This window comes from Myxococcus qinghaiensis (genome assembly GCF_024198215.1).
Classification (GTDB): Bacteria; Myxococcota; Myxococcia; order Myxococcales; family Myxococcaceae; genus Myxococcus; species Myxococcus qinghaiensis.
Genome location: NZ_JAKCFA010000002.1, coordinates 228,969 through 344,311, shown reverse-complemented (window position 1 = coordinate 344,311; position 115,343 = coordinate 228,969). Strand labels below are relative to the sequence as shown.

Below are 115,343 nucleotides of genomic sequence, written 5' to 3'. Positions count from 1 at the left end.
GAAGCCGGCCCCCACCACGAAGGCGCCCGCGAAGAGCGACGCGCCGGACGTGGCCCGCATGCCTTTCACTCCGGACTCCATCCGCCAGGTCGTCACGTACAATCAGGGGCGGATCCAGGAGTGCTACGAGGACCACATGGCGGAGAAGAACAAGAAGGCGGAGGGCAAGCTGCTCACGTCCTTCACCATCGACGCCAATGGCCTGGTGAAGAGCGCGAAGGTGCGCAAGGGCAGCACGCTGAAGGACCCGAACCTTCATGACTGCGTGGTGGCCGTGTTGTCGTCCATGACGTTCCCCAAGCCTCCGGACGGCGCCGACCACCCCATCGAGTATCCGTTCAACCTCAAGGCCATCGAGTAGGACGACCGACGTGAACCTCGAGCTGACCGAGACGCAGACGCTGATTCGCGAGACGGCCCGCAAGTTCGCGCGGGAGCGCGTGGCGCCGCTTGCCCGCGAGCTGGACCGCCAGGAGCGCTTTCCCACCGAAATCTTCAAGGAGCTGGGGGAGCTGGGGCTGCTGGGCGTGAACATCCCGGCGAAGTACGGCGGCTCGGAAGCGGGCGCCGTGTCCTACGCGCTGGCGATGATGGAGATGGCCGCCGCGGATGCGTCCACGTCCGTGGCCATGGCCGTGACGAACATGTGCGCGGAGCTGATCAACGCGTTCGGCACCGAGGCGCAGCGCGAGAAGTATGTGACGCGGCTGACGTCGGGTGAGGCCGTGGCGGGCTCGTTCGCGCTCTCCGAGCCGCACGCGGGCTCCGACCCCGGCGCGCTGATCACGTCCGCGGTCCGCCGTGGCGACTCGTGGGTCATCAACGGCAGCAAGCAGTGGATTACGTCCGGTGCGCACGCGGGCGTGATGGTGGTGTGGGCGCGCACGTCCCCGGCCGGCAACAAGGGCCTGTCCTGCTTCATCGTGGAGGGTGGGACGAAGGGCCTCATCATCGGTCGCCACGAGGACAAGATGGGGCTGCGCTCCTCGAACACCGTCGCGCTGACGTTCGAGGACTGCGTGATTCCGGCGGAGAACCTGCTGGGCTCGGAAGGGCAGGGGTTCCGGCTGGCGATGGTCGCGCTGGATGGCGGGCGCATCGGCATTGCCTCGCAGGCGTGCGGCGTGGCGCGCGCGGCGCTGGAGGCCACCGTGTCCTACGTGAAGGACCGCAAGGCGTTCGGCCAGGCGATTGGCGAGTTCCAGGGTCCGCGCTTCATGATCGCCGACATGAAGACGCAGATCGACGCGGCGGAGTTGCTGACGCTGCGCGCGGCGTACATGAAGGACCAGAAGCAGCCGTTCACCCGCGAGGCGTCGATGGCGAAGCTGTTCGCCAGCGAGACGAGCAATCGCGTCTGTGACAAGGCCGTGCAGCTCCACGGCGGCTACGGCTACATCGACGAGTTCCCGGTGGAGCGGTACTTCCGCGACGCGCGCGTGCAGACCATCTACGAGGGCACCAGCGAGGTGCAGCGGATGGTGATTGCCCGCGAGAGCTTCAAGCTGTTGGGCTGAGGCGAGGTTTCGTTCTTCCGCTTCGCGGCCAGGGAGGCGTGGACCCATGGGGCTGAAGCGGAAGGGACGTTACTCGTACGGCGACTCGCGCGCGGACCTCAGGACCTTCCTGGCGGGCTACAGCGAGAAGAACAAGTACCCCATCGAGCGGATGGAAGACCTGCGGTGCCCCTGTGGCGCCGAGGTGCTGGAGTTGCTGCTCGATGATGACGAGGGCGCGGCCGTGCAGACGTGCCCGACCTGCCAGCACCAGGTTCCTGTAGGGGACAGCGCCGAGTACCTCGACGACGCGGAGCTGGGGGAATGCGAGTGCCCCTGTGGGGGGACTCGCTTCGAGCTCACCGTGGGGTCCGCGTTCTACGAAGGCAGCAAGGACGTCCGCTGGTTCTATGTGGGATGCCGCTGTCCTTCGTGTGGGCTCGTGGGCTGCTACGGAGATTGGAAGACGCCCTGAACGGGCTGCGAATCGACTAGACGACCGGTCTACTGGCCGTTAGCAAAGGGCCATGAGCGTGAGCGCCGTACCCCAGCAGGATGCCCGTCGGCACATCATCGACGCGGCCCATCCGCTGTTCGCGAGCAAGGGCTTCACCGCGGTGGGCCTGACGGAGGTGCTGGCGGCGGCCAAAGTCCCCAAGGGTTCGTTCTATTACTACTTCGACTCGAAGGAGGCCTTCGGCGAGGCGGTGCTGGAGACGTACTTCGCGGACTACCTGGCGCGGATGGAGGTGTTGCTGGCGGTGCCGGGCACGTCCGCGCAGCGGCTGTTGGGGTACTTCCAGGACTGGCTCGCATCGCAGCTCGACGAAGAGGCCCGGGGCCGATGTCTCGTGGTGAAGCTCGGCGCGGAGGTCTGTGATTTGTCCGGGAGCATGCGCGCGGCGCTGGAGCGCGGGACACAGGGCATCATCGACCGATTGTCGCGCTGTCTCGATGCAGGGCGGGAGGATGGTTCGCTGACGGCCCCTCCGGACACGCGCGCGGTCGCAATCACTCTCTACCAGTCCTGGCTGGGCGCGGGGCTCTTGGCCAAGATCACCCGTGACCGCACGCCGCTGGACACGGCCATGGTGGGGACTCGGCTGTTGTTGGGCCTCGCATAGCTCATCCGAGCTGAAGACGCGTCTTCGCTTCGTCACCTCCTGTTCTCGTCGACCGATCTGCTCGCGGTGGTCCGCCGCGTGTCACTCGTGCGCGCTCGCTCGTGGCTTGTCGGGGCAGGGCGCGCTGAACGGTTTCCTCGCCACACCCCTGGAGTCAGCATCCATGCCTCAAAGCGATACCCGCAATCGTCGAGTCGTCCTCGCCGCACGTCCTCACGGCATGCCGACACCGCAAGACTTCCGTCTCGAAGAATCCGATGTACCGACTCCCGGCGAAGGACAGGTGCTGCTGCGCACGCTGTACCTGTCGCTGGACCCGTACATGCGGCCGATGATGAACGAGGTCCCTCCGGCGTATGCCGCGGCTTCGGTGCAGGTCGGCCAGCCCATGGTGGGAGGCACGGTCAACCGCGTCGTCTCCTCCAGGCATCCGCGCTTCCAGGTGGGGGACCTGGTGCTCGGGAGCTCCGGCTGGCAGGACTACTCGTTGTCGGACGGGAAGGAGTTGGTCCCGCTCGGTGAGATGAAGCAGCCGTCGCTGGCGCTGGGTGTGCTCGGCATGCCCGCGTTCACCGCCCACGTGGGTCTGCTGGACATTGGCGAGCCCAAGCCAGGGGAGACGGTGGTCGTCGCCGCTGCGACGGGGGCGGTCGGTGCGGTGGTGGGGCAGATCGCGAAGCTGAAGGGCGCGCGGGTGGTGGGCATCGCCGGGGGCGCGGACAAGTGCCGTTACGCCGTCGAGGAGCTGGGCTTCGACGTGTGCCTCGACCGCCGTGAGCCGAAGCTGGCCGAGCGCCTCGCCGCCGCGTGCCCGCGTGGCATCGACGTGTACTTCGAGAACGTGGGTGGCGAGGTGTTCGAGGCGGTGGTGCCGTTGCTCAATCACCGGGCGCGCGTGCCGTTGTGCGGAACCATCTCGAGCTACAACGGCGACACGCCGCCGCCGGGGCCGAATCGGCTGCCGCAGGTGCTGGCGGTGTTGCAGCAGAAGCGCATCCGCATGCAGGGCCTCATCATCCTCGACCACTATGGCGACCGCTATGACGCCTTCCGTCGTGACATGGACGCGTGGGTCGCGGACGGCCGCGTGAAGCTGCGCGAGGACCGGGTCGATGGACTGGAGAACGCGCCCGCGGCGCTCATCCGCATGCTGGAGGGAGGCAACTTCGGCAAGCTCGTGGTGAGAGTCGCCGACGTCTGACGCGCCGTTGGGAGCGGCGTCCGAGCCCCGCTCCCCATCGCCGAGCTAGCCGATCCTCCGTCCACGCGAACGGAGGAACGACAGGCCCAGCCAGAGCGCCAGCAGCGTGACGGATGCGCTCCCCGCGTCGGTGGCACCGCAGCCCCAACCGGTGACGGTCAGGTCGCGAGGCCCGCTCGTGTCGGGCCCTTCCGGGCCGGCGTCCTCGCCAGTGTTGGTACCGGCGTCGGCTCCTGCATCGTCGCCACTGCCCGTGCCTGCATCGTCACCCGCATCGACAGGAGGCGGCGGCGTGCCGCTGTCCTCACCCGCGTCCGCGCCGGCATCGTCCGCTTGAGGCGTGCCCGCATCGTCAGCAGGCAGGGTGCCCCCATCGTCCTCCGTGGGACCACCGTCCTGGGGAGTCACCGGGCCACCGTCGGTGGGAACCGGGCCCGAGTCCGGGACTCCTGCGTCGGGGATACCTGCGTCCGGAACGCCCGAGTCCGGTGCGCCCGCGTCGGGGACACCTGCATCCGGAACGCCCGAGTCCGGTGCGCCCGCGTCGGGGACACCTGCATCCGGTGCACCCGCATCACGGACACCCGAGTCCGGCGCACCGGCGTCCGGAACCCCCGCATCCGGGGCGCCCGCGTCTGGAACACCGGAATCCGGCCGACCACCATCCGGTGCTCCTCCGTCGGGAGTGCCTCCGTCGCTGGCGACGTCGACGAATACCCCGTAGTCCGTGGGCTGGCTTGGCTGGTACTGCCCATCGAGCCCTTCATAGACGGCGGTAATGACGTGCTCTCCAGGAGAGAGCATGAGCCAGAACGAACTCTTCCCCTCGAAATCGACCTCGATGGATGTCCACAGGGAGCCGTCCACGTAGAACGACACCAACCCTGAGGTGACCATCTCGCCAGACGAGGTCGTCACGCGCGCGGTGAACGCGAGCTCCTGATTGTCGTACACGGGGCCGATGGGTCCATCGACCACAATCTCCGTGGCCTCGGCGCCCACGCCCCGGACGAGGAAGACCGCGTCATTGAACGTCCGGTTTCCACCCGAGTTCATGTCCTCCCAACCCATGACCCAGGTGTCGGGAGCTTCCATGGGCGCCAGCATCAGCACATGGGGCGTTCGCTGCTGATGGCTCCTCGCTACGAGCGGGTCGGTCTCGGTGATCTGGACATTCCCATACTCAGATGTCCGGAGCCGGGTGTAAGCGAGGGACTCAAGCCATCCTGACCGAGGCGAGGGGGATGCCAGGACATCACTCGAGAGCTGGTTCAGGTCCAGGTTGAGCAGCGTCTTCGAGAAGTAGACGTTGATGTCACCGTGCCCCCACAGCTCGCACTGGAGTCGCCCCTCGGAGGTCGTATCAGGCAGGAAGCAGGTATCCGTGCCGTTGTAGATCTGCTCCACGTACGAGACGAGGAAGAACACGATCTCCCGTCCACCCATCACGGTCCCCATGCTGACGCGGCGATCCCCCTCCGTGATGGGGGCCGTCACATCCCGCCCAGGTATGACGCGCCCCTCGGGGTCGAAGGCGCTCGTCTTGTAGTCGGGGATTCCGTCGTTGGTGTTCGACCGGTCCCAGATGGGTCCCACGGAAGGGGCTTGCCCCGGGCCCGCGGACGCCTGTCTGGGCATGAAGCACTCCGAAATCGACGAGTTCGGACAGGTGTTGGCGTCATCATCCGTGCTCAGCAGGACGAGGTGGCCCAGGCCCATGTGGCCGTTCTGCGCATCGTCGGGCTCGAGCAGGTTGGGAATGTGCGGGAAGACGCCCCGGTCACTGAAATAGGTGTCCACCAGTCCGGGGATGGCGCTCGCTCGCAAGTAGTCGACCCCGTCGAACAAGCCACTGGAGTCGCGCATCCTCTGCCCCACCACCGAGCCCCCGGGGCGCGCCGGGAAGCCCGTCATGTCTTCCCATCGCCTGGGGCCAATATTCGCCGCGTAGCTGGCGGTCGAACCGCAGGAGCCCGTCAGCAACTCCGGCTCCCGCAGGCGGAGCACCTCTCCTGACGCCCGCTGGTGGAAGAAGATCCGCTCGGGGATGCAGCGCGTGCCGTCGCCGATGTAGCCACGGTCCGGGTTCAGGTTGAACAGGTCCTCGTGGAAGTCGGGGATGCCATTCCCCTCCGCATCGATGAGGACGTCGTCGTTCGGGTCGGCCGGGTCTCCCAGGTCGATGTACCCTCGTCCGACCAACTCGTCGTAGTAGAGCCATCCCAGCGTGTGGGATGCGCCGTCCCCCGCCTGGTCATCGACGAGCATGACCTCCAGCGTCCGGTCCCTGGGCACGATGAGCTGATTCGAGTCCACGCCCTGCGCGGACGCGGTCAGCGCACAGAGGACCACGGCGAAGAAGGAGGGTCTCCACGAATGCATGGGGTGCCCCGGGCGCCAGAGACGGCACGAAGAAAGCAAGCCGCCACTCTATGCCACCCATGGGCGTGCCGTACACCCGGTGACCCTTGTCACCCTAATGCCCATACACCCGCTGGAGCGCGGACCTCAGCGAATCATCGATGCCCGTCCCCGAGGGCAATTGCTGGTCCGCCCGGAACCGCTGGAGCGCCGCCTGCGTCGGCCCATCCAGCTCGCCGTTCACCTCCTCCACGGGATAGCCCAGGTTCTGCAGTCGTCCCTGCACTCCGGTCACCGTGTCCAGCGGATGCAGGTGCCGCAGCGAGATGGGGATGAGGCGCGAGGCGAAGCCCTCTCCAATCCGCAGCATCCCCGTCGTCGCCGTGGGTGACACCGCGTGCACGATGCTCCCGTCAGGACCGCTGCGCCCTTGCAGGACGACCCCGTCCACCTCCAGCGCATACGGTGTGTCCTTCAGCACCTCGCTCCCCACGCGCAGGACCAGGTGCAGCTTGGAGGGGATGCCCTTGCGCACGAACGTGTGCTTGCGCCCCGTGAGGACCTGCTTCGTCCGCTGGCGCAGCGCCGGGACATAGACGTGGTCTCCCGGCACCAGCGTGTGAGGGCTCTTGCGCAGCTCGCGCAGCGCCTGGTTCCGGGGGTGTTCCCACAGCGTCCGCCAGATATGCCCGTGCTCGGACGCGATGCTCTCCACCGAGTCGCCCGCCTCGGCGACCCGGACGATGTCTTCCGCCATGTCCATCCACCCCGCTCGGGAGTCAGAAACCCAGCTTCTGTTTGAAGGGGCCCTTCACGATGACGGACTCCGCACCCTTGAACTTGCGCCAGGGTTGCTTGGCATCGATGAGCTGCTTCAGCGTCGTGCGCTCTATCTCCTCGTCATCCTCGTCGTAGAAGTACACCTTGAGCTCGTAGTCCTCCTCGGGAATCCCCACGTACCAGCCCGCGGACGGCTCCATCTCCTCGTCGGCCTTGAGGTAGGCGAGCCCGCGCTCGTCCCCATTCAGCTGGTTCGGCTCGACGTGGTACATGAGGGCGTCCGACATCTCCCAGCTCTCGTCCGGTGTGTCCGCGTAGACGGGCTGCTGTCGCATCAGCGCCGTGTACTGTTGAATCCATGCGTCCACGGTGAAGCCCACGTTCATCGGGTTCACCTGCTGTTGGGAGACCTTGGCCTTCTTGACGCGGACCACCTCGCGCTGCCACGTGGCCATCGCGTCCATGGCGAGCGAGCTGAACTCGGCGGAAGGCTTGATTGAATCCTCCAGCGCCACCTTCGCGGCCGCGCTCTCGGCCTGCTCGACGAGGAAGGCCCAGAACACGCCGCGCAGGTGGCGCAGGTGTGACACGCGCTGGAGCACCAGCTCCGGGCGGTTGAGCCCCAGTATCTGGAGGGTGCGCACACCCCGCAGCGCCGCCGGCGGCGCCTGGTTCATCACCTGGAACATCTCGTGCCCGTTGCCCGTCACCATGAACTGCTTGCTCGTCGGATGGACCTTCACCTCGTACCGTCCCTGCAAGGACGGAAGCTCCTTGGGCAGGCTCCAGGCGAACTCCTCCGCGTCCTTCCGGTTCTTGTGCTTCTGCAGGTACCAGCACAGCAAGTCGTAGGGGTAGGCCTCGCCCGTCCACACGTTGAAGCGAACCGCCAGCCGAGGGTCCTCGACGCCAGGGTCGATGAGCACGGGGCGCTCCTCGGACACCTTGCGGACCGCGGTGGAGCGCACCTCCACGAGCTGGTCATTCAGCAGGACGGGGAACTTGTTCTTCTTGTGGAGCTGATTGCAGACCTGACAGGAGAAGTAGAGGTTCTCCCACGCGTAGGCCTCCCAGAAGTACCCATCCAGGTTGAAGCCATAGCCCTGCTCGTAGCCGGCCTTGGGGCGGAAGTGCTCCACGTCCCCATGCGCCAGGTACTTCACCTTGGACTCGCAGAAGGCGCACTTGCCATGGTGCGAGTTGAGCAGCGCCTCCTTGATGCCGTGGCCGGAGTAGTAGTCGCTGCTGAAGATCTCCGACTTGAAGCCGATGATGGGCCGGGTGTCCTTCTTCCATCCGACCGAAAGCTTCTCGTCGATCAAGTCCCCCAGGATGCGCACCGACAACGCGTAGTAGGCGAGCGCGCCACGCACGGGCTCGGGCGACGTCGCCAGGGCGCGCAGGTCCGCGTCACCCAATTCCCGGGGAGGGTGCTTGCCCTTCTTGAGGTAGCCGGCGTGGAAGTCGAAGGCGAAGGCCCACAAGGGGCCCTCGGCGGGAATGGCGTCCGGCGTGCCGCACATCCATGCGAGGGACGTGTACTTTCGCAAGGACTCCGATTTCCGGCAGTGCTCCCGGAAGTCGGACACCTGCGCCTGATGGGCCGCGACGACGCCTACCTTGAACTCCATGGTCGTCGAGCGAGTTCAGCGCGGGAGGGAACGTCCACTTCGCGAGCTCGTCCTGGGTGAACCAGGGAATCTCCAGCGCGGTGATGGCGGGCGCACTCAGCCAGGGACGCCCGGTGGTCAGAACCGCCTGCTGGTAGAAGGGGCGGATGATGCCGAGCAGCGGGGTGCGCTTCTCCTGCGCCAGGCCTGACAGCTTCGTGTCCCAGACCTTCCGGGCCTCCAGGGAGAGGTGGGCTGACGGGGACGGCCCCAGTGCAGCGCCCATGCCCGGCGGGGTGGGGGACCTCACCCCAGAGGACAGCACCCCTGGCCAGGTGGGCGCTCCGCGTTCTCTCCGGACGCACCGGGAGTGTGCGGCGTACGCGGAGAACGCGGGCAATCCCACGCTTCAGTGACGGGAATCCCAGACAGGAAGGAAAGGAAGAGGCCCGCGGCCGCCGACATGTGGGAACAGTCCACCCCCCCGGGCGCACCTCCCCCATGACTCACGCCGGGCACTGGACTCGTGGACCTCGACCTACGAGCGGAACGCAGCCACACGATGTGGGTCGCATTTCAGTGGATTTTTCGAGTAGGGTGTCGCGCTCGCTGGCCGAACAGGCGAGGCGGACGCTCGCGAGGTCCTCTGAAGCGGGAGGGCTGCGAAGGTGGGCGAGCGTTCTTAGAACGATGGGTGCGGATGGCTGTCCCGGGTCTTGACAGTTCCGGGTGATCGCATCCACCGATCAGCACATGGGGCACGTGCTCGCTTGACTACCGGAATAACCGGTGTCTAGGGTGCGCGGCTTCATTCAGCACCATTCAAAAGTCCCCAGAGGTGGGGACGGCCGCGGACTCTCGTTGCGCCCCGCATGGGCCCGCGTTCCTCAAATCAGGGGGCAGCTGTGCCGTATCAAAGGACTTCCATTTCCATGCAGCAGAACGTGAACCAGCAGGTCGAGACTGACGCCGGGGAAGAAAACTTCGCGGCGATGTTCGAAGAGTCGCTCAAGCAGCGCGGTGGCGACGGCATCCTGAAGGAAGGGGAGATCGTCAAGGGCACCGTGGTGCAGGTGACGAAGGACTTCGCGATCGTCGACATCGGCTACAAGTCCGAGGGTCAGGTCCCGATCTCCGAGTTCACCAATCCTCGCGGAGAGGTCTCCGTCAAGGCGGGCGACCCCGTTGAGGTCCTCCTGGAGAGCCGCGAGAACGACACCGGCATGGTCGTCCTCTCCAAGGAGAAGGCCGACAAGATGCGCATCTGGGACGAGATCAGCGCCGCCTGTGAGCGCGATGAGATCGTCAAGGGCACCATCGTGGGCCGCGTGAAGGGAGGCCTCTCCGTCGACATCGGCGTGAAGGCGTTCCTGCCCGGCAGCCAGGTGGATATCCGGCCCGTGCGCAACCTTGACCAGTACATCTCGAAGGAATTCGAGTTCAAGGTCATCAAGTTCAACAAGAAGCGCGGCAACATCGTCCTGTCGCGCCGGGTCCTCCTCGAGAAGCAGCGCGAGGAGATGAAGAAGGAGACCCTCAAGAACCTGAAGGAGGGTGCGGTCCTCAAGGGTGTCGTCAAGAACCTCACGGACTACGGCGCCTTCATCGACCTGGGCGGCATCGACGGCCTGCTCCACATCACGGACATGTCCTGGGGCCGCATCGGTCACCCCAGCGAGATGTTCAATGTGGGCGACGAGGTCCGCGTCGTTGTCCTCAAGTTCGACCCGACGCAGGAGCGCGTCAGCCTGGGCCTGAAGCAGATCCAGGAGGACCCGTGGCACCGCGCCGACGAGAAGTACCCGGTCGGCACCCGCGTCAAGGGCAAGGTCGTGTCGATCACCGACTACGGCGCGTTCATCGAGATCGAGCAGGGCGTCGAGGGTCTGGTGCACGTGTCCGAGATGTCCTGGACCAAGCGCCTCAAGCACCCGTCCAAGATCCTGGAGGTCGGCCAGGAGGTGGAGGCCGTCGTCCTGGATATCGATCCCAAGGCCAAGCGCATCGCGCTGGGCATGAAGCAGATCGAGCAGAACCCCTGGACGCTGCTCGAGGACAAGTACCCGATTGGCTCCGTCATCAAGGGTCAGATCCGCAACGTCACCGACTTCGGCGTGTTCGTCGGTGTCGAGGAGGGCGTGGACGGCCTGGTGCACGTGTCCGACATCTCGTGGACCCAGCGCATCAAGCACCCGGGTGAGATGTTCAAGAAGGGCGACGAGGTCGAGGCGGTGGTCCTCAACATCGACGTCGAGAACGAGCGGTTCAGCCTGGGCATCAAGCAGCTCCAGCCGGACCCCTGGGAGACGCTGTCCGAGCGCCTGCCTGTCGGCAGCCGCGTGAAGGGCAAGGTCACCAAGGTCACCGACTTCGGCGCGTTCGTGGAGATCGAGCCGGGCATCGAGGGCCTCGTCCACGTCTCCGAGCTGAAGGAGGAGCGTGTCGAGAACCCGCGTGACGTGGTGCAGGAGGCGCAGGATGTCGAGGTGAAGATCATCGACATCAACACGCCGGACCGGAAGGTCGCGCTGTCGATCAAGGCGCTCATCGGCGAGGGCGAGGACTACCGCGAGTACCTCCGCAAGCAGGCGGAAGGCTCCAAGGCGCGCCTCGGCGACGTGATGGGCAAGCTGACGAAGAAGTAGTCTTCGCACAGCATCGCCTCACGGCGTGACGGCCGGGTTCCCGAGAGGGGGCCCGGCCGTTGCCGTTCCAGGCGCCTACTCCAGGTAGCTGGGGAACACAGGCAGCGTGCGGAAGTCCTCGGGCGCGTGCTGGACGATGAAGCGGCCCTTGGAGTCCTTCACCAGCGTCTCCACATGGTTGATGGATGAGAGGGTTTGCTCGCAGCTGGTGTTGAAGCCAGGCACGCCGTGGTGCTCCCAGTTCTCTCGCGTGTGGCAGAGGTCTCCCGACAGGACGAGCGTTCCCGTCCGAGGCAGGTTCACCTGCAGCGACTGGTGGCCCGGCGTGTGGCCCGGCGTGGAGAGGATCCGCACGCTGCCGTCTCCGAAGACGTCGCGGTCCCCGTCGAGCGGCTCCACCTTCGCCTCGCGCCACGTGGAGAACTTCGCGGGGTCCACGCCCAGCGGCGCGGGCGTCGCGGTGGCCCACGTCAGCTCCTTGCGCTGGAGCAGCCACGTGGAGCCGGTGAAGGCATTGGCGTTGCCGGCGTGGTCCGCGTGCAGATGGGAGAAGCCCACGTAGCGCACGTCCGAGGGCTTCAGGCCCAGTTGGGCGAGCTGCGCGAGCAGCGTCTTCTGGACGAAGTAGCGCGGGCCAATCGGATCCGCCAAGCCGTCCGGGCTCTGGGCGATGACGTCATCCAGCCCCGTGTCCCAGAGCAGCGTGCCCTGGGGGTGGCGGATGAGGAAGCAGGGGACGGGCATCTCTCCGCGCTGGCCATTGGGATGACTCCCGTCCGCGAAGAACCCCATGTCGTGGATGTCGATGCGTCCGCAATCCAAGGCGTAGAGGCGCAGCTCCGGGGGCGAGGCGTGGGAGGCGGCTGTCTGGTGCGCGCAGCCACCGGCGAAGGACAGCAGGGAGAGGAGGAGGGAAGGGGAGACGCGCATGACTAGAAGGACCTCATGAGGGCATCGACGATGCGGGTGAGACGGGTGGTGTCCTCCGCCGTCTTTCCGAGCACGCGGAGTCCAGTGAGGTTGTTGAGGAGGAAGCTCGCGAGCTCCCGCGCGTCACGAGTAGCGTCGACCTCGCCGGTGCGCTGGCCTTCTTCGATGAGCGACAGGAAGGCGGCTTCGGTCTGCTCGAACATCCGTGCCGCCAACTGGGCCGCGGCTGCGTCGCGCCCCGCCAGTTCAATCGCGGTGTTGATGGCCAGACATCCCCGGCGCTCTGGGTCCGCGACGTCAATCTCGATGACCGCGAGGAAGAGGGCCCGCAGGCGCGCCTTGACGGGGCCGGGCCGTGTCAGGAACGCGAGCAGCTTGGGCGCCTCGTGCGCGTGGTAGTGCCGCAGCACGCACTCGAAGAGGCCCTGCTTGCTCTCGAACGCGTTGTAGAGGCTGCCCCGACCCAGCCCCATCCGCTCCCCCAGCTCCTGGGGAGTCGCCGCCGCGTAGCCCTTCTCCCAGAAGACCTCCATCGCCTTCGCCACCGCCGCCTCGGCCTGGAACTTCCTCGGACGTGCCATGTCCGGGGTGTTAGGTCGTTTTGTACCTTAGGGTCAAATACTGCGAGGGCACGGGGCGCGAGCGTCCGACCGGTCGGGTGGTGAATGGGCCGAAGGGAGAGGAACTTCGCGGGGTTGGGTGGGGTTTCGCGGTGCGTCGCGAGCAGTGGACGCTCATGTCCGGACGCCAAGCGAGGACGCTTGAACTCCGGGGAGTGCCCGGTGATAAGGGCCACCGCCGCTGTTATCGAAGGACATCCGTACATCCTCAAGAGGAGGCAGTTTTCATGGCTCGTGACGTCGTCATCGTGGGCGCGGCCCGTACCCCTATCGGCGCCTTTCAGGGAGCGCTCGCCAAGCTGACGGCGCCGCAGCTGGGCGCGGTGGCCATCAAGGCCGCTCTGGAGCGCGCGGGCGTGAAGCCGGAGACCGTCCAGGAAGTCATCATGGGCTGTGTGCTCCAGGCCGGCGTCGGCCAGGCGCCCGCTCGTCAGGCCACCATCTTCGCGGGCCTGCCCGAGGGAGTTCCCGCCACCACGCTGAACAAGGTCTGTGGCTCCGGCCTCAAGGCCGTCATCGCGGGCGCGCAGGCCATTGCCCTGGGTGAGGCGGACGTCGTCGTCGCCGGCGGCATGGAGTCCATGAGCAACGCGCCCTACGTGAGCCACACGATGCGCGGTGGCGCTCGCATGGGCAACGTGGAGTTCAAGGACGCGATGATCCTCGACGGTCTCTGGGACGTGTACGGCAACGTCCACATGGGCCTGTGCGCCGAGGAGTGCGCCACGTCGCAGGGCATCAGCCGCGCGCAGCAGGACGAGTTCGCGCTGGAGTCCACCCGCCGCGCGATTCATGCCCAGAAGGAAGGCCTGTTCGCCGCCGAAATCGTCCCCGTGCAGATCCCCGGCAAGAAGCCGGACGAGGTGACGACGGTCTCCGAGGACGAGGGTCCTCGCAACGCCAAGCCGGACAAGATTCCGGGCCTCAAGCCGGTGTTCAAGAAGGACGGCACGGTGACGGCCGCCAACGCGTCCTCCATCAACGACGGCGCCGCGGCGCTGGTGCTGATGAGCGAGGAGAAGGCGAAGGCCGAGGGGCGCACGATTCTCGGCCGCATCACCGGTTACGCGCAGGCCGCGCGCAAGCCGGTGGAGTTCACGATTGCCCCGGCGGACGCCATCAACACGCTCCTGAAGAAGAAGGGCGTGACCGCGGCGGACGTGGACCTGTGGGAGATCAACGAGGCGTTCGCGGTGGTGTCGCTCGCGAACAACAAGATCCTCGGGTTGGATCCGGCGAAGGTGAACGTGCGCGGTGGCGGGGTGGTGCTCGGTCACCCCATCGGCGCTTCCGGCGCGCGCGTGCTGGTGACGCTGCTGCAGACGATGAAGGACCAGGACAAGAAGCGGGGCGTCGCGTCGCTGTGCATCGGCGGCGGCGAGGGCATCGCGCTGATGGTGGAGCGGTAGTCAACCCTCTCCCCACGGGGAGAGGGACGGGGTGGGGGCCTTGGTGGCCTTCACCCCGTTTCCGTTATCGGGAGGGCGAATGAACAAGGTCTACGCGAGCGCGGACGAGGCGGTCGCCGACATCCCGGATGGCTGCACGCTGATGAGCGGCGGCTTCGGGTTGTGTGGCAATCCTGAGAATCTCATCGAGGCGCTTCACCGCAAGGGCGTGAAGAACCTCACCATCATCTCCAACAACTGCGGCACCACCGAGCTCGGCCTGGGCATCCTGCTCCAGAACAAGCAGGTCAAGAAGATGGTGTCGAGCTACGTGGGAGAGAACAAGGAGTTCGAGCGGCAGTACCTCTCCGGCGAGCTGGAGGTGGAGCTGAACCCGCAGGGCACCCTGGCCGAGCGCATCCGCGCGGGCGGCTGTGGCATCGGTGGCTTCTTCACGCCGACGGGCGCGGGGACGCAGGTGGCCGAGGGCAAGGAGTCGCGCATCATCGACGGCCGGCTGCACGTGCTGGAGACGCCGCTGAAGGCGGACTTCGCCATCATCCACGCGGCGAAGGCGGACACCCACGGCAACCTCGTCTTCAACAAGACGGCGCGCAACTTCTCCCCGATGATGTGCATGGCGGCCAAGGTCACCATCGTCGAGGCGGAGGAGATTGTTCAGCCCGGCGAGTTGGATCCCGACCAGGTGCACCTCCCGAGCATCTTCGTGAAGCGCATCGTCCAGGCGAAGAACCTCCAGAAGTGGATTGAGCGGCGCACCGTCCGCAAGACGGCCTGAGGACCCCATGCCACTGACTCGTGAACAACTCGCGAAGCGCATCGCCCTGGAGCTGCGGGACGGCTTCTATGTGAACCTGGGCATCGGCATCCCCACGCTGGTCCCCAACTACATCCCCGAGGGGGTGGAGGTGGTGCTCCAGTCGGAGAACGGCCTGTTGGGCATCGGCCCGTACCCCGAGGCGGGCAAGGAAGACCCGGACCTCATCAACGCGGGCAAGGAGACGGTGACCACGGTGAAGGGCGCCGCGTTCTTCGACTCGGCCCTGTCCTTCGGGATGATTCGGGGCGGCCACATCGACATGGCCGTGCTGGGCGCCATGGAGGTCTCCGAAGAGGGGGACCTGGCCAACTGGATGATTCCCGGGAAGATGGTCAAGGGCATGGGCGGCGCCATGGACCTGGCCGTCGGGGCCAAGCGCATCTACGTGGCCATGGAGCACGCGAACAAGGAGGGTCAGCCGAAGATCCTCAAGAAGTGCTCGCTGCCCCTGACGGGCCTGAAGTGCGTGCACCACATCGTCACGGACCATGCGTTCCTGGACGTGACGCCGGAGGGGCTCGTCCTGCGCGAGCTGGCCCCGGGCGTGACGGTGGAGCTGGTCCAGAAGCTCACTGAGCCGAAGCTGAAAATCGCTCCGGACATCCGTGAGATGAAAGTCTGAGCGGGCGAGGCTAAGGTGCGCCGCTGGGGGAGGGTGGTATGGACGACTTCCCCGGCGGAGCCCCTTTCATGGCCGACATCTCGGAGAAGCTGAACCCCATCGACCACCGCGCGCCGCGAGTCGAATACGAGCTGCCGGTGGCCTACCGCAGCGTGGCTGGCTTCGTGACGGACTGGGCCGTCAACCTTTCCAAGGGCGGCCTCTACATCAACACCGACAAGCCCCTGCCGGTGGACACGGTGGTGAAGCTGCTGGTGACACTGCCGGGAGCGCACTTCCCGGTGGAGCTGAAGGGCCGGGTGACGCGCACCAACGCGCTCGGCACCGCCTCTCCGCAGTCCCCGGGGATGGCGGTGGAGTTCCTGGACGTTGACGAAGACAAGCGGTCGCGCATCGGGGAGTTCGTGGAGCGGTTGCGCTCGGAGCTCCCGTCGGAAGCGACCCGGAAGTAACGGCGGCCCGCGCGGGCGCCCCCACCGAGCGCCTGCATGCCGCCCCTCCCTGAGACTCCCGTTTCATTGACCATCGACCGCCTCGGCCAGCTGGGCGAAGGCGTGGCGTCCTGGCAGGGCCGCACCGTCTTCATCCCTGGCGCCTTCCCCGGCGACACCGTGCGCGTCCACCTGGAGTCCCAGGGACGGGTGCTGCGCGGCCTGTTGCGCGAGGTGGTCTCCCCAGGGCCGGACCGCCGCGTGGCCCCATGCTCCCTGGCCAGCGAGTGCGGCGGCTGTGACTGGCTGGGCCTGGCCGAGTCCGCGCAGCGAAGCGCGAAGCAGGAGATCGTCCTCTCCACCCTGGAGCACCTGGGCCACCTGCGGCGCGAGGACTTCACCGTCCGGCCGCTCCTCGTGGCGCCTCGGGACTGGGGCTACCGGCGACGCGCGGTGCTGCATCCGGCGGGGAAGGGAGCGCTGGGCTACTTCAGCCGGCGCAGCCACGAGCGGCTCGCGGTATCCGAGTGCGGTGCGTTGACGCCCGTGCTGACGGCGCTGCCGGGGAAGCTGGCGCCGCTGCTCAAGCCCTTGGCAAAGGACACCGAGGAGGTGCTCCTGCTCGCGGAGGGCGACAAGGCCGCGTTCGCGGTGAACCTGACGGGGCAGGTGTCGGCGCGGCACGTGGAGGCCGCGGAGGCCGCCGTGCGGGCGCTGCGGCTGGAGGGCGCGGTGCTGGTGCCGAAGGAGGGCTCGCCCCGGGTGTTGGGCAAGCCGGCGCTGCGCTCGTACTCGCCGCTGCGGCCGGAGGTGCCGCTGTATCTGCGGCCGGATTCGTTCGCTCAGGCGCACGCGGAGGCCAACGTAGGGCTCGTGACGTCGGCCATCTTCGAGCTGGCGGCGCGGGACGAGGACTCCGTGCTGGAGCTGTACTCGGGCAACGGCAACTTCACGTTTCCTCTGGCGGCGGGCGCGGCGTCGGTGCTGGGTGTGGAGTCGTCCCCGGTGGGCGTGGAGCTGGCCCAGCGCAGCGCGCGTGAAGCGAGCGTGGGCAACGTGCGCTTCGTGCAGGGGGATGCGCGCAAGGTGTGCGACGGGCTGGTATCCGAGGGCCGGCGCTTCGACGTGTGTCTGGCGGACCCGCCGCGCGCGGGGGCTCCAGGGCTGGCGAAGTGGATGGTGGCGCTGGGCATCCGCCGGGTGGTGTACGTGGCGTGTGACCCGGCCTCGCTCGCGCGCGACGCGGCGGGGCTGGTGGAGGCGGGCTACAAGCCCCAGGCGCTCCAGGTGGTGGACATGTTTCCCCAGACGCACCACGTGGAGGCGGTGATGTCCTTCGAGCGGCCGGACACGGGGAAGGGACGCTGATGGACGCGCGCATCGTCGAGTTCGCCGAGGTGCTCCGACAGAACGGCGTGCGCGTGAGCACCTCCGAGGTGCAGGACGCGCTGCGGGCCACGGCCGAAGTGGGGCTGGTGGACCGGGCCCTGTTCCGCGCGGTGATGCGGACCACGCTGGTGAAGCGCGAGCTGGACGTGGACACGTTCAACCGCGCGTTCGACTTCTTCTTCTCCGGGGCGGCGGCGACGTTCGAGGCCATCGACAAGTCCCTGGCCGCGCAGCTCCAGGAAGAGGGCTACCTGGAGGGGGACACGCTGAAGATGGTCATCTACCAGATGAACCTCCTCTTGCCGGAGATGTCTCCGCTCGCGCAGGCGGTGCTGGAGGGAGACCGGGCGCGGCTGGCGCAGATCTTCCGGATGGCGTCGCTCCAGTTGGACCTGTCGAAGCTGGAGAGTCCGCTCCAGGCGGGCTTCTTCGCTCGGCGCATGCTGGCGGGAGCGGGCATGGAGCGGGCGCGCTCCGACATGAAGTCGCTGGAGGACGAGCTGAATGCACGCGGCCTGTCTCCCGAGGGCGTGGAGATTGTGTCGCGCCATGTCGCCGCGGCGATGCGGAAGATTGAGGACGCGGCGCGCCAGGAGGTGAAGCGTCAGGCGGAGGCTCGCATCCGTCGTCGCACCGACACGGTGCAGGACAAGCCGCTGCACCTGCTCACCCAGGCGGAGGTGGACCAGATGCAGTCCGCCGTGCGCACGCTGGCGGAGAAGCTGCGCAGTCGCTTGATTCGCCGGCAGCGCTCGCACCGCAAGGGCGCGCTCAATGTCCGCCGCACGCTGCGCAAGAACATGACGTGGGGTGGGGTGCCCATGCTGCCCCAGTTCCGTCGCCGCCGGCCCGAGCGTCCGGAGCTGGTGGTGCTGTGTGACGTGTCAGACTCGGTCCGCAACGCGGCGCGGATGATGCTGCTGTTCATGCACACGATGCAGTCGCTCTTCGTGCGCGTGCGCTCGTTCGTCTTCGTGTCCGACGTGGGCGAGGTGACGCAGTACTTCAAGGACCTGGACGTGGACGAGGCCATCGACATGGCGACGGCGGGGAAGACGGTGTCCCTGAGCGCCAACTCGAACTACGGCCGCGCGCTGGCGGACTTCACCCGGGACCACCTGGGCAGCATCACCCGGCGCACCACCGTCATGGTCATTGGGGACGGGCGCAACAACTACAACGCCAACAACGTCTGGGCGCTGAAGGATTTGCGCCGCAAGGCGAAGCGCGTCCTGTGGATTTGTCCAGAGGAGCGCGGCAACTGGGGCATCGGTGACAGCGAGATGCTCACGTACGAGAAGCACTGTCACCAGGCCGTGGTCGTGACGTCCGTCTCCGACCTGGCTCGCATCGCGGACCAGCTCGTTCCGGCTTGAGGTATCACGGACCCCGGGAAGGATGCAGCTCCGGCTTTACGGGCCACTCGGGGGCATCCTAGGCTGCCTGGGAAATCCAGCTCAGTGCGCGGCGTATCGCCGGCTCATCAGGATGCACGTGAACCACCTCCTCGCTCGTTTCTCCCTTGGCTGTCTGCTGTTGGCCCCCTTGTCCGCGTGTGACTCGAGCGCGGTGGACGACAACCCGGGGGGCGGTGATTCGGCCGTGACGGGCGTCTGGAATCGCTTCGGCAGTGAGTACGGTTATCGGACGGACGTGGCCTATGGCGGCATCGCGGGCCAGCCATCGGACCGGGTATACATGTGCGAGCTGCCCGGCTCACCCTCGGCGGGGCTCTACAAGGGGCGGCTCATCAGCCCGAGGATGATTCGCTGGGACGCGGTGCACGGCCTGCCCGATTACGAGGTCGTCTTCGAGGGGCAGACGATGCGCTTCCGGCCGCAGAACGGGTCGGACACGTTCCTGGGCCAGTACCAGAAGGGCACCTGGACTCCCGGGGCGTGTGACTTGTCGATGGAGAACGGGGAGCTCGTGGACCGCTCCTCCACCGCCTATGTCCGCTTCGACAATGAGGGGGACTTCAAGATCAACAGCGTCACGATTGGCGGCGAGGCCATTCCCATCCACAACCGCGACACGTGCAGCGTCACCACGCTCATCCCCGCGGGGACGGGCGACAACGGCCTGCTCACGGTGGCCATCAATTACAGCGGGGTCGGGGTGGACGGGCCCTACCGGCGGACGCAGAACCACACCCTCTACCGCTCGGACTTCAAGCCGGACTGCAACAAGCTCACGGTCGAGATTGGCTGCGGGGCGCTGGCTGTCTGCGTCTACGTGGCGCCGTAGTCGCTCGGCTTCGCGTCACTCGTACGAGGGGGGGGCGGGCCGAAGCCCGCGCCCTAGCTCTCCTCCACGATCTTCCGGGCCTCCAGTTCCAGGACGTGGGCCTGCAGCTCGTGCAGCAGCTCGGAGAGTCGCGTGTGGCACGCTCCGCTGCGCTCGGGGTCCGGCGAGCCGATTCCATCTGCGAGCGCGCGCCACCGCACGTCCTTCAGCAGCTGCTGTCGCAGCGCGGCGCTGACCACGTCCGCCCAGGTGGGCTGGCTGTAGGTGAAGTTCAGCGCCAGCGTGTCCTCCGAGGCCTCGGTGGAGTGCCAGTAGCCGCGCGGCACGAAGAGCACCGAGCCGGGCTCGAGCGTGATGACCTCGGCGCCCTCGGGCATCTGCTCGGGCAGCTCCTGCTCCAGGTAGCTGGCCAGTTCGGGCGAGGGCGGGCCCATGTTCATCGCCCAGCGGTCCGTGGGCAGGGGCAGTTGGGTGTTGGGCGCGAGCGTCCAGCGCTTGGTGCCGCGCACCTGCACGACGATGTTCGCATTCGCGTCGAAGTGGGGGCTGTTGCCGCCACCCGACGGCGAGGCATAGAAGATGGCTCGCGCCACGGCGTTGCGCGCGAGTCCCAGCTCGAACGCCACCATGTGCAGCCACTGCTCGACCAGGGGGAGGTAGCGCTCCGCCGAGTCGAGGATGAGCGCCATTCCGCTGCGGTACAGCGCCGCCGCGGTCTGCGCCTCCACCCGGATGACGCTGTGCTCATCGCGCCGGTCCGGCAGCGCGACCATCACCGGGTTGCGGTAGGTGTGCAGCAGCCGCTCCAGGTCATGGAGCTCCGGGAGCGCCGCGAGCTCCCCGAGCCTTTCGAGCGGGCCGTGGCAGACCAGGTGCCGCGTGGGCCAGTACTCCGCCAGGAACTCGCGACCCGGGTGCGGCGTGAAGAGCTGATCGAGGAAGGGGTGCTCCGCTGACTCCAAGTCCATGAGCGACACTAGTACGCGAGCGAATGGGGGCTTCGCCAGTCCCTTGCGCGTTCAGGGGCGCCGCGCCCACTCCCGGCCGAGCAGAGCGTACAGGTCAGGTCGTTGGCGCAGGGACGCTCCGCACAAGAACTCTTCAGCCTCGGCATCCTCGCAGACGGGCGATGTCAGGGTTTCCCCGCATGGACAATAAATACACCACGGCGCGTGACGCCCGAGAGCTCCAGCCGGAGGAGATGTCGGATGCTAGTGAATGTATTTGATTGCGCATCGCGATGGCGGGACACACGGCGGGCGTGATGCCGGGAAACGTGGGCCTGGGAGGCCAGGACGGCTTCCTGGCCAAGTATGACTCCGCGGGCACCCAGCTCTGGATTCGCCAATTCGGCACCGCACAGGCCGAGGTGGTGCGAGGTGTCGCCGCGGACGCAAACAACGATGCCTATGTCGTCGGCTCCACGACGGGCGCGCTCGGCTCTCCCAATGCGGGTCTCACGGACTTGTTCATCGTGAAGTACAACAGCGCGGGTGTCCTGCAGTGGCAACGACAGATGGGAACGGCCGGGCAGGACTCCATCTACGGGGTCGCCACCGCCAGACTGGTGAGCGGGGCCATCCATGTCTATGTGGTGGGCTACACCGAGATGTCCTTCAACGGGCAGCCTCACCAGGGAGGGCAGGATGCCATCGTCGTGAAGTTCGATGGCTCCGGGACTCTGCAGTGGACCCGTCAGTTCGGCACACCAGGCAGTGAGCTTGCCCTCGGCATCGCCTCCGATGGCGGTGCGAACGTCTACATCACGGGGCGCAGCAACTACGACTTCGTCACCAACCTGCCGAACTCCTCGAATGACTTCTTCATGGTGAAGTACGACGCGGGGGGCGGCGTCGTGATCCGCCGTCAGTTCGGCTCGACCAACATGAATGACCCCGCGGCGGAGGATGACGTCGGTCACGGCGTGGCCGCGGACATCAATGACAGCGTCTACGTCACGGGCTCCACCCAGGGAGAGTTCCCCAGCTCACCGCTTCCGAATGCCGGCGGTGAGGACTACGTGGTGTTCCGCTACGAGGACTGCTGTCAGATCAACACGCCGGGCCAGTGTGGCATCGGCTATGGCTGGGGTGACCCGCACCTGGTCACCTTCGACAACCGCTCCTATGACTTCCAGGGAGCGGGCGAGTTCATCTTCGTGGAGAGCAGTGACGCCAGCGCACCGTTGATCGCCCAGGCGCGCATGCAGCCGTGGGTGAACAACAACCGGGTGACGGTGATGACGGCCGTGGCGACGCGGCTGGGCGCGAGCCGGGTCGGCGTCTACCTGACGACCGGCGGACACGAGCTGCGCGTCGACGGCACGCTGACCTCCGTGACAGTGGGGGACACCGTCCCCGTGGCCGGTGGGGGCCGCATCCTGCGTCGGGACGCGGCGTCCTACGTGCTCTCGTACCCGGGTGGAGACAAGGCGCTCGTCACCCTCAACGGCACGTACATGGACTACAACTTCGCCCTGAAGCCGTCGCGCCGCGCGAAGATTCGCGGCCTGCTGGGCAACTACGATGGCATCGCGACGAACGAGTACGCGCTGCGCAATGGCACCCCGCTGGCGCCGACGCTGTCCTTCACCGAGCTCTACGTGGGGCCGACCAGCTTCGCGGCGAGCTGGCGCATCTCCCAGGCGGAGTCCCTCTTCGACTACGCCTCCGGGCAGAGCACGGCGACCTTCACCATCCTGGACTTCCCGGCGTCGCCCGCGACGGTGAACGACCTGCCCGCGACGGAGCGGGACGCGGCGAGGAATCGGTGCCTCGCGGGCGGCGTCCAGGCGGGCGTCTTCCTCGACAGCTGCACCGTGGACGTCGCGGTGACCCAGGACGCGAGCTTCATCGCGTCCACGGTCCGGGTGCAGGCCCAGGTCCAGGCCCAGCGCGGACCCCAGGCTCCGCCGCCCGTGCCTTCGGGGAACCGGCTGTACTTCTCCAACTTCGGCGCCGCGGTGGGCACGGAGTGGAGCTCGAACCTGATATCCAGGACGCCGAATGGCGCGCAGACCTTCCTCGGTCCGTTCACCAGTGAGGTGCTCCGCCTGACGCTGCCGGCCACGGGCAAGCCCGGCATCATCTCGCTGAGCTTCGACCTGTTCATCCTCGATGGCTGGACAGGGGATGGCGCTCCGGCGTCGAACACCTGGTACATGCAACAGTCGTCGAGCCTGCTGGGGGGCACCTTCTCCAACACGTCGAACACCCAGTCCTACCCGCGGACCGGCAGCGCCGCCCGGACCGGCTCCATCGCCAACAACACGCTGGGCTACGTGGACGGAGACTCCATCTATCGGTTCAAGCACCGGTTCGACACGAGCGGGACGTCCCCCATCGTCTTGACCTTCTATCGCTGGAACAACTCGGTCTCGAATCCGATGCTGGCGGCGCCCTCCTGGGGGCTCGACAACGTGGAGGTCACCCAGGAGTAACCTCCCGTGCAGCCCGCCTCCTCCGGTGTCTGTCGGAGGAGGCGGAGCGGGGTGTCCTCCGCGGCGCTCGTGGGCCAGCGCGGGACGCGGGCCCGGCAGGATAGGAACGCCGGGCCCGGGCACCGGCTCACGGACAATTCAACGTCCCGGCGAGGGGGAGGTTGTTCGGGTTCTGGGGAAGCGGCTGGGGATCCGCCGGAATCGCCCAGGAGAAGTCCGTGCTCGTGAAGCCCGTGAGCCACGTGTACGTGGCGAAATCAATGGGCGCCTCGTAGTCACACGGATACGAGGGCGTCTGGGGCGCCCACGTCGCGGGCGGGCTGCTGGCGGTGTTCACGAAGGCGCTGCCCACGGCCGCGGTGCCGTGACACGTCATGCAGTTGCTCTGGATGCCCTTGGGAATTCCTGGCGAGGTCTCCAGGTAGGGGTTGAAGCAGACGACCATCTTGCTGCTCCCCGTGCCCTGGGTCTGATTGTAGGCGGTGCACATCGCATAGTTGCGCCCCGCCCCCGTGACTTTGTCCGTCATCCCCTTCTTGCTTCCGGGAAAGTCATCGGGCGCGTCGCTGCCTGGCTGCCACCAGAAGGTCTGCCAGGTCCAGTTGACGAGCTCCTTGGTGTTGACGTGCATGGCCGTGAGGACGGCGGAGTCGCCCGCTTCGGCCTTGAGCCCTTCGATGCTGGTGCTGTTGAAGGCCCTGGCCTCGGCGGCGGTCATCTGGAAGGAGTAGAGGGCGGAGAGCGGCGCATGCAGGTACCGCTGGCAACTGAAGACCGGAGCCCCGGGACTGGCGTTGTTCGCCTCGGCGATGAGCTGCGCGACGCCCTGGATCTGCTCGGCGGTGGCCTCTGCGATGGGCGCATCCGCTGGCGCCGTGGGATCCACGATGGCGCACGTCAGCCAGAGCGAGGGCGTCGGATGGCACTTGTCCAGCGCCTGTTGCTCGGGCGTGCACGTGGACCCTGAGTTGAGACTGTCTTCGATCCCCCTCCACACGGGCACAGGGGTGGGCTGGCGCTTCTTGACCAGGTACAGCACGGGCTTGAGCTCCATGGCCGCCGAGCCCGGGTTCCCCGCCGAGGGCGCGGTGTACGGCGCCTGCTGCACGGCGCGCCGCGCGATGGGTGTATTGGCCGGCCACTGGATGTTGAGTGCGGCCAGGCTGGTGAACTGGTTGTAGAAATACGGAGGTCCCCCCGCGCTGACGGGATGGCCCTGCGTCAGGTACGCGGCCATCTCGGGATTGAACTTGTTGAAGGAGACGACCTGCTCGGTGGGGGTGACGTCCTGGCCCGTGGTGGCGGGATGATGGAACTGGCGTGGCCCGTGGAAGGCATGGGCGGCCTTGCGCCGCGACAAGTCTGGCGCCGGCTGCCCTGGGGCCGGGAAGAGCTCCTCTCCGTTCCAGGTGTCCCACACAGGCATCGGGAGCCTGGTTCCCGGGTAGACCTGCCCGGAATCGGCCTGAAGACCGGCCCAGAGGTTCCAGGCCTTGGAGGTGATGCGGGCGGTGTTCCATGTGTCCGCCCACTGTTGGATCTCCTCCCGGTTACCCGGAAAATCATATCCAGCGGGGATGGGGCGGGGCTCAATCCATGGATCTTCGCGGGGCTTGCAGGCTGACAGGAGCCAGAGGCAGGTCAGCAGGAGCGTACAAACAGAGTGCTCCCGCGCCACGCGGCACCTCAACGCTGGGATTCGGATCGGTCTGGGGTGCGGCTTCGTCTCGAGCATGTGCGAACTCCAGGGGTCCAGGCTCCCTGGTGTTGCTGGCCAAGGCAGGCGGTTTCCAGGGAATCACATCCATGAATGCTGGGACTGTGGGCGGGTTCGACGGGTGTGTTCGGCCATCACTACCTCCATGCCCCAGGGGGAGGTGCGGGTGTCATCGAACCCATCCCACGATACGAAGTGTCCACAGCGAGCTCGGTCGAACTCACGTCACCCGCGACGAAAGTACGTGGGAGGGCGGCGAGACACTGGCCCGCCTCGCTACCAGGAGAGTACCCATGACGTGCAGGCACTGGCGCTGGCGTGTCGCCACCACCCAGCGGGAGCTCGATGCCGTGGCTCGCATCCGCTGGGCTGTCTTCGGCGGAGAACTGGGATTGCTGCCCGAGCAGTCCGCGCTGTCCCGGCGGGAGGTGACGTGCGTCGACACGCTCGACACCACCGTGCATGTGCTCGTCTACGCGGGCGACGAGCCGGTGGCGACCCTGCGAGTGGCGTTGCCCAACGCGGAGGTGGCGGCGAACCTCGGTGGGAAGGTGGGGCTCGAGATGGAGCAGCGCGTGGACCTCTCGGGCCTGCTTCAGCCGGAGCGGGTGTTCGCGGAGCCCTCGCGCTTCTGCGTGTTGCCGAAGTGGCGGCGCTCGGAGGCCGTCACGTGGCTGCAGGCGGGCATGTACGCGGAGAGCCGGCGGCGCGGGGTGACGCACTGGATTGCGTCCGCGAACCTGGAGACGGACTCGCCCGAGGACGCGCGCCTCTCATGGCAGGTGGCGGCCCGCCGCGGATGGCTCAGTCCGCACTGGCGTGTGTCATTGACCGAGCCGTGTCAGCCCCCGGTGCGGCCTCGCAATCCCTTCTACACGCCGGAGGAGCGGGCGCAGGCGGCGCAAGGGCTGTTGGATGGACTGCGCCTGCCCAGGGCGCCCTCGCTCTTCGCCAGGACGATGGGCGCGCGCTTCATCGCGGAGCCGCTCTACGACACGTATTTCCAGTGGTTCACGCTGCCGCTCGTCATGGCGCTCGATGAAATCCCGGCGGACTCCCTGGCGCGCTTCCTCGCGCTGGAGCACGCCGCGGGTCTCGCCGCCTAAAGCCGGGGCGGTTCCTCTCTTCCTTTCACCTTCAACACGCAGCGACCGGGAGCCCCAGGGGCACCGGACAGGAGACGTACGTGCAAACACAGGCGGAGAATCACACGGGAGCGAATTGGCTGGCGGCGCTGGACGCGGAGGCGCGAGGGCTGGTGGCGGCGGTGGATGCGCGGCCCGACGGCCGCCGCCTCTTCGAGGGCACCCTCGACAAGGCGGGCTACATCCACTACCTCATCCAGACGTATCACTACGCCCGCTGGAGCACGCCGATCCTCGGCGAAGCGGGCGAGCGGCTGAAGCGCCTGGGCCGGCACCCGGAGCTGGCGCGGTTGCTGATCCAGAAGGGAGAGGAGGAGCGGGGCCACGAACGGTGGCTGCTGTCGGACCTGAAGAACCTGGGGTGCTCGGAGGAGTCCGTGGAGACGGCGGCGCGGAGCCCGGCGGTGGATGCCTATACGGGGTGGAACTTCTTCACCTCCCGCGCGGGCGTGCCGACGGCCGTGTTGGGGACCGCGTACGTGCTGGAGTACCTGTCGCAGACGCGGGCGGGCGTGTGGGCCAAACGGCTGAAGACGGTGGCCGCCATTCCCAACATCCACAAATCCATCACGTTCCTGCGCAGCCACGGGGCCCTGGACGGAGACCATGTGGCGGAGATGGCGCGGCTCCTCGGGCGGCTGACGGAGCCGGAGGACCAGGAGGCCATCCTCTTCTCGGCCCGAGTCGCCCGGAGCGTCTATCCGTGCATCCTCCGTGAGGGCGGCGCCTCGAGCCTCCCCTTCGCGGGGTAGAGACAACCGCACGCGGGCTGGGCGAGTGTCCCGTTCGAACGCTGGCCTTCGGGAGGCACCTTCTCATGCGGTCCCTCGCGGCACTTCCCACCCGTCGCGAGGGCGCGCAGGCCGGCTCACACCGGCTTGTTGAGGTGGGCCACCTGGTAGAGGAAGTCGGTGCGGCTGTCGACGCCCAGCTTGTCGAAGAGGTTTCGCACGTGGGTCTTCACCGTCTGGCCCGAGATGTCGAGCTCATCGGCGATCCGCCCGTAGGACCAGTTTCGAAGCACGGCCCGCGCGATGTCGAGTTCGCGCCCCGTGAGCCCGCGCTGCATGTGCATGGGGAGCGGGATGGAGTGGGGGAGCTCGGTCAGCAACAGGGCCCATTGCCGGGGGCCTTCACCATCGGGCAGCTCGACGAACCGGCACGTGCGGTAGCCATCGGGATGGTTGAACACCCAGAGGGACTTCCCGAGCCGCGAGTCCGCGTCCATCCGGACCAGGGCGTCCAGCTGCTCCTTGAAGATGTGCGGGAGCCCGGAGGCGTGGAATTCCGAAGGGGTGAACCAGCGCTCCAGCAGGGGGGTGGCGTGCGGGGAGCGGAAGACCTCGCGCGTGGGAGGCTCCACGACAACGTAGGCGGAGTCCTTGCGCTGGTAGATCTCCTGGATCAGTTGGGCGCGGGCGTTCAGGTCCTGGTAGTCCTGGCAGTTGCCCAGGGCGTTCGCCAGATGCCGGGTGAGGCTGGAGACGGCGGTGATGCTCTGGGCGGTGAAGGGGGAGCGCTTGTGCCGGTAGAACGCGAGGGCTCCAAAAAGGCCAGGGCGGATGGGCACCAGGACGGCCAGGATGTGTTCCAGGGGCAGCGCGAGCTCCAGGCTGCGTTGGTAGATGAGGGTTCGTTCGTACTCCCCGGGGGCCAGCAGCTGCGTATCGCAGATGGGCACTTCGGGCCGGGCGATGATGGGGGCCCGCAGGAAGTCATGGTCGACCAGGCCTGCATACTCCTTGAGGATGGGGATGGCGTGGCCCGGGACGTGCCATCGGAAGTCAGGCACGGGCGCGAAGCGCATCAAGCACAGCGCCATGGAGTCGGCCTGGGCGAACTCGAGGAACGACGGTCGGCTCGCTTCGATGACCTGCGGAACGGACCGCTCGCTGCCGAGGGCCGCGATGACGTCGTCCCGGACCATGAGCTCGCGTGAGTTGAAGTCCATCGGGTTGAACATCCGCATCTCCTTGTCAGGCAACCCCGTGGGGTCCGCGGGGATGTCCTTGTCCTAGGGCCGGACTGTAAATCTGTCCCTCACCCTTGAGTGGTATTGACGGGAACGTTTGTGTGCGGGCCCTGTGCGCACCGCGTCAAAGTGACCCTCGAGAAGGCGCCCGTCCGACTGCTCGCCCTCGGGCATGCCAGCCGACGCGGGCCCGTGCCCCGGGTTGTCCTCCGCCAACCGCTCCCCAGCTTTCAGGGAACCAACCATCCCTCCCAAGGAGACTTCGATGAAGCTTCCATTGATGGCGGCACTGGCCGCATTGACGTTCTGGGGTTGTTCGAGTCAGTCGGCGAGCACCCGGGCGGAGAACCCCACGGGCTCCAGCATTCCGAGCGCGACGGGCGGCTCCGGCACGGCGGACCCGGCGGAGCAGGAGCGCCAGGCTCGCGAGGATGAGCGCGACGCCAACGAGAGCCCGGGCGAGGCGGCGGACGTCGTCGACAACGAGCGCCGGGACCGGGGCGGGGCGCCCACGGTCTACGACAACGAGGCCACGGGCGGCTCCGGCACGGACACCCAGGTGACGACGCCGGACGGCGAGAAGTTCGATGTGATGGAGGAGCCGACCGGCTCCGAGCCGCGCGACTCGAGCTCCAGTGAGGGCACGGGGGGCTCCGGCGTGGACAAGGCGGACGGCACCCACGGCAGCCTGGATGACGACCCGGCGCCGACGGGGGCCGAGGAGAGCCAGTAGTCAGTCGGGCCTTGCCTGACACTCCGCGCCGGTACGCCCGGTGCGGGGCGCGGGCCTCACGTTGGTCTCGGGGTCGCCCGTTGAGACGAGCCCCCCTCCCTCCTGTCCGGGCCCCCGAGCGACGACGCTCGGGAGCCCGCGAGACTGCTGTTACTGGCTGAGCTTGAGACGCACCGTCACGGAGGAGTAGACCTTGACGGGCTTGCCATCCACCTGGACGGTCGTGCTTTCGGAGCCCACCCGCTGGACGCTGAGCCCTTGCGCCTCGTGCGCATTGACGGAGGTCGCCTCGAAGCGCGCCATCACCGTCGTGCCCATGGCCATTCCCGTGCAGCCGACGCACTTGGGGGCGCGGTACACGAACACCGTGCCGCCTTCGATCTGATTCGTTCCGTTGAGGCGCGGCTTCGGGACGGCGACGAACAGCCGCTGCTCGGTGCCGGGGATGTCCCAGACCGCGCCCAGCTTGAGGGTGCTGGTGCTGTCGGCGTTGCCTCCCACGGGCCGGAGCACCACGTCGATGAAGCCACCGTTGTCGATGGCCGAGTTCACCTTGATGAGCTCCTCCTTCTTCGTCCAGCCCAGCCAGTGGAGCTGCGGGAGGTTGTAGTTGTCCGACGCGTTGCTTCCCATGAAGGTGCTCGAGTCGGCGTAGTGGTTGATCTGCCCGGTCACCGGGTCTCGGGTGTTTCCATGCGCGAGGCCCAGGACGTGACCGACTTCATGGGCGTAGTCGCGGAACAGGCCGCCCTTGAGGTTGACGGAGCGCGAGCCGGCATTGGAGGCGGCGCACATCCCGCTGGGCAGCGAGTACACGGTCAGGAACGCATTCGAGTTCGCCTTCTGGACCGCCTGGCGCTTCGCCGTCGCGCAGTTCGCGCTCGTCACCTCCACGGTCTGCGAAGCGATGCTCGCGAGGCCCACCTGGCCCCGGGACGCGACGCCGAAGAAGTCGTACAGCTCGCGGACGTTGTTCCGGATGGCGGCGAGGGTAGGGGTGGTCCTCCCCGGGAAGGTCATCCGGACGACCTTGACGGTGTGATTCTTGTTGATGGAGCCCAGCCGGCTGTTGTGGTTCTGGACGCACTCCGGCTCGTTGGCGGCGCAGGTGTACCGGTACGGGGAGGCGGGTGCCTGGTAGTCCTGAATCCGGTACGAGCCCACGTTGTCGTTCGCGCTGGCGCCGCTCGGGAACTGGGTTTCACAGAGGCTCGAGTCGGTATCGATGGTCACCGAGTCCCCGCTGCAGTTCGCGCCGGCGTGGAGCGTCACCGACTTGCCCTGGGGCACGTCGACAAAGGAGGCCCCCGCGCCCTGGGGGAGCGAGTAGCAGCCATTGGCCTCGGCCTGATGAAGCACCTCGGAGTCGCCATTGCAGCTGTCGCGCACGAGCACGGGGTGTGCGCGAGGCGTGAGGAGCTGCGCGCGCAGCGTGGGCCAGTTGGCCGCCGTGCAGTTCTCGGACTGCACCTCCTCGAGGAAGAGGCCGTCCTCGAGCTCCATGTGCTCATACGTCCTGCAGGTGTCCCACATCTCGCTCCAGTGAGGCCAGTCGCAGGTCCCCGCATTGACAAACGTCTCGATACACGTGAGCGACGCCGCGAGCTCGGGGGAGACAAGCGCCTGCTGAACCGACGTGACAGACGTTTCGGGGCTGGCGCCACCGGACGGCTCGTCGGTGGGCGACTCCCACTCCGCGCCGTTGCAACCTGACACCAAGGCTCCGCACAGCATGACGCCCGTCATGGACAGTCTACGCATACTTCTCCCTATCGCGGCCCGGGCCGGGGGGCTCCGGGCGCACGCGAAGTGACATCGCTGTTGTCAATCAATGGAGTTCCAGCCGGTCGGCCGGGCCATCAGGACTGCGCTGTCCTCAGGGACTCAGGCGCAGTCCTTCCTGCCATTCCAGCGTTTACATGGATTCTTGGTAGATTTCCATATTGAACGATAGGTTTGTTATGGGGTATTTGTTCTTGGGTTCTGAGAATTTGGGCTGTTTGGCGCGTTGGTCTGGGCAGGTGGGGGGAGTGGCTCGCCCGCCGCGGGGCCGACGGTCGTCGACGTCAGCATCCCGGCCGAGGCCGTCCCACAGGCGGACCGCGCGCTGAGCGGCCGCGTGGCCCGCACGAACGGGCGACTGTCGATAATTGAACCTGGAGGCCCTCTCAACTGCCCGAATCACAAAGCCAGAATTGACTGTATTTCCATCATGACAAGAACATCCAGCCAAGCCTCCGGACGCAAGGAATTGCACCAGGGAAAGGCGTGATGCGCACGAGGTCGCAGGGCAGACAGCGGTGCGTTGTCTCTGAGTCGAAGCCTTGGAGGACACACAATGAAGAGCAAATGCCCATCCTGGTTGGGGTCTCTGCTGACGGTCGCCTGGGTTTCGACAGGCTGTGGCGACACGCCAGAAGGAGTGCAAGCCCGCGTCGACCTCGCTCCGCCCTCGTTGACCGAAGCGCAGGTGACGCTCCAGCACCTCGACCGACTCTCCGGGTTGGATCCTCAGGCCGGTCGTGAGGCCGTGCGGAAGCTGCGCCCGAAGCTCGATGAACTGAACCGTCTGGTCGCGCGTGTCGAAGTCGCACCGGAGCACTTCGTCGAGTTCTACGATCCGACCTCAGGGGGCATGCTCATCGCGGAGCACGGCCCCGTCGAGGATGGCGGCTTCCTGCGGGAATCGGATGTCACGGGCCACTCCGTCGTCGACCTCTATCGACGGCTCACGGGAGGCGCCACGCCGCCAGAAGCCCTGGTCCTGGCCGAAGCGCGGAGAGTGATCGCCGAGTCCTACCGCATGCCCGTGGAAGCTGAAGCAACGCGCGGCTTGTCCTCCCTGGAGGCCGTCAGGCCTCCGGGAGCCGACCTCCCCTCCGATACCTCATCGTGGACGGGGAGCGATGGTCAGCTCTGGCGAGATACCGTTTGCTTCAGGGGCGGGGATCGCGCCGACTGCTTACCCAACAGAACCGGCAACGGGGGATCCTCTCAGAACTCCAAGACCTCCTTCGCCGAGCTTGCCCCCTACCGGGGGAACGTGACGATGCGGCGCTGGTACGACAATGGCCTCAGGGAAATCTGGCCTACCTTCGCGGGAGAGCATTGGCGCTTCTTCCAGTCCAGCGGAACCTACGCCCCTTGCCCTGACTGGCAGGCCTGCGGGACGCGGGAATACTATCTCCGCAACCATACGTGGGATGTCATTGATGGGGATGGCGATGGATATCACTTCGCCACGGGATTCCGATGGAACTGCGTGTGGATTGGGTGCGACTCCCGACCCTGACCCCTGAAATCCGAGCGGGCGTGGCTCCGTGCCACGACCCGGCCCGGACGTAGGGCCAACAACCCGCATCCCTACCTGGCGGAGCTGCGGCGCGGCGGCCCCGTCGTCCAGGTGGACCCGGACGGCATCTGGGCGGTCGTCCGGTTTGACGCCGCGCAGTACGTGCTCAAATCGCCACGGCTCTTCTCGTCGCAGGCGATGTCGGCGGCCTTCGCGCCCGAGTGGCTCGAGCGCCCCAACCCCATCGCGGATTCATGCCTCTTCCTGGACCCGCCCGGGCACGGGCGACTGCGGGCGTTGGTCAGCCGTGCCTTCGCCCCCCACGTCCCTGGCGCGGTTCGAGCCGCGCATCCGCGCCGTGGCCCGGGGACTCGTGGCCCGGATGATGGAGCAGCGGAGGGTGGACTTCGTGGACGCCTTCGCCAAGCCCATTCCCACCGCGGTCATGGGATGGATCCTCGGATTGGACTCCTCCCTGGAGCAGCACTTCAAGCGCTGGACCAACGACCTGATGTCCCTCAGCGGCGTTCGTCCCGAGGACACCCAGCGCAAGGAGCAGTGCCGTCGCACCGTCGAGGAGATGGAGCCGTATTTCAAGGACATGCTGGCCGACCGGCGGCGGTCGCCGGGGGACGACATGGCGAGCAGCCTCCTTGGCTCGCGGGTGGACGGAGAGGCTCTGACAGAGCGGGAGCTGATGGGCTTCCTCTTCATGCTGTTCCTCGCGGGCCTGGAGACGACGACCCACCTGCTCAGCCAGAGCGCGCGGATGTTCGCCATGCACCCGGAGCTGCTCCCCCGCCTGCGGGAGAACCGCGCGTTGATTCCCCGCTTCATCGAGGAGACCCTGCGCTACGAGCCCGTCGCGGCGGCCACGATGCGCATGTGCCTTCAGGACACGGCGGTGGACGGAGTGGAGAGGTGCCCCGGGGGAGCCTGGTCCTGGTGTCGTTGGCCTCCGCGGCCCGTGACGAGAAGTACTTCCCGGACGGAGATCGCTTCATCCTGGAGCGGGAGAAGCAGTCAGACCTCTCCTTTGGCCATGGCCCCCACTTCTGCCTGGGAGTGATGCTCGCGCGACTGGAGGCACGAGTCGCCATGGAGGAGCTGATAGCGCAGGTGGACCGGGTAGAGGTGCTGACGGAGCGCATCGATTGGCTCCCTTCGCTCGTCGCTCGTGGGCCGCAGACGCTGCCCGTCGAGCTGTTCCCCGTTTGAGAGGACCGAGGCTGAATGGAGACACCCTGATGGCACGTTCGCCAACAGCACCGTCCCCATCCCCGTCCCCGGAATGACGGGCGTCATCGCCGCGTGGGTGGGGGGCTCGAGCATGTTCGCCAGCCGTTCGGGGGGGAAGTGTCTGGGGCTGGGGCTCGGACGTCCTGCTCGGAGGGCTCGTCACCACGCCGACCCGAATCGAGGGGCTGCCGGGGAGCATCGATATCGTCATGGGCAGTCAGTGCGGAAGGGTCATCAAGGCCGACGTTTGACTCGTTCGAGGAGGGCCAGGTTGTGCGACAGGTTCTCGGGAGCGAAGCGGGGCTCGACGCCCCGAATGTCGCCGGGAGCGAAGCGGGTCTTCGCGTCGATGGCCCCCGTGAGGAACCCCACGCCGAGCGGGCTCCATGGCACGAAGCCGATGCCCAGCTCCTGGCAGAGCGGGATGATGACCGCTTCAGGCCCACGCCACAGCATCGAGTACTCATTCTGGACGGCGCTCACGGGCAGCGCGGCATGCGCGCGGCGCAGCGTCTTCGGCCCCATCTCGCACAGGCCCCAGTGCAGCACCCAGTTTTCGCCGTCCGCGCGTCTCGGGCGCGAGGGGCTTGCCCGGCACCGCGGGCTTCGCGGAGACCTGGGGGGCCGCACCGCTCAGCAGCGGCGTGGCGGCCAGGGCTCCCGCCGACAGCAGGAAGGAGCGGCGTCCTGTCTTGTCCTCGTGTTCCGATGCCATATGGGGTCGCGTCCGTCCGTTGCGGGGTTTGCTGCGGGCCTCGACTCAAGGCTCCGCGCCGAGCCGGAGAGAGCTAGACACGCGGGCCGCGGCGGACCCAGTGGGCAGAGGGTGAAGGGCCTTGAATCCGCGGTTGAAAATGGATGGGTGGACACGCCTCCTGTACAGGAGTCCGCTATCGAGTCATCCAGCGCGCTGGGATGCTCTCCAATGCAACACCTGGAGGTATCACCATGATGAATCCGATGAAGCGGTTTGCAGGAGCGCTCATGTTGATGGTGGCCGTGGTGGGTTGTGGACCCATCGAACCGGCCGAAGAAGTCGTCGCTCCTGAGCAGGCGTCTCCTGTCGAAGCTCCAGGCATCGAAGCGGCCGGGGTCGCGGAGTTCCTGGCGTGTCTGAACCCTCCGACGCAGGAGGCACGTGCGTGCGTGGGGGTCTGTGTGAATCTCGCTCCGGCGGCAAGCCTCGTTCCCTGTCTCGTGAACTGCGGGGTGAACCTCCTCACCATAACGGCGTGTCTGCCCGAGCTGGCCTCGTAGCGCGGCTTCCACGTCGCATCGGAGTCACCCGATGACACGTGACGGGCTCTGGGATGAGACTCCAGGGCCCGTATCGTGAAGTCCGGGGGGAGGGTGAGTCGCCTCCGCGTGGAGCCTTGGTGCGCGACGGCGAAACAGACTTCGAGTGCCGCTCGGTCTGTCTCGCCATCGCAGGAAGCCGCTGTGGGTGGGGCGGCTCAGAAGGTCCGGTAGCAGAACTGCCCCGGGTTTCCCTGGGTGCAGTCCTCGGGGCAGCTCTGCGTCGTTTCACCAGGGCAGCACGCCCTGTTCCCGCAGTACTCGCCGCGAGGGCAATCCGCCGGACAGCGCAGTCGCTCGATGGGCTCGCAGACCCCATCGCCACAGACGGCGAGCTCGGACTCCGACGTGGCGAGCGCCTCGTCCGCCCCGGGGTCCTCCATCGTACCCGCACCACATCCCACGACGAGCCCCACCGTCAGGGCCACTACGACACGCCAAGCCGCCTTCATCGGAACGCTCCTTTGCCAGGTCCGCACGCATGAGGAATGCGCGCGAAAGGCTAGCAGGGTTCGCGGACTGAGCGACGGGGGGCCGCATCAACGCGTTGTCGCGGCATTGCCTGGCGGATGCAGTACCCGCGTGGGAGGGCGTGAGGTCTCAGTGGCTCGAGCTCGCGGGGGGCGGCATGGACGGAGCGGTGCGCTTCCACGCATCGAGTTCCTGCACGCGGCCAAGCCAGGCCCGGAGGTTCGCATACTCCCCGAGAGGCAGTCGCGCCGGTCCGGCGAGGGCGAACGCCGCGGCCAACGAGAAGTCCGCGAGCGTCAGCCGTTCCTGTGAGACCCACGTCCTGCCCGCGAGATGCTCATCCAGGACGCGCGCGTGCTGCGCGAAGAGCGCCTCGCCCCGGGCGACCTCGGTGGGGTTCGGCGGCCCACGGCCTGATACCGCCTTCACGAAGTTCTCGAAGACCAGGATGGTGCATGCCTGCGCCATGTGCCCTGAGCACCAGAAGAGCCAGCGAGTCACGTCAGCGCGCCCCCGCGCCTCCGTGGGGAGCAGGGTTTGTCCCGGCGTCAGCTCGGCCAGGTACTGCATGATGGCGCGCGACTCCCAGAGCAGGAAGCCATCGTCATCGAGCACCGGAACGAGCCCGTTGGGATTGCGGCCCAGGTGCGGCGTCGCGCGCTGCTCGCCTTGTGGCAGGTCCACCACGACGCGCTCCAGAGGTACGTCGAGGTGGGTAGCGACGAGCAGGACTCGTCGCGAGTTTCCAGACAGGGGGTGGAAGTAGAGCTTCATGAAGCGTTCTCCTGGACCGCGCGGATGAGGGGTGAACCTGCGCGTCCAGGGTGACAGCGGCCTGTCAGGTATGTTCGGGCCTCAGTTACAGGGGACCGGTGGGTCGACGACGACGGCCATTCCCTTCAGCCGTCCGCGGCGACTGATGGAATCTCAACAACCACGCCCCTGCCGGCGAGACAGCCCGAGGAGTCCGAACAACGCCAGCGCCCAGGGGAGGGTGGCGGTTCCACTCGTGCAACCGCAACCACTGTCATCGGACGGCGGCTCCGGGGGTGGAGCGCCAGCGTCCGGCGCTGACGAGCCCGCGTCCGACTCTGGCGCGCCCGCGTCCGGCTGGGGCGTCCCCGTCACGGTGATGTTGAAGGAACACGTGCCTTCGTTGCCCGCGGCATCCCTGGCGGTGAAGGTCACCTCGGTGATTCCACCCGGGAAGCTCGCCCCCGACTCGTGACTGGAGTCGAGCGTGAGCACCGCTCCCGAGTCATCATAGGCCGTCGCGTCCTCGAAGCTGACCTCGGCCCCTCCCACCCCTGTTGCCGGCACCTCCCGAGGGAGCGGACAGCTCACGCGCGGCGCGAATGTGTCGGGGATGAGGCCCGCCAGCTTGAAGATCGCCATGCCCTGGCCGGAGTCGGCATGGACGTAGAGCGTCGAGCCCACCATCGTGGGCTGGTTGGGATTCGAGCCCCGCGCCCCTTCAATCATCTCCGCGAGGAGGGTCGGGGTCCCCGTCGGCGAGTCCAGCCGCCACAGCTCGCGGCCCGTCGCGGGGCCGAGCGCCGTGAACACCAGCGGGCCCTCGGGGGAGGCCAACAGGAGCGCATTGGGATGGGACGAGTCGATGCCGGGCATCAGGTCCGCGACGCGCACCGTGCCTGCTTCCGTTCCATCCGTGCGCCACAGCTCCCGTCCACCCTGAGAATCCGCGCCCGCGAAGAACAGGGCGTCTCCCCAGGCAACGAAGTCCGTGTTTTCAATCCCATACGCGCCGGCCCGCCGCAACGTCGCCGCTTGGAGCGACACGGTTCCGGCCTCGGTGCCGTCCGTCTTCCAGAGTGTCGTTGCCCCCTCCGCTCCCGTCGCCCAGAAGTAGACGTGGTCCTTCCAGGCGAAGAGCTGCTCGGGCGAAGCATCCAGCGGCCCCGGCCGCAGGTCCGCCACGCGCACGGTGCCGTCGGAGGTGCCGTCGGACTTCCACAGCTCACGCCCCGCCTCCTCGTCCGTGGCGGAGAAGAACGTCAGAGAGCCCAGGCCCGTGAACCCTCGCGGAGACGAACTGAAGCCGCCGTTGAGGTCCTTGAGGAGTTTCGTGGAGCCGAGCTCGCCAGTCGTCGTCCACGGCTCCTCACTCCGCCTGCTGCTGAACCAGAGCCTTCCATTCACATACGCCCCCTCGTAGACCTCCGGGGGCGCATCCGAGAGCTGAAAGGCGCCCGCCTGCGTTCCGTCCGCCCGCCAGAGATCTCGCCCCAGCAGGAAGACCTTGTCCCCGGCGGGGACGAGGCGGGTCACCGAGGTAGGGCCGCCCGACACGGGGTGGATGCCCTGGTCGCTCGAGTCCGTGGCCAGGAGCCCCGAAGCCGTGGAGAGGAGCACCTGCCCCTGGAGGGGCGCCATCCGGATCCAGTTGTTGAGGCTGTTGGTGGGCGAGTGCAGGTCCCGGACGGGGAGGGAGCCGTCCATCCGCACCAGCTTCTGTTGCCCCACGCCATGCGCCGTCACGAAGAGCCGCTCCTCGACCGAGAGCAGCTCGATCGCCCTGCCCATGCCCCGGCGAGGCGTCAGATCGGCCACGAGGTGCGTGCCCTCTTGCGTGCCGTCCGACACGTAGAGCTCCAGTCCCAGCGGGCCCTGGGTGCCGGAGAACAGCAGCTTGTCTCCTAGGCTCACCCAGTCCCGATTCGCGTCGACGGCGATGAAGCCCTCCAATGTCGTGAGCGGCTGCAACAGCAGACCTGTTCCGGCCTGGGTGCCATCCGTCTTCCACAGTCCACCCGGGCCACTCCCCACACCGCCATGGAAGAAAAGGGAGTTCCCGGCGGCGAGCAGCGAGGAGCGCATCCCGAAGCCTTGAAGGGGCTCCGCGCTCCAGAAGACCTCGCTGCCTCCCACCGTGCCAGTCGAAGACCAGAGCCCACAGTTCACGTACTCCGGTGAGCACCCCTGGAAGACGAGCTTCCCCGCGAGGACTCGCGGCCTGCCCGGAGCCGAGCTCGCCGTGCCGGGAACCAGGTCGAGAATCGCCGTGCCTTCCGCCGTTCCGTCGGTCCGACACAGCTCATGGCCGGTGACGTCGCTCCGGCACGGGAAGAAGGCCACGCCGTCCAGGAGGGTGGGGGATTGCGCGAGCCCCGTCCCCGCCGGCTCCGCGGTGTCGCCCAACGACGCGGTGTCGCTGAGCAGCTCGGTCCCTACCGCGCTCCCGTCGCTTACATACAGGCGACGTGGGCTCCCGGTGGCCCCCAGGCTCGCCGAGAAGAGCACCTTGTCCGCGACGGCTCCCAGGATTCGGGGGGCTCCACTCCCGGCTCCGGGGACGAGGTCGACGGCCACCGTTGTGCCCTCGGGCGTGCCGTCCGTCACACACAGCTCCACGCCCGAGGACTCGGATTCGCATGCGAAGAAGGACCGGCTGCCCACCTCCTGGGCCGGCGTCACGGAGAAGTCCTTCAACGCGACCTGGGCGAGCTCGCGCGTCCCCTGCACGGTGCCGTCCGAGCGATAGAGCCGCTTCCCCAAGGAGAAGTAGAGCGCGCCTCCGAAGGCGACCGGCGGCGGCAGCGGCTCGGGGAAGTCCAGGTTGCCGACAAGGCGGGTGCCCTCGGGCGTGCCGTCCGTCGTCCACAGTCCCTCCGGGCCCCGCCACCAGGCCTGCTTCCCCACCACGGCGAGTCGCGGTGGCGACTGCCAGCCGTAGTTGTCGATTCCGAACGGCTCCTCTCGCCACGCGACGGTCCGCAGCATCCGCGTTCCCTCCGGAGTGCCGTCGGACCGGTAGAGGGTTCGCGAGTTCTCGCCGAAGAAGAGCACGTACCCGTCCATGGCGGTCAGCGCCCTGGGGCCGGTGTGGGCGACCACGGTGTACGGCGTCATGTCCGCCATCCGCACCGGCGTCACCAGGGCCTGGGCACCCGCGACGACGGGCGCCTGCGCTGTCTCCGGCGCGGCGGGCTCCCTTCCAGTGCAGCCGGGAAGGACACCCAAGAGACCCAGCAACCACCACCGACCCACCACGGGCGCTGTCTGAAAGTTCATATCACCTGATACGGGAGCGGGACGGCGTCCGGGTCGGATGCCCGTGCGCCGGACGAGGGAGCGTCGCGAACTCTACCGTGAGGGGACGGGCCCTGTTACACATCCCCGGCCTTCCCCCAGGAGTCCCATGGCCCCCTCACTCTTCGACGACCACGGCTACCAGGACGTCCCCAACCGCGAGTCGGGCATCAACCTCTCCGCGGCGGATGACCGGACCCTTCGCATGGCCATGCCGCCCGTGGACGGTGCCCTGCTCGACGCCCTGGTGCGCTACCAGGAGGCCTTCCTGGCCCACGTCGGCTCGGACCGGGGGGCGGAGAACCTGGCCCGTGCCCACGCCCTGGCCCAGACGGCCTCAGGCCTGGAGGCCCGGGCGCTGGAGCAGGGAATCGCCATGCTGCGCGCCTTCGGCGGCCGCCGGTGGACCGCCCGGAAGCTGGACGACAAGCTGCGTCAACTCGAGGCAGCCCCGGGGGCCTCGGAGGCGTCGGCGGAGGATCTGCGCACCCGCGTCCGGGACGAGCTGGGCAAGCAGGAGCGGGAGACGGTGGCCCTGGGCCGCCGCTATGGCGAGGCCGCCCTGGCGCTCCTCCGGGAACGCGAAGCCTCCCTCCTGGACCTCCACACCCGGATGACCGGCCTGCTCAGCCAGGGATGACCGCCGCCCCCGGTTCGGTTGATTTCCGTGCCCGGCCGTCGCATAAGGGCACGTTCTTGCTCAGAGAATCCCAATGAAGCGCTACTTCATCCACACCTTCGGCTGCCAGATGAACGTCAACGACTCGCTCCGCATGAGCGAGGTGCTGGCGAAGATGTCCTACGAGCCGACGCCGGTGCCGGAAAACGCGGACCTCATCATCCTCAACACCTGCTCCATCCGCGAGAAGGCCGAGGACAAGATGCTGTCCGCGCTGGGCCGCTACAAGCCGGTGAAGGCCAGTCGCGGCGCGCTCATCGGCGTGGGCGGCTGCGTGGCCCAGCAGGAGAAGGACCGCCTCATCAAGAAGGTGCCGTACCTGGACTTCGTCTTCGGTCCCGACAACATCGCCCGCCTGCCGGACATCATCGGCCGCGTGGAGGCGGAGCGGGAGCGCGTCGTCGAGACGGCCTTCGTGGACTCGGAGGAGTACGTCTTCCCGCGCGCGGACCCGGAGACGTCCCGCGGCAAGGTCACCGAGTTCGTCACGGTGATGAAGGGCTGCGACAACGTCTGCTCGTTCTGCATCGTCCCGCACACGCGCGGTCGTGAAGTGAGCCGCGCCTTCCCGGAGGTCCTCCTGGAGGTGGACTCGCTGGCGAAGGTCGGCGTGCGCGAGGTGACGCTCATCGGCCAGAACGTGAACTCGTACCTGGGCGGCGTGTCCTTCGCCCAGCTGCTGCTGCGCACCGCCGAGGTGCCGGGCATCGAGCGCGTGCGCTTCACCACCAGCCACCCGCATGACCTGTCCGACGAGCTGATTGAAGCGTTCCGCGTCCAGCCCAAGATCGCGCCGCACTTCCACCTGCCCGTGCAGTGCGGGAGCGACCGCATCCTGAAGATGATGCGCCGCGACTACACCGTGGTGCAGTACATGGAGCGGCTCAACAAGCTGCGCGAGGCACGGCCGGGCATCGCCGTCACCACCGACATCATCGTGGGCTTCCCCGGGGAGACCGAGGAGGACTTCGAGATGACGATGAAGCTGACCGAGGAGGTCCGCTTCGACAACCAGTTCTCCTTCATCTACAGCCCCCGCCCCAAGACGGGTGCGGCGCTGCGCGAGAAGGACTGGGGCCCCGTGCCGCACGAGGTGAAGATCGCCCGGCTGGAGCGCCTGCAGAAGCTGCAGCGGCGCATCAGCGCGGAGACGACCGCGGCCCTCGTCGACTCGGTGGTGGAGGTGATGGTGGAGGGCCACTCGCGCTACGACGCCGCCAAGCGCTTCGGCCGCACGCCGGAGAACCGCACCGTCAACTTCGAGGGCGACGCGCCCACCGGCTCTTTCGTGACGGTGAAGGTGGACCGCTCCACGCCCAACCAGCTCTCCGGCAAGCAGCTCGCGGTGCTGCAGCTGCCCACGGTGGAGCCGCTGCCCGTGGCGCCGCCCGCCTCGCCGTTCCACGTCGTCGCGGAGGCCTGAGGGCTGTCGCGAGAAGAGGTCGTCACCATGGCCCTGAGAGCGTTTCGCGGGGCATCCCCCCGCATCCACCCGAGCTGCTTCGTGGACGACTCCGCCCAGGTGGTGGGCGACGTGGAGCTGGGGGAGGGGTCCTCCATCTGGCTCAACACGGTGCTGCGCGGCGACGTGAATCCCATCCGCGTGGGCCAGCGCACCAACCTCCAGGACCTGTCCCTGGTCCACGTCACCGGAGGCAGGTCGAGCACCCGCATCGGTGACGACGTGACGGTGGGGCATCACGTGGTGCTGCACGGCTGTACCGTGGGCAACCGCGTGCTCGTCGGCATGGGCTCCATCCTCCTGGACGAGGTGGAAGTAGGGGATGACTGCATCATCGGCGCGGGGACGCTGCTGACGCCCGGGACGAAGGTGCCTCCCGGCTCCATGGTGATGGGCTCACCCGGCAAGGTGAAGCGGCCCCTCACCGAGGCGGAGCGCGACTTCCTCCTGATGTCGGCCCACCACTACGTGGAGCTGGCCAACGAGTACCGCGCCAGCCGCTGACTCGCAGGCCCTCGCGCGCCGTGTTAGGACCCGCCCCATGGCTCTCGTGCCTGCGAACACCCTCAAGGCGTGCCCCCTCTTCAAGGGCTTCACCGACACCGGCATCCAGATCTTCGCGGGCGTGGCGGTGCCCCGGGCCTTCCCGAAGGGCACCGCGCTCTTCACCGAGGGCAAGACGGGGGAGTCGCTCCTCATCGTCGGCGAGGGCACGGTGCGCCTGAGCGCCAGGAACCCCTCGGGCGAGGACGTGTCGCTGGGCGAAGTGGGCACCGGCGAGCCCCTGGGAGAGCTGGCGCTGGTGCAGAAGGGCGAGCGGCTGTGCACCGCCACCGCCGTCACGGACGTCTCCGCGCTGGAGATTCGCGCCTCGGACTTCCAGAAGCTCCTGGCCACCAAGCCCCAGGCCTGCGTGAAGCTGCTGATGGGCATTGTCGGCTTCTTCGGCCAGAAGGCCCGGGACAACCGGGACATGATTCGGACGCTCATCGGAAAGGCTCCGGCCGCCTGAGAGGCCCGTGGTAGCGTGGGGCCCGGTATGCGCGCCCCCCACCTGGCCGTCCTCCTGCTGCTCGGGGTCCACGCGTCGGCCCCCGTGTATGCGGGGTCGACCGCCCAGGGTTCCGTCGCCTCCGAGGACGACTGGTTCGCCAACCAGTACACCCCGGGCGGTGTGGAAGTGCGCGCGGATGTTCGCGTCTTCACCCTGTTCGCCCTGCTGAATCGCGCGGGCTACGACGCGGGCCCCCTGGAGCGGGCCCACCCCGTCCCCACCTACCGATACGGGCGGGCGCGCACCCTGGTCCGCGAGCGGCTGGCGTCGGCGCCCCCGGAAGTGCTCCAGGCGGCGCGGGCCTTCTTCGCCGCGCACCCGGAGCCGGTGGAGGTCTACCTGGCGCGCCTCCTCGGTGGACCCGACGTTCCAGGTCCCGCAGGGGAGCTGGTGGGACTGGAGGCGCTGCTGGCCCGGGCGGAGCGCGAGTGGCCCATGGCCGCGCTCCGGGCGGAGACGCTGCTCGACTTCCGGACAGAACAGCGCGCCTGGCTGCCCCTGCTGGATGCCCCCTTCCAACAAGCGGCCCGACTTCTGGGCCTACGGGAAGGTGAGCCGGCCCCTCGGGTGGTGGTTAATCTGCTCGAATCCGAGGGAAGCGTCCGAGCGGTGGATACGGGGCATGGGTGGGTGATTGTGGTGGGGCCTGCGACCCGGGCGCCCCAGGCCGAGCCCGTGGTGAGAGCGCTGGCGCGGGGGCTGTTGTCCGCGCGCCTGGCGGGTCGCCTGGGTGCTCGCTGGCCGGGCGGAGCGGCGGCGCTGAAGGACGCGCGGGCGAAGGGGGCGGGTGAGGGGACGGTCGACGACTACGGGGTGGCGCTCTTGAGTCGGGCGCTGGCCCTGACGGCGACGGGGGCACCGGCGGGGGCGTACGAGGACGCCAGTCGCGAGGGGTACTTCGGATTGCAGACCCTCTCGCGGAGTTTTGAGGACACGCGCCCGGTTGATGTGTGGGCGCTGGATGGGCTGGCTCGGGCGGTGACCTGGCAAGCCCCTCGGAAGTGAACGGACGGGACAACGCGTGCAAGACCTTCTCACCCAACTGCTTGGCGACTCACAGGGCTTCATCGCCTACGCCACCGTGTTCGGCATCCTCGTGGCCTGTGGCCTGGGGGTTCCGTTGCCGGAGGACATCTCGCTCATCCTGGGCGGCTTCCTGGCGCACAAGGGCGCGGCGAGCCTTCCGGTGATGATGGTGGTGGGCTTCGCCGGCATCCTCGTGGGTGACAGCCTCATCTTCTTCGCCGGCCGTCGGCTGGGCGGGAAGCTGGGGCGCGGCAGCGACGGCAAGGGCGGAGGCTTCTTCGCGCGCATCGTCACGCCGGAGAAGCGCGCCCGGGTGGAAGGGCTCTTCACGCGCCACGGACAGAAGATTGTCTGCATCGCGCGCTTCATGCCGGGCGTGCGCGCGGTGACGTACTTCACCGCGGGCTCGGTGGGCATGCCCTACTGGCGGTTCATCTTCTGGGATGGGCTGGCGGCGCTCCTGTCCGCGCCTGTCTTCGTGTGGCTCGGCTTCCACTTCGGTGGCGAGCTGGACATGCTCATCTCCAAGTTCAAGGAAGGCCAGTACGCCGTCATGGGCGTGCTCGCGGTGGCCGCCATCGGCTACTTCCTGTGGCGCCGCAGCCGCGCGGCGGCGAAGAAGGCCCAGGCCAGCAGTGAGGCCGCCTTCACGCCCGTGTCGACTCCGTCGAACTTCTCCGAGGAGCCCTCCGCCGAGTCGTCCGCGCCTCGCAACAACGTGAAGGGCGGCTCCGAGCCCCTGTTCAAGGTGAGCTCCACCTCCTCCGAGAAGTCGCCAGTGACGGGCTCCTCGCGCGAGCTGATGAAGCACTGACGGGAGTCGCGTGACGCATCCGTCACGCGGGCCTGTTTCTCATTTGAGCTCATAGGGGCCGCGAGGCTCCTTGTGTGTGGCAGGCGGGTTCGAAGGGGCTGGCGACGCGGTGCGGCGGCTGTTAGTCCCTCGCGCGCGTTCAGCGCGGCGGACCATGTCAGACACGACTGTGCAGGGCCCCACCCGGATGGGGTTGTTTCGGCTGACCTGGCCGATCTTCCTGGAGCTCCTCCTCTTCATGGCGATGGGCACGGCGGACACGCTGATGCTCAGCGGTGTGTCCGACGACGCGGTCTCCGCGGTGGGCGTCGTCAATCAATACCTGTTCATCTGCATCCTCATCATGGAGGTGGTGAGCAACGGCGCCTCCGTCGTGGTGTCCCAGTACCTGGGCGCGCGTCGCTCGGCGGAGGCCGCGCGCATCTCCGCGGTGGCCATCACCTTGAACCTGCTGCTCGGCGTGACGGTCAGCGCGGGGCTGCTGCTGTTCGGGGATGCGCTGCTGTCGCGGATGAACCTGCACGGAGTCGTGCTGGAGCACGCGCGGACGTACATGGGAATCGCCGGAGGGTTCATCTTCCTCCAGGCGCTCATCAACGTCTGCTCCAGCCTGATTCGCACCTATGGCTTCACGCGCGAGTCGATGTTCATCGCGCTGGGGATGAACGCGCTGCACGTGGGCGGCAATGCGCTGCTCATCTTCGGGCTGCTCGGGGCGCCCCGGCTGGAAGTGGCTGGCGCGGCCCTCTCCACGGTGGGCAGTCGCGCGGTGGCGCTCGTCGTGTTCGCCTGGCTCTTGTACCGGGTGATGGACGTGAAGATGCGCGCGCGGGACTACGTGACGTTCAACCGGGACACGCTCCGGAAGATTTTTCGAGTGGGCGTTCCCTCCGCCGTGGAGCAGGGGACGTACCAGTCCTGCCAGGCGGTGTTCCTCTACTACGTGACGTTCCTGGGGCCCACGGCGCTGGCCTCGCGGCAGTACGCGAATGCGATTTCGCAGTACATCTTCCTGTTCAGTCTCGCCGTCGGCATGGGCACGGCCATCATCGTGGGCCGGCTGGTGGGCGCGGGGCAGGCGGATGAGGCCTACCGTCGGGTGCTCCAGAGTTTGAAGTGGGCCGTGGCCATCACCGTCGTCGTGGACGTGGTGGCCATCCTGGTCCGCGCGCCGCTGGTGGGGTTGTTCACCCAGGACGGGGACATCGTCCGGCTGACCTCGCAGGTCATCGTGCTGGGGCTTTTGCTGGAGACGGGGCGCTCCTTCAACCTGGTGCTGGTGAACGCGCTGCGGTCCGCGGGGGATGCCCCGTTCACGGTGTACATGGGCTTTCTGTCCATGGTCTCCATGAGCCTGCCCCTGGGCTATGTGCTGGTGTTCAAGCTGAACCTGGGGCTCGCCGGTGTATGGCTGGCCGTGGCCGCCGATGAGTGGCTGCGGGGCATCTCCATGTGGATTCGGTGGAAGAGCAGGGCGTGGGAGCAGAAGTCCCTGGTCGACCCGGTGGAGACAGCCGCCGTGGCGGCTGTCGTGAGTGCGTAGGATCCGAGGGATCAATGAGGCTTTGGGCAGCCTTGCGGCAAGTTTTTTGACAGCCACGGGCTTCGCCTCTCCATAACGGTAGCGTGAGCGCACAGGCCTACTCACTCCTGCGGGCTTCGGGGGAATGAGTGGCGGCTCGAATCCCGGAGGCCAGACCACCGAGTCACCTCGAATGCCGACGATGTACGGCAGTCCTCGTCGCGTGAGTTCCTCTCGGAACTTGACGTCGTTTCCATATCCGAAGGCTGCGAGGAACAACCGCTGCTTCACTCCCCAGCTCAACGCATGCCCAATCAGCGCCAGGGCGATGTCTCGTCTCGTCTGAAATGCCACGTCCTCTCCGCTGGCATGTACAGCTGCGTTCCGAGATAGCCGCTGTCCTTCTCACCCAACAGATGCAAGCTGACGGCGACCTGGCAGTTGCCGATGCGGCCCAACGTGCCTGAGTACTGCCGCGCCCACGGAGTGCTTGCCCTTTTCGGAAAGCCATCCTTGCTTAGCCAAGCGCACTTACTTGTTCGCTTGTTTTCTTTTCCAGCGCTTCTTTAGCCTTTTTAATGAATTCCTCAAGCATCGGGGCGTTTAAGTGCGATGCGACGATTCTCCTGATTCGCTCCTGACTGACCGATGGAGGCTGCCTTCTGAGCAGGCGCTGCTCGACCATCTGGAATACAGCGGGTGCTGGAACTTCTGCTGGCTCCGGCGGAAGAGGCCCCAGCTCGGCTTCGAACTCGGGGTCAGTAAATAGGCTGAGTAGGTCAACAAGGCAAAATGTGCTTGGACGCAAAAACACACAAGGGATTCCCTGTAGGTTTTCGATGAGTTTGTCGCGAGGCGAACGTCCTTTCCAGTCATCATCGAGTATAAACATGGCTGGGGATGAGGTGCGGACTAGTGTTTGCACCAGCCGCGGCGAGAGATAGGACGCGCCGAGTGAAACTATGGAAACGTCGGAAAAGCCGAGTAGGCTAGCGAGGGACTTATCTTCGACAAGGCGGTCGAAAAACAGCTCATCATACTTTCCTTCCACAAACATCGTCAGCGTGGCGCTTGGCGAGGCAGCGGGGGCTGGAGCGGGTGCGGATTGTCTTTCGCTTGACTGCAGTTTCGTTTCAACCGCCTTGTCGATCTGCTTATAGTGCGATGTTATTCCATTGATGCGGCGCACTCGCCGGAAAAGAGGAATCCAGTCATTGAGGCTCCCCCAGATCACGGGAATGGTGGAGTTAGGCGTATTGTAGTGAAAAACAATCAGGGATCCGATGTTGCCGTATCCGAGCCCTGACTTGGCGCATGTGTTGCCATAGTAGCTGAGCCTTGAGAGCAACTGCTGTCGTTTATCATGGGGTACTCCCTCGTAGAACTTTGAGTCCAGGGATGTGACAGTGTCGGCAGGTGTATACTCAAGAGCCGAAAATGTGTGCGCTTTGGTTTGGTTTTCGACTTTGATGATTCCGTCTTGAAAGCCGCATACGGAAAGTACGAAGATATTTTTGACTCCAAGCGGCGTGACTTTCTCTGCGAGTTCGTTTATCTCGTTTGTGGCTTGATTGCCGGTTGATATGATGTCGTCGACTAGGACGATGTTGTCAATTCTCCCTTGTTCGAGATAGTGCTGAGATTCTGGACCTATGAAATTTTCTTCCGAGAGTTCATTGATGAGTCGAAAGTGGTAGCTCACCATGGAGCCACTTTTGCCGGCGTTCCCAATTCCGGCGAATAGAGTATTGTTGCTGGTTATTCTGGCGTTTTTCTCGACAGCTTTACGCATCAGCTTGCTGTATGCGATTGCAAGGGCGTTGTTTATATCCTCTTGGCCTATGATGTTGAGGTTGCGAATGATCCTGAGGGCCAGATTGTGATCGGGAGAGTCGAACTGGAGAATCCACTTGATGACGCTGTCGAAGTCGATTCTGACTGGCCAATTGTCAATGATTGCGCTGACCTCATCGAGGTCACTCTTGATTGAGTGTGGGAATTTCATATTGGAACAAAGTGCTTAAGTGGGGATGTGTTGGTCGGATTCAATGTGATTCTTCATGCTCGCCGCTGAGACATTGGGAATAGCAACTTACGCAATCGATCTTCCACTTGAGAGAGGTGAGTGGCGTAGTTCTCAAAGTGCTCATCTGAGCGCATCCAGTTGGCAAGATCGCCTTTAGTGCGATATAGATGCGCTCGGCTCAGGGAGTGGGCCATTTCTCCCAGCGTGGCTGCCGTTTCGGAGTCCACATAGAGCAGCGCATCGAGGCGGGCTCGTTGAAATTCCGCGAACGCCTCAGTAAACCCAGTGAGAAGATCTTGAGGGGGCTTGGACTGTCGAGCAGGACTTGTCAGCCTCTGAGTCCAAATCCCGGCCTGCCGCATGGCTTTCTGAAGAATGTCGATCCTCATTTCGCGAACCGAGCCATATTGCGGCAGTTGAATATGGTCTTGGGGTTGTGAGCGCGGTTTGGTTTCAGGATCCCAGTTCTCGACAGCGTAATAGAGACGATTTCGGTAAAACTTTACCTCCTCTTGGGTGAGGCCCTTGCTTTGACTTGCTTGGCTATCAAGCTGGTCGTGGTGCTCCAGGCAAAGAAATGCGAGATTGTCTTCCTTGTGGTTCGCGCGATTGCCGTCGATATGCGCGATTTGACCTTGCTTGGCGGTCAACTCTTTTTTGAGTCCAAAACAGAGAGCGCAGTTGCGAGCGCTCTTCGTGAGGACCGAAGTTATGATGGATTTGGGGATTGGTTTGCGAATTTGTTTGCGTGGCGACATGCTTGTGATTTCGGTAATCCGAAGAGCATTGTGTTGAGTCAGTCCCCTGTGTGGCTGAGAATACGGCATGGCGTTGCCCTTCTCAATTCTCCGTACCTCATCACCTGTCTCCCATGTCAATTGGGTTCGCTCCCAATTCATGCACGGCGCGCCTAGCTCGTCAATAGTATGTTCATTGAGTAGATTGCGTGACGGGTCCGCGCTCCGAAAGGGTCACGTTGGTGCGCGATGCTCGACCGGACTGCTGATGAGCGGGTATTGAGCTGAATCATCCAGGTGTTGTTGATCTGGTGTCGGTCTCTAGAGCTGGTCTCGAAATTGAGCGAGCAGGCATGGGGGCGAAGGCCGGGCCGCTGATCGACAAGCAGGGGATGGACATGCTCGAAGCTGACCGGTGGACCTGACAGACGAACAGTGGAGCCTGATTGAGCCGCTGCTTCCCGCGCGGAAGTTGAAGCGGGAGGACCGGCCTGGGCGAACGCCCACGCCCTCCCGGGCGCTGTGGGACGGCATCCTGTGGATTCTTCGGACCGGAGCGCAGTGGAGCGAACTGCCGCGGGAGAAGTACCCGCCTTTCAAGACGGTCCACCGCTGGTTCCAGGGGTGGGTGAAGGACGGCACCTTCCGAGCCGTCCTGCGCGCCTTGGCCATGGACCTCAAGGAGCGCGGGGGATTCGACCTGGAGGAGGGCTTCGTCGACGCGTTCTTCGCCTCGGCGAAAAAGGGGGGCCCTGTGTCGGGAAGACCAAGAGGGGCAAGGGGACGAAGGTCATGGCAGCTGCAGACGGCGCTGGTCTTCCTCTCGCCATTGGCGCGGCAAGCGCTTCTCCCCACGAAACCAAGCTCATCGAGAGCATCCTTGATGAGAGCCTCATCGACGAGCTTCCCCACCGACTCATCGGCGACAAGGCCTACGACGCCGACAAGCTCGACGAGCGACTGTGGAACGAGCGGGGAGTGAAGTTGATTGCTCCCCACCGACGGGGGCGTAAGACGAAGACCCAGGATGGGCGCGAGTTGCGCCGATACCGCCGCCGCTGGAAAGTGGAGCGACTCTTTGCCTGGCTCCAGAACTTCCGTCGCCTCGTCACTCGCTACGAAGTGAAGGTCGAGAACTTCCTCGGCTTCCTGCACCTGGGGTGCATCCTCATCCTCTTGAGGCAATTCTGAGATCACCTCTAGACACATGGCACCCGAGGAGATTTTGAATTTGAAAGGAATTCTAAGATGCACGCGCGAGTCTGAACCGCGCTGCGTCCGTGGCGCGTGCTCCATCGAGGTAGGCTGCGCGCAGAGCGCCGGGTGCCCAACATGCCGGACCCCGCCCGCGACGCCGAGTTGATTTCACGCGCGGCGTACCGCGACGAGCGGGTGGGTTGTCCGGCTCACGGATATGCGGCTCGACTTTGGTAATCCCGCTCAGCGCATTTGGACTGGACGCGCTTCAGCGGGCCTACGAGCGCTTCCCGGAGATCGGCGGTCGCGGGACGGTGGACTACGATCTCTTCCCATGAAGCGGCTCCTCCCTGTCTGTCTCGTGGTCCTCGTGGGCTGTGCCACCACGAAAGCGCGTCCTCCCGAGCACGCGACGTTCATCCAGAACGACTACGCCGCGGCGCTCGCCCAGGCCCGCGCCGAGCGCAAGCCGCTCTTCATCGACTTCGGCGCGGTGTGGTGTCCGCCCTGTCGGACCATGGAGGCCCAGGTCTTCGCCGCTCCCGGCTTCATCGCGAAGGCGAAGGACTATGTCCTGCTCGCCGTGGACGTGGATGACCCCATCAATGAGCCGCTCCTGGAGCGCTTCCCCGTGGACAACCTGCCCACGTTGCTGGTGCTCGACTCCGCAACGGAGACGCCCGCGTTGCGCTGGATGGGAGGCGCGGGATTGGAGGATGTCCTGGCGCTGCTCGACGATGCCCGACGCGCGTTGAGCGCCCAGGTGTCTGGGCCGGAGCTGCTGCTGCTCGAAGGGGACCGCGCCCATGCCCGGAGGGAGCACGAGCTGGCGGCGCGCAAGTATCAGGAGGCAGTGGAGCAGGGCGCCCCGGATTGGAGTCGCCGCGCCCGGGCCGTGGAGTCCGCGCTCAATGCGCTGTGGAACGCCGAGGCCTTCCAGGTCTGCGCGGAGTACGCGGTGAGGACAGTCCCAAGCCTCGACGAGGAAGTGCGAGCGGGCCCGGCGAGCACCGGCTACTCGTGCGCACGCTACGCCAATGAGCCCAAGCCCTGGGCCGCGCCGGCCATGAAGGCGCTGGAGGGCCACTTCGAGACGGCCTTCGCCCAGGCCCAGCAGTCCGGCACGAAGAGCCAGACCTGGCTCTACGACTCCATGGCGGACCTCCTCCAGTCGCGGGGCGACAAGGAGGGCGCCCGGAAGCTCTCCGAGCAGTACTACGCGCAGGTGCTCGCATACCGCGCCGGGGAGACCACGGCGCGGGGCAGGGCGGCGTGGGATCCCCCGCTCTACAGCGCCGCGGAGTTGAGCGGGCACCTGGCGGACACCCTCGAACTCTTCATCCAGACGGAGCGGGAGCTCCCGGACGACTTCTCCGCCAGCACGCGGGTGGCCGCGAACCTCCGAGAGCTCGGCCGTCATGACGAGGCGCTCGCCGCGACGGACCGTGCGCTGAAGCGGGCCCAGGGCGGCCGACGGTTGGCGGTGTGGTTGAGTCGGGCGCGGACGCTGGAGCGAGCGGGCCGCGTGGACGAGGCGCGCAAGGACCTGGAGACGGCGCTTGTGGAGGCGGAGCGGCTGCCCAGGATGCAGCGCGAGTTCTCCCAGTACGCGGTGGACGCGGTGCGAGCCGCCCTGTCCGCGCTCCCGGGCGCGAAGTGAGCGAAGCCTCTACCTTGGCGGCACTCCCGAGGCCTTGGTAGGGTTCCGCGCGGGGCGGCTCTGGGTGTGCTTCCTTCTCACTCCTACGAGGTAGCTCATCCGCTCTCCGCCCCGCTTTTTCCCCTCTCATAGGGAGTCATCATGGGCGCCCCTTCGATCGAGCTGACGGGCGATTCCGCCGCGCTGTTGCTCTGGACCACGGGGCTCGTCTTTCCCCCCTCGGGCCTGTCTGCTGGTGATGACGGAAAGGCGCGCGCGGAGGCACTGGTCGCCCTGGAGGCGGACCTCGCGGGGGTGGGCTATGTGCTCGCGGGCAACCTCCGGGAGGCGCTGCTCGCGCTCCCCTCCGAAGCCCTGGCCGCGTCCGGCCACTTCATCTACGAGAACTGCGCCGCGACAGTAGGGCAGGACCGCCCCTTCGTCCCGCTGTTCCGAGGTTTCCCCCAGAGCGTCCCGCGCGACACGCAGGCGTTGTTCGTGCAGCGGATGCTGGGGTGGCTGTTCCAGAACATCGAACAGCCGTGCATCCACTGCGGTGCGCAGGGCAGGGTGCTCGCGCTGTCGCCGTGCGCCCATCTGGTCTGCCAGGACTGCTTCGACGGGCAGGACTACAGCGCCTGTCCCATCTGCCATGGCCGACTGTCGCCCACGGACCCCTTCCTGCAGCCCACGCGACTCAAGGGCGTCTCCCAGGGCCCCTATGTCCTGCGCGGGTACCGACTGACGCGGTTGTCGTTGGGCACCGACCCCGAGGCCACGGCGAGCGGGCTGCTGCGGCGACTGGTGTCCCGGTCCACCGTGCTCAACCCGCGCGACCTGGAGATCTTGAAGCGGCTCGTGTCCTCCTTCGGCACGCGCGTGCTGGGCTGGCTGCCGCCGCGCATCCCGGTGAAGGAGACCCTGGCGCTCGTCGTGGGGCTGCTGCTCCGGGACTCCCGGACGGTGGGTGACGTGCTGGCAGGCGCCGCCGCCCATGTGAAGACCGCCACGGACATGCTCCGCGTGCTGGTGGCGTGGGCGGGTGGCAACCCCGACCTCTCCGTCAAGGTGCCCCTGAAGAGCCCTCCGCGCCCGGTGCGACGTGCCGTCCTCCGGATGATGGAGGGCTTCTCCCTGCTGAACCTCACCGAGGATGTCGGGCGGAACCCGGGCCTGTGGAAGGCCTTCGGCGGGCTGCTGCACGTCTTCGAGGACTGGCAGCGCCATCCCAAGGTCTCGCTCGCGTTCTGCGTCCTGCGCGGGACGGTGCTCTCCCCGGGGACGCCGTTCGGCGCGACGTTGCTGGCAATGGCCCGCGAGCATCCGGAGTCCTTCCAGTCGCGGGAGGTCGACGGTGGCGTCGTCGTGGAGTTCCGCTCCTGGACCTCACGGGTCGAGGCTTCGTTGCGCGCGAAGGAGCTTCCAGGTGCGCTGCGGCTCCTGCGGCAGCGGCCGGGTGAGCTCTTGCGCAGGCTGGACCATGTGAGCCGGCTCGCGGTGGCGCGCTCGGGCTCCGCGCCGCTCGAGCCGGAGCTGCTCGCGACGCTTCATGCCGTGCTGCCCCGGGCCTCGCCCGCGTTGCTGCTCGCCGCGTCGGCGCACCTGCGAAAGAGGCACCAGCCGTTCGCCCGGCGCATCTTCTTCCCGAAGGGCGAGGCCACCCATGCCTGGGGCATGGAGGACCGTCGCCCGTTGCTCCCGGGAGACGTGATTGGCCAGCTCGTGGCGCCGCTGGAGCGGGAGCTGCTCCGCCGCGCGGAGGCCCTGCCGTCCTTCCCTCAAGCGGTGCTCGACGAGGCGCTCTCCGACTTGCTGGTGCCCATGGCGGAGAAGACGGCGTCGCGGGCGCTGGTGGCGGTGCCGCGCGGGAGCCTGTTGCCGCTGCCGGAGGGGAAGAGCCTGCGCTTCTTCGTCTACTGGACGGAGCCGGAGAGCACGCGGGTGGACCTGGACCTGTCGGTGGCCTTCTACGACAAGGACTGGTGGCTGGTGGACCTGTGTGACTTCACGAACCTGCGGCTGGAGGATGACGCCGCGGTGCATTCGGGCGATGTCACGTCGGGCGCCGCGCCGCTGGGGGGCGCCGAGTTCCTGGACATCCACGCCGAGCGTCTGCTCGCCCGGGGCGTGCGCTATGCCATCCCCGTGGTCTTCTCCTTCAACAGCGTCTCGTTCGACCGGATGGACGACGCGTTCGCCGGCTTCATGGTCCGGGACGGGGACGAGGGACCGCACTTCGATGCGCGCACGGTGGAGCAGCGCTTCGACCTGCAGGGGAGCGCGCAGATTTCGGTGCCGCTCGTCATCGACCTCGTCGAGAAGCAGCTTCGCTGGGTGGACGTGAAGGTCCCTCCCGAGGATGGCTTCCAGAGCGTGAGGCGCTCTCGTGGAGACCTCGCGCACCTGGGCAAGGACACGCTGGCCTATTTCGGCACCGGTGCCCGGCCCACGCTGTGGGAGCTGGCGTGTCTGCATGCCGCCGCGCGCAGCCGCACGGTGTCCATCCGGCGCCGCGATGGCACCGTGTCCGTCCTGAAGCGGGCCATGGGCGAGGACACCGCGGCCTTCCTGCGCAAGGTGCGGAGCATCGAGGCGGACGCCACCGCGAGGAGCTTCACGCCTGGCACCGCGCCCACGTTCTTCGCGGGGATGACGGATGTGCCCGCGCTCCCCTCGGGAAGCGAGGGGTATGCCCTGCGCTTCCTGCACACCTCCGCCGAGGAGGTCACCCGGCTGGCCGCGGGCGACCTGGTGGCCGCGTTGAAGGTGTAGGGCAGGGGCTGCGAAGCGGCGTAACTTTCCACCGTCGCATGCCCGGCGCCGCTCGGTCGCGGGCTGAATCACGGCCTTGCCGCCATGAGGCTTGCGCGCCAGGACGCATGACAGCAACTTCCTCTCCCCCTCATCCCCCAGGAGTGAGTCGCATGCGAATCCTGTCGATGCCCCTCGTCGTCGCCGCCCTCCTCGTCGGCTGCAGTGATGATCCCGACCCCACGCCGACGCCCCCAGACTCGGGCGTTCCGCAGCAGGATGCGGGTGTCCCGCCGGAAGACGCGGGCGTCCCGCCTGAAGACGCGGGTGTCCCACCTGAAGACGCGGGTGCCCTTCCGAGCGGCCCCCCTGTCCCTCAGGATCCGCCCAACGTGCCCGAGTTCTCTCGGGCCTTCCCCGAGCAGACACGCGCCCCGGCCATCCAATCGAAGACGGCCATCCAGGTCACTGAGATTGCTTCCGGCTTCAGGAACCCCTGGGCCATCGCCTTCCTGCCCGACCAGCGCATGCTCGTGACGGAGAAGGCCACCGGCTCGCTCTACATCGTCACTCCGCAGGGCGCGAAGTCTCCCGCTGTCTCGGGGCTGCCCGCCGTGGATGCCCGTGGACAGGGAGGGCTGCTCGATGTGGAGGTCGGCCCCGACTACGCACAGAGCCAACTCATCTACTGGACCTATGCCGAGCCACGCACGGGCGGCAACGGGCTGGCGGTGGCGCGCGCGAAGCTCGTGGATGGTGCGCAGCCTCGCGTGGAGAATGTCCAGGTCATCTTCCGCATGATGCCCACCCTCGAGTCGACGCTGCACTCGGGAGGACGGCTGGTGTTCACCCCCGATGGCAAGCTGTTCGTCACGCTCGGAGAGCGCTCCATCCTCGCGGGCCGGGTGCAGGCGCGGGACGTGAAGAGCCACTTCGGCAAGGTGGTCCGCATCAATCCCGACGGCTCCGTGCCCCAGGACAACCCGTTCGTGAACACGCAGGACGCGAAGCCGGAAATCTGGTCGGTGGGCCACCGCAACATCCTGTCGGCGGCGCTCGACAGCCAGAATCGGCTGTGGACGGTGGAGATGGGGCCAAAGGGGGGCGACGAGCTCAACCGGCCCGAGAAGGGCAAGGACTACGGCTGGCCCACCATCGGGTATGGCGAGGAGTACTCCGGCGCGCCCATCCACGACAGCCCCCAGGGCCCGGGCATGGAGCAGCCCGTGTACTACTGGGACCCGGTGATTGCCCCCTCGGGGATGGCCATCTACACGGGGTCCCTGTTCCCCGAGTGGCGCAATGACATCTTCGTGGGAGGACTGGTCAGCCAGGCCCTGGTGCGGCTCATGGTGCGCAATGACCTCGTCGTGGGCGAAGAGCATCTGCTCAAGGACCGCGCCGAGCGCATCCGCGAGGTGGTGCAGGGGCCCGATGGCGCCCTCTACCTGCTGACCGACGCCACCAACGGCAAGCTGCTCAAGGTCACACCGCGCTGAGGTTCCTGCTCAGCACAGCGGGATTCGTGCTCCCCAAGGACCGAGTCACTTGGGGAGCGCGTTCCGGCGACGTTGAGAGGGAAGGGGTGGCGACCCGCCGTTTAGCGATTGGCCGTCAGGGGGCTCGTACCGGAGGACATGCCGGCTCGCGCTTCGGGACAGGCGCCTATGTGGGACGCGGGACGCACGTTGGGTCGCGCCATTTCGCAGCGACTCCAGCGTTCCAGGACGTGCCCATGTCATCCCGAAGCGCCTCCGCTCCTCCCGCCACCTCACTCCGGCCCTGCTGTCTTTCGGACTGATGGGCCTCTCCGCCCCCGCATGGGCCGCTCCTCCCGCCACCTTCGCGGCCCCGGTGGAGTCCTCCACGGGCCCGGGCCCCCGGTACGTGGCGGCCGCTGACTTCAACAAGGACGGCGTCCCTGACGTCGCCATCGTGAGCACCCTCGACCACTCCCTTGCCATCCAGCTCGGCTTGACGACGGGGATGCTCGCGATCCCGATCACGGTGCCTCTGCCCCCCAGCATCACCCTGCCGGTCTCCGTCGCCGGCATCTCGGACTTCAACGGGGATGGCAACCCCGACGTCGCCGTCGCGGGCAGCAACGTCGTCGCCACGTTCTACGGCGACGGCGCGGGCGGCTTCCTGTCCACGACACCCGGCGTGGCCCAAGTCTCGAACGAGCCCGCGGCCGTTCGCGGACTCGCCGTCGCCAACCTCGTCGAGGGTACCCCGACGCCGGAGCTGATCACCTTCTCCCCCTCGAACCAGTTCGTCTTCATCGTCACCGCCCCCGGCGTCGAGTTCCGCACCGAGCGGCCCGTGCTCCTGTCTCCCCAGACGCTGGACGTCGCCATGGCGGACGTCACCGGAGACGGCCACGTCGACATCGTCGGCTTGAACGCCGCCGGCGTCATGGCCATCCAGGCCGGCGACGGCACCGGGAGGTTCCCGTCGCTCGTGAACTCCACCGCGCCCAACCTGGCCGCCCGGCTCGCGCTGGGGGACGCCACCGGTGATGGTCTCAGGGACCTCATCGTGGCGGGCAACAACTACGTCTCCGCCACACCCAGCACGGGCGACAACACCTACGGTACGCTCATCCAGTCCAACACCACGGTCAACGCCAGGGACCTCGCCCTCGCGGACTTCAACCTGGACGGCACGCTCGATGTGGCCGTGGCCTCTGTCACCGGGCCGGACGTCACGGTGCTCCTCAACCAGGGCGATGGCACCTTCGCCCAGCCCATTGTCCTCTCCACCATCAGCCCGGCCTCCGACATCGACGTCGCGGACTGGAACGGGGACGGCCGGCCGGACATCGTCGTGGCCAAGGAGCTGGCCAACACCGCCGTCGTGTTCCTCAACACGACCGGAGCCGCCGCGGACCTCGCGGTGCGGCTCGTGGCCAAGCCCCTCTTCAACCACCACAAGCCGGCCGTCCGCTACGACGTGTACGTGACGAACAACGGCCCTGATCTGCTCGACACGGCCACCATCACCGCCTCGCTGCCCGCCCCGCTGGCTGCCGCGTCCGGCCAGTGCACGCCGGGCGATGGAAGCGTCACCTGCGGCTTCGGCGCTATCGCTCCGGGGGACACGCAGAGCCAGTCCTTCACCGTCCCCGGGCACCTGTACTCCATCGGTCGGTTCTACGCCGTCACGGCCCGCCGGACGGCCAGCTCCCCCATGGACCCCAACGCGGCCAATGACGAGGCCTCGCGAACCTGCATCGCCTTCGGCCCGTTCCTGCCGCCCTACTGCAACTGAGGCCGGGGTTGGCGCACGGCGGGGCGGGGGCTTCAGGGCCCTCGCTCCGCTGTTTCATGGCGGTAGGGCGCGCCGCGCATGGCGGCCCCAGAAATAGAAAGGCCCTCGGAGCTTCCCTGCCGCCGCAAGGTTGCTCCGAGGGCCCCTCTACCGAGCATTTCCCCGCTCGGGTCACCTGCTTCGATTCAAGCTCACAGCATGCTGGCGATGTCCTTCACCGGCTGCGGAGCGGCCTCCGTGTTGGCCAGCGCGCCCGCCGCGCCACCGAGCAGGAGCGAGGCCGGGTTCACCCGGCCCGTCGTGACGGCCCCGAGGACACCCTCCGCTGCGCCCTTCAGCGTGTTGACGTAGCCCTTGGCCGCGCCCTCGAAGACGCCCTTCGCGCCACCCTCCGAGTTGCCGATGCCCGTCAGCACGTTGCTCACCGCCGGCAGGAACCACAGGTGCTTGCCCGCCTCACCCGCGGCCCACTGGAAGTTGTCCTTGTTGCTCCCGTCCGCCTTGACGTGCGTGTCCTTCGTCGTCGGCAGCTGCTGCTCGCCCAGGAACGAGTAACCCTGTTCGGCGAAGTCCTTCACCATTCCGGCCTCGGTGCCGTGGCGCGCATCACCGCTCTTCGTGATGCCCTCGATGTTGCCGTCACCCTTGCCGTTCTTCACCTTGCTGTCCCGGTCCCCACCGTTCGACGCCTTCGCGCTGTCGATGAACTCCAGCACCTTGGCCAGGCGGAACACCGCGTCCGGGTTCTGCTTCGCGTCCTTCAGGTCCAGCTTGGGGTCGATGCCCGTCTGCTTGCAGAGCTGGTCGAACTTGATGTCCTTCTGACGGCCCAGGTTCTTCAGCGCGGGCGAGTCGTCGACGATCTCCGCCGCCGAGCGCTTGTCCCCGGCCGGGCGCTTGTCATTGGCGCTCGGGATGCCCGAGGACTCCGGCTCGGCCTGCGGCGCGGCGAGCGGCGTGGCCTCACGGGCCGGCACGAAGCCCCTCAACTGCGGGGGCAGCCCGCGCGGCGCGGGGTTGACGGGCTCCTGGAGCGAGGGCGGCGGCGCGAAGTCCTGGAGCGAGGGCGGCGGAGCGAAGTCCTGGAGCTGCGAGGGCAGCCCACGGGGCGCGAAGTCGACGGGGCCCGGCAGCGAGGGCACCTGCAGGCCCTCCAGCATGTTCGGCGTCATCATCGGCGGCGCGGTGGGGAATCCGAGCCCCTGCGGGAGCCCGTCCATCGAGGGCAGGCCTCTCGGCATGGACGCGTTCATGGGCGAGAACTGCTCCATCGACGGCATCCCGCCCATCCGCATGGGCGCGTTCATGGGAGAGAACTGCTCCATCGACGGCAGTCCTCCGGCCATCATGGGCGAGGGCGCCTGCATCGACGGCAGTCCTCCGGCCATCATGGGCGAGAGCGACTGCATCGACGGCAGTCCCCCGGCCATCATGGGCGAGAACGCCTGCATCGCGGGCAGGGCGGCCCCCGACACATTCGCGAGCGTCTCCATCGCGGGCAGGGCGGCCCCCGACACGTTCGAGAGCGCATCCAGCGCGCGCGTGCCCCGACCGCCGGCCGTCGGGTTCTTGCCCTCGAACCCATCCGTCGGTCGCTGCGACTGCGAGGGCGCATTCGTGGGGTTGCGGAACTTCACGTCCTGCTGCGTGGGGCTCGCGGAGGGCGTCTTCTTCGGCGGGGTGACCGAGGCGGAGTCCGCCGGGTTCTTGTTCAGCTTCGGGGAGGAGAAGGACGAGGACTTGAGCTTGACCATGGGATCACCTGTTTCAGGAAAGCGATGGGGGACCGCCGCGGCGAGGAGTTCGTCGTCTCGCCCGTGCACTCCCTCATTGCAGCGCGAATGCCAGCCATTCCGACTTCGCAACCCCGCGACTTCACTGGAGTGGAGCGTTCCACTCGGGCCCCCAGCCGATGACTGCAGTCATCAGGGGACTGGCTCCAGTCATCAGCGTGTCCATCACATCCGCATCCATCGCTCTCCAGCCGTTGACGGGTTCAGAGCCCACAACGAATGGAGAACATGCACATGACGCAGTGGAAGCGAGTCCTCACGGGCGCAGTCGTCGCGAGTGGCCTGGGTGTCTTCAGCGGAGGCGCCGCGCTCGCGCAGGAGCCGAGCGAAAAGGCACCCGAGGACACGTCGCCCGAGGCGATGGCGACGACCCATGTCCTGACGTGCAACCTCGCGTCATGAACGAGAGCACGGTCTACGTCTCTCCCGGCACGGGCCGGATGTGGAAGCGCAACGTGGCCGGTGAGGGCAGCTTCACCATCTGGATGCGGCTCATCTGTCAGTAGCTCTTCCTGCCCGCGCGAGTGGCCGCCGCGCCGGACCTTCCAAGTCCGAGTCACGGCAGCCACCTCGCGTTCCTGCTCAGCGCGACGACTTCAGCGCGTCCCGCAGTCGCTCGGCCAGCGTGTGCACGCCGGGCTCACGCAGCAGGCCGTAGTGGTCTCCCTGCACCAGGTGCCGCTCCAGCCCTTCACCGATGAGCGAGGACCATCCTCCATCCGCGGGCAGGTCCGCGTCGTGCTCGGTCGCCTTGAACAGCACCGCGCGCGTAGACAGGGGCTTCGCCACGTAGCGGCGCGCGGCGCCCAGGTTCGCCTCGAAGACCCGCAGCAGCGCCTTCAGTTGCTTGGGGTCCGTTCCCGGCGGCAGGACTCCCGCTCGCGTTCCCGAGCTGAGCAGATGCTCCAGGACCGCGTCCGGCTCCATCGCGGCGAGCGCGCCGAAGTCGAGTTCGAGGCTCGTCAGCGAGGCTCCGAGCAAGTCCCTCGCGAACATGCCGACCACCTGCAACCGGTCCAGCGCCGACGGCTCCTGGGCTCGCGTCACGTCCGGGGCGTAGCTGTCGATGAGCGCGAGCAGCTCCACCTGTTCTCCCTGTGCGCGGAGTTGCTGCGTCATCTCGTAGGCGATGACGCCGCCGAGCGACCAGCCTCCCAGCAAGTAGGGCCCCGAGGGTTGGATCTCACGCATCGCCGCCACGTAGGCCTGGGCCATCTCCTCGACGGAGCCTCGCGGTGAGGCCTCCCCATTCACCCCTCGCGCCTGGAGGCCGATGAAGGGACGGTCCGTTCCGAGTCGGCGGGCCAGCTCGGCGTAGGCGAGGACGTTGCCTCCCACCGGGTGCACGCAGAAGAACGGCGTCTTCCCATCCGGACGCAGGGCTCCGAAGGGCACCACGGTGGACGGGGTGAGCGGGGCGTTGTCGCTGAGCAGCACCGCGAGCTGCTCCACCGTGGGCGCCTGGAAGAGCGCGGCCAGCGGAACCGGACGACCCACCGCCTCGCTCACCGCCGCCATGAGGCGCACGGCCATCAGCGAGTGGCCACCCAGCTCGAAGAAGCTGGCGCGGACTCCGACGGCGCGGACTCCGAGCACCTCTTCCCAGATGCGCACCAGCCGCAACTCCAACGGCGTCCTCGGAGCCAACGCGGCCTCCGTCCCAGAAGCGTCGAGGGACGGCTCCGGCAGGGCCCGCGTGTCCACCTTGCCGTTGAGCGTCAGGGGCAGGGCGGGCAGGGCGACGAAGACGGATGGCACCATGTACTCGGGCAGGCGCTGCTGGAGCCACGTCCTCAGCATCGTCGCATCCGGTGCGGACGACTTGGAGGCCACGACGTAGGCCACGAGCCTCCTCTCGCCCGCGCCATCGTCCCGCGTCACCACGACGGCGTCTCGCAGGGACTCGTGCTCACGGAGCACCGCGGCCACCTCTCCGGGTTCCACCCGGAAGCCGCGCACCTTCACTTGGAAGTCCATGCGTCCGATGAACTCCATGCGCCCATCCGCGAGCCAGCGCACCCGGTCTCCCGTGCGATACATGCGCGCCTCGCTCGCCGTGCTGAACGGGTCCGCGAGGAAGCGCTCCGCCGTCAGGTCCGGACGCCCGAAGTAGCCTCGGGCCACCTGGGGACCCCCCACGTACAGCTCGCCGGGCATGCCCACGGGCACGGGTTGCAGACCCGCATCGAGCACGTACAGGCGCGTCTGCCCCAGGGCCCGGCCGAGCGGGACCTGCGCGGGAGCCTTGTCACCGGGCGGCAGCTCCACCCGCCCCGCGAGCACTCCCACCGTCGTCTCCGTCGGCCCGTAGTGATTGAAGACCTCGCATTCCGGCGCGAGCGCGTGGACCTTCTCCAGGAGCGCCCACGAGGACGACTCGCCGCCCAGCACCAGTCGCTTGCGCGGCAGCACACGTCGGGGATCCGGCGCCGTGAGCAGCGCGGCCAGATGCGACGGGACGATCTTCACGCAGTCCACCGCGTGGCGCTGGAAGTACTCGGCCACGCCCTCCGGACTCCGCGCCCGCTCCTGCGTCAACACGTGCAGCAGTCCGCCCGTGACGAGCGCGGGGAACAACACCGTGTTGCCCAGGTCGGCGGCGAAGGTGGAGACCATCGCGAAGCTCGCGCACTCGGTGAGCCGCAGCCGATCGATGGCCGCGTGCACGTAGCTCATGAGCTGGCCGTGCGGCACCGCCACGCCCTTGGGCCGCCCCGTGCTGCCCGACGTGAAGAGCACGTAGGCCAGGTGCTCCGGACCGACCTCCACTCCCGTCGCGTGGACGGGCTGGCTCGCGAGCACCGTCGCGTCCGCATCCATCCGCACGCACCGGACGTCGAGCCCATCGAAGGCGCCCGCGTGGCGCGCCTCCGTCACGACGATGGGGGCGGACACTTCCTCCACCAGTCCGCGCAGGCGCGCCGCGGGCTGTGACGGCTCCAGCGGGACGTAGGCCGCTCCCGCCTTGTGGACCGCGAGCAACGCGGCGACCACCTCCACGCCTCGCTCCAGGCACAGGGCCACGGGCACATCCGGCCCGGCACCCAATGCACGCAGGTGATGCGCGAGCTGGTTGGCGCGCTGGTCGAGCTGGCGATAGCTCCACTCCTGGTCCTCGCTGCGAAGCGCCGGGGCTTCGGGCGTCCTCGCCGCCTGCTCCTCGAAGAGTCGAGGGAAGGGCAGTCCGTGCCGAGGCGCCTCGTCACCGACGTCCGGGAGCAGTCGCTTCCGCTCTTCGTCCGTGAGCAGCGGGAGCGTTGCCAACGGTGCATCCGGCGTGGCGAGCGCGCGCTCCAGCAGGTGCTGGAAGTGCCGCATGAGGCGCTCGGCGGTGGCGGCCTCGAACAGGTCAGTACTGAAGACGAGTCCGCCCTGGTAGCCGTCGGAGGCGCGGGCCAGGTGGAGGTTGAGCTCGAACTTGGTCGAGCTGTGCTCCACGTCCACGTCCTTGAGCGTCAGGTCCGACAACGCCAGCTCCGGAGTCGGCGCGTTCTGGAGCACGAACATGGCCTGGAACAGGGGCGTGCGGCCCATATCCCGGGCGGGCTGCAGCTCCTCCACCAGTCGCTCGAAGGGAAGGTCCTGGTGCTCGTAGGCCCCCAGCGTCGCGTCACGCACCTGGGCCAGCAGGCCCCGGAACGTCAGCTCCGGCGTGAAGCGCGCGCGCAGCGCCAGGGTGTTGATGAAGACGCCGATGAGGCCCTCCGTCTGTGCATGACGCCGGCCCGCGATGGGCGAACCCACCACCACGTCGTCCTGTCCCGAGTACCGCTGGAGCAGGGCCTGGAACGCGGCCAGCAACAGCATGAAGGGTGTGACCTTCTCCTGGCGCGTCGCCGCGTCCACCGCGTCGCTCAGCTCGGGCGACAGTCGCAGGGACGCCAGTCCTCCTCGGGCGGAGAGGACCGCCGGACGGGGCTTGTCCGTGGGCAGCTCCAGCGCGGGGGCAACGCCATCGAGGTGGCGCTTCCACCAGCCGAGCTGCTCACTCAGGGCCTGGCCCCTGAGCCAGCCGCGCTGCCACACCGCGTAGTCCGCGTACTGCACCGGCAGCTCCGGCAATGGCGAGGGCGCTCCTCGCTGGTAGGCCGCGTAGAGCTGGGTCAGCTCGCGCACCAACACGCTCATGGACCAGCCGTCCGAGATGATGTGGTGCATGCACACGAGCAGGACGTGCTCCGTCCCGGTGACGTGCAGCACGGTGACTCGCAGCAGGGGCCCCGTGGCCAGGTCGAACGGGCGGAGCGCGTCCTCCGTGGAGAGTCGGAGCACCTCTGCTTCACGCTGCTCGGAGGGCAGCTTCGTCAGGTCCACCGTGTGGAACGGCTCGGACTCCGCCGGGTGGATGACCTGGCGTGGCTCGCCGCCTTCCATGCGGAAGGTGGTGCGCAGCGACTCGTGACGCTGAACCAGCGCGTCGAAGGCCCGCTGGAGCGAGGTCAGGTCCACCGTGCCCTGGAGCTTCAGCGCCCAGGGGATGTTGTAGTGCGCCTGTCCCGGCTGGAGCTGGTCCAGGAACCACAGTCGCTGCTGGGCGAAGGACAGCGGCAGCGGCCTTTCACGCGGCACGGGCACCAGCGGCGGCAGCACCACCAGCTTGTGCTCCGTGGACAGCCCTTGCTGGAGCCGCTCCGCGAGGCCCGCCAGGGTGGGGGACTCGAAGAGGACTCGGACACCCAGCTCCAGACCCAGGTCCGTGCGGATGCGCGCCACCAGTCGCGTCGCCATCAACGAGTGGCCACCCAGCTCGAAGAAGTTGTCGTGACGTCCCACACGGGGGACCTGGAGCAGCTCCGTCCACAGCTCGGCCAGTCTCGACTCGAAGGGCGTCGCGGGCGCTTCGTGGGGGCGCCCCATGTCGAAGCCCGACGCGTCCGGCACCGGCAGGGCCTTGCGGTCCACTTTGCCGTGCGTCGTCTGCGGCAGCGCGGACAGGTACATGACGTGCGCGGGCACCATGTACTCGGGCAACCGCTGCCGCAGCCACGCCCTCGGGTCCTCGCCCGTGGGCGCCTTGCCGTCGGCCGTGACGACGTAGGCCACCAGGCGCTTGTCGCCGGGCACATCCTCCCGGACGACGACGGCCACCTCGCGCACCTCGGGATGCGTGCGCAGCGCGGCCTCGACCTCGCCCAGCTCGATGCGGAAGCCGCGCACCTTCACCTGGAGGTCGATGCGTCCGAGGAAGCGCAGCGCGCCGTCCGCCGTCCAGCACACGCGGTCTCCCGTGCGGTAGAGCCGCTCGCCCGGCGTGGCGGCGAAGGGATTCGGAACGAAGCGCTCGGCGGTGAGCGCCGGCCGTCCCTGGTACCCCCGCGCGAGGCCCGGGCCTCCGATGAACAGCTCTCCGGGCACACCCACCGGGACAGGCCGCAGCGACGCATCCAGGACGTAGACCTGGGTGTTCGGAATGGGCCGGCCGATGGGGACGGAGTCGCCCGGGAGCTTGCCCGGTGACAGCGCCTGCTGCGTCGTCACCACCGTGACTTCCGTGGGGCCGTACGCGTTGGTGAGCGAGAGCCCTCGCGCCAACCGCTCGCGAGCCGTGGGGACGGGCAGCACGTCGCCACCCACCCACAGCCGGGGCAGTCGGGACAGGGCCTCCGGCTCGTGCTGCTGCATCACGTCGAAGAGGGCGGTCGCCAGCAGCGCGGTGGTGACGCGGTGCTCGTCGATGACCCGGGCCAGCTCCGTCACCTCCGGAGTGCTCGGCGGGTACACGGCGAGCCGCGCTCCCGTGAGCAGCGCGCTCCAGATCTCCAACGCGGTGGGGTCGAACGTCAGCGGCGCCACCTGGAGGATGACCTCACCCGGCTCGCGGGACGCGAAGCCCATGCCGAAGACGAGTCGCAGCACGCCCCGGTGGGTGATGGCCACGCCCTTGGGCGTTCCCGTGGAGCCCGACGTGTACGTGACGTACGCGAGGTTGTCCGAGCCGAGCGGCACGGAGAGCGGCTCCGCTGACTGGCTCGCGATGCGGGCCGCGTCCGTGTCGAGCGCCACCACGGGCCACTCTCCCGAGGGCAGCACTCCCTGGACCGCGCTCACGGTGAGGACACCGACGACGCTGGAGTCCTGGAGCATGAACTCGATGCGCCGCGATGGATGGGCCGCGTCGAGCGGGACGTAGCAGCCGCCGGCCTTGAGGATGCCGAGCAGCGCCACGTACAGCTCCAGGCCGCGCGGGATGCACACGGCGAGGCGCGGCTCCTGGCCCAGCCCCAGGGACAGCAGATGCCGGGCGAGCTGGTTCGAGCGCGCGTCGAGCTCCCCGTACGTGAGGCGCTGGCCCTCGAACTGGAGGGCGATGGCCTCGGGCGTGCGCTTGACCTGCTCGGAGAACAACTGGGGCAGGGTGGCTTCGGAGGGGTAGTCCGCGCGGGTGTCATTCCACTCGACGAGGACCTGCTGGCGCTCCGCCTCCGTCATCAGCGAGAGGGCGGACAGCGGCGCGTCCGCTTCGGCGACGGCCGCTTCCAACAGGCGCAGCAGGTGCGCCCCGAAGCGCTCGACGGTGGAGCGCTCGAAGAGCTCCGTCTTGTAGGACAGACCTCCGATGTAGCCCGCCGGCGTTCGGACCAGGGCCAGCTCCAACTCGAAGCGACTCACGGTGTGTTCCACGTCCACGCTTCGCACCGTCAGCTCCGGCAGCGTCACCTCCGTGTCCGGCGTGTTCTGCAGGACGAAGAGGGCCTGGAACAGCGGCGTGCGGCTCAAGTCACGCGTCGGCTGAAGCGCCTCCACCAACCGCTCGAAGGGGATGTCCTGGTGCTCGTAGGCCCCGAGCGTCATGTCTCGCACCTGGGCCAGCAGGCTCCGGAACGTGAGGTCCGGCGCGAAGCGGGCGCGCAGCACCAGCGTGTTGACGAAGAAGCCGATGAGGCCTTCCGTCCGGGCGTGGTGCCGCCCCGCGATGGGCGAGCCGACGAGGATGTCGTCCTGCCCCGAGTACCGGTGCAACAACGTCTGGAACCCGGCCATCAACAACATGAAGGGCGTGACGCGTTCACGGCGAGCCAGGGCCTCCAGCGCGTTGCTGAGCGCGGGTGACATGTTCAGCGGGACGCTCGCGCCCTGGTGCGAGAGCACCGCCGGGCGAGGCTTGTCGGTGAGCAGGTCGATGGTTCCGGGGGCTCCCGCGAGCTGTCCCTTCCACCAGTCGAGCTGTGTCTGGAGCGTCTCTCCCTGGAGCCAGTCGCGCTGCCAGCGGGCGTAGTCCGCGTACTGCATCGGCAGCTCCGGCAGCGGCGACGGGAGGCCGTGGCGGAACGTTTCGTAGAGCTGGATCAGCTCGCGCACCAGCACCGTCTGGGACCAGCCATCGGAGATGGTGTGGTGCATGCACAAGAGCAGCACGTGCTCGTTCGGCTCCAGCACCACCAGCGTGGTGCGCATGAGCGGGCCTGAGGCGAGGTCGAACGGGAGCGTCGAGTCCTCCATCGCGAGCCGCGTCGTCTCTTCCGCCCGCTGCTCGGCGGACCCTCCGGAGAGGTCCACCACCCGGAGGTTTCCGGGCAGGGCGGGGTGGATGACTTGATGAGGCTCTCCCGCCACCGCGAGGAACGTGGTGCGCAGGGTCTCATGGCGGCGCACCAGCTCATCCACGGCCCGGCCGAACGCGGCGTGCTCCACGCGTCCTGACAGACGCAGCGCCACGGGCATGTTGTAGAGCGACGTGCCCGGCTGGAGCTGGTCCAGGAACCACAGGCGCTGTTGCGCGAAGGACAGGGGCACGGGGCCTTGTCCGCGATGCTTTGCCAGCTCGGGCAGGGACGTGCTCGACGTCGCGCCGGAGAGGCGCTCCGCGAGCCCCGCAAGCGTGGGAGCCTCGAAGAACGCTCGCAGTCCCAGCTCCACGTTGAAGTCCTCGCGGACGCGCGCCACCAGGCGCGTGGCCATCAGCGAGTGGCCACCCAGCTCGAAGAAGTTGTCGCGGCGGCCCACCGTCGGGACTCGCAGCAGCTCGCGCCACAGCTCCGCCAGCCGCTCCTCCGTGGGCGTCGCGGGCGGCTCGAACGCGCGCGCGACGCGGTGGAGATTCGCATCCGGGGCGGGCAGGGCCTTGCGGTCCACCTTGCCGTTGGGCGTGAGCGGCAGCACCGCGAGCGGCACGAAGGCCGCCGGCACCATGTACGCGGGCAGGTGTCGCTGGAGCTGGTCATGCAGGGCCAGCGCGTCGAGCTCCGGCACCCCCTCCGGTGTCGCTCCCGCGGGCACCACGTACGCCACCAGGCGCTTGTCGCCGGGAACGTCCTCTCGCACCTGCACCACCGCGTCCCGGACCTCTGGGACAGCGCGGAGCGCGGCCTCGATTTCACCCAGCTCGATGCGGACTCCTCGCAGCTTCACCTGCGTGTCGCCTCGACCCAGGTACTCAAGGCCTCCGTCCCGTCTCCAGCGGGCCTTGTCGCCCGTGCGGTAGAGGCGCTCGCCCTGTCCGAAGGGGCTGGGGATGAAGCGCTCCGCCGTCAGGTCCGCGCGTCCGAGGTAGCCACGCGCGACGCCCTCGCCGCCGATGTACAGCTCGCCCACCACGCCCGTCGGTGCGGGCACGAAGGCACTGTCGAGCACGTACGTCGCCACGTTCGTCAGCGGCCGACCGATGGGCACCTCCCGCGCGCCCTCGTAGCCGCTGGACTCCACGGTCATCAGGTCCACCGCCGTGGCCACCGCCGTCACCTCGGTCAACCCGTAGGTGTTGCGCAGGGGAATGGCCGTGCCCACGGTGCGCCGCCACGCGGCGACCCGCTCGGGGGCCGCGCGCTCACCCCCTATCACCACCCACTTGAGCTGCATCGGCAGATGGGCGCGGCCCTCCTCCAGGCTCGCGGTGATTTCGTGCCAGAAGGCCGTGGGCAGGTTGAGCTGCGTCACGCCCGCCGCCTCGCACTTCGCGAGGAACACCTCTGGCGCGTCCAGCACGTCCGGGGTGCGCAGCACCAGCGTCCCGCCTCGCGTGAGGCAGGGGTAGATCTCCTCCGCGCTCGTGTCCCAGCTGATGGACGCGAACTGGAGCATCCGGTCTCCCGGCTCCACGGGGTACGTCTTCCACGCCGCCCGCGTGAAGTTCACCAGCGAGCGGTGGTGCACCACCACGCCCTTGGGGCGCCCCGTCGAGCCGGACGTGTACAGCACGTACGCCGCCGCCTCAGGAGGCACATCCACGGTGAGCGGCTCCACGTCGCCGTCGCGAGGCACGGTGTCCATGTCCAGCCAGATGCGCCCGGCCGCGTCGCCCAGCTTCTCGCGCACCAGTCCGCGCGACACCACGACGCGCGCGCCGCTGTCCTCCAACATGAAGGCCAGTCGCTCCGCCGGGTACTCCGGGTCCAACGGCACGTAGGCGCCACCGGCCTTGAGCACCCCCAGCAGCGACACCAGCAGCTCCACCGAGCGCTCCATGCACACGGCGACCCGCGTCTCCAGGCCGACTCCCAGCTCGCGCAGCCTCCGCGCCAGCCGCGTGGCCCGGGCGTCCAGCTCGCGATAGGTGACGGAGTCCTCGCCCGACACCACCGCCGTCGCGTCCGGCGTCCTGGCCACCTGCGCCTCGATGAGCGCGTGGATGCGCGCATCCACGGGCAGGTCCTCGCGCTCGCCCGTCCACTCCAGGAGCAACTGCTGGCGCTCATCCGGTGGCAGCAACGGCAGCTCCGCCAGCGGCGTCTCTGGCGACGCGATGATGGCGCGCAGCAGCATCAGGAAGTGCGCGGAGAAACGCTCCAGCGTGGCGCGCTCGTAGAGGTCGGTGCTGTAGCTGAACGCTCCGCCGAAGCCCTCGGGGGCTCGGAACAGGTCCAGTCCCAGCTCGAACATGGCGAGGCCCGTGTCGTCGATGTCCGCCGGTGACACGGACAGCTCCGGCAGGACGATCTCCGGCAGCGGCGCGTTCTGGAGCGTGAACATGGCTTGGAACAACGGCGTGCGGCTCGCGTCGCGCTGAGGCGTCAGCTCCTCGACGACCTTCTCGAACGGGACGCCCTGGTACTCGTACGCACCCAGCGTCCTTTCGCGCACCTGCGCCAGCAGCTCGCGGAAGCACTGCTTCGGACCGAAGCGCGCGCGCAGCACCATCGTGTTCACGAAGAAGCCAATCAGCCCCTCCGTGTCTCCCACGTTGCGGTTGGCGATGGGCGAGCCGACGAGGATGTCGTCCTGCCCCGAGTACCGGTAGAGCAACGTCTGGAACGTCGCCAGCAGCACCATGAAGGGCGTGGCGCCTTCCTTGTTCGCCAGCGCCTCCACCGCCTGGGAGAGCTTCAGCGGAATGCGCACATCGAGGACGGCGCCCCGGTGGTTGAACACGGCCGGACGAGGCTTGTCCGTGGGCATGTCCAGCGCGAAGGGCGCGCCCTCCAGCTGCTGCTTCCACCAGCCGACCTGCGCCTTGAGCGTGTCGCCTCGCAGCCACGAGCGCTGCCACACGGCGTAGTCCGCGTACTGGATGGACAGCTCCGGCAGCGGCGACGGCAGGCCCCGACGGAAGGCCTCGTACAGCGCCGTCAGCTCGCGCACGAACACGCCGAGCGACCAGCCGTCCGAGACGATGTGGTGCACGTGGAGCACCAGGATGTGCTCCTGGGGCCGGAGCTTCAGCAGCAGCGTCCGCAGCAGCGGGCCCCGGGCCAGGTCGAACGGACGGCGGGCCTCTTCGTTCACCAGCCGGAAGGCCTCCGCCGTGCGCAGGTCCTCCTCGTCGATGCGCGACAGGTCCATCTTCTGCACAGGCACGAACGTCGCGGGGTGGATCTTCTGGACGGGCTGTCCCGCCTCGGAGCGGAACGTGGTGCGCAGCGACTCGTGGCGGCGGACCAGCTCGTCGAAGGTGCGGCGGAGGGCGCGCTCGTCCAGCGTGCCTTCCAGGCGCAGCGGGAACGGGTTGTTGTACAGCGTGGACCCGGGCTCGAGCTGGTCGATGAACCACAGGCGCTGCTGGGCGAACGACAGCGGCAAATCGCTCGTGCGCGGAACGCGCGTGAGGGCCGGGGCCTTCACCCCCGTGGCCGAGCCGAGCCGCGCGGCCAGGGTCGCCACCGTGGACGCGCCGAACAGCTCACCCAGCGGAAGCTCCACGCCCAGCGTGGCGCGGATTCGCGACACCACCTGCGTCGCCAGGAGCGAGTGGCCTCCCAGCTCGAAGAAGTCGTCGTGGATGCCCACGGTGTCCAGGTGCAGGACCTCCGCCCAGATGGTCGCGAGCTGCGCCTCCAGCGGGCTTCGCGGCGCCGCGTCCTCGCTCGTCGTCGCGGCGGGCTGCTCCGGCGGGGGCAGGGCCTTGCGGTCCACCTTGCCGTTGGCGGAGAGGGGCAGGGCGGCCAGCTCGACGAAGGCCGAGGGCACCATGTACTCGGGGAGCTGGCGCTGGACGAAGGTCTTCAGCGCCACCAGCTCCACGCCCGCGGCTTCCGGCACGACGTAGGCGACGAGCCGCTTGTCACCGGGGATGTCCTCGCGAGCCATGACGAGGACCTCGCGCAGGCCCGCGAAGCGCCGCAGCGTCTCCTCCACCTCGCCGGGCTCGATGCGGAAGCCGCGAATCTTCACCTGGAAGTCGACGCGGCCCAGGAACTCCAGCGTGCCGTCCGTGCGCCAGCGCACCTTGTCTCCGGTGCGGTACAGCCTCGCGCCCGGCGTGGTGGCGAAGGGATGCGGGACGAAGCGCTCGGCCGTCAGGTCCGGGCGGTTGAGGTAACCCCAGGCGAGGCCGTCGCCTCCGACGAACAGCTCTCCCGGGACTCCTGGCGGCACGGGCTGGAAGGTCTCATCCAGCACGTACGTCGTCGAAGCCGACAGCGGTCGGCCAATGGGCACCGAGCGACCGGGTGAGTCCCCGGCCCTCAACCTATGCGTGGCGGAGAAGGTCGTGTTCTCCGTGGGGCCGTAGCCGTTGATGAGCACGGCCTCGGGAGACAGCCGCGCGAGGTGCTCCTTCACCCGCTGCACCGGCAGCACGTCGCCGCCCGCGAGCACCTGTCGCACGCCCGCCAGGGCCTCGCCCTGATGCTGCACCACCTGGTCGAACAGGGCCGCGGTCAGCCACAGCGCGGTGACGCCGGAGTCCTTCAGCAGCGCCCCCAGCGCTTCGAGCGACTGCGCCTTCGGCGGCGCGAGCACCAGCCGCCCCCCGTTGAGCAGCGCGCCCCAGATCTCCAGGGTGGAGGCATCGAACGCGACGGGCGCGAGCTGGAGGAAGACCTCCCGGGGCCCGAAGCGCATGAACGTGTTGCCCTGCACCAGTCGCAGCACACCCCGGTGGGGCACGCAGACGCCCTTGGGCGTGCCCGTGCTGCCCGAGGTGAACATCACGTAGGCCAGGTGCTCCTCGCCCACGGTGCTCGCGAGCGCGGACGTCGGCTGCGTCGCGATGTGGCTCCACTCCGCGTCCAGCAGGACGGGCAGGCAGCCCAATTCGGGCAGCTCGTCCGCGACGTGCTCCTGGGTGAGGAGCACGCTGACTCCGGCTTCCCGGACGATGTATGCGAGGCGCTCGGCCGGATAGGTGGGGTCCAGCGGTACGTAGGCCGCGCCCGCCTGAAGGATGCCGAGCATTCCGATGATGAGCTCGGGCGAGCGCTCCACGCACAGGCCCACGCGCGCTCCGGCCCGTACGCCCATGCCATGGAGGTGGTGCGCGACCTGGTGCGCTCGCGAGGCCAGCTCCGCATAGGTGAGCTGCCCTTGCGCGAACGTGAGGGCCACGGCGTCGGGCGTGCTCGCCACCTGTCGGGCGAAGCCCTCGTGAATGGACGCGGGGCGGGGCATGCGCACGGCGGTGTCGTTCCACTCCACCAACACGCGGCGCCGCTCCTCGGCGGTGAGCATCGAGACCTGGGTGAGGGGGCGGTCCGGCGCGTTGACGACCTCTTCCAGCACCACCCGCAGGTGGCTGGCCATCGCCGCCACGGTGTCCGGGGCGAACAGGGCGGTGGCGTAGTTGATGCCGCCCCGGAAGCCGGTCTCCTCGCGGTGGAAGGACAGCTCCAGGTCGAAGCGGATGACGCCGTGGTGGTGGTCCATGGGCCGCAGTGACAATCCTGGCAGGGACAGGGTCGGCAGCGGCGCGTTGTGCAGCGTGAAGGAGACCTGGAACAGCGGCGTGCGACTGGCGTCACGCGCGGGGTGCAGCTCCTCCACCAGCTTCTCGAAGGGCACGTCCTGGTGCTCGAAGGCCTCCAGCGTCGTGTCCCGGACCTGCTTCAGCAGCTCGCGGAACGTGTCCTGGGGCTGGATTCGCGCGCGCAGCACCAGGGTGTTGGCGAAGTAGCCGATGAGGTCTTCGGACTCCGTCAGCCTCCGGCCGGCGATGGGCGAGCCGACCAGGATGTCGTCCTGACCGGAGTGCCGATGCAGCACCAGCTGGAACGCCGCCAGCAACACCATGAACGGAGTCGCACCTTCCTTGCGTGCGAAGGACTCCAGCGCCTCCGTGAACGGGAGGGGCAGGTGCATCAGCGCCGCGGCGCCCTGGAAGGCCTGCTGCGGCGGACGAGGATGGTCCGTCGGCAGGTCCAGGTGCGTCGGCGCGCCCGCGAGCTTCTCGCGCCAGTAGCCGACCTGCTTGTCCAGCACCGGGCCCTGGAGCCAGGCGCGCTGCCAGGCGGCGTAGTCGGCGTACTGCACCGGCAGCTCGGGCAATGGAGAGGGACGCTCTTCATGGAAGGCCGCGTAGAGCGCGGCCATCTCGCGGACGAGGACGCCCGTGGACCAACCGTCGGAGACGATGTGGTGCATGTTGAGCACCAGCGCGTGCTCGGACTCGCCCAGCTTCAGCAGGAGCGCGCGAGCCAGGGGACCGCTGAGCAGATCGAACGAACGCCGCGCTTCTTCCAGGGCCAGTCGCACGGACTCCGTCTGGCGTGCCTCGGCGTCGGTGATGGACGTGAGGTCGACGAACTGGAACGGGAGCGGGAAGGGCGGGTGGATGACCTGGACGGGCTCATCGCCGTCCACGCGGAACGTGGTGCGCATGGCCTCGTGACGCTCCATCAGCGCGTCGAAGCCACGCTGGAGCGCGGAGAGGTCGAGCTCCCCCTCCAGCTTCAGGGCGAGCGGGATGTTGTACGCGCTGACCGCGCCCGCGAACTGGCTGATGAGCCAGAGGCGCTGCTGCGCGAAGGAGAGCGGGAGCCTTCCCGTGCGGTCCACGCGGACCAGGGGCGGCAGCTCCTCGCCCGGGCTTGCGCCCTGGGAGCGGGCGTCCAGTCGCGCCGCGAGCGCGGCCACGGAGGGGGCCTCGAACAGCGTGCGCAGGGGCAGCTCCAGGCCGAGCGCGGCCCGGACGCGGACGACCACCTGCGTGGCGAGCAGCGAGTGGCCGCCCATCTCGAAGAAGCCCTCGTGAATCCCGATGCGCTCGATGCCGAGCACCTGCGCGAAGAGGGTGGCGAGGGTCTCTTCAAGAGGCGTCCGAGGCGCCACGTACCGGCCGGGCTGCGCGACGGGCGCCTCCGGAGCGGGGAGCGCCTTGCGGTCCACCTTGCCACTGGGCGTCAGCGGCAACACGCCCAGGTGCGTGAAGGCCGAGGGCACCATGTATTCGGGCAGACGCGGCTGGAGATGGGACTTGAGCAGGGCCGCGTTCAGCGGCTCAGCGTCTCCAGTGACGTAGGCGACGAGGCGCTGGTTGCCGGGGGAGTCCTCACGGACGAGGACGACGGCGTCTCGCACGGAGGGGTGGGAGAGGAGCGCGGCTTCGATGTCGCCGAGTTCGATGCGGAAGCCGCGCAGCTTCACCTGGAAGTCGGAGCGGCCGAGGTACTCCAGGGTGCCGTCTGGCAACCAGCGAGCGACGTCACCGGTGCGGTAGAGGCGAGCCTCGGGCGAGTCGGAGAACGCATCGGGGATGAAGCGCTCCGCGGTGAGCTGGGGCCTGCGCCAGTAGCCGAGGCCCACCTGGACGCCGCCGATGAAGAGCTCGCCGGGGACGCCAATGGGAGTGGGCTGGCCATGGGAGTCGAGGACGTAGAGGCGGGTGTTGGCGACGGGCCTGCCGATGGGGATGGAGGTGCGAGAGGAGCCGCGAGCGCAGTGGAAGAAGGAGACGTCGACGGCGGCCTCGGTGGGGCCGTAGAGGTTGTGGACCTCGGCGGAGGCAGGCAGGCGCGAGTGGGCACGGGCCACGAGGTCCGAGGTGAGGGCCTCACCACTGCAGACGACGCGACGCAGCCCGGAGAGCTTTTCGAGCCCCGGCTCCTCCAGGAAGGCACGGAGCATGGAGGGGACGAAGTGGACGGTGGAGACTCGCTGCTCGGCGATGAGGCGGACGAGGTAGGCGGGGTCCTGGTGTCCACCGGGCTTGGCGAGGACGAGGCGAGCGCCCGTCATGAGAGGCCAGAAGAACTCCCAGACGGAGACGTCGAAGGAGAAGGGAGTCTTCTGAAGGACGGTGTCGGAGGCCGTCAGCGCGTACTGCTGCTGCATCCATAGGAGGCGATTGACGATGCCGGAGTGGGCATTCATGGCGCCCTTGGGGCGGCCGGTGGAGCCCGAGGTGAAGATGACGTAGGCGAGCGAGTCGGCGCCGGCCGGGGGCGGGAGAGTCGTCGAGGGCTGGCGTGAGACGGCGGCGGAGTCCGAGTCGAGGCACAGCACGCGAGAGGCGTGAGGCGGGAGGACGGACTGGAGGTGCTCGTGGGTGACGAGGACGGGAGCGTCCGCGTCCTCCAGCATTCCGGCGAGGCGCTCGCGAGGGTAGGCCGGGTCCAGGGGGACGTAGGCGGCGCCGGACTTGAGGACGGCGAGGAGGGCGACGACGAGGTCGAGCGAGCGCTCCAGGCAGACACCGACGAGGACGCCGGGGCGAGCACCGAGAGAGCGCAGGTGCCAGGCGAGCTGGTTGGCGCGAGCGTCGAGCTGGGCGAAGGAGAGCGCGGAGTCCTCGAAGCGGACGGCCTCGGCACCAGGAGTGCGAAGGACCTGGGCCTCGATGAGCGAGTGCAGGGAGACGTCGCGCGGGAAGGGCTCGGCGCGGCCCTGGAACTCCACCAGCACCTGGCGCCGCTCCGCTTCACCCATCAGCGGGAGCCGCTGCACCGGCACGTCCGGTGAGGCCACCACGGTGCGCGCGAGCACGTTGAGGTGCTCGACGAGGCGCTCCATCGTGGCGTCGTCAAAGAGCTTCGCGGCGTACTCGAAGCGGCAGGCGAGCTCGCCCTGGCCCTCGACGACTTCCAGGCTCAGGTCGAACTTCGACGTCCCCGTGGCGATGTCGAGCTGGCTCAGCTTGAGCGTCTGGTGCGACGTCTCCGCGGGGGGCGTGTTGATGACGTTGAGGACGACCTGGAAGACCGGCGTGCGGCTCTGGTCTCTCGGCGTCTGGAGCACTTCAATCAATCGCTCGAAGGGCGCGTCCTGGCGCGAGAAGGCGCCCAGCGACTGCTTCTTCACGCGGCCCAGCAGCTCGCGGAAGGTTGGCGCCCCCTCGAGCTGGGAGCGCATGGCCAGCGTGTTGACGAAGCAGCCGATGAGGCCCTCCGTCTCCGGCTGCGTGCGGCCCGCGATGGGGATGCCGACGGCGAAGTCGTCCTGACCCGCGTGGCGGCCCAGCAGCGCCTGGTACAGCGCCAGCATCACCATGAACGACGTGGCGCCTTCCTTTCGACCCAGGGCGAGCAGGGGCTCCGTCACCTCGCGGCTCAACACGAAGCGCAGGCTGCCGCCCTCGTAGGACTGCACCGCCGGACGCGGCCGGTCCACGGGCAGCTCCAGCGCGGGCACGCCGACGAGCTGGTCCTTCCACCAGCGAATCTGACCATCGAGGATCGCGCCTTCCAGCCACTCCCGTTGCCAGACCGCGTAGTCCGCGTACTGCACGGGCAGCTCGGGCAAGGGGTTGGGAATGCCCGCGCTGTAGCAGGCATAGAGCACCGACATCTCTCTCGCGAGCACCAGCGAGCACCAGGCATCCGAGATGGCGTGGTGCATGACCATGTTGAGGACGTGGTCTTGTGGCCCCATGCGCAGCAACACCGCGCGGATGACCGGGCCCTTGTCCAAATCGAACGTCTTCGCGCCGTTCTCCTGGCAGCGGCGCAGCAGCTCGGCCTCGCGCGCTTCGGGCGTGGCTCCGGCCACTTCCTCCAGCGGCATGGGCAGGCCACCCCCGGCATGGATGATCTGCACCGCGCCGTTCTCGGTGAGCTGGTACGTGGTCCGCATCACCTCGTGACGCTGCACCAGCGTGTTCAGCGCGGCCTGGAGCGCATCGGTGTCCAGCGGGCCCACGAGCCGGAAGCTGGAGCTGTTGTTATACGCGGTGCTCGTCGGGTCGAGCTGCTGGAGGTACCAGAGACGCTGCTGCGCGAAGGACAACGGCAACGGCCTGTCGCGACGCGCCCTCGGAATCCCCGTGGACGGGGTGGGCGCCGTGGCGGCTCGGGGCGTGGGGCGCTCTGTCTTCGGGGGTGACGCCTTGGCGGCGGGCGCGGGCGGCTTGGGCACCTGGACCTGGACGTTCTCCACGCGGCCATCCGCGCGCAGGCGCGCATGACGACCCGTGCGGAACACCTGCGACGCGCCTCCCAGCGGATGCGCCACCAGCCGGCGACGCTCCTCTTCCTCGGAGCGCCACAGGCCCGAAGGCAGGCCCGCGCCTTCCAGCGCCAGCTCTCCGACAACTCCCACCGGAACGGGCTGGCCCGCGCCGTCGAGAATCCACGGACGAAGGCCGGAGGGGATGCGCTCCTCGGGGCCTCGGGGCACCAGCGCGCCTTCACGCGCGCCGCCCGCGAGCAGGACTTGCAACCCGGAGCTCTGATGCAGCGTCGCGGCCAGCTCGGGAGAAGCCCCATCGAGCACCAGGGCTCCCACGGGGCCCAGCGCCTCACGGGCCCCGGGCAGCTCGGTCAGCGTACGCGCGAGGCGCGCGGAGGTGTGCAGGAGCACGCGGCTGGACTGGCGCGCCAGCTCCAGCACCTCGCCCACGCCCTGGTCGCCTTCCACCAGCACCTGCTCCTGGCGCGTGGCGGCCTCCTCTATCAGCCGGTCTCGGATGGCGGAGAGCTTCTCCAGCCCCTTGAGCACCACGGGCGTCTCGAGCCCGAAGTCGATGAGCGCGGCGATTTCATCCACGTCCGCCACTCGCACGTCGAGCAGCCGCTTGAAGCCGCTCTCCACCGTGCCGATGAGGCCCGTGCCCTTCGCGTGGTGCTCGAAGGTGTGCTCCAGGAGGGTGTTGATGTCCTCCTCGGAGACCTTGTCGATTTCTCCCTGGTGTCCCTGGGCCGCGAGCAGCGTGGCGGTGATCTCCGCCGAGCTGCGGAAGTAGCCCATCAGCGGCTTGCGCACCGTGCGAAGGACTTCCTGTTCATCGTCCCCGATGAAGGCGTGCAGCATCACCGTGACGTGGCCTCGGCCTGGATGGCCATTGCGACGCCAGGCCTCGCGGTACAGGGCGACCCGCTGCTTCAGCTCGTCGATGGACAACGCGAGCAGACCGGTGAGCACGCCCGCGCCCACCTCGCCAGCCAGCCGGAAGGTCTCCGGATTACCCACGGCCGTGAGCCAGACGGGCAGCTCCTTCTGCACGGGCTTCGGACGCAGGCCGACCTCCACCGTGACTCCGCCGCCACCCAGCCGCTTGACCTTCTCGCCCCGCCACAGGGAGCGCAGGGTCGCCAGGTGCTTCATCAGGATGTTGCGGCGGTCCTCGAAGTTGGCCGGGGCGAACGAGAAGTCCGCCACGTGCCAGCCCGTAGCCACCGACAAGCCCACGCGTCCGCCGGAGAGGTTGTCCACCACGGACCACTGCTCGGCGACCTGCATGGGGTCGTGCAGGGGCAGCACGACGCTGCCGGAGCGCAGGTGCAGGTGCTTGGTGACGGTGGCCAGCGCCGCGGCGACCACCGCCGGCTGCGGATAGAGGCCGCCGAACGAGTGGAAGTGTCGCTCAGGGGTCCAGACAGCGGAGAATCCATGGGCGTCCGCGAACTTCGCGCCCTCGACGAGCAGCTCGTACTTGGGACCCGTCATCGAGTCCTCATCGTTCGCGAAGTAGATGAGGCTCATGTCCATCGGCTGGGTGCGAGGACCGCCGCCTTGCAGTCGGACCAGTCGCGCGGACACCTGCTCGGAGGGGAACGCCACGCGCAGGCCGCGTGAGAGCGCCCACAACAGCTCCAGCTCGGGACGCTCCGTCGAAGTGTCGACCGCCGCGAGCCACGTCCCACCTTCCGATGGACGCAGGCGTTCATCCATCGCGGTGAACAGCTCCGCCAGGGCGTGGTGGTCCAACGTCCACGCCGGCTGGCCCGCGCCCGAAGGCAGCAGCCAGGCCGCCGCGTCCGCGCGGGTCCCCCGAGCGCTCGTGCTCGCGGGCACGGAGGACTCGAGGAGGTCCTCCACGTAGAGCGTGCGCGCGGCATCGAGCTTCGAGGAGGTGACGACCCCACGCCAGGTGATGAGCAGGGGCGAAGCGGCACCCTGGGGCGCATAGGTCGCGAGCCCCCCCAGGTCGGTGGCGCCGAGTGCCACCACCGCGCCTCCGGCTTCGAGGACACCCCAGAGGACGGCCAGCTTCGAGGGGGACGGAGGGAGGCAGACCGCGACGGGGGCGCCGGGAGTCACACCGGTGGCGCGAAGTCGCGCGGCGACATTCTCCGCGCGGCGGTTCAGCTCCGCCCAGGACCAGGACTGGTCGCCGATGATGGCGGCCACGGTGCTCGGGTTCTGCTTCGAGCGCTCGGCGAGCTGGGCCGGGACGGAGGTGGAGGCGCGCACGGGACGCGGCACGGGCCAGGTGGCGCGGTCCTCCTCGGTGGCCAGGGGCAGCCGCGAGACGCGCTCATCCGGCCGAGCCATCGCAGACGCGAGCAGCACGTGAAGATGGGCCACCATCCGGCCGGCGGTCTCCGCGTCGAACAGCTCCGTCGCATACTCCAGCGCACCGTGGACGCGGCCGGATTCGTCACCGAGCACGAGCGTCAAGTCAGACAGGGTGGTGCCCCACTGCACGGGGCCGTCCGGGACTTCGACGATGGAGCCGCGCACCCCGGTCATCTCCAGGGCCGCCGCGCCGCCACCGATGCCGCTGTGGAACACGAAGACGGTGTCCGTCATGCGTCCACGACCGATGTCCTTGCCGGGAACGAGCGCTTCGACGAGGTACTCGAAGGGCACGTCCGGACGGGACTGGACCTCGTTCAGCTCCTGTCGCACGCGGTTGAGCAGCTCGCGGAACGTCGGGTCGTCCGCGAAGCTGGTGCGGAACGCGGCGGAGTGCGCCACGTAGCCGATGAGCGGCAACAGCTCCGGTCGGGTGCGATTGCCCAGGGGCGTGCCGACGATGATGTCGGTCTGCCCGCTGTAGCGGTGCAGCAGCGTCTGCCAAGCGGCGAGCACCAGCATGTACGACGTGAAGCCCTCGCGCTTGCCGAACGCGCCCAGCTCGCGGGCGAGGGCGCGTGGGAACTCCACGGGCAGACGCACGGAGGTGAGCGGGCAGCTCGCGGGGCGCTTGCGGTCCGTGGCCACTTCGAGCTGACGCGGCATGCCCGCGAGCCGCTGGCGCCACCACTGTTCCTGCTCGGGGAAGCGGCCCTCGCGGATGCCTCCGCGCTGCCATGCGCCGAAGTCCGCGTACTGGATGGGCAGCGGGGGCAGGGGCGACGGGCGGCCCTGCTTGAAGGCGCCGTAGAGCTGCACCAGCTCGTTGATGAAGAGCGCGGTGGAGAGGGTGTCGCAGACGACGTGATGGATGCTGCCCAGGAGCAGGTGATGCCGAGGCTCCAGCCGGAGCAGCGAGGTCCGGATGACGGGCCCGTTCACCAGGTCGAACGGGAGCATCGCCTCCTCGCGAGCCAGGCGCATGGCCTCGGCTTCGCGCAGCTCGGCCGTGGCGCCCTGCACGTCGACGACGGGGAGGGGGATTCGCACGTCATCGTGGAAGCGCTGGACGGGTCGGCCGTCCACCACGTCGTACGTCGTGCGCAGGGCTTCGTGTCGGCGGACGACCTCCTGGACCGCGCGTGCCAGCGTGGCCGCGTCCAGGTCGCCTTCGAGCCGGAGGACGAAGGGGATGTTGTACGCGGAGAGGCCGGGGAGGTGCTGCTCCAGGCGCCAGACACGCTCCTGGACGAAGGAGAGTGGCAGCTCGCCCGTGCGGGGCAGGGGGACCAGGGGCAGCTCTCGCGTCGGCGCCGCGACGGGGGCCTGCCGCAGCAGGGGCTCCAGTCGCTGGGCGATGCCGGCCACGGTGGGAGCCTCGAACAGGGCCGCGAGTGGAAGCTGTACGCCGAACGCTTCGCGAACCTGGTTGAGGAGCTGCGCGGCCATCAGCGAGTTGCCGCCGATCTCCAGGAAGTCGTCGTCGCGACCCACGAACTCCAGGCCCAGCCGCTCACGCCACAGCCCCGCGAGTCGCTCCTCGATGGCACCGCGCGGTGCATCCTCGCGAACCGGCGTGACGGATACGGGCTCAGGTTCGGACGCGACGGGGGGGGGAGGGGGCGCTACTGGGGCTACGTGCGCGGGCCGGGAGCCCGCGGAGTCCGACGGTGCCACGTGCGTGGGTCTGTACGCCGAAGACTCCGACGGAGTGACCAACGCGGGCGGGGGCATCGGTGCCGTCGTCGTGAGATTACGGGTCTCCTGCCCGGAGGCCATGACCGTTCCCGACGGAGGTGCCGCGCTCGGAGTCAGTGCCCCGGAAGCGGCCTTCATCTGCACGGCCTCTGAGACGACCAGCGACTGCGCGGGAGCAGTCCCTGGCTTCGCCTCCACCCAGACTCGCTTCTCCTGGAACGGGTACGTGGGCAGGTGCAGGCGGTGGCGCTGCTCGTGCGCGAACCAGGCCGACCACTCCACCTCCACGCCCTGGGTCCATAGCTCACCCACGGACGCGAGGAGGCTCGCGTGCTCCGGCGTGGCGCTGCCCCGTCGCAGCGTGGCCAGCGCCTTCACCCGGTCCTTGTCCTGGCCCAGCGACGCACGCACCAGCGGCGTCAGGTCCTGACCCGGTCCCACCTCCAGCAACACGCTGCAACCCTCTTCGAGCAACACGCCCACCGCATCGGCGAACAACACGGGCTGGCGCATCTGGTCGGCCCAGTACTGGGGTTCAGCCAGTGCTCCCTTCCGCGCCCACGTGCCCGTCACGCTGGAGGCGTAGCGCAGCGTCGGATCGGACCTGTGCAGCGAGGCCACCACCCGCGACATCTCGGGCATCAACGGCTCCACGTCCGCCGAGTGGAACGCATGGGGCGCGGGCATCCGCACCACCCCGACGTCCCGGCGCTTCAGCGTCTCCTGGAGCTGCTCCACCTCCGCCACGGGACCCGCGACGACGCAGCGGTCCACCGCGTTGACGGCGGCCAGCGACAACCGGCCCGTCAGCAGCGGCTGGACCTGCGACTCAGGCAGCGCCACCGCGAGCATCGCGCCCGGAGGCATCCGGTGCATCAGCTCGCCTCGGGCCACGGCCAGCTTCAACCCATCTTCCAGCGACAGCACGCCGGAGATGCAAGCCGCCGCGTACTCACCGAAGCTGTGTCCCAGGACGGCGTAGGGCTTGATGCCCCAGTCCATCCACATCCGCGCGAGCGAGCACTCGACGGTGAACAGCGCGGGCAACGCGACGCGAGTGTCCGCGAGCAACCCCGCGTGCTCCGCCTCCTGGCCCGGCGCGGAGGTCAGCAACGCGCGGACCTGGGCGCGCAGCGTTGGCGTCAGCAACTCCAGGCACGCCTCGACATGCGCGCGGAACGTGGGCTCGGTGTCGAGCAACTCCCGTCCCATGCCCAGCTGCTGGCTCCCCTGGCCCGGGAAGATGAACGCGATGCGCCGCCGCCGCGCGGCCTCCGGGTCCTTCACCTTCGTCGGCGTGAAGGGCTTGAGGAGCTGCCGTGACAGCTCGGCCGCGTCGCGAGCCACCACCACGCGGCGGTGCTCGAAGACCTTGCGGCCCACCGCGAGCGTGAAGGCCGCATCCGCCACGGGCAGGGCCTCGGCATGTGTCTCCGCGTGGGAGGCGAGCTGCTTGGAGGCCGCATCCAGCGCCTCGGGCGTGCGCGCGGACAGGACGAACAGGTGATGCGTGCGGGAGCTGCTGCCGCTCGGAGACATCGTGGACTCCTCGAGCACGGCGTGGGCGTTGGTGCCGCCAATACCGAAGGAGCTGACCGCGGCGCGCCGCGGGGTCTCGCTCCTCGGCCACGGCCGAAGGGTGGTGTTGACGAAGAAAGGCGTGGCGTCGAAATCAATCTGCGGATTGGCGCGCTCGAAGTGCAGGCTCGGAGGAATCTCCCCGTGCCGCAGCGACAGCGCGACCTTGATGAGGCCCGCGAGGCCCGCGACGGTATCCAGGTGGCCGACGTTCGACTTGAGCGAGGCCAGGGCGATGGTGCCCCGGTGCTCGGGCCCCAGGCCGTAGGCGCGCTGGAGCGCCGTCACTTCAATCGGGTCTCCCAGCGGAGTCGCCGTGCCGTGCGCCTCCACGTAGCCGATATCCGAGGCCGACACGCCGGAGCGCGCGAGCGCCTGCCGGATGACCGCGGACTGGCCCTGCACACTCGGCGCGGTGAAGCCCGACTTGTCGCGCCCGTCGTTGTTGGTCGCCGTCGCGCGAATCACCGCGTGGATGGCATCGCCGTCCCGCTGTGCATCTTCGAGTCGCTTGAGGACGACGCAGGCCACGCCGTTGCCGGAGACGGTGCCCTGCGCCGCCGCGTCGAACGAGCGGCAGTGCCCGTCCGGCGAGAGAATCATTCCCTCCTGGTACACGTAGCCCGTGCGCTGCGGCACGGACAGTCGGGTCGCCCCAGCCATGGCCACGTCGGACATGCCGGCGAGCAGGTTCTGGCAGGCCAGGTGGACGGCCACCAGACCGGTGGAGCACGCGGTGTGGATGAGGACGCTCTCACCGGTGAGGCCCAGCTTGAAGGACGTCTTCGTCGCCAGGCTCTCGTGGGTGGCCGTGCCGTAGAGCTCGAAGAGCGCGGCGCCATCCAGCGGCACCGTGGCGCGCACCGCCTCCGTGTAGCCGGAGTCGATGGCCCCCGCGTACAGGGAGATGGCCCCGGGGAAGCGCTCGGGGTCGATGCCCGCGTCTTCCAGCGCCGTCCAGGCCGACTGGAGGAACAGGCGCTGCTGCGGGTCCAGCCACTGCGCCTCGCGCAGCGACATGTCGAAGAACGCATGGTCGAACTGGTCCGCGCCTTCGAGCACGCCGCCGGCCGGGACGAACGCCGGGTGCTGCTTCAGGTCGATGCCCTCGGGGAGGCCGGGCATGCGCTCCAGCTCCTCGGGCTTGAACCAGGAGATGGACTCCACGCCTCCGCGCAGGTTGCGCCAGAACTCATCCACGGTCCTCGCGCCGGGGAAGCGACCCGCCATGCCGATGATGGCGATGGCCCCGGAGGTGGAAGGCCTGGACAGAGGACGCTGAGGCTCGGGCACCGCTCGCGGTGTCGCGGCAGTGGCTTCGGCTTCGGCCTCCGCGCCCTGTTTCTCCAGCACGCGCGCGAGGCCCTGCACGGTGGGGTGCTCGAACAGCCACACCACGGGCAGGGGCTGGCCCAGCTCCTCCCGCAGGCGCGCGGCGATCCGCACCACGGAGAGGGAGGTGCCACCCAGCTCCTCGAAGAGGTGGTCATTCACGCCGACGCGCTCGGTGCCCAGCTCCTTCGCCCAGATGGCGGAGATGCGCTGCTCCAGCGGATTCGCGGGCTCGACGAAGCGGCCCTGTCGTCCGGTGGACGCGGCGTCCGGCTTCGGCAGCGCCTTGCGGTCCACCTTGCCCGTGGAGCTGAGCGGCAGGGTGGGCAGCGTGACGATGACCGAGGGCACCATGTACTCGGGGAGCCGCTGGCGCAGCCCCGCGCGCAGGTCGGCCGTGTCCAGCGTCTGGCCCTCCCGCGCGGAGACGTAGGCCACCAGTCGCCTGTCCCCCGCGACGTCCTCGCGAACGATGGCGGCGAACTCGTGCACCGCGGGCTGCGCGGCCAGGGCGGCTTCCACTTCGGACAGCTCGATACGGAAGCCACGGATCTTCACCTGATGGTCCGTGCGACCGATGAACTCGAGCACTCCCTCGGCCCGCCAGCGGACGACGTCTCCGGTGCGGTAGAGCCGCTCACCGGGAACGCCGCCGTGGGGATTCGGGACGAAGCGCTCCGCGGTGAGGTCCGGGCGCGACACGTAGCCTCGGGCCACGCCCGGGCCACCGAGGTACAGCTCGCCAGGGACACCCACGGGCACCAGTTGCTGCCGAGCATCCAGGACATACGCCTGCGTGTTGTCGAGGGGCGTTCCAATCGGGAACGAGACGCCCCCCGGCATGGGCCCCTGGAGGGAGTACGTCGTGGCGATGACCGAGACCTCGGTGGGTCCATAGGCGTTGGTCATCGACCCGCGCACCGACGACAGCGCTCGATGCGCATGGGGCGCCGAGAGGACCTCGCCGCCGACGTGAATCTCCTTCAGGCGCGCGAGGATATCGGGGCGGTGCTCCACGAGCTGCGCGAAGAGCCCCGAAGGCAGGTGGGTGAACGAGACGCCGTGGCGCGCCATGACGTCGCCCAGCGTGTCCAGGTCGCTGGGGACGGCGTTGGCCGGGTAGATGACCACTCGGCCGCCGTGCAGCAGCGAGGGGAACAGCTCCAGCACCGAGCCATCGAACGAGATGGGCGCCAGCAGGATGCTGGTCTCCCGAGCACCGTACCGCGCATACCGCTCCGCGTGGCACAGGCGCAGCAGGCCCCGGTGCTCGATGGCGACGCCCTTGGGCCGCCCCGTGCTGCCCGACGTGAAGATGACATACGCGAGGTCGCGGGGACCGGCCTCGGGGCTGGGGGGCGTGGCGGGCCACGAGTCCAGCGTCAGCTCCTCCAGGAACAGGCGCTCCATTCCCGTGTCGGGGAGCGAGAGCCGCTGCCCGAGCACGCGTGAGGAGACCAGCAGCTTCGGCCGCGCGTCCTCGACCATGAAGGCCAGGCGCTGGGCGGGGTAGGCGGCGTCCAGCGGCACGTAGGCGCCGCCGGCCTTCATGATGGCCAGCATGGCCACGACGACGTCGAAGCCGCGCTCCAGGCACACGGCCACGAGGACCTCGGGGCCCACGCCGCGAGAGCGCAGCAGGTGCGCGAAGCGATTGGCCCGTGCCTCCAGCTCCGCGTACGTCAGCTTCTGATCGCCGGATTCGAGGGCGATGGCCTCCGGGCGCAGGCTCGCCTGTCGCGAGAACCCGTCCACGAAGGTGGCCTCCGCGGGGTAGGGCCGCACGGTGTCATTCCACTCGACGACGAGCTGACGGCGCTCCTCCGCGGAGAGCAGGTCCAGGGTCCAGAGCGGGCGGTCCGGAGCTGCCACCACGGCTTCGAGCAGGTTGCGCAGGTGGCCCGCGAGCCGAGCCACGGTGGGAGCGTTGAACAGCTCCGTGCTGTACTCGATGACGCCGCGCAGCCCGTCCGCCTCCTCCACCAGGACGAGGCCGAGGTCGAAGCGCGCGGTGTCGTTGTCCACGTCGAGCTGACGCAGCGTCAGGCCCGGCACGCTCATCGCCGGCGTGGGCGTGTTCTGGAGCGCGAAGACCACCTGCACGAGCGGACCGCGTCCGAGGTCTCGCTGCGGCTGCAGCTCTTCAACGAGCCGCTCGAAGGGGAGGTCCTGGTGCTCGTAGGCCGCGAGGGTCGTTTCACGCACCTGGGCGAGCAACGCGCGGAACGAGTCCTCCGGACGCACCCGCGCGCGCAGCACCAGCGTGTTGACGAAGAAGCCGACCAGCCCCTCCAGCTCACCGTGGCGGCGGCCCGCGATGGGGGAGCCAACGAGCAGGTCTTCCTGCCGGCTGTAGCGCGAGAGCAGCGTCTGCCACGCGGCCAGCAAGGTCATGAAGGGCGTGGCCCCGGCCTGCCGTCCGAGCGCGACGATGCGGTTCACCAGCTCGCGTGGAAGCTGGAGGGTGTGCGAGGCCCCCTGCGGCGTGCGCAGCGCGGGGCGCGGCCGGTCGGTGGGCAGGTCGAGGACGTGAGGCGCGCCTTCGAGTCGCTGCTTCCACCAGGAGACCTCCTTGGCGAGCGTCTCGCCCTGGAGCCACTGGCGCTGCCACGCCGCGAAGTCGACGTACTGCACCGGCAGCGGAGACAGCGCGGGGGCCTTCTGGGTGGAGAAGGCCTCGTAGGCCAGGGCCACTTCACGCACCATCACGGAGAGGGACCAGCCGTCCGAGATGATGTGGTGCATGACGAGGACGAGGACGTGCAGCTCCGCGTCGAGCTTCAGCAGCACGGTGTTCAACAGCGGCCCCGTGCTCAGGTCGAAGGGCTGGCTGGCCTCTTCGGCGGCGTACTTGCGGGCCGCGGCCTCGCGCTCCGAGGGAGCGACGTCGGTGAGGTCGACGAGCGGCAGGCTCCAAGGCTTGTGTGGATGGATGGTCTGGGTGGGCTGACCGTCCTTCAAAGCGAACGTTGCCCGCAGCGGCTCGTGACGGGAGACGAGGAGGTCGAGGGCCTGGCGCAGCGCCTCGGGGTTCAGCGTGCCTTCCAGGCGAACCGCGCCTGAGACATTGTACTGGGTGCCTCCGGGTTGGACCTGGTCCAGCAGCCACAGGCGCTGCTGCGCGAAGGACAGCGGCAGCTCCCCGTCACGCGGAATGGGACGCAGCGGTGGCACCTGGGACGGTGTCGACCGGAAGAGCATTCCCTCTTCGACCAGCTCCGTGACGCGGGCCACGGTGGGCGCGTCGAACAGGGCGTGCACGGGCAGCTCGACGCCGAACGTGGTGCGGATGCGAGAGACGAGCTGGGTCGCCAGCAGCGAGTGTCCGCCGAGCGCGAAGAAGTCGTCATGCAGGCCCACGTGCTCGACACGCAGCAGCTCGCGGAAGGCGGTCGCGACGCGTTGCTGGAAGGGCGTGAGTCGTTCTGGTGCGGCGGGCACGGGGGTGCCTCCGGAAGGAGTCGGTGCCACCGGGGCCGGGAGTGCCTTCCGGTCCAGCTTCCCACTCGGGGACAGCGGGAAGGCCGGGAGCGTCACGAAGGCCGAGGGCACCATGAAGGTGGGCAGTCGGGCCGCGACGTGGTCCTTCAGCCCGGTCGTGTCCGACGACGAAGGCTCCTGGACCACGTAGGCGACGAGGCGCTGGTCACCGGGGGAGTCCTCACGGACAAGGACGACGGCGTCGCGCACGGAGGGGTGGGAGAGGAGCGCGGCTTCGATGTCGCCCAGTTCGATGCGGAAGCCACGCAGCTTCACCTGGAAGTCGGAGCGGCCGAGGTACTCCAGGGTGCCGTCTGGCAGCCAGCGAGCGACGTCACCGGTGCGGTAGAGGCGAGCCTCGGGAGAGTCGGAGAACGCGTCGGGGATGAAGCGCTCGGCGGTGAGCTGGGGCCTGCGCCAGTAGCCGAGGCCGACCTGGACGCCGCCGATGAAGAGCTCACCGGGGACGCCGAGGGGAGTGGGCTGGCCGTGGGAGTCGAGGACGTAGAGGCGGGTGTTGGCGACGGGCCTGCCGATGGGGATGGAGGTGCGAGAGGAGCCGCGAGCGCAGTGGAAGAAGGAGACGTCGACGGCGGCCTCGGTGGGGCCGTAGAGGTTGTGGACCTCGGCGGAGGCAGGCAGGCGCGAGTGGGCACGAGCGACGAGGTCGGCGGTGAGGGCCTCACCGCTGCACACGACGCGGCGCAGACCGGAGAGCTTCTCGAGTCCCGGCTCCTCCAGGAAGGCGCGGAGCATGGAGGGGACGAAGTGGAGGGTGGAGACACGCTGCTCGGCGATGAGGCGGACGAGGTAGGCGGGGTCCTGGTGTCCACCGGGCTTGGCGAGGACGAGCCGCGCACCCGTCATGAGAGGCCAGAAGAACTCCCAGACGGAGACGTCGAAGGAGAAGGGAGTCTTCTGAAGGACGGTGTCGGAGGCCGTCAGCGCGTACTGCTGCTGCATCCATAGGAGGCGATTGACGATGCCGGAGTGGGCATTCATGGCGCCCTTGGGGCGGCCGGTGGAGCCCGAGGTGAAGATGACGTAGGCGAGCGAGTCGGCGCCGGCCAGGGGCGAGGGAGTCGTCGAGGGCTGGCGTGAGACGGCGGCCGAGTCGGAGTCGAGGCACAGCACGCGAGAGGCGTGAGGCGGGAGGACGGACTTCAGGTGCTCATGCGTGAGGAGCACGGGAGCGTCCGCGTCCTCCAGCATTCCAGCGAGGCGCTCGCGGGGGTAGGCCGGGTCCAGGGGGACGTAGGCGGCTCCGGACTTGAGGACGGCGAGGAGGGCGACGACGAGGTCGAGCGAGCGCTCCAGGCAGACGCCGACGAGGACGCCGGGGCGAGCACCGAGAGAGCGCAGGTGCCAGGCGAGCTGGTTGGCGCGAGCGTCGAGCTGGGCGAAGGAGAGCGCGGAGTCCTCGAAGCGGATGGCTTCCGCGCCAGGAGTGCGAAGGACCTGGGCCTCGATGAGCGAGTGCAGGGAGACGTCGCGAGGGAAGGGCTCGGCGCGGCCCTGGAACTCCACCAGCACCTGACGCCGCTCTTCGTCACCCATCAACGGAAGCTGTCCGATGGGCCGGCTGGCATCACGAGCCACGGTCTCCAGCAGGACGCGGAAGTGTCGGCCCAGTCGCTCAGCGGAGGCGGGGGAGAACAGGTCGAGGCTGAACTCCAGAGCACCGTCGAGTCCGCCGTCCTGCTGCTCCATCAGGGACATCGTGAGGTCGAGCCGCGCGGTGTCCGTCGTGGTCTTCAGGATGTCCACGCGGACGCCGGGCAGCGCGGGGGGCTGCATGGGCGCGTTCTGCAACGCGAACATGACCTGGATGAGCGGAGACCTGCGGCCCTCGCGCTCACCCCCGAGCGACTCCACGAGCTGGTCGAACGGCACGTCCTGATGGACGTAGGCGGCCAGCGACTCCTCACGGACTCGCGCCACCAGCTCCGTGAAGGTCGGGTTGCCGTCGACGCGGGCGCGCAGCACCAGCGTGTTGACGAAGAAGCCGATGAGCGGCTCCAGCTCGGACCGGGTGCGCTGGGCCACGGGGCTTCCGACGCAGAAGTCCTGCTGGCCGGAGTAGCGCGCCAGCAACACCTCGAACGCGGCGAGCAGGACCATGAACAGCGTGGCCCCTTCGGCGCGAGCCAGCTTCTCCAGCTCCGCCACCAGCTCCGGCGGCAGCGTGAAGAAGTGACTGCCGCCCCGAATCGTCCGCGTGGCGGGACGCACGGTGTCGGCCGGAAGCTCCAGCGCGGGGGCTCCGATGAAGCGAGCGCGCAGGGCTTCGAGCTGGCCCTGGATTCCCTCGGACTTCACCCACTGCCGCTGCCACGCCGCGAAGTCGGCGTACTGCACGGGCAGCGCGGGCAGGGTGGGCTCACGACCCTCGGCGATGGCCTCGTAGAGCGCGGCCACCTCGCGCACCAGCACGCCCATGGACCAGCCGTCCGAGACGATGTGGTGCATGCACAGCAACAGGACATGCTCGGTGGGCTCGGTGCGCACGAGCACCGTGCGCAGCAGCGGGCCGTGCTGGAGGTCGAAGCGGTGGTGCGCCTCTTCGCTCATCCGTGCACGCAGCGCGGACTCGCGTTGGGTGGGCGCCAGTGCACTCAGGTCTTCGACAGGCAGGGACCAGCGCGTCGGCGCGGGTTGGATGCGCTGGAACGGCAGGCCCTCGCGGGCGGCGAAGGTGGTGCGGAGCACCTCGTGCCGGAGGACCAGCGCGGCGAAGGTCTCCCTCAACACGTCCACGTCGAGCGTGCCCGACAGCTTCAGCGCCACCGGCACGTTGTAGATGGCCTGGCCCGGCTGGAGCTGGTCCAGGAGCCACATGCGCTGCTGGGCGAAGGACAGGGGCATCGCCTCGTCGCGGGCCACCGTCAGCAGCGGCGGCATCGACGTGCGCGAGGCCTGCATCATGAGCGCTTCGATGCGCTGCGCGAGCCCCGCCAGCGTGGGAGCCTCGAACAACACGCGCAGCGGCAGGTCCACGTCCAGCCGCGCGCGCACTCGCGTCACGAGCTGCGTGGCCAGCAGTGAATGGCCTCCCAGCTCGAAGAAGTCATCATCCGGTCCCACCCGGTCCACCTTCAGCACCTCGCGGAACAGGGCCGCGAGCTGCTGCTGGAGGAGGGGGAGGGCTTCCTCGGACACCGGCGACGGCGAGGTCACTTCCGGCGCCGGCAGGGCTTTGCGGTCCACCTTGCCGTTGGAAGACAGGGGCAGGGCGTCGAGCGCGACGAACGCGGTCGGCACCATGTACTCCGGCAACTGCCGACGCAGGTGCTCCCGCAGGGCGCCGCTCTCCAGCGTCGCGGGCACCACGTACGCCACCAGTCGCTTGTCCCCCGGCGAGTCCTCGCGCACCACCGCCGTGGCTTCGAGCACTCCCGGATGGGCACGCAGCGAGGCTTCGACCTCGCCTAGCTCGATTCGGAACCCGCGCACCTTCACCTGGAAGTCCGTGCGGCCCAGGAAGCGGAGCGTGCCGTCCTCGGCCCAGCGCACCCGGTCTCCAGAGCGGTACAGCCGCGCGCCCGGCGTGGAGGCGAAGGGGTGGGGAACGAAGCGCTCGGCCGTGAGCGCGGGCTGACCCAGATAACCTCGGGCCAGACCGTCTCCGCCGATGAACAGCTCTCCCGGCACGCCCACGGGCACGGGCTGCAGGTCCTGGTCGAGCACGAAGACCTGGGTGTTTCCGATGGGCCGGCCGATGGGGACGGACGCGCCCACCTCGTCACCCGGTGCCAGCCGGTGGCACGCGGTGAAGGTGGTCCCCTCGGTGGGGCCGTAGCCGTTCACCAGGCCCCGTCCGCTGGCCAGTCGCTCGCGCACACGAGGCGCGGAGAGCACGTCGCCTCCCGCGAGGAGCTGTGGCACCCGGGCCAGGGCCTCCGGCTGGTGCTGCTGCATCTGGTCGAACAGCGCGGCCGTCAACCAGAGGAGGGACACCTCGTGCTGGACCAGCGCCTGGCCCAGCTCCTTCAGGTCCGTCGTCGCGTGCGGGTAGATGACCAGCCGGCCGCCGTACAGCAGCGCACCCCACAGCTCCAGGGTGGATGCATCGAACGCCAGCGGCGCGAGCTGGAGCACCACTTCCTTGGGGCCCAGGTCGACGAAGCGCGCGCCCGTCAGCAGGCGCACCACGCCCCGGTGGGGAATGGCCACGCCCTTGGGCGTCCCCGTGGAGCCGGAGGTGTACGTGACGTACGCGAGGTGGTCCGGTCCGATGTCCGCGCTCACCGCGTGAGTGGGTTGCCGCGCGATGACGCTCCATTCGGAGTCCAGGCACACCAGGGGCTGGGAGCCCGCGGGCAGCTCGTCCGCCAGCGACTCCTGCGTGAGCACCGCCGCCACGCCCGAGTCCTCGAACAGGAACGCGAGCCGGTGTGCCGGGTACGACGGGTCCAACGGCACGTAGCAGCCACCGGCCTTGAGGATGCCGAGCACCCCCACGACCATCTCCAGTCCTCGATGGAGGCACACGCCCACGCGCGACTCCGCGCCCAGGCCCAGCGTGCGCAGGTGGTGCGCGAGCTGGTTTGCGCGCTCGTCGAGCTGCACGTACGTGAGGGTCCGGCCCTCATGCTCCACGGCCACGGCCGTCGGAGTGCGGGAGACCTGCGCGGAGAACATCGCGGGAATCGTCGCCACCTCAGGCAGGTCCACCCGAGTGTCGTTCCACACGTGGAGGAGCTGATGACGCTCGGCCTCGGTCATCAGGGGCAGCTGGCTGAGTCGCTGCTCCCGGCTCCCTCGCGCCACCGCGTCGAGCACCACGCGCAGGTGCTCCGCCATCCGGCGAACCGTGGCTTCGGTGAAGAGCTCGGTGCTGTATTCGAGCTGCCCCTCCAGCGAGCCCTCCCGCTCCATCAGGGACAGCGTGAGGTCGTAGCGCGCGGTGTCCGTCGTGCACGGCAGCAGGTCCACCTGCATGCCCGAGAGCGACGGGGCCCGCATCGGCGTGTTCTGGAGCACGAAGAGGGTCTGGAACAGCGGCGTGCGCGACATGTCCCGCTCGCCACCGAGGGCCTCCACCACGCGGTCGAACGGCGCGTCCTGATGCGAGAAGGCCGCCAGGGCGACCTCCCTCACCCGCTGCACCATGGTGGTGACAGTGGGGTCCTCGTCGTTCCATTGGAAGCGCAGCGGGACGGTGTTGACGAAGAAGCCGATCAACCCCTCCAGCTCGGGCCGCTCGCGGTGGCCCACCGTGGTGCCGGTGGTGAAGTCACGCTGCCCGGAGTACCGCGCCAGCAACGCCTGCCAGCCGGTCATCAGCACCATGAAGAGCGTGGCGCTCTGCTCTCTGCCCAGGACTTCCAGCCCCGACACCAGCTCCGCGGGCAGGGTGAAGGAGTGCATGGCGCCCCGGAAGCTCCGGGACGCGGGACGTGCATGGTCCGTGGGAAGCTCCAGCACCGGAGCCTCGTCGAGTCGCGCGCGCCACCAATCGACCTGCGCGCTCACGGTGCTGTCCTCCAGCACGCGCCGCTGCCACGCCGCGTAGTCGGCGTACTGCACCGGCAGCTCCGGAAGCGCCGGGCTCCTGTTCTCCAGGAGCGCGGTGTGGACCTCGGCGACCTCGCGCACCAGCACGTCCACGGACCAGCCGTCCGCGATGATGTGGTGCATGCACAGCAAGAGGACGTGCTCCTGCTCTCCGAGCTTCAGCAGCGCGGTGCGCAGCAGCGGGCCGTGTTCCAGGTCGAAGGGACGGTGCGCCTCTTCGCTGATGCGCCGCGCGGCGGCGGCCTCACGCGCGGAGGGCTCCAGCGCGCTCAGGTCCTCGATCTCCAGGGCCCAGGCTTCGGGCGCCGGATGGATGTGCTGCACGGGCTGTCCCTCGCGGGACGTGAAGGTGGTGCGCAGCGCCTCGTGACGACGAGAGACCTCCCCGAAGGCACGGCGCAGCACGTCCACCTGGAGCGCCCCCCGCAGGCGCAGCGCGGCGGGCATGTTGAACGCGACGAGGCCCGGCTGGAGCTGGTCCAGGAACCACAGCCGCTGCTGGGCGAAGGACAGCTCCATTCCCTCGGAGCCTCGGGGCAGGGCGACCAGGGGAGGCAGCGCGGCGGCGGTCTCCGTGAGCGAGGCTTCGAGCCGCTCCGCGAGTCGTGCCACGGTGGGCGCCTCGAAGAAGGCTCGCAGGGACAGAGTGCCTCCCAGCCGTGCGCGCAGTCGCGTCACCACCTGCGTGGCCAGCAGCGAGTGCCCTCCCAACAGGAAGAAGTCGTCGTGTCGTCCCACGCGCTCCACGCGCAGGACCTCGCGGAACACCTCCGCGAGCTGACGCTCCAGGTCCGTCCGAGGCGCCTCGAAGTCCGAGGCCCCGGAGGCGAAGTCCGGAGTCGGCAGGGCCTTGCGGTCCACCTTCCCGTGGGACGTCTGGGGCAAGGCGTCCAGCGCGACGAAGGCGCTTGGCACCATGTACTCGGGGAGGCGCTGACGCAGGTGGGCGCGCAGCGAGCCCGTGTCCACGGTGGCCGGAGAGATATAGGCAACCAGTCGCTTGTCTCCGGGGACGTCCTCGCGGACCAGCGCGACGGCCTCAGTGACGTCGGAGTGCGCACGCAGCGCGGACTCCACTTCACCCAGCTCGATGCGGAAGCCCCGCACCTTCACCTGGAAGTCGATGCGGCCCAGGAACTCGAGCGTCCCGTCCTGACGCCAGCGCGCGCGGTCTCCAGAGCGGTACAGCCGCTCACCGGGCGTGGACGCGAAGGGGTTGGGGACGAAGCGCTCGGCGGTGAGCGCGGGCTGGCCCTGGTAGCCGCGTGCGAGTCCCGCGCCGCCGATGAGCAGCTCACCCGGAACGCCCACGGGTACGGGCCGCAGGCTCGGGTCCACGACGTAGACCTGGGTGTTGGCCAGGGGGCGACCGATGGGAATGGAGTCGCCCAGCGTGTCCCGTGGATTCAGGAGCTGCAGGGTGGCCGCGACGGAGGCTTCCGTGGGGCCGTAGCCGTTGATGATGGAGCGACCCTGCGCCAGTCGTTCTCGCACCCGAGGCACGGGCAGCACGTCTCCGCCGACAATCAGGCGAGACACGCGGGCCAGGGCCTCCGGCTGCTGCTGCTGCATGACGTCGAACAACGCCGTGGCGAGGACGGCGGAGGTCACCCGCTCCTCGACGATGAGGCGGGCGACCTCCGTCACCTCGGGCGTGTGGGCCGGGTAAACGACGAGGCGTGCGCCGGCGAGCAGCGTGGTCCAGACCTCCAGCGCGAGCGGGTCGAACGTGGGCGCGCAGATCTGGAGGGAGACGTCCTCGGGCCCCGAGGCGAGGCTCATGCCGGACGCCAGTCGCAGCACGGCCCGGTGGGTGACGGCCACGCCTTTGGGCATGCCCGTCGAGCCGGACGTGTACGTGACGTAGGCCAGCTGGTCCGGACTCGTGGGGAGCGTCACCGCGTCCGACGACTGGCGCGCGATGTGTTCCCACTCGGAGTCCAGGCACACGCGTGAAGGCACCCCGGACGGAAGCACCGAGGCGACAGACTCCAGCGTGAGCACGGTGGAGAGGCCGGCGTCCGCGACGACGAACGCGAGTCGCTGCTCGGGCCACGCCGGGTCCAGGGGCACGTAGCTGCCACCGGCCTTCAGGACACCCAACATGGCGATGATGAGCTCGGTGCTTCGCGGCAGGCACAGGCCCACGCGCGGCTCCGTCCCCAGTCCCCGCGCCAGGAGGTGGCGGGCGAGCTGGTTGGAGCGTGCCTCCAGCTCCGCATGGCTGAGCCTGTGGCCCTGGTGCACCACGGCCACGGCGTCCGGAGTGGCCCGCGCGTGAGCGGAGATGCGCTCGTGGAGGGTGGTCTCCGACGGGTACTCGGCGCGGGTGTCATTCCAGGTGACGAGGACCTGGTGACGCTCGGCCTCGGACATCAGCGGGAGCGCGGAGAGTCGGCGTCGAGCATCCTCCAAAACGCCGCGCAGCAGGCGCTGGAAGTGGTCGACCAGGCGCCGCGCCGTGTCCGGCGTGAAGAGGTCCAGGCTGTATTCGAGCTGACCCGCGAGGGCGCCCGCGCGCTCCATCAATGAGACGGTGACGTCGAACTTCGAGGTGTCCGTCGCCATGGGCAGGAGGTCCACGCTCAGGCCCGGCAGCGACGGGGGCTGCAATGGAGCGTTCTGGAGGACGAAGACCGACTGGAACACGGGCGTGCGTGACAGGTCGCGCTCTCCGCCCAGCGCCTCGACGAGCCTGTCGAACGGCACGTCCTGGTGCGCGAAGGCCGCGAGGGACTCTTCGCGCACCCGGCTCAACAACTCCACGAAGCTCGGGTCGCCTTCGAGTCGTGCACGCAGCGCGAGCGTGTTGACGAAGAAGCCGATCAACCCTTCCAGCTCCGGCCGCGTGCGATGGGCCACGGGCGTGCCCACGCAGAAGTCCGTCTGACCGGAGTACCGCGCGAGCAGCGTCTGCCAGCCCGCGAGCAGCACCATGAAGAGCGTGGAGCCCTCGGCCTGACCCAGCTTCTCCAGCTTGGAGACCAGGTCGGCGGGCACCGTGAAGAACTCGGTCGCACCGCGCGACGTGCGCACGGCGGGACGCGAGAAGTCCGTCGGAAGCTCCAGGACGGGTGTGCCCTGGACGTGTGCGCGCCATGCTTCGAGCTGGGTGCTCTCGGCGGTGTTCTCCAAAAGGCGTCGCTGCCACGCGGCGTAGTCCGCGTACTGGACCGGCAGCGTGGGCAGGGTGGCCGGGCGATTCGAGGAGAGGGCCGCGTAGAGCATGGCGACCTCGCGAACGAGCACGCCCATGGACCAACCGTCGGAGACGATGTGGTGCATGCACAAGAGGAGCAGGTGCTCCTCGGCGCCCAGTCGGAGCAGCGCCGTGCGCAGCAGCGGGCCGTGCTCCAGGTCGAACGCGTGGTGCGCTTCCTCGGAGCTACGGCGCTTCACTGCGGCCTCTCGTGAGGACGCCTCCAGCGTGCTCAGGTCCTCGACGGCCAGGGTCCAGGACTCGGGCGCCGGGTGGACGAGCTGCACGGGCTGGCCATCGCGCGAAGCGAACGTTGTCCGCAGCGGCTCGTGTCGACGGACGACCTCCGCGAAGGTCCGGCGCAGGGACTCGACGTCGAGTCGTCCCGTCAGCCGCAGGGCCACGGGGATGTTGTACGCGGCCTGTCCGGGCTGGAGTTGCTCCAGGAACCACAGGCGCTGCTGCGCGAACGACACGGCGAGCGCGTCCACCGCTCCAGAGCGAGCCAGTCGCTCCAGGGGCACTGCTTCGACTGACGCCACACCCTGGAGTGGAGCGATGCGCTCGGCGAGCCGCTCGACGGTGGGGGCCTCGAAGAGGGCGCGAAGGGACAGCGAGACGCCCAGCTGCGCGCGCAGCCGCGTCACCACCTGCGTGGCCAGCAATGAATGGCCGCCAAGCGCGAAGAAGTCATCTCGCGCACCCACGCGGGAGTGGCCCAGCACCTCGGAGAAGATGCGGGCGATGGCCTCCTCGGTGGGGTTTCGCGGCGCCAGGTACTCGTCTTCGATGACGGAGCGGTCCGCCTCCGGAGCGGGCAGCGCGCCACGATTCACCTTGCCGCTGGGAGTCAGCGGCAGCGACGGCAGCACGACGAAGGCCGACGGCACCATGTGCGGAGGCAAGCGCTCCGTGAGGGCCTGACGGACACGTGCCACTTCACGAGCGCTTCGCGCCCCGCGCAGCGGGTCATTCGCGAGCTTCGAAACGGGGACCTGCTCGCCGGAAGATTCCGGTGTGAGGTCGAGCAGCACGGACTCACCGGCCCGGGTGAAGACGACGTCCAGCGAGCCGTCCGCATGCGCGCCGGCCCAGCTCACCCTCACGTCGTAGCCCAGCACTCCGCCCAGGGCATAGAGGTCCTCCGGCTCCACGCCTCGCGAGCCGGGCCAGTCGCGGAGCACCTCGCGCAGCGCTCCCACGGTCGGCGGTCGGCCGGAGCCGGACAGCAGGGAGACCAGTCGCGTGTCATCCAGCACGCGGGCGTTGGGCAGGCCGCGCACGGCCAGCAGTGAGGGCTGGCCTTCGAGCTTCTGGCGCAGCGCCTCCAGCGTCAGCGCGCCACCGTCCACCCACTCGGGACGCGAAGCCGAGGTGGCCTCGCCCACGTGGAGGATGACCTCGTAGCGGAAGCGGCTCAGCTCGTTGTCGTAGCGCCCGTGCTTGGGCAGCACCTCCACCCGGGAGATGCCCGGCACCCGCGCCGGCAGCGAGGTGAAGAACGTGGGCGAGAGGACCAACTCCTCTTCCGCCAGCACGTCACGCTGCACGCGGTACTGGAGCTGTGACGTCGGCAGGTTCGGCGGCGCGCGGTGCAGTCGCACCGAGGCACGGAAGGACTCCAGCAGCTCCAGGTTGCGCACGTCGCCCAGGAAGATGCGGCCCCCGGGCTTCAACACGGCCACCGCTCCGCGCAGCACCTGGAGCAGGTAGTCGCCGCTGGGGAAGTACTGGATGACGGAGTTCAGGATGACGGTGTCGAACGAAGCGGGCTCGATTCCCGACAGGTCATCCACGCTCCGGTGGAGCAGGGAGACGGAGCGGAGGGACTCGCCCAGGCGCTCCTTCTGTCGCTCGATGCGATCCAACGCGGGCCGAGCGAAGTCGACGCCCCAGTACGCCTCGCACCGAGGCGCCAGCCGGTACAGCAGCAAGCCCGTGCCGCAGCCCAGCTCCAGCACCCGGCGAGGACGCAGGGCGAGAATCTGGCGCACCGTGGTGTCCACCCACTCGCGCATCTGCGGCGCGGGGAGCGGACCTCCGGTGTAGCTGTCGTTCCAGCCGGAGATGTCGAAGGTGGGGTCCTCGCTGCGCTCCCCCTGGGCGTAGGTCTCGTCGTAGACGGCCTTCCACTGCGCCGTCTGCTCCACGGTGCCGGTGGTGTCCAGGTCCCCCAGGACGACGTACGCCGCCAGGCGCTTGTCTCCGGGCGAGTCCTCGCGCGCCATCACCACCGCCTCGCGCACCGAGGGATGTGTGCTCAGCGCCGACTCGACTTCCCCCAGCTCGATGCGGAAGCCGCGAATCTTCACCTGGTTGTCGATGCGGCCCAGGTACTCCAGGTCTCCATTGGCCAGGCGTCGCGCCAGGTCTCCCGCGCGGTAGAGCCGACGTCCACGCACCGGGCCGAAGCGGTCTTCCACGAAGCGCGCGGAGGTCAGCTCGGGACGCCGCAGGTAGCCACGGGCCACGCCCGCGCCACCGACGTGAATCTCTCCCGGGACACCCACGGGCACGGGCTGGCCGAGCGCGTCCAGCAGGTAGATTTGAAGGTCCGGAATCGGCGCGCCAATCACGCTGGACCAGGGGCGCTCCACGTCCTCCATCCGCACGGGGCGGTAGGTGACGTGGACCGTCGTCTCGGTGATTCCGTACATGTTGACGAGCGTCGGACGCGCGTCGCCGTGTCGTTCGAACCACGGGCGCAGCGCGGCCAGGTCCAGCGCTTCACCGCCGAAGACGACGTAGCGCAGGGCCAGCGTGGGGAGCGGACCGCGTGCGGCGGCCTGCTGCTCGGCGTGGATGAGCTGACGGAACGCGGTGGGCGTCTGGTTGAGGACGGTGACGTGCTCGTCCGCGAGCAGGCGATGGAAGGCCTCGGGCGAGCGGCTCACCCAGTACGGCACCACCACCAGCCGGCCGCCGTACAGCAGCGCGCCCCACAGCTCCCAGACGGAGAAGTCGAACGCGTAGGAGTGGAACAGCGTCCACACGTCCTCGGGCCCGAAGTGGAACCACGCCTCCGTGGCGGTGAAGAGGCGCACGACGTTGTCGTGCCGCACCATCACGCCCTTGGGGCGCCCGGTGGAGCCGGAGGTGTAGATGACGTAGGCGAGGTCGCTCGGGGCATTGCAGCGCGGCGGACGAGGCGCGGCGGCGGAGATGGACGGCTCGGCGTCCAGGCGCACCACGGCGGCGCCAGGCGCGGGCACGCGGTCCTCCAGCGAGGTCTGCGTGATGAGGACAGGGGCCTGCGCGTCCTCCAGCATGAACGCGAGGTTTTCCTTGGGGTAGGACGGGTCCAACGGCAGGTAGGCGCCGCCGGCCTTGAGGATGCCGAGCAGGGCCACCACCAGGTCCAGGCCGCGCTCCAGGCACACGCCGACGAGGACATCGGGGCCCACGCCATGGCGCAGCAGCACCTGGGCCAGTCCGTTGGCGCGTGCATCCAGGTCTCTGTACGTCAGGTGACTGGATTCGAAGGTGACGGCGATGGTTTCCGGCGTGCGGTCCACCTGCGCCTCGAAGCGCTCCACCAACGTGCCGTCACTCGGAGCCACGACACGCGGGTTCCAGGCATGCAGCACGTGCTGACGCTCGGCCTCCGTCATCAACGGCAGCTCGGCGATGCGCTGACCCGGGGCATCCACCATGCCGCCCATGACGACTTCCAGGTGGCCCAGCAGACGGTCGATGGTCTCCGCGTCGAAGAGGTCCGCCGCGTACTTGCAGCCGATGAGCAGGCCCTCGGGTCCGTGGGCCGCCTCGAAGGTCAGGTCCAGCTCGGTGGTGCGGTTGTCCAGCAGCGACACGCCCAGCGTCAGGCCGTTGCCGACGGCCAGGTCGCGCGGAATGTCGTAGTCGTCCAGGACGAAGGCGACGTTGTACAGCTCGCGCCGCTGCGAGCCCGGCTGCACGGCCGCGAGCACATGGTCGAACGGGCAATGGCCGTGGGCCATCGCGCCCAACGTGCTCTGCTTCACCGCCGCGAGCAGGCCCGTCACGGTGGCCTCCGCCGGGAGCCGCACCCGCAGCGGGATGAAGTTGGTGCAGTCGCCCATCAGCCCGCGAATGCCAGGGACCTCTCGTCCGGAGACGGCCGAGCCGAGCACGAAGTCGGCCTGACCGCTCCAGCGATGAAGGACGGTGGACAGCGCGGCGACCACGCTCATGAACGGCGTGACACCTTCACGTCGCCCCAGGGCATGGAGCTTCGTCATCAGCGCAGCGGGCAGGAGGCGCGAGCGGCGCGCACCATGGAACGAGAGCCGCTGAGGCCGGGGCCTGTCCGTGGGGAGGGCGAGCAGCGACGGAGCCTCCGCGAGCGTCTGCTTCCACCAGGTCAGCTCCTTGCGGAGTGCCTGGGGCGTGAGGTGCTCGCGCTGCCACGCGGAGAAGTCGGCGTACTGGAGAGTCGGCTCGGGCAGGGGCGAGGGCTGCCCCGCGCTGAACGCCCCGTAGAGGGTCGCCAGCTCACGGGCCATCAGGCCCACCGTCCATCCGTCGGCCACCAGATGGTGCACGGAGACGACGAGGGCATGGTCCTCCGCCGCGAAGCACACGAGGCTGAAGCGAAGAAGCGGCCCCGTCGCGGGGTCCATCGGCCTTCGGCCATCACGCACGGCCACGGCATCCAGGATGACGGCGCGGTCCGCGAGGTCCTCGGCGTCGGTGACGACGCGCTCGATGGCGACGGCGGTCGGTGCGTGGACGTGCTGGAGCAGCTCGCCATCCTGGGACGTCAGCGTGGTCCGCAGGACGTCATGACGGCGGACCAGCTCGTTGATCGCACGCTCCAGCGCACCCGTGTCCAGGGGGCCGCGAAGCGTGAAGGCCAGGGGGATGTGGTAGGCGGTGGAGGCCGGTTCGAGCTGCTGGATGAACCAGAGCCGCTGCTGCGAGAAGGAGGCCGGCACGGGCCCCGTGCTCGTGCTTCGACGGGCCACGGGCCCGGAGCTTGGGGCGAGTGCACCCTGGGCGCCCGTCGCCAGCTCGGCGATGAGTCCCTGGAGGCTGACGTCCTGGAGCAGTGTGGCGGCGGAGACGCGAGCCCCCAGTCGCTTCTCGATGCGCACCTGGAGGTCCGCCGCGCCCAGGGAGTCCAGACCCAGTCGGGTCAACGGAGCATCCACTTCCACGGTGCCCGCGGAGGCCCCTAGTACCGCGGAGATCTCCTCGCGAAGCGCGCGCTCCAGCTCAGCGGTGGATGGCCCCGAAGTCCTCGCGGGCGATTGCAGCGCATCAATGGAAGCAGCCACGCCTGCGCTTGCCGCCGACGCGGTGCCCGACTGAGCGGAAGCGGTCTCGCTCCCGACAGGAGACGATGTGGAGCCCGACTGAGCGGAAGCGGTCTCGTTGACGCCAGCGGACGGCGCGGAGCCCGACTCGGAGGAGACAGGTCCACGGGTGGCGGACCCCGACGCCGCGTCCTGGGTCGCCCCGGGTGCCGCCCCGAGGTTCAGGTCCGAGCGCCACAGCACGGTCAGCTCACCCGAGGCGAGTCCGGCGCGGCAGGCGAAGCGCTGAATCTTCCCGCTCGACGTCTTCGGAACGGAGCCAGGCGGAAGCAGCGCCACCGTCCTCGGCTGGACCTCCAGCTCACGGGCAATGGTCTGTCGCAGCGAGTCCGCCACGGCGGCCAGTGCCTCCGTGTCTCCCGACTCGGCCAGCTCGCGCGCCACCTCCGCGACCACCGCGAGCGCCTCTCCGTCCGGCGTCTCGACGCCGAAGGCCGCCACACCCCCGGGCCGCACGCGCCGGTGCGCGCGCTCCACCACGGCCTCCACGTCCTGCGGATACAGGTTGCGACCGCGCAGGATGATGAGGTCCTTGCGCCGCCCCGTGACGATGAGCTGTCCCTCGTCGAGCAGCAGCCCCAGGTCACCGGTGCGCAGATAGGCCGGCCCCTCCTCGGCGCCCACGGGACGGGCCTGGAAGGTCTCCTTCGACTGCTCCGGCTTGCGCCAATAGCCCTGCGCCACGCTCCCACCGGACACCCAGATCTCACCGACCTGACCCGGGGCGCGAGGCACCTTCGTCTCGGGGTCGACGATGAGCAGGCGCTGCTCGGCCAGCGTCGCGCCGGAGCTCACATGCGCGCGGACCCCCGCCGCCTCGGAGGCCGCTCGCACGGCCGTGCCCTTCGACAGCGCGGCGTCGTCGAGCAGGTGCACGCGAGGCACGCGGCCCTTCTCCTCACCGGTGACGATGAGCGTGCCCTCCGCGAGCCCATAGCAGGGATAGAACGCCTCACGACGGAAGCCCGCGGGAGCGAACACCTCCGCGAAGCGCTCCAACGTCGCGGCGCGAATGGGCTCCGCGCCACAGAAGGCCACCTCCCACGAGCTCAAGTCGAGCGCCTTCACCTCCTCGGGCGACGCACGACGCGCGCACAACTCGAAGGCGAAGTTCGGGCCTCCGCTCACGGTGCCCCGGAAGCGGGACACCGCCTCCAGCCAGCGCATGGGCCGCTGGAGGAACGACATCGGCGACATCAACGTGACGGTGAAGCCGCCGAACAGCGGCTGGAGGATTCCGCCAATCAACCCCATGTCGTGGTACGGCGGCAGCCAGATGACGCCCACGCTGTCGCGGCGCACCTGGAACGCTCCGGAGATGAGCCCCAGGTTGTGCAGCAGGTTGGCGTGGGACAGCATCACGCCCTTGGGCGTCCCCGTGGAGCCCGACGTGTACTGGAGGAAGGCCAGCGTGTCGGGCCCCAGCTCGGGCTCGCGCCACGTGTCCTCGCCGCCCGCGGGCAGGTCATCCGTGGACAACCACTGGAGCGCGCGGAAGTCCGGCGCCTGCTCGAAGACGAAGTCCGCCAGCCCGAGGATGCCCGACGTGGTGAGCACCACCGTGGCCTCCGCGTCCTGGATGATGGCGCGCAGGCGGGGGAGGGTGCGCTCCAGTCGCGTCGGGTCCGGCGGATAGGCCGGCACCGCCACGGCGCCCGCGTACAGACAGCCAAAGAAACCCGCGAGGTAGTCGAGCCCCGGTGGATAGAGCAACAGCACGCGCTGCCCCACGGCCCCCCGCGCTTGCAGTGCGGCGCCGATGCGCCGTGCCTGCCGCTCCAACTCCACGGCGCTCAGCGCGGCTTCGTCGCCGTCGGACTCACCGAGGAAGGTGTAGAGCGGATGCCGAGACGACTCTCCGACTGCGCGCGCACGGAGGGCGTCATTGAGGATTCGAAAAGGAGCATGCATGGGGGTGTGGAGCTCGTCGGGCTGATGGCGGCCGGCGGCTTAATAACAGGCGAGGCCGACAATCGCGGGCCTCAACGACTACCCACATGCAGCTTCATTCCCAGCGTCAAAGTGGAAGGGGAGCTGATCCACTCTGAGCGAGAAATCACGACTCAGGCACGACCGAACAAGCCCTTGAGCCAGCGCACGAAGCCTCGCGCCTTCGTGCTCACCGCGGGAGATACCGCGTGAACGTTGGATTGCGGCGCGGCGGTGACCTTGGGCGGAGCCATGCGAGGCGCCGAGGTGGTTGCAGCTCCCGCAGAGGCCCTCATTGGCGCCGGACTCGCGGTGGGGTTCGTCGTCGCGCTCGCGGTGCGCGTCGGCGTGGCGGCCGAACCCGGCACGGTGGCGGCCGGTCCCTCCGCGTCGAGCTGGGCCAGCTTCGCCTTCACCGCGTCGGGCGTGTCGCGCGTGGAGAAGGTGCTCGTCACTTCACGCGCCGTGGACGCCTCGCGCGCGGTGACCTTCAGCAGCGACTCGTTGTTCACCTCGAACGTCACCGACACCTGCACGGCGCCGCGAGGCAGCTTCGGCAGGCCCGCGAGCTTCAGCGTGCCCAGGTACTCGTTGTCGGACGCCTTGTCGGAGTCGCCCTGGAACACGGTCAGCTCCAGCTCCGTCTGGCCATCACGGTGCGTGGAGAGCGTGTAGCTCTTGGTGGAGGGCAGCGCGGTGTTGCGCTCCAGCACGGGCTTGAAGCGTCCACCGGGCAGGCCCACGCCAATGGCCATGGGCAGCACGTCGATGAGCACCACGCCCTCGAGCTGTCCCAGGCTGTGCGCCAGCAGCGCCGCGCCCAGGGCCACCGCCTCGTCCGGGTGGACGCCCTTGCTGGGCGGCTTGCCGAAGAGGCGGGTGATCTTCTCGTGCACCAGCGGGAAGCGGCTCTGGCCTCCGACGAGGATGACCTCGTCGATGTCCTTGGGCCCCAGGTTCTTCACCTTGAGGACCTCTTCGCAGACCTGGAGGGTCCGGTCGACCAGGCCCTCGGTCAGCTCGACGAGCTTCTGCCGCGTCAGCGTGACGTCCAAGTCGTACGGCTTGTCCTCAATCATCGTGACGAAGGCCACGTGCACCCGCATCTCCGAGCGCTCCGACAGCGCGCACTTCGCGCGCTCCGCCGCGTCGTTGATGCGCTGCATGGCCACCCGGTCGCCCTGGAAGGCCCGGCCCGTCTTCTTCTGAAACTCCTCCAGCAGGTACGCGACGATGGCGTTGTCGAAGTCGATGCCGCCCAGGAACGTGTCGCCGCCCGTGGAGATGACCTCGTAGACGTTGTCGGCCAGCTCCAGCACCGACGCGTCGAAGGTGCCGCCGCCCAAGTCATAGACGAGCACGCGCTGGGTGAGCTTGCGGCCGTAGCCGTACGCGAGCGCCGCGGCGGTGGGCTCGTTGAGGATGCGCTCGACGTAGAGCCCCGCCAGCTTGCCGGCCTCGCGCACCGCGTGGCGCTGATTGTCGTTGTAGTACGCCGGGACGGTGATGACGGCGCGCGACACCGGCTGACCCAGCTGATTCTGGGCGACCTCCCGCACCTCGCGCAGGATGAGCGCGGAGATCTGCTGCAGCGTGTACACGCGGTCCGAGAGCTTCACGCCCGCGTCGCCGTTCTCGCCGGCGGAGATCTCGTAGTGGAACTTGTCCTTGATGGCCGCGACGATGGGCGACTCGTACGCGCGCCCCACCAGGCGCTTGGAGCCGTACACCGTGTTCCGGGGGTTGGTGAGCATCTGCCCCTTGGCGGGGTGGCCCACCACCAGCTTGCCGCGCGTGTTGACGGCGATGATGGAGGGCACCGTGTTGTGACCCTCGCGGCTGTTGAGCACCCCGGGCTTGCCGTTGCGCACATACGCCGCACACGAGTTCGTCGTGCCCAGGTCGATGCCAATCACCACGCCGGCGCGCTTGGGCTCCCCCGTGTTCAGGTCCAACGCCGCGTCCGACATCATCGTCGCGGGCGCGGCGGGGGTCCCCTCGGGAGGAGGGGCCGCCTGGACCGTGACGACCTGGGGGTTCGCCTGCTGTGGCGGAGGTGGGACGGTGTAGTCCGCGGGGCCCACGCCGGTGGGAACCGGGGGCACGTCCGACTGGGCGTGGGGCAGGGCGGCGACCGCCAGGTCGAGGAAGCGGCGCGTCTGCGGGTCCAACCCCAGGAAGCGCAGGCCCATGCCCGCCACGCCCTGGCCTCCCTGCCCGGTGACGAAGTGGACCACGGCCTGCGCGTGGATGAGGCGCTCGCCGCTCGCCAGCCGCAGGTCGAGCGTGACGGCCGTCCCCGGTGGCTTCACCGCGCGCGCGCGCAGGTAGATGCCACCTCGGGTGACATTGCCGCCATACTTCGCCAGGAACTCCTCCGGCGTCGCGAATGGCAGCTTCACGACCAACCCGACCGCCGCCTGATTCGATTCCGTCAAAGCCCGGTTCCTGAGACGTGAGTGAAAAGCCTGGGGCGGATTATCGCTTGAAGTGCGAGTGAACGGGCGTCAAAAAGTCCGCCCTTCCAGGTTGCGTGGCGAGAACGTACCTCGTATGGAACCGCACCCTCGGGGCGCTGGTGCCTCGTGGGCCCCTCGCCCCGGGAGCGCCGCCCATGTTGAACCCCGAGATCCGGCTCGCACTCACCTTCGATGACGTCCTCCTGGTGCCCGCCGAAAGTTCGGTCGTCCCCAAGGATGCGGACCTGTCGACCCGCCTCACGCGCAACCTCCGCCTGAACATCCCGCTGCTGTCGGCGGCGATGGACACGGTGACGGAGGCGCGCACCGCCATCGCCATGGCGCAAGAGGGCGGTATCGGCGTCATCCACAAGAACATGACCCCCGAGCAGCAGGCGCTCGAGGTGACCAAGGTCAAGAAGTTCGAGAGCGGAATGGTGGTGGACCCCGTCACCATCGACCCCGAGGCCCCGCTGGGCCGCGCCATCGAGCTGATGCGGCACCACGGCGTGTCGGGCATCCCCGTGGTGAAGGGCCGGCGCCTCGTCGGCATCGTCACCAGCCGCGACGTGCGCTTCGAGACCAACCTCACGCAGAAGGTCGAAGCGGTGATGACGCGCAAGCTCGTCACCGGCCGCGAGGGCATCATCCAGGCGGATGCGCAGAAGCTCCTGCACGAGCACCGCATCGAGAAGCTGCTCATCGTCAACGACGACTTCGAGCTGCGCGGCCTCATCACCATCAAGGACATCGAGAAGCGCAGGACGAACCCGAACGCGGCCAAGGACGGCAAGGGCCGCCTCCTGTGCGCCGCCGCCGTGGGCGTGTCCCCGGACCGCGAGGCGCGCATCGACGCGCTGGTGAAGGCGGGCGTGGACGTCATCGTCGTCGATACCGCGCATGGCCACTCCAAGGGCGTGGTGGACGGCGTGCGCGATACCCGCAAGAACTTCAAGGGCTTCGAGCTGATCGCCGGCAACGTCGCCACCGCCGAGGCCACCCGCGCGCTCATCCTGGCGGGCGTGGACGCGGTGAAGGTCGGCATTGGCCCCGGCTCCATCTGCACCACCCGCGTCGTCGCCGGCGTGGGCGTGCCGCAAATCACCGCGGTGGATGACTGCTGCCGCGAGGCGGACAAGCACGACATCCCCATCATCTCGGATGGCGGCATCAAGTACTCGGGCGACATCGTCAAGGCGCTCGCGGCCGGAGCCAGCACGGTGATGATCGGCTCGCTCTTCGCCGGCACCGAGGAGTCCCCCGGGGACGTCATCCTGTACCAGGGCCGCAGCTACAAGAGCTACCGGGGCATGGGCAGCCTGGGCGCGATGAAGCAGGGCGCCAAGGACCGCTACTTCCAGTCGGACGTGGACGCGGTGAAGCTCGTTCCGGAAGGCATCGAAGGACGCGTGCCGTACAAGGGCACGCTCGCGATGAACGTCCACCAGATGCTGGGCGGCATCCGCAGCGGCATGGGCTACGTGGGCTGCGGCACCATCGACGATTTGCGCAAGAACGCGACCTTCGTGCGCATCACCTCGGCGGGGCTCAAGGAGAGCCACGTCCACGACGTCATCATCACCGAGGAAGCCCCCAACTACCGCGTGGAGTAGGGCCCGCGGCGGCCTCCGGGTGGAACGAAAAGAGGGCCCACGCCACAAGCGGCGGGGCCCTCATTCGTTTCCGGCGTCGGTCAGCCGGGACGGCGGCTACTTCCGGGGCTTGCGGCCACCAGCGCCCGTGTCCTCGGGAGGCGGCGACGCGGCGGAGATCTTCTTCTCCGCGTTGGCCACGCGACCGAGCAGGGAGTCCTTGTCGTCGGGCTCCAGCGTCTCAATCGCCTGGCGCAGGGTGTTGAAGTCGAGCCGGGCGATGGTGACGGCGTTGCCGCCCTTGATCTCCTGCACGGTGGGGACCTCCACCAGCTCGCGCATGTAGGTCTCGAACTCCACCTTCACGTCGGCCGTCTGCTGGATGCAGGTGTCCTTCGCGTTGACGATCTGCTGGCTGCCCTCGCGGTAGCTCAGGTCCGGGTTGCGGTTCATCGCCTCCTCGAAGGTCGTGGTGCGCTTGCGCAGCGAGGAGTACAGCTCGATGTAGTCGACGAGGCGGTCCGTTTCAGGGCGGTTGACGTTGCGGGCCTTGCCCAGCGCGTCGGTGGTGTCGTCACAGGTGAGCTTCTGGAGATCGGAGACCCCTGGCGTGTCTTTGACAGCCAGGTTCTGGGTCTCGCGGTCCAGTCGCTCGTCGGAGGAGATTTCCTTCACGCATCCAGTGGCGGAGAGGAACAAGAGGGTCGCAGCAGTGGAAGCGGACAGGCGGCGGAGCATCCGGACCTCGAACAATTGAGGGGACTTGGGCGTTGCTTTCCGGAAGTTTGTAGCGATAAGGGCACCCAGCCGTCAACGACGCCCCCTTGGAGAACCTCCGGTGGACCTGCACGCCGAGAAGATCCTGATCCTCGATTTCGGGAGTCAGTACACCCAGCTCATCGCCCGGAGGGTGCGCGAACTGGGCGTTTATTGCGAAATCCACCGTCCGGACCTCCCGGCGGAGGACATCCGACGCTATGCCCCCCGGGGCATCATCCTCTCGGGAGGGCCGGCGTCCGTCGAAGCGCCTGGTTCCCCCCGGTGTGATCCCTTCGTCTTCGAGGCGGGCGTGCCCGTCCTGGGCATCTGCTACGGCCTCCAGCTCACCGCCAAGCTCCTGGGCGGGCGCATCGACCGGGGCGCCCACCGGGAGTTCGGCAACGCGGAGGTGGAGGTCCTCGCGCCCCGCGGGCCTTTCTCGGAGTTCCGTATTGGAGACCGGGTCCAGGTGTGGATGAGCCATGGGGACCGGGTGGAGGAGCTTCCGCCCGGTTTCGAGGCGATTGGCCGCAGTGGCAATTCGCCCTTCGCGGCGGCGGCCCACCAGAGCAAGCCCTTCTACGGCCTCCAGTTCCACCCCGAGGTCGTCCATACCCCGCAGGGCAAGGCCATGCTGCGCGCCTTCCTCTTCAACGACTGCAAGGTGAGCGGCTCGTGGACGATGAAGGGATTCATCGACGAGGCCGTGGCCACCATCCGCAAGCAGGTGGGTGAAGAGGGCCGGGTCATCTGCGCGCTGTCCGGCGGCGTGGACAGCTCCGTGGCCGCGCTCCTGCTCCACCGCGCCATCGGCCCCCGGCTCCAGTGCATCTTCGTGGACAACGGGGTGTTGCGGCAGGGTGAGCGCGCCCAGGTCGAGGCGCTCTTCGTGGACCGCTTCCACGTCCCGCTGAAGACGGTGGACGCGCGCTCGCGGTTCCTGGACGCGCTGGCCGGCGTGACGGACCCGGAGAAGAAGCGGAAGATCATCGGCCGCGAGTTCATCGCCGTGTTCGAGGAGGCCTCGCGCGACATCCAGGACGCGGGCTTCCTGGCGCAGGGCACGCTGTACCCGGACGTCATCGAGTCCGTCTCGTACAAGGGCCCCTCCGTCACGATCAAAAGCCACCACAACGTGGGCGGCCTGCCGGAGACGATGAAGCTCAAGCTGGTGGAGCCCCTGCGCGAGCTGTTCAAGGACGAGGTCCGCGCGCTGGGCCGTGAGCTGGGGCTGCCCGAGGAGATGGTGAACCGGCAGCCGTTCCCCGGCCCGGGCCTGGCCATCCGCGTGCTGGGCGAAGTCACGGAGGCCCGCCTGGAGCTGGTGCGCCGCGCGGACGCCATCGTCCAGGAGGAGATTCGCGCCGCGGGGCTCTACAAGGAGCTGTGGCAGGCCTTCGCCGTGCTGCTGCCCGTGCAGAGCGTGGGCGTCATGGGCGACGAGCGCACCTACGAGTCCACCTGCGTGCTGCGCGCCGTCACCAGCGTGGACGGCATGACGGCGGACTGGGCGCGGCTGCCGTACCCTGTGCTGGAGCGCATCTCCACGCGCATCACCAACGAGGTGCGCGGCATCAACCGCGTCGCCTACGACGTGTCCTCCAAGCCCCCGGCCACCATCGAGTGGGAGTGAGCTGGGAGTAGGGTGCGGACGTGAAAAGAGGCTGCCTGGCGAAAGTGCCCAGGCAGCCTCTTCGTGCATCAGGGGGCCGGGTTTTCAAGCCCGGGCCCCGTCAGCGGGGGTGAATCACCCGGCCGGCTTCGTGGGGACCGAGGGAATCTTGGTGCTGCCCGGACGCAGCTCCTCGAGCACCCGGTTGGCGCCGTAGATCTTCTTCAGCGACTCGATGATGGCGTCGCTGTGCACGGCCACGGTGCGGTTGACGGACTCGTCGAAGCCGTACTCGCCGCCCAGGGACTGGATGTTGCCGTCGAACACCAGGCCGACAATCTCAGCGTCCTTGTTGATCATCGGGGAGCCGGAGTTGCCACCGATGATGTCGTTGGTGGTGACCAGGTTCATCGCCGTGGCGCCGTCGAGCAGCTTCTCCGACTTCAGCCAGGACGGCGGAAGAGCGAAGGGCTCCTCACCCGTGGCGTGCTCGAACGTGCCGGCCATCTGGGTGACGGGGTCCACCTTCTTGCCGTCCTCCATGTAGCCCTTCACCGAGCCGTAGGACAGGCGCAGGCTGAACGTCGCGTCCGGGTACTGGTTGGTGCCGTAGGCCTCGAACTTCGCCTTGGCGACCAGCTCCGCGTTCTTCTTGATGACCGCGTCGATGTTCTCCTCGTAGTTCTTGCGGACCGCGCGGCCATCCGCGTCGAGCGCGAGGGCCAGCTGAATCATCGGGTCCTTGGAGGCGGCGATGGCCGCCTTGCCGCCGTCCCAGAGGCCCTTGCGCACGGAGACGTCACACACCTTGGAGCCCTTCATGTCCTTGAGGACGCAGAGCTTGGAGCCCTTGACGAGCCGGGCCGCCATCTTCTCCGGGGACTCCTTGCCCAGGACCTTCTTGACGAAGGGGTGGTTGGAGCCGAGCTCCTCGCGCATCTTCGTCAGGCCGAACGTCAGGCGGAGGATCTCCAGGTCCGCGTAGATGGGAGCGGGGCTGAGCAGCTGGGCCTGGAGGGCGGGCAGGTTGGCCTGGTTGAACTCACGCAGGCGCTGGCCGTTCTCCTTGGGGAGCTCCTCGGAGGCGCGCACCAGCATCTTCGCGATGCCGTACAGGCTGGAGGACAGGCCGTTGCCCTGCTCGACGAAGGCCAGGTCCTTGCGGATGTTGACGAGCTGGCCCTGCGCCTTGGCGATCTCATCCCACGCGGCGCCGTACTTCTTCTTCATCTCCGGGTTCGCGTCGACCTTCTTGCGCAGCTCCTGCTCGGCGGCGACCTTCTGGGCGAAGAACTTCTTGTCCTGGAGCGCCTCCAGGCGGCCCTTGGTCGCCTTCAGGCCGTTCTCCACGCCGAAGAGCAGGTTGTTGGAGATGCGCTTCTGCTCGGGGCCGCGCTTCTGGAACTCGGTCACCATGCCGCGCAGCTCGGACATCGTGAAGAGCATCTTCGGCATGGCCACGTCGCGCTGGTACTCCAGCTCCGCGATGGTGAGGCCACGCGAGGTGCGGCCGGGGTGGCCGGACACGAAGGTGAGGTCACCCTCCTTGGCGCTCTTCTCCGACCACTTGAAGAAGTTCTCCGTCTTGGCCGGCTTGCCGTCCTGGTAGACGCGCAGGAACGTCACGTCCAGGTCCCAGCGGGGGAACTCGAAGTTGTCCGGGTCACCACCGAAGAAGGCGATGGCGTGCTCGGGGGCCATCACCAGGCGCACGTCCTGGAAGCGGCGGTACTTGTAGAGGTTGTACTTGCCACCCTGGTACAGGGTGACGACGTCACAGCGCACCTTGGCTTCGCCGGCGGAGCAGGCCTGCTCCAGCTCGGACATCTTCGCCTTCAGGGTGTCGCTGTACGGCTTGCCGGACAGGCCCGCGGTCGCCTTGTTCAGCGTCTCGGTGACGTCGGTGATCTGCTCCAGCTGGTTGATCTCCATCGCCGGGCACTGCGTCTCCTCGGCTTCGGTCTTCGCGTAGAAGCCGTTGGCGATGTAGTCCTTCTTCGCGCCGGAGAGCTGCTCGATACAGCCGCGGGCGCAGTGGTGATTGGTCATCACCAGGCCGTTGGGGGACACGAAGCTGGCGGAACAGCCGCCGGCGAGGCGCGCGGAGGACAGCCGGGCCTTGTCGAGCCACTCCTGCGAGGGCTCGAAGCCGTACTTCTCCTTCACCTTCGCGGACGGGAAGTTGTTGTAGGTCCACATGCCTTCGTCGGCCAGGGCGGGGGCCGCGCCGACAAGGGTGGCAATCAGGAACAACCGTTTCATGGACAGGTCCTTTCCAGGGCCAGGGGTGTCGCGGTTCTGCGGTAACCCACTGCCTCGGTCAACCGGGAAAAAAGCTGGGAAGAATTCCCAACCCCCGGAACATCCAGGCGGCCGGGGGATTCCTCGCCAGTGCGCGGAGTCCTACGGGATATCGCGCCCCGTGATTGCACGAATTGGAGCTCAAAGGGTGACCTGTTGCGTGAGCGCGGAGGCCGCCGCGCCAGGTCGTCTGCTATTGCGGTGCGTCGAGGTGCCCTCGCGCGTCGGGCCTGTCGGGGCTCAAGGATTTCGCAGGGCCACGAGCGGGTCCACGCGGGTGGCGCGGCGAGCGGGGAACCAGCAGGCCAGCAGGGCGATGAGAGAGAAGAAGGTGGCCACGGCGCCGAAGGTGAGAGGGTCCGTGGCGGTGAGGCCGTGGAGTTGGCTTGTGAGCAATCGGCTCAGCGCGAGGGAGCCCATGAGCCCCAGGGCGATGCCCACTCCCGTGAGCCTCGCGCCCTGGCCGAGCACGAGCCGGAGGACGTCCTGGGGCCGGGCCCCGAGCGCCATGCGGATGCCCAGCTCCCGGGTGCGCTGTGAGACGAGCAGCGAGATGACGCCATAGAGGCCGTAGGTGGACAGCACCAGGGCCAGCGCCGCGAAGCCGCCGAGCAGACAGAGCACGAGCCTCCGGAAGCCGAGCGACTGGGAGATGACCTGGTCCATGGTGAGGGCCCTGAAGACGGGCAGGCTCGAGTCGACCCGGCGAATGGCTTCGCGGACCGAGGGCAGCAGGGTTTCTGGAGGCACCGAGGTTCGAGCGACGAGGACGAGACTGTCATCGCCCCAGGGCCGGCCGTACGGGACGTGGAGCTCGGCCAGGGGTGTCTTGTCCAGGCCGGCCTGTCGCACGTCGCCGACGACGCCGATGATGGTGTGGGCTCCCGTGCCGAGCCGGAGCTGACGGCCCAGGGCGTTGCCGTCCGGGAAGTGCCGGCGCGCGAGTGTCTCATTGATGATGACAGTGGCGGGCTGGCCGGGGGCCGCGTCGAGGGTCGTGAAGTCGCGGCCTTGTTTGAGCGGGATGCCCAGCGTGGCGAAGAAGCCGGGGCTGGTGGAGCGTCGCTCGGCGCGATGCTCGGAGCCGGGCTCCGGAGGCGGCTCGCCCTCGATGACGTAGCGGGCGTTGTTCCAGGCGCGCTGGATGGGCAAGAGCGACGTCATTCCCACGGCGCTCACGCCGGGGAGCGCGCGCACCTCGTCGAGGATGGGCTCCAGCAGGGTACTCGGCACGTTCGCGTCGAGCCCTTGGTCGTTGAAGAACCGGGTGTCGGGGATGGCGATGTGAAGCGTGAGCAGTTGCTCGGAGTCGAGCCCGGGAGCTGTGCCGAGGAGCTGGAAGAAGCCTCGACCCAGGAGGCCCGCGCCCATGAGGAGCACGAGGCAGACGGCCAGCTCCACGACAATCAGCGTGGACCGGAGCCGCTGGCCGCTGGAGACCGGGGCTCCGCGAAGGTCGAGCCGGGAGACCTGGAGCGCGGGAAGCAGCCCGAAGGCCAGGCCGCTGCCGATGGAGATGGCGGCGAGGAACAGGAAGGTCGTCCCGTCGAGGGACACGGCGGCCCGGTGTGGCATCGACTCGGGGGCGACGGCGAGCAGCGCGGCCAGGCCCCAGTGCGCGAACAGTCCGCCCAGGGCGCCTCCGGTGAGTGCGAGCAGGAGGCTCTCCACGAGGAGCTGCTGGATGACTCGGGCCCGGGTCGCGCCCAGGGCCACTCGAACGGCGAGCTCCTGGCGGCGGCCACTGGCGCGCGCGAGCAGGATGTTCGCGACGTTGGCGCAGGCGATGAGGAGGACCAGGGCCACGGCGCCGAGGAGCAGCTTCAGGGGACCGCTCCAGAGTCGCGTCTGGGCCTCGGCGAGCGAGTCGACGCGGGCGGTGCGTTCCTTGAGGGCCTCCGGGCCCGCTGCGGCGATTCCGGCGGTGACGGCCTTGAGCTGTTCGGTTGCCGCGTCCAGGGTGATTCCGGGCGCCAGCCGGGCTCGCACGGAGAGCACCGTGGAATAGCGGGCGCCGCGGGCATCGGGCGGAGCCACCAGCGGGAGCCAGACGTCCATGTTCGGGTCGAAGGACTCGGGAATGACGCCGACGACGGTATGGGGCATGTCGTCGAGGAGCACCGTGCGGCCGAGGACGGCGGGATTGGCGCCGAACCGGCGGCGCCAGAGGGCCTCGTTGAGGACGGCGACGGGTTCGTGGCCGGGTTGGTCGTCGCCGGGAGCGAAGGTCCGGCCGAGCAACGGGGGCACGCCGTGCACGGAGAAGTAGTCGGCGGTGCCTCGGGTGGCCTCCAGACGCTCGGAATCGTCGTCCGTGCGGAGGATGGAGCCGCCCACGGTGAAGGCGGTCATGTGCTCGAAGGCCCGGGCCTGGTCTCGCCAGTCGAAGAATGTGAGCCAGGAGACGGGGCCGCCGCTGCCTTGGGCACGCAGCTCGATGAGCGAAACGAGCCGCTCCGGTTCGGCGTACGGAAGCGGCCGGAGCAGTACGCCATGGACCACGCTGAAGATGACGGCGTTGGCGCCAATGCCCAGGGCCAGGCAGAGGATGGCGGCGAACGCGAAGCCGGGGGCACGTCGGAACGTGCGGAACGCGAAGCGCGCGTCCGCGATCAGGTTGTCGAACATTCGAGGTCGCCGGTTGGGGGTTCGGGAAAGCCCGCATCTTGGCCGACAACGGCGCGCCGGAGGCCAGGGAACGGCGGGGAAGAACCGTGGGAAAACGCCCCCTGGTCCCCCATTCGCTTAGTTTACATAACGCATGTTATCGGACGTAACGATAGAGGGAGGCCAGGGGCGTGCGGTGGTCTTCGCGGGTCCATTTCCCAGGGCCTGTGGCCCCATCCCTGGGCATCCCGGCCATCGCCCCGGGCTTCCCGGACGTCCTCGACGTTACGGCCTTGAGGCGCGCGGCCTGTCCAATGGCCGTACATCAGAGCGGTCCTAACTCGCGGCCCTGGTCCCCCTGGTGACTGGTGACACCCCTGGCAGACCGAGCAGGACGACCGAATCATCGGGTCCTGGGCCTCCCGGCCTTCCGCCCGTGGGCCTGGCTGCCCGGACGTCCTCGTTGAGTCCTCGCTTCTCCGCGCCACCGTGGCCGCGTACCGTGCCCCGCATGCGTTTCCTCCAACGAACCGCGGTCGCCACCGCGTTTTGCTGCGGCCTCATGGCGCTGACAGGATGCCCGGACAAGACCTCGGGTCCGTCGCCTGACTCCGGCGTCGCCGATGCCCCCGAGGCACCCAAGCCTCCGCCGCCGACCACCTTCGCGCTTCGCTCCCTGGTCCCCGATGCGGGTCTGGCGGAGATCTCCCTGGAGCCTGGAGAGAAGCCGGTCATCGAGCCGACCACGACCCTGGAGCTGACCGCCTCACGGGGCCTTCGGAACTACCGGGTCCGGCTCTTCGACGCCGCCGAGCGCGCCATGGTCTCCGATGACGTCGCCGAGGAATCCGATACCGGGCTCGTCTACCGAATCGTCCTGCCACAGCCCCTCAAGACTGGCTTTGAGTACACCCTGGTCGTCGACGCCCAGACTGGCACCGCGTTCACGGACACCCTGGGCCGTGATGTCGAGGAACTCCGAACCACGTTCCTGATCGCCGGCGAAAAGGAGAAGCCGGCACCGCCACCAGCGCCGTCCAAGAAGAAAAAGCGCCGCTAGGCCCGGGCCCGTTGGGCGGCCCCGAATGCTCCAGGGGCCGCTTCGAATGTTCCGGACCACCACTTCCCAGGTCGCCCAGAACATTCCGGCGCC

Annotated in this window: 59 protein-coding genes and 1 pseudogene (1 of these 60 only partly in view); 38 read left to right on the top strand and 22 right to left on the bottom strand. The window is 68.5% G+C overall.

The features are described from left to right. The 5 genes from LZ199_RS03915 to LZ199_RS03895 all read left to right on the top strand — a co-directional run. Window positions 1–361 carry the 3' portion of an AgmX/PglI C-terminal domain-containing protein gene (locus LZ199_RS03915; RefSeq protein WP_253992282.1) on the top strand. The gene continues 86 nt to the left of window position 1, outside the view, so the window shows 361 of its 447 coding nt (coding positions 87–447); its start codon lies beyond the left edge, outside the window; its stop codon occupies window positions 359–361. Window positions 362–371: 10 nt separating this feature from the next. Next, window positions 372–1,517 (top strand): acyl-CoA dehydrogenase family protein, encoded by a 1,146-nt coding sequence (locus LZ199_RS03910; protein ID WP_253992281.1) that lies wholly within the window; start codon window positions 372–374, stop codon window positions 1,515–1,517. Window positions 1,518–1,563: 46 nt separating this feature from the next. Next, the gene (locus LZ199_RS03905) at window positions 1,564–1,971 is read left to right on the top strand and encodes a hypothetical protein (RefSeq protein ID WP_253992280.1); all 408 of its coding nucleotides are present in this window, start codon (window positions 1,564–1,566) and stop codon (window positions 1,969–1,971) included. A gap of 52 nt (window positions 1,972–2,023) precedes the next feature. After that, entirely contained in the window at window positions 2,024–2,620 is a 597-nt protein-coding gene (locus tag LZ199_RS03900; RefSeq protein WP_253992279.1) for a TetR/AcrR family transcriptional regulator, read from the top strand. Window positions 2,621–2,783: 163 nt separating this feature from the next. Continuing rightward, window positions 2,784–3,821 carry an NADP-dependent oxidoreductase gene (locus LZ199_RS03895; RefSeq protein WP_253992278.1) on the top strand — a complete coding sequence of 346 codons (1,038 nt, stop codon included), beginning with the start codon at window positions 2,784–2,786 and terminating at the stop codon, window positions 3,819–3,821. A gap of 45 nt (window positions 3,822–3,866) precedes the next feature. On the opposite strand, the gene LZ199_RS03890 is transcribed toward LZ199_RS03895, so the two are convergent. From LZ199_RS03890 to LZ199_RS03880, 3 genes are all read right to left on the bottom strand, one after another. Then, window positions 3,867–6,203, bottom strand: a complete 2,337-nt coding sequence (locus tag LZ199_RS03890; protein ID WP_253992519.1) for a hypothetical protein — start codon at window positions 6,201–6,203, stop codon at window positions 3,867–3,869. Window positions 6,204–6,297: 94 nt separating this feature from the next. After that, window positions 6,298–6,939: a hypothetical protein gene (locus tag LZ199_RS03885; protein ID WP_253992277.1), complete on the bottom strand. Its 642-nt coding sequence runs from the start codon at window positions 6,937–6,939 to the stop codon at window positions 6,298–6,300. Between the two features lie 22 nt (window positions 6,940–6,961). Beyond that, window positions 6,962–8,593 carry an HNH endonuclease family protein gene (locus tag LZ199_RS03880; protein WP_253992276.1) on the bottom strand — a complete coding sequence of 544 codons (1,632 nt, stop codon included), beginning with the start codon at window positions 8,591–8,593 and terminating at the stop codon, window positions 6,962–6,964. A 911-nt stretch (window positions 8,594–9,504) separates the two neighbouring features. Between LZ199_RS03880 and LZ199_RS03875 the strand changes: the two genes are divergently transcribed. After that, window positions 9,505–11,217, top strand: a complete 1,713-nt coding sequence (locus LZ199_RS03875) for a 30S ribosomal protein S1 (protein WP_253992275.1) — start codon at window positions 9,505–9,507, stop codon at window positions 11,215–11,217. Window positions 11,218–11,292: 75 nt separating this feature from the next. On the opposite strand, the gene LZ199_RS03870 is transcribed toward LZ199_RS03875, so the two are convergent. Then, the gene (locus LZ199_RS03870) at window positions 11,293–12,147 is read right to left on the bottom strand and encodes an N-acyl homoserine lactonase family protein (RefSeq protein WP_253992274.1); all 855 of its coding nucleotides are present in this window, start codon (window positions 12,145–12,147) and stop codon (window positions 11,293–11,295) included. Window positions 12,148–12,149: 2 nt separating this feature from the next. Continuing rightward, window positions 12,150–12,728, bottom strand: a complete 579-nt coding sequence (locus LZ199_RS03865) for a TetR/AcrR family transcriptional regulator (protein WP_253992273.1) — start codon at window positions 12,726–12,728, stop codon at window positions 12,150–12,152. A gap of 266 nt (window positions 12,729–12,994) precedes the next feature. On the opposite strand from LZ199_RS03865, the gene LZ199_RS03860 reads away from it, so the two are divergent. The 7 genes from LZ199_RS03860 (at window position 12,995) to LZ199_RS03830 (ending at window position 19,685) form a co-directional block, all read left to right on the top strand. Beyond that, entirely contained in the window at window positions 12,995–14,176 is a 1,182-nt protein-coding gene (locus LZ199_RS03860; RefSeq protein WP_253992272.1) for a thiolase family protein, read from the top strand. Window positions 14,177–14,255: 79 nt separating this feature from the next. Beyond that, entirely contained in the window at window positions 14,256–14,954 is a 699-nt protein-coding gene (locus LZ199_RS03855; protein WP_253992271.1) for a CoA transferase subunit A, read from the top strand. Window positions 14,955–14,961: 7 nt separating this feature from the next. Beyond that, entirely contained in the window at window positions 14,962–15,618 is a 657-nt protein-coding gene (locus LZ199_RS03850) for a CoA transferase subunit B (RefSeq protein ID WP_253992270.1), read from the top strand. Window positions 15,619–15,686: 68 nt separating this feature from the next. Beyond that, on the top strand, window positions 15,687–16,070 hold the full coding sequence (locus LZ199_RS03845; protein WP_253992269.1) for a TIGR02266 family protein: 384 nt from the start codon (window positions 15,687–15,689) through the stop codon (window positions 16,068–16,070). 36 nt (window positions 16,071–16,106) lie between these two features. Beyond that, the gene (locus tag LZ199_RS03840; RefSeq protein WP_253992268.1) at window positions 16,107–17,417 is read left to right on the top strand and encodes a class I SAM-dependent RNA methyltransferase; all 1,311 of its coding nucleotides are present in this window, start codon (window positions 16,107–16,109) and stop codon (window positions 17,415–17,417) included. Continuing rightward, window positions 17,417–18,814, top strand: coding sequence for a VWA domain-containing protein (locus LZ199_RS03835; RefSeq protein ID WP_253992267.1), 1,398 nt, complete (start codon window positions 17,417–17,419; stop codon window positions 18,812–18,814). The genes LZ199_RS03840 and LZ199_RS03835 overlap by 1 nt, the downstream gene beginning before the upstream one ends. A gap of 118 nt (window positions 18,815–18,932) precedes the next feature. Next, window positions 18,933–19,685: a hypothetical protein gene (locus LZ199_RS03830; protein ID WP_253992266.1), complete on the top strand. Its 753-nt coding sequence runs from the start codon at window positions 18,933–18,935 to the stop codon at window positions 19,683–19,685. A 53-nt stretch (window positions 19,686–19,738) separates the two neighbouring features. Here LZ199_RS03830 and LZ199_RS03825 read toward each other — a convergent pair whose 3' ends face one another. Continuing rightward, complete coding sequence (locus LZ199_RS03825) at window positions 19,739–20,653, bottom strand: JmjC domain-containing protein (RefSeq protein WP_253992265.1); 915 nt, start codon at window positions 20,651–20,653, stop codon at window positions 19,739–19,741. 260 nt (window positions 20,654–20,913) lie between these two features. Between LZ199_RS03825 and LZ199_RS03820 the strand changes: the two genes are divergently transcribed. Continuing rightward, entirely contained in the window at window positions 20,914–23,124 is a 2,211-nt protein-coding gene (locus LZ199_RS03820) for an SBBP repeat-containing protein (RefSeq protein WP_253992264.1), read from the top strand. Window positions 23,125–23,251: 127 nt separating this feature from the next. Here the strand turns inward: LZ199_RS03820 and LZ199_RS03815 are convergent, their stop codons facing one another. Continuing rightward, a complete protein-coding gene (locus LZ199_RS03815) occupies window positions 23,252–24,550 on the bottom strand; it encodes a hypothetical protein (protein WP_253992263.1) in 1,299 nt (432 codons plus the stop codon). 584 nt (window positions 24,551–25,134) lie between these two features. Here LZ199_RS03815 and LZ199_RS03810 point away from each other — a divergent pair. Continuing rightward, complete coding sequence (locus LZ199_RS03810) at window positions 25,135–25,947, top strand: GNAT family N-acyltransferase (protein WP_253992262.1); 813 nt, start codon at window positions 25,135–25,137, stop codon at window positions 25,945–25,947. An 80-nt stretch (window positions 25,948–26,027) separates the two neighbouring features. Beyond that, a complete protein-coding gene (locus LZ199_RS03805; protein ID WP_253992261.1) occupies window positions 26,028–26,738 on the top strand; it encodes an iron-containing redox enzyme family protein in 711 nt (236 codons plus the stop codon). Between the two features lie 116 nt (window positions 26,739–26,854). On the opposite strand, the gene LZ199_RS03800 is transcribed toward LZ199_RS03805, so the two are convergent. Further along, entirely contained in the window at window positions 26,855–27,949 is a 1,095-nt protein-coding gene (locus LZ199_RS03800) for a LuxR C-terminal-related transcriptional regulator (protein WP_253992260.1), read from the bottom strand. Window positions 27,950–28,223: 274 nt separating this feature from the next. Between LZ199_RS03800 and LZ199_RS03795 the strand changes: the two genes are divergently transcribed. Next, window positions 28,224–28,691, top strand: coding sequence for a hypothetical protein (locus tag LZ199_RS03795; protein WP_253992259.1), 468 nt, complete (start codon window positions 28,224–28,226; stop codon window positions 28,689–28,691). A 150-nt stretch (window positions 28,692–28,841) separates the two neighbouring features. Here LZ199_RS03795 and LZ199_RS03790 read toward each other — a convergent pair whose 3' ends face one another. Further along, window positions 28,842–30,194 (bottom strand): hypothetical protein, encoded by a 1,353-nt coding sequence (locus LZ199_RS03790; protein WP_253992258.1) that lies wholly within the window; start codon window positions 30,192–30,194, stop codon window positions 28,842–28,844. Window positions 30,195–31,029: 835 nt separating this feature from the next. On the opposite strand from LZ199_RS03790, the gene LZ199_RS03785 reads away from it, so the two are divergent. The 3 genes from LZ199_RS03785 to LZ199_RS46925 all read left to right on the top strand — a co-directional run bounded on the left by LZ199_RS03785 (window position 31,030) and on the right by LZ199_RS46925 (window position 33,201). Continuing rightward, a complete protein-coding gene (locus tag LZ199_RS03785; RefSeq protein WP_253992257.1) occupies window positions 31,030–31,983 on the top strand; it encodes a hypothetical protein in 954 nt (317 codons plus the stop codon). A gap of 307 nt (window positions 31,984–32,290) precedes the next feature. After that, the gene (locus LZ199_RS46610; RefSeq protein WP_253992256.1) at window positions 32,291–33,052 is read left to right on the top strand and encodes a cytochrome P450; all 762 of its coding nucleotides are present in this window, start codon (window positions 32,291–32,293) and stop codon (window positions 33,050–33,052) included. Then, window positions 32,935–33,201 carry a cytochrome P450 gene (locus LZ199_RS46925; RefSeq protein WP_253992512.1) on the top strand — a complete coding sequence of 89 codons (267 nt, stop codon included), beginning with the start codon at window positions 32,935–32,937 and terminating at the stop codon, window positions 33,199–33,201. The genes LZ199_RS46610 and LZ199_RS46925 overlap by 118 nt, the downstream gene beginning before the upstream one ends. Window positions 33,202–33,456: 255 nt before the next feature. Here the strand turns inward: LZ199_RS46925 and LZ199_RS03770 are convergent, their stop codons facing one another. After that, complete coding sequence (locus tag LZ199_RS03770; protein WP_253992255.1) at window positions 33,457–33,771, bottom strand: aldo/keto reductase; 315 nt, start codon at window positions 33,769–33,771, stop codon at window positions 33,457–33,459. 399 nt (window positions 33,772–34,170) lie between these two features. On the opposite strand from LZ199_RS03770, the gene LZ199_RS03765 reads away from it, so the two are divergent. Next, the gene (locus LZ199_RS03765; protein ID WP_253992254.1) at window positions 34,171–34,479 is read left to right on the top strand and encodes a hypothetical protein; all 309 of its coding nucleotides are present in this window, start codon (window positions 34,171–34,173) and stop codon (window positions 34,477–34,479) included. A 197-nt stretch (window positions 34,480–34,676) separates the two neighbouring features. Here the strand turns inward: LZ199_RS03765 and LZ199_RS03760 are convergent, their stop codons facing one another. From LZ199_RS03760 to LZ199_RS03750, 3 genes are all read right to left on the bottom strand, one after another. Further along, the gene (locus LZ199_RS03760) at window positions 34,677–34,970 is read right to left on the bottom strand and encodes a hypothetical protein (RefSeq protein ID WP_253992253.1); all 294 of its coding nucleotides are present in this window, start codon (window positions 34,968–34,970) and stop codon (window positions 34,677–34,679) included. Between the two features lie 148 nt (window positions 34,971–35,118). Further along, complete coding sequence (locus LZ199_RS03755; protein WP_253992252.1) at window positions 35,119–35,763, bottom strand: glutathione S-transferase family protein; 645 nt, start codon at window positions 35,761–35,763, stop codon at window positions 35,119–35,121. Between the two features lie 153 nt (window positions 35,764–35,916). Beyond that, a complete protein-coding gene (locus LZ199_RS03750) occupies window positions 35,917–39,021 on the bottom strand; it encodes an HYR domain-containing protein (RefSeq protein WP_253992251.1) in 3,105 nt (1,034 codons plus the stop codon). A gap of 127 nt (window positions 39,022–39,148) precedes the next feature. Between LZ199_RS03750 and LZ199_RS03745 the strand changes: the two genes are divergently transcribed. The 7 genes from LZ199_RS03745 to LZ199_RS03715 all read left to right on the top strand — a co-directional run bounded on the left by LZ199_RS03745 (window position 39,149) and on the right by LZ199_RS03715 (window position 45,617). After that, entirely contained in the window at window positions 39,149–39,679 is a 531-nt protein-coding gene (locus LZ199_RS03745; protein WP_253992250.1) for a hypothetical protein, read from the top strand. 73 nt (window positions 39,680–39,752) lie between these two features. Continuing rightward, window positions 39,753–41,141 carry a tRNA (N6-isopentenyl adenosine(37)-C2)-methylthiotransferase MiaB gene (gene miaB / locus LZ199_RS03740; RefSeq protein WP_253992249.1) on the top strand — a complete coding sequence of 463 codons (1,389 nt, stop codon included), beginning with the start codon at window positions 39,753–39,755 and terminating at the stop codon, window positions 41,139–41,141. 27 nt (window positions 41,142–41,168) lie between these two features. Further along, entirely contained in the window at window positions 41,169–41,684 is a 516-nt protein-coding gene (locus LZ199_RS03735) for a gamma carbonic anhydrase family protein (protein ID WP_253992248.1), read from the top strand. A gap of 37 nt (window positions 41,685–41,721) precedes the next feature. Next, complete coding sequence (locus tag LZ199_RS03730) at window positions 41,722–42,192, top strand: cyclic nucleotide-binding domain-containing protein (RefSeq protein WP_253992247.1); 471 nt, start codon at window positions 41,722–41,724, stop codon at window positions 42,190–42,192. A 27-nt stretch (window positions 42,193–42,219) separates the two neighbouring features. Next, window positions 42,220–43,239, top strand: coding sequence for a hypothetical protein (locus tag LZ199_RS46450; RefSeq protein WP_267145137.1), 1,020 nt, complete (start codon window positions 42,220–42,222; stop codon window positions 43,237–43,239). A gap of 16 nt (window positions 43,240–43,255) precedes the next feature. Beyond that, window positions 43,256–44,074 carry a DedA family protein gene (locus LZ199_RS03720; RefSeq protein ID WP_253992246.1) on the top strand — a complete coding sequence of 273 codons (819 nt, stop codon included), beginning with the start codon at window positions 43,256–43,258 and terminating at the stop codon, window positions 44,072–44,074. Between the two features lie 154 nt (window positions 44,075–44,228). Then, the gene (locus tag LZ199_RS03715) at window positions 44,229–45,617 is read left to right on the top strand and encodes an MATE family efflux transporter (protein WP_253992245.1); all 1,389 of its coding nucleotides are present in this window, start codon (window positions 44,229–44,231) and stop codon (window positions 45,615–45,617) included. 42 nt (window positions 45,618–45,659) lie between these two features. On the opposite strand, the pseudogene LZ199_RS46920 reads toward LZ199_RS03715, so the two are convergent. From LZ199_RS46920 to LZ199_RS03705, 3 genes and pseudogenes are all read right to left on the bottom strand, one after another. Further along, window positions 45,660–46,090, bottom strand: a pseudogene (locus tag LZ199_RS46920) (transposase); the annotation flags it as partial. Between the two features lie 23 nt (window positions 46,091–46,113). Continuing rightward, window positions 46,114–47,601 carry a phosphoribosyltransferase-like protein gene (locus tag LZ199_RS03710; RefSeq protein WP_253992244.1) on the bottom strand — a complete coding sequence of 496 codons (1,488 nt, stop codon included), beginning with the start codon at window positions 47,599–47,601 and terminating at the stop codon, window positions 46,114–46,116. Between the two features lie 53 nt (window positions 47,602–47,654). Then, window positions 47,655–48,521 carry a hypothetical protein gene (locus tag LZ199_RS03705; protein ID WP_253992243.1) on the bottom strand — a complete coding sequence of 289 codons (867 nt, stop codon included), beginning with the start codon at window positions 48,519–48,521 and terminating at the stop codon, window positions 47,655–47,657. Window positions 48,522–48,774: 253 nt separating this feature from the next. Between LZ199_RS03705 and LZ199_RS03700 the strand changes: the two genes are divergently transcribed. The 6 genes from LZ199_RS03700 (at window position 48,775) to LZ199_RS03675 (ending at window position 57,216) form a co-directional block, all read left to right on the top strand. Beyond that, window positions 48,775–49,550 (top strand): IS5 family transposase gene (locus LZ199_RS03700; protein ID WP_253992242.1). Its coding sequence is split into 2 segments (ribosomal slippage): window positions 48,775–49,126 and window positions 49,126–49,550, totalling 777 coding nucleotides; the frame shifts between segments, so codons are not numbered across the junction. 206 nt (window positions 49,551–49,756) lie between these two features. Then, window positions 49,757–49,894, top strand: a complete 138-nt coding sequence (locus LZ199_RS03695; RefSeq protein WP_323389135.1) for a DUF5953 family protein — start codon at window positions 49,757–49,759, stop codon at window positions 49,892–49,894. Next, window positions 49,891–51,216, top strand: a complete 1,326-nt coding sequence (locus tag LZ199_RS03690; protein WP_253992240.1) for a thioredoxin family protein — start codon at window positions 49,891–49,893, stop codon at window positions 51,214–51,216. Before LZ199_RS03695 ends, LZ199_RS03690 begins: the two co-directional genes overlap by 4 nt. 141 nt (window positions 51,217–51,357) lie before the next feature. Further along, window positions 51,358–53,967: an MXAN_6230/SCO0854 family RING domain-containing protein gene (locus tag LZ199_RS03685; RefSeq protein ID WP_253992239.1), complete on the top strand. Its 2,610-nt coding sequence runs from the start codon at window positions 51,358–51,360 to the stop codon at window positions 53,965–53,967. Between the two features lie 152 nt (window positions 53,968–54,119). Next, window positions 54,120–55,445 carry a PQQ-dependent sugar dehydrogenase gene (locus LZ199_RS03680; RefSeq protein ID WP_253992238.1) on the top strand — a complete coding sequence of 442 codons (1,326 nt, stop codon included), beginning with the start codon at window positions 54,120–54,122 and terminating at the stop codon, window positions 55,443–55,445. A gap of 301 nt (window positions 55,446–55,746) precedes the next feature. After that, the gene (locus LZ199_RS03675; protein ID WP_253992237.1) at window positions 55,747–57,216 is read left to right on the top strand and encodes an FG-GAP repeat domain-containing protein; all 1,470 of its coding nucleotides are present in this window, start codon (window positions 55,747–55,749) and stop codon (window positions 57,214–57,216) included. A 191-nt stretch (window positions 57,217–57,407) separates the two neighbouring features. On the opposite strand, the gene LZ199_RS03670 is transcribed toward LZ199_RS03675, so the two are convergent. Beyond that, window positions 57,408–58,970 carry a hypothetical protein gene (locus LZ199_RS03670; protein ID WP_253992236.1) on the bottom strand — a complete coding sequence of 521 codons (1,563 nt, stop codon included), beginning with the start codon at window positions 58,968–58,970 and terminating at the stop codon, window positions 57,408–57,410. A 273-nt stretch (window positions 58,971–59,243) separates the two neighbouring features. On the opposite strand from LZ199_RS03670, the gene LZ199_RS03665 reads away from it, so the two are divergent. Further along, a complete protein-coding gene (locus LZ199_RS03665; protein WP_253992235.1) occupies window positions 59,244–59,411 on the top strand; it encodes a hypothetical protein in 168 nt (55 codons plus the stop codon). A gap of 180 nt (window positions 59,412–59,591) precedes the next feature. Here LZ199_RS03665 and LZ199_RS03660 read toward each other — a convergent pair whose 3' ends face one another. Beyond that, a complete protein-coding gene (locus LZ199_RS03660) occupies window positions 59,592–102,842 on the bottom strand; it encodes a non-ribosomal peptide synthase/polyketide synthase (protein WP_253992234.1) in 43,251 nt (14,416 codons plus the stop codon). A gap of 152 nt (window positions 102,843–102,994) precedes the next feature. Next, window positions 102,995–105,298: a TIGR02266 family protein gene (locus LZ199_RS03655; protein WP_253992233.1), complete on the bottom strand. Its 2,304-nt coding sequence runs from the start codon at window positions 105,296–105,298 to the stop codon at window positions 102,995–102,997. Between the two features lie 176 nt (window positions 105,299–105,474). Between LZ199_RS03655 and guaB the strand changes: the two genes are divergently transcribed. After that, window positions 105,475–106,932, top strand: coding sequence for an IMP dehydrogenase (gene guaB / locus LZ199_RS03650; RefSeq protein ID WP_253992232.1), 1,458 nt, complete (start codon window positions 105,475–105,477; stop codon window positions 106,930–106,932). Window positions 106,933–107,028: 96 nt separating this feature from the next. Here the strand turns inward: guaB and LZ199_RS03645 are convergent, their stop codons facing one another. After that, window positions 107,029–107,649: a hypothetical protein gene (locus tag LZ199_RS03645; protein ID WP_253992231.1), complete on the bottom strand. Its 621-nt coding sequence runs from the start codon at window positions 107,647–107,649 to the stop codon at window positions 107,029–107,031. A gap of 100 nt (window positions 107,650–107,749) precedes the next feature. Here LZ199_RS03645 and guaA point away from each other — a divergent pair, with 100 nt between their 5' ends. Beyond that, window positions 107,750–109,303, top strand: a complete 1,554-nt coding sequence (guaA, locus tag LZ199_RS03640) for a glutamine-hydrolyzing GMP synthase (protein WP_253992230.1) — start codon at window positions 107,750–107,752, stop codon at window positions 109,301–109,303. A gap of 114 nt (window positions 109,304–109,417) precedes the next feature. Here the strand turns inward: guaA and LZ199_RS03635 are convergent, their stop codons facing one another. Both LZ199_RS03635 and LZ199_RS03630 read right to left on the bottom strand, forming a co-directional pair. Further along, window positions 109,418–111,544, bottom strand: coding sequence for a S46 family peptidase (locus LZ199_RS03635; protein ID WP_253992229.1), 2,127 nt, complete (start codon window positions 111,542–111,544; stop codon window positions 109,418–109,420). Between the two features lie 279 nt (window positions 111,545–111,823). Continuing rightward, window positions 111,824–114,211, bottom strand: a complete 2,388-nt coding sequence (locus LZ199_RS03630) for an ABC transporter permease (RefSeq protein ID WP_253992228.1) — start codon at window positions 114,209–114,211, stop codon at window positions 111,824–111,826. A 490-nt stretch (window positions 114,212–114,701) separates the two neighbouring features. On the opposite strand from LZ199_RS03630, the gene LZ199_RS03625 reads away from it, so the two are divergent. Further along, on the top strand, window positions 114,702–115,250 hold the full coding sequence (locus LZ199_RS03625; protein WP_253992227.1) for a hypothetical protein: 549 nt from the start codon (window positions 114,702–114,704) through the stop codon (window positions 115,248–115,250). Window positions 115,251–115,343: the final 93 nt, after the last annotated feature.

Excerpts from the sequence above, each read along its gene's own strand:
- LZ199_RS03625 (WP_253992227.1), top strand. The coding sequence starts at position 114,702 with ATGCGTTTCCTCCAACGAACCGCGGTCGCCACCGCGTTTTGCTGCGGC.
- LZ199_RS03845 (WP_253992269.1), top strand. The coding sequence starts at position 15,687 with ATGGCCGACATCTCGGAGAAGCTGAACCCCATCGACCACCGCGCGCCG.
- miaB (WP_253992249.1), top strand. The coding sequence starts at position 39,753 with ATGAAGCGCTACTTCATCCACACCTTCGGCTGCCAGATGAACGTCAAC.
- LZ199_RS03690 (WP_253992240.1), top strand. The coding sequence starts at position 49,891 with ATGAAGCGGCTCCTCCCTGTCTGTCTCGTGGTCCTCGTGGGCTGTGCC.
- LZ199_RS03665 (WP_253992235.1), top strand. The coding sequence starts at position 59,244 with ATGACGCAGTGGAAGCGAGTCCTCACGGGCGCAGTCGTCGCGAGTGGC.
- LZ199_RS03905 (WP_253992280.1), top strand. The coding sequence starts at position 1,564 with ATGGGGCTGAAGCGGAAGGGACGTTACTCGTACGGCGACTCGCGCGCG.
- LZ199_RS03880 (WP_253992276.1), bottom strand. The coding sequence starts at position 8,593 with ATGGAGTTCAAGGTAGGCGTCGTCGCGGCCCATCAGGCGCAGGTGTCC.
- LZ199_RS03860 (WP_253992272.1), top strand. The coding sequence starts at position 12,995 with ATGGCTCGTGACGTCGTCATCGTGGGCGCGGCCCGTACCCCTATCGGC.
- LZ199_RS03755 (WP_253992252.1), bottom strand. The coding sequence starts at position 35,763 with ATGAAGCTCTACTTCCACCCCCTGTCTGGAAACTCGCGACGAGTCCTG.
- LZ199_RS03760 (WP_253992253.1), bottom strand. The coding sequence starts at position 34,970 with ATGAAGGCGGCTTGGCGTGTCGTAGTGGCCCTGACGGTGGGGCTCGTC.
- LZ199_RS03750 (WP_253992251.1), bottom strand. The coding sequence starts at position 39,021 with ATGAACTTTCAGACAGCGCCCGTGGTGGGTCGGTGGTGGTTGCTGGGT.
- LZ199_RS03890 (WP_253992519.1), bottom strand. The coding sequence starts at position 6,203 with ATGCATTCGTGGAGACCCTCCTTCTTCGCCGTGGTCCTCTGTGCGCTG.
- LZ199_RS03855 (WP_253992271.1), top strand. The coding sequence starts at position 14,256 with ATGAACAAGGTCTACGCGAGCGCGGACGAGGCGGTCGCCGACATCCCG.
- LZ199_RS03765 (WP_253992254.1), top strand. The coding sequence starts at position 34,171 with ATGATGAATCCGATGAAGCGGTTTGCAGGAGCGCTCATGTTGATGGTG.
- LZ199_RS03810 (WP_253992262.1), top strand. The coding sequence starts at position 25,135 with ATGACGTGCAGGCACTGGCGCTGGCGTGTCGCCACCACCCAGCGGGAG.
- LZ199_RS03685 (WP_253992239.1), top strand. The coding sequence starts at position 51,358 with ATGGGCGCCCCTTCGATCGAGCTGACGGGCGATTCCGCCGCGCTGTTG.
- LZ199_RS03870 (WP_253992274.1), bottom strand. The coding sequence starts at position 12,147 with ATGCGCGTCTCCCCTTCCCTCCTCCTCTCCCTGCTGTCCTTCGCCGGT.
- LZ199_RS03800 (WP_253992260.1), bottom strand. The coding sequence starts at position 27,949 with ATGTTCAACCCGATGGACTTCAACTCACGCGAGCTCATGGTCCGGGAC.
- LZ199_RS03900 (WP_253992279.1), top strand. The coding sequence starts at position 2,024 with ATGAGCGTGAGCGCCGTACCCCAGCAGGATGCCCGTCGGCACATCATC.
- LZ199_RS03730 (WP_253992247.1), top strand. The coding sequence starts at position 41,722 with ATGGCTCTCGTGCCTGCGAACACCCTCAAGGCGTGCCCCCTCTTCAAG.
- LZ199_RS03790 (WP_253992258.1), bottom strand. The coding sequence starts at position 30,194 with ATGGAGCTCGAGGACGGCCTCTTCCTCGAGGAGGTGCAGTCCGAGAAC.
- LZ199_RS03850 (WP_253992270.1), top strand. The coding sequence starts at position 14,962 with ATGCCACTGACTCGTGAACAACTCGCGAAGCGCATCGCCCTGGAGCTG.
- LZ199_RS03660 (WP_253992234.1), bottom strand. The coding sequence starts at position 102,842 with ATGCATGCTCCTTTTCGAATCCTCAATGACGCCCTCCGTGCGCGCGCA.
- LZ199_RS03865 (WP_253992273.1), bottom strand. The coding sequence starts at position 12,728 with ATGGCACGTCCGAGGAAGTTCCAGGCCGAGGCGGCGGTGGCGAAGGCG.
- LZ199_RS03745 (WP_253992250.1), top strand. The coding sequence starts at position 39,149 with ATGGCCCCCTCACTCTTCGACGACCACGGCTACCAGGACGTCCCCAAC.
- LZ199_RS03635 (WP_253992229.1), bottom strand. The coding sequence starts at position 111,544 with ATGAAACGGTTGTTCCTGATTGCCACCCTTGTCGGCGCGGCCCCCGCC.
- LZ199_RS03710 (WP_253992244.1), bottom strand. The coding sequence starts at position 47,601 with ATGAAATTCCCACACTCAATCAAGAGTGACCTCGATGAGGTCAGCGCA.
- LZ199_RS03675 (WP_253992237.1), top strand. The coding sequence starts at position 55,747 with ATGGGCCTCTCCGCCCCCGCATGGGCCGCTCCTCCCGCCACCTTCGCG.
- LZ199_RS03835 (WP_253992267.1), top strand. The coding sequence starts at position 17,417 with ATGGACGCGCGCATCGTCGAGTTCGCCGAGGTGCTCCGACAGAACGGC.
- LZ199_RS03705 (WP_253992243.1), bottom strand. The coding sequence starts at position 48,521 with ATGAATTGGGAGCGAACCCAATTGACATGGGAGACAGGTGATGAGGTA.
- LZ199_RS03815 (WP_253992263.1), bottom strand. The coding sequence starts at position 24,550 with ATGCCTGTGTGGGACACCTGGAACGGAGAGGAGCTCTTCCCGGCCCCA.
- guaB (WP_253992232.1), top strand. The coding sequence starts at position 105,475 with ATGTTGAACCCCGAGATCCGGCTCGCACTCACCTTCGATGACGTCCTC.
- LZ199_RS03645 (WP_253992231.1), bottom strand. The coding sequence starts at position 107,649 with ATGCTCCGCCGCCTGTCCGCTTCCACTGCTGCGACCCTCTTGTTCCTC.
- LZ199_RS03885 (WP_253992277.1), bottom strand. The coding sequence starts at position 6,939 with ATGGCGGAAGACATCGTCCGGGTCGCCGAGGCGGGCGACTCGGTGGAG.
- LZ199_RS03785 (WP_253992257.1), top strand. The coding sequence starts at position 31,030 with ATGAAGAGCAAATGCCCATCCTGGTTGGGGTCTCTGCTGACGGTCGCC.
- LZ199_RS03840 (WP_253992268.1), top strand. The coding sequence starts at position 16,107 with ATGCCGCCCCTCCCTGAGACTCCCGTTTCATTGACCATCGACCGCCTC.
- LZ199_RS46450 (WP_267145137.1), top strand. The coding sequence starts at position 42,220 with ATGCGCGCCCCCCACCTGGCCGTCCTCCTGCTGCTCGGGGTCCACGCG.
- LZ199_RS03630 (WP_253992228.1), bottom strand. The coding sequence starts at position 114,211 with ATGTTCGACAACCTGATCGCGGACGCGCGCTTCGCGTTCCGCACGTTC.
- LZ199_RS03670 (WP_253992236.1), bottom strand. The coding sequence starts at position 58,970 with ATGGTCAAGCTCAAGTCCTCGTCCTTCTCCTCCCCGAAGCTGAACAAG.
- LZ199_RS03735 (WP_253992248.1), top strand. The coding sequence starts at position 41,169 with ATGGCCCTGAGAGCGTTTCGCGGGGCATCCCCCCGCATCCACCCGAGC.
- LZ199_RS03825 (WP_253992265.1), bottom strand. The coding sequence starts at position 20,653 with ATGGACTTGGAGTCAGCGGAGCACCCCTTCCTCGATCAGCTCTTCACG.
- LZ199_RS03895 (WP_253992278.1), top strand. The coding sequence starts at position 2,784 with ATGCCTCAAAGCGATACCCGCAATCGTCGAGTCGTCCTCGCCGCACGT.
- LZ199_RS03715 (WP_253992245.1), top strand. The coding sequence starts at position 44,229 with ATGTCAGACACGACTGTGCAGGGCCCCACCCGGATGGGGTTGTTTCGG.
- LZ199_RS03795 (WP_253992259.1), top strand. The coding sequence starts at position 28,224 with ATGAAGCTTCCATTGATGGCGGCACTGGCCGCATTGACGTTCTGGGGT.
- LZ199_RS03680 (WP_253992238.1), top strand. The coding sequence starts at position 54,120 with ATGCGAATCCTGTCGATGCCCCTCGTCGTCGCCGCCCTCCTCGTCGGC.
- LZ199_RS03875 (WP_253992275.1), top strand. The coding sequence starts at position 9,505 with ATGCAGCAGAACGTGAACCAGCAGGTCGAGACTGACGCCGGGGAAGAA.